The sequence below is a fragment of the Terrabacter sp. C0L_2 genome (assembly GCF_036352015.1).
Taxonomy (GTDB): Bacteria; Actinomycetota; Actinomycetes; order Actinomycetales; family Dermatophilaceae; genus Terrabacter; species Terrabacter tumescens.
The window spans coordinates 1,927,579-2,041,890 of the sequence record NZ_CP143557.1 but is presented as its reverse complement, the minus strand read 5'-3'; the positions used below and the strand labels follow the sequence as shown (position 1 = coordinate 2,041,890).

Annotated in this window: 106 protein-coding genes (1 of these 106 only partly in view); 29 read left to right on the top strand and 77 right to left on the bottom strand. The window is 72.5% G+C overall.

Annotation, left to right across the window (positions count from 1 at the left end; translation table 11 throughout):
• Positions 1-1,641 carry the 3' portion of a DNA repair helicase XPB gene (locus U5C87_RS09490; RefSeq protein WP_330476331.1) on the top strand. The gene continues 12 nt to the left of window position 1, outside the view, so only the last 1,641 of its 1,653 coding nucleotides appear in the window; its start codon lies off the left edge, out of view; it ends in the stop codon at positions 1,639-1,641.
• A gap of 3 nt (positions 1,642-1,644) precedes the next feature.
• Here the strand turns inward: U5C87_RS09490 and U5C87_RS09485 are convergent, their stop codons facing one another.
• Positions 1,645-2,412, bottom strand: a complete 768-nt coding sequence (locus U5C87_RS09485) for a sulfite exporter TauE/SafE family protein (RefSeq protein ID WP_330476330.1) — start codon at positions 2,410-2,412, stop codon at positions 1,645-1,647.
• Positions 2,413-2,509: 97 nt separating this feature from the next.
• Between U5C87_RS09485 and U5C87_RS09480 the strand changes: the two genes are divergently transcribed.
• From U5C87_RS09480 to U5C87_RS09470, 3 genes are all read left to right on the top strand, one after another.
• Entirely contained in the window at positions 2,510-3,232 is a 723-nt protein-coding gene (locus U5C87_RS09480) for a response regulator transcription factor (RefSeq protein WP_330476329.1), read from the top strand.
• A gap of 13 nt (positions 3,233-3,245) precedes the next feature.
• Positions 3,246-4,760 carry a sensor histidine kinase gene (locus U5C87_RS09475; protein WP_330476328.1) on the top strand — a complete coding sequence of 505 codons (1,515 nt, stop codon included), beginning with the start codon at positions 3,246-3,248 and terminating at the stop codon, positions 4,758-4,760.
• Positions 4,761-4,828: 68 nt separating this feature from the next.
• On the top strand, positions 4,829-6,103 hold the full coding sequence (locus U5C87_RS09470) for a S1C family serine protease (RefSeq protein ID WP_330476327.1): 1,275 nt from the start codon (positions 4,829-4,831) through the stop codon (positions 6,101-6,103).
• 183 nt (positions 6,104-6,286) lie between these two features.
• Here U5C87_RS09470 and U5C87_RS09465 read toward each other — a convergent pair whose 3' ends face one another.
• From U5C87_RS09465 to U5C87_RS09450, 4 genes are read right to left on the bottom strand one after another with little or no spacing between them, the layout of a single operon-like run.
• Complete coding sequence (locus U5C87_RS09465; protein WP_330476326.1) at positions 6,287-6,892, bottom strand: hypothetical protein; 606 nt, start codon at positions 6,890-6,892, stop codon at positions 6,287-6,289.
• Complete coding sequence (locus U5C87_RS09460) at positions 6,889-8,163, bottom strand: DUF7224 domain-containing protein (protein WP_330476325.1); 1,275 nt, start codon at positions 8,161-8,163, stop codon at positions 6,889-6,891. The genes U5C87_RS09465 and U5C87_RS09460 overlap by 4 nt, the downstream gene beginning before the upstream one ends.
• The gene (locus U5C87_RS09455; protein WP_330476324.1) at positions 8,160-8,912 is read right to left on the bottom strand and encodes an ATP-binding cassette domain-containing protein; all 753 of its coding nucleotides are present in this window, start codon (positions 8,910-8,912) and stop codon (positions 8,160-8,162) included. The genes U5C87_RS09460 and U5C87_RS09455 overlap by 4 nt, the downstream gene beginning before the upstream one ends.
• 28 nt (positions 8,913-8,940) lie before the next feature.
• The gene (locus U5C87_RS09450) at positions 8,941-9,372 is read right to left on the bottom strand and encodes a hypothetical protein (RefSeq protein ID WP_330476323.1); all 432 of its coding nucleotides are present in this window, start codon (positions 9,370-9,372) and stop codon (positions 8,941-8,943) included.
• Positions 9,373-9,512: 140 nt separating this feature from the next.
• Here U5C87_RS09450 and U5C87_RS09445 point away from each other — a divergent pair, with 140 nt between their 5' ends.
• Positions 9,513-11,033 (top strand): SDR family NAD(P)-dependent oxidoreductase, encoded by a 1,521-nt coding sequence (locus tag U5C87_RS09445; protein ID WP_330476322.1) that lies wholly within the window; start codon positions 9,513-9,515, stop codon positions 11,031-11,033.
• Here U5C87_RS09445 and U5C87_RS09440 read toward each other — a convergent pair.
• On the bottom strand, positions 11,005-11,757 hold the full coding sequence (locus tag U5C87_RS09440) for a hypothetical protein (RefSeq protein WP_330476321.1): 753 nt from the start codon (positions 11,755-11,757) through the stop codon (positions 11,005-11,007). The genes U5C87_RS09445 and U5C87_RS09440 overlap by 29 nt on opposite strands.
• Before the next feature lie 129 nt (positions 11,758-11,886).
• Between U5C87_RS09440 and U5C87_RS09435 the strand changes: the two genes are divergently transcribed.
• Positions 11,887-12,702: a nucleotidyltransferase domain-containing protein gene (locus U5C87_RS09435; RefSeq protein ID WP_330476320.1), complete on the top strand. Its 816-nt coding sequence runs from the start codon at positions 11,887-11,889 to the stop codon at positions 12,700-12,702.
• Between the two features lie 112 nt (positions 12,703-12,814).
• On the opposite strand, the gene U5C87_RS09430 is transcribed toward U5C87_RS09435, so the two are convergent.
• The 4 genes from U5C87_RS09430 to htpX form a co-directional block, all read right to left on the bottom strand.
• Positions 12,815-13,357, bottom strand: a complete 543-nt coding sequence (locus tag U5C87_RS09430; protein WP_330476319.1) for a GNAT family N-acetyltransferase — start codon at positions 13,355-13,357, stop codon at positions 12,815-12,817.
• The gene (locus tag U5C87_RS09425) at positions 13,354-14,205 is read right to left on the bottom strand and encodes a hypothetical protein (RefSeq protein ID WP_330476318.1); all 852 of its coding nucleotides are present in this window, start codon (positions 14,203-14,205) and stop codon (positions 13,354-13,356) included. Before U5C87_RS09425 ends, U5C87_RS09430 begins: the two co-directional genes overlap by 4 nt.
• A 5-nt stretch (positions 14,206-14,210) precedes the next feature.
• Complete coding sequence (gene pepN / locus U5C87_RS09420) at positions 14,211-16,709, bottom strand: aminopeptidase N (RefSeq protein ID WP_330476317.1); 2,499 nt, start codon at positions 16,707-16,709, stop codon at positions 14,211-14,213.
• A 70-nt stretch (positions 16,710-16,779) separates the two neighbouring features.
• The gene (gene htpX / locus U5C87_RS09415; protein ID WP_330476316.1) at positions 16,780-17,655 is read right to left on the bottom strand and encodes a zinc metalloprotease HtpX; all 876 of its coding nucleotides are present in this window, start codon (positions 17,653-17,655) and stop codon (positions 16,780-16,782) included.
• Between the two features lie 196 nt (positions 17,656-17,851).
• On the opposite strand from htpX, the gene U5C87_RS09410 reads away from it, so the two are divergent.
• Positions 17,852-18,451: a hypothetical protein gene (locus U5C87_RS09410; RefSeq protein WP_330476315.1), complete on the top strand. Its 600-nt coding sequence runs from the start codon at positions 17,852-17,854 to the stop codon at positions 18,449-18,451.
• Between the two features lie 137 nt (positions 18,452-18,588).
• Here the strand turns inward: U5C87_RS09410 and U5C87_RS09405 are convergent, their stop codons facing one another.
• Genes U5C87_RS09405 through U5C87_RS09360 form a run of 10 tightly spaced genes read right to left on the bottom strand, consistent with a single transcriptional unit; the run spans position 18,589 to position 27,964 of the window.
• Positions 18,589-20,193, bottom strand: a complete 1,605-nt coding sequence (locus tag U5C87_RS09405) for an NADH-quinone oxidoreductase subunit N (RefSeq protein WP_330476314.1) — start codon at positions 20,191-20,193, stop codon at positions 18,589-18,591.
• Positions 20,190-21,695, bottom strand: coding sequence for a complex I subunit 4 family protein (locus U5C87_RS09400; RefSeq protein ID WP_330476313.1), 1,506 nt, complete (start codon positions 21,693-21,695; stop codon positions 20,190-20,192). Before U5C87_RS09400 ends, U5C87_RS09405 begins: the two co-directional genes overlap by 4 nt.
• Positions 21,686-23,599, bottom strand: a complete 1,914-nt coding sequence (locus U5C87_RS09395) for an NADH-quinone oxidoreductase subunit 5 family protein (RefSeq protein ID WP_330476312.1) — start codon at positions 23,597-23,599, stop codon at positions 21,686-21,688. The genes U5C87_RS09400 and U5C87_RS09395 overlap by 10 nt, the downstream gene beginning before the upstream one ends.
• The gene (nuoK, locus tag U5C87_RS09390) at positions 23,596-23,934 is read right to left on the bottom strand and encodes an NADH-quinone oxidoreductase subunit NuoK (RefSeq protein ID WP_330476311.1); all 339 of its coding nucleotides are present in this window, start codon (positions 23,932-23,934) and stop codon (positions 23,596-23,598) included. Before nuoK (U5C87_RS09390) ends, U5C87_RS09395 begins: the two co-directional genes overlap by 4 nt.
• On the bottom strand, positions 23,931-24,557 hold the full coding sequence (locus U5C87_RS09385) for an NADH-quinone oxidoreductase subunit J family protein (RefSeq protein ID WP_330476310.1): 627 nt from the start codon (positions 24,555-24,557) through the stop codon (positions 23,931-23,933). The genes nuoK (U5C87_RS09390) and U5C87_RS09385 overlap by 4 nt, the downstream gene beginning before the upstream one ends.
• Complete coding sequence (locus tag U5C87_RS09380) at positions 24,554-25,453, bottom strand: NuoI/complex I 23 kDa subunit family protein (protein ID WP_330476309.1); 900 nt, start codon at positions 25,451-25,453, stop codon at positions 24,554-24,556. Before U5C87_RS09380 ends, U5C87_RS09385 begins: the two co-directional genes overlap by 4 nt.
• Before the next feature lie 27 nt (positions 25,454-25,480).
• Entirely contained in the window at positions 25,481-26,449 is a 969-nt protein-coding gene (gene nuoH, locus U5C87_RS09375) for an NADH-quinone oxidoreductase subunit NuoH (protein ID WP_330476308.1), read from the bottom strand.
• On the bottom strand, positions 26,446-26,973 hold the full coding sequence (locus tag U5C87_RS09370) for an NADH-quinone oxidoreductase subunit C (RefSeq protein WP_330476307.1): 528 nt from the start codon (positions 26,971-26,973) through the stop codon (positions 26,446-26,448). The genes nuoH (U5C87_RS09375) and U5C87_RS09370 overlap by 4 nt, the downstream gene beginning before the upstream one ends.
• Complete coding sequence (locus U5C87_RS09365; protein ID WP_443082113.1) at positions 26,970-27,605, bottom strand: NADH-quinone oxidoreductase subunit B; 636 nt, start codon at positions 27,603-27,605, stop codon at positions 26,970-26,972. The genes U5C87_RS09370 and U5C87_RS09365 overlap by 4 nt, the downstream gene beginning before the upstream one ends.
• Positions 27,605-27,964, bottom strand: a complete 360-nt coding sequence (locus U5C87_RS09360) for an NADH-quinone oxidoreductase subunit A (RefSeq protein WP_330476306.1) — start codon at positions 27,962-27,964, stop codon at positions 27,605-27,607. Before U5C87_RS09360 ends, U5C87_RS09365 begins: the two co-directional genes overlap by 1 nt.
• An 84-nt stretch (positions 27,965-28,048) precedes the next feature.
• On the opposite strand from U5C87_RS09360, the gene U5C87_RS09355 reads away from it, so the two are divergent.
• From U5C87_RS09355 to U5C87_RS09335, 5 genes are all read left to right on the top strand, one after another.
• The gene (locus U5C87_RS09355; protein WP_330476305.1) at positions 28,049-29,596 is read left to right on the top strand and encodes a hypothetical protein; all 1,548 of its coding nucleotides are present in this window, start codon (positions 28,049-28,051) and stop codon (positions 29,594-29,596) included.
• A gap of 164 nt (positions 29,597-29,760) precedes the next feature.
• Positions 29,761-31,659: a 2-oxoacid:acceptor oxidoreductase subunit alpha gene (locus U5C87_RS09350; RefSeq protein ID WP_330476304.1), complete on the top strand. Its 1,899-nt coding sequence runs from the start codon at positions 29,761-29,763 to the stop codon at positions 31,657-31,659.
• Positions 31,660-31,667: 8 nt separating this feature from the next.
• Complete coding sequence (locus tag U5C87_RS09345; protein WP_443082129.1) at positions 31,668-32,747, top strand: 2-oxoacid:ferredoxin oxidoreductase subunit beta; 1,080 nt, start codon at positions 31,668-31,670, stop codon at positions 32,745-32,747.
• On the top strand, positions 32,744-33,727 hold the full coding sequence (rarD, locus tag U5C87_RS09340) for an EamA family transporter RarD (protein ID WP_330476302.1): 984 nt from the start codon (positions 32,744-32,746) through the stop codon (positions 33,725-33,727). Before U5C87_RS09345 ends, rarD begins: the two co-directional genes overlap by 4 nt.
• Before the next feature lie 36 nt (positions 33,728-33,763).
• Positions 33,764-35,317, top strand: coding sequence for an MFS transporter (locus U5C87_RS09335; protein ID WP_330476301.1), 1,554 nt, complete (start codon positions 33,764-33,766; stop codon positions 35,315-35,317).
• Between the two features lie 29 nt (positions 35,318-35,346).
• Here the strand turns inward: U5C87_RS09335 and U5C87_RS09330 are convergent, their stop codons facing one another.
• Positions 35,347-37,083 carry a sialidase family protein gene (locus tag U5C87_RS09330; protein WP_330476300.1) on the bottom strand — a complete coding sequence of 579 codons (1,737 nt, stop codon included), beginning with the start codon at positions 37,081-37,083 and terminating at the stop codon, positions 35,347-35,349.
• A 122-nt stretch (positions 37,084-37,205) separates the two neighbouring features.
• On the opposite strand from U5C87_RS09330, the gene U5C87_RS09325 reads away from it, so the two are divergent.
• A complete protein-coding gene (locus tag U5C87_RS09325; RefSeq protein ID WP_330476299.1) occupies positions 37,206-38,618 on the top strand; it encodes a class II fumarate hydratase in 1,413 nt (470 codons plus the stop codon).
• 37 nt (positions 38,619-38,655) lie between these two features.
• Here U5C87_RS09325 and U5C87_RS09320 read toward each other — a convergent pair whose 3' ends face one another.
• The 20 genes from U5C87_RS09320 to U5C87_RS09225 form a co-directional block, all read right to left on the bottom strand.
• The gene (locus tag U5C87_RS09320) at positions 38,656-39,501 is read right to left on the bottom strand and encodes a VOC family protein (protein WP_330476298.1); all 846 of its coding nucleotides are present in this window, start codon (positions 39,499-39,501) and stop codon (positions 38,656-38,658) included.
• 240 nt (positions 39,502-39,741) lie between these two features.
• The gene (locus U5C87_RS09315; protein ID WP_330476297.1) at positions 39,742-41,049 is read right to left on the bottom strand and encodes a D-arabinono-1,4-lactone oxidase; all 1,308 of its coding nucleotides are present in this window, start codon (positions 41,047-41,049) and stop codon (positions 39,742-39,744) included.
• Positions 41,050-41,077: 28 nt separating this feature from the next.
• Positions 41,078-42,259, bottom strand: a complete 1,182-nt coding sequence (locus tag U5C87_RS09310) for an alanine racemase (RefSeq protein WP_330476296.1) — start codon at positions 42,257-42,259, stop codon at positions 41,078-41,080.
• A gap of 305 nt (positions 42,260-42,564) precedes the next feature.
• On the bottom strand, positions 42,565-43,581 hold the full coding sequence (locus U5C87_RS09305) for a polyprenyl synthetase family protein (RefSeq protein WP_330476295.1): 1,017 nt from the start codon (positions 43,579-43,581) through the stop codon (positions 42,565-42,567).
• 34 nt (positions 43,582-43,615) lie between these two features.
• Positions 43,616-45,229 carry an NADH-quinone oxidoreductase subunit NuoN gene (nuoN, locus tag U5C87_RS09300; RefSeq protein ID WP_330476294.1) on the bottom strand — a complete coding sequence of 538 codons (1,614 nt, stop codon included), beginning with the start codon at positions 45,227-45,229 and terminating at the stop codon, positions 43,616-43,618.
• Positions 45,226-46,827 (bottom strand): NADH-quinone oxidoreductase subunit M, encoded by a 1,602-nt coding sequence (locus U5C87_RS09295; RefSeq protein ID WP_330476677.1) that lies wholly within the window; start codon positions 46,825-46,827, stop codon positions 45,226-45,228. Before U5C87_RS09295 ends, nuoN begins: the two co-directional genes overlap by 4 nt.
• Before the next feature lie 8 nt (positions 46,828-46,835).
• Positions 46,836-48,821 (bottom strand): NADH-quinone oxidoreductase subunit L, encoded by a 1,986-nt coding sequence (gene nuoL / locus U5C87_RS09290; RefSeq protein WP_330476293.1) that lies wholly within the window; start codon positions 48,819-48,821, stop codon positions 46,836-46,838.
• Between the two features lie 15 nt (positions 48,822-48,836).
• A complete protein-coding gene (gene nuoK, locus U5C87_RS09285; RefSeq protein ID WP_373286712.1) occupies positions 48,837-49,127 on the bottom strand; it encodes an NADH-quinone oxidoreductase subunit NuoK in 291 nt (96 codons plus the stop codon).
• Positions 49,128-49,132: 5 nt separating this feature from the next.
• Positions 49,133-49,921 carry an NADH-quinone oxidoreductase subunit J gene (locus tag U5C87_RS09280; protein WP_030195963.1) on the bottom strand — a complete coding sequence of 263 codons (789 nt, stop codon included), beginning with the start codon at positions 49,919-49,921 and terminating at the stop codon, positions 49,133-49,135.
• A complete protein-coding gene (gene nuoI, locus U5C87_RS09275; protein WP_330476292.1) occupies positions 49,918-50,742 on the bottom strand; it encodes an NADH-quinone oxidoreductase subunit NuoI in 825 nt (274 codons plus the stop codon). Before nuoI ends, U5C87_RS09280 begins: the two co-directional genes overlap by 4 nt.
• Positions 50,735-52,162: an NADH-quinone oxidoreductase subunit NuoH gene (gene nuoH / locus U5C87_RS09270; RefSeq protein WP_030195933.1), complete on the bottom strand. Its 1,428-nt coding sequence runs from the start codon at positions 52,160-52,162 to the stop codon at positions 50,735-50,737. Before nuoH (U5C87_RS09270) ends, nuoI begins: the two co-directional genes overlap by 8 nt.
• The gene (locus U5C87_RS09265) at positions 52,159-54,624 is read right to left on the bottom strand and encodes an NADH-quinone oxidoreductase subunit G (RefSeq protein ID WP_330476291.1); all 2,466 of its coding nucleotides are present in this window, start codon (positions 54,622-54,624) and stop codon (positions 52,159-52,161) included. The genes nuoH (U5C87_RS09270) and U5C87_RS09265 overlap by 4 nt, the downstream gene beginning before the upstream one ends.
• Positions 54,621-55,952 carry an NADH-quinone oxidoreductase subunit NuoF gene (gene nuoF / locus U5C87_RS09260; protein WP_330476290.1) on the bottom strand — a complete coding sequence of 444 codons (1,332 nt, stop codon included), beginning with the start codon at positions 55,950-55,952 and terminating at the stop codon, positions 54,621-54,623. Before nuoF ends, U5C87_RS09265 begins: the two co-directional genes overlap by 4 nt.
• Positions 55,949-56,686 (bottom strand): NADH-quinone oxidoreductase subunit NuoE, encoded by a 738-nt coding sequence (gene nuoE, locus U5C87_RS09255; protein ID WP_330476289.1) that lies wholly within the window; start codon positions 56,684-56,686, stop codon positions 55,949-55,951. Before nuoE ends, nuoF begins: the two co-directional genes overlap by 4 nt.
• Complete coding sequence (locus U5C87_RS09250; RefSeq protein ID WP_330476288.1) at positions 56,683-58,071, bottom strand: NADH-quinone oxidoreductase subunit D; 1,389 nt, start codon at positions 58,069-58,071, stop codon at positions 56,683-56,685. Before U5C87_RS09250 ends, nuoE begins: the two co-directional genes overlap by 4 nt.
• Positions 58,071-58,853, bottom strand: a complete 783-nt coding sequence (locus U5C87_RS09245) for an NADH-quinone oxidoreductase subunit C (protein WP_330476287.1) — start codon at positions 58,851-58,853, stop codon at positions 58,071-58,073. The genes U5C87_RS09250 and U5C87_RS09245 overlap by 1 nt, the downstream gene beginning before the upstream one ends.
• Positions 58,850-59,404, bottom strand: a complete 555-nt coding sequence (locus U5C87_RS09240; protein ID WP_330476286.1) for a NuoB/complex I 20 kDa subunit family protein — start codon at positions 59,402-59,404, stop codon at positions 58,850-58,852. Before U5C87_RS09240 ends, U5C87_RS09245 begins: the two co-directional genes overlap by 4 nt.
• A gap of 69 nt (positions 59,405-59,473) precedes the next feature.
• Positions 59,474-59,833: an NADH-quinone oxidoreductase subunit A gene (locus tag U5C87_RS09235; protein ID WP_020145018.1), complete on the bottom strand. Its 360-nt coding sequence runs from the start codon at positions 59,831-59,833 to the stop codon at positions 59,474-59,476.
• 133 nt (positions 59,834-59,966) lie between these two features.
• Entirely contained in the window at positions 59,967-61,286 is a 1,320-nt protein-coding gene (locus U5C87_RS09230) for a geranylgeranyl reductase family protein (protein ID WP_330476285.1), read from the bottom strand.
• Between the two features lie 128 nt (positions 61,287-61,414).
• Complete coding sequence (locus tag U5C87_RS09225) at positions 61,415-62,107, bottom strand: demethylmenaquinone methyltransferase (protein ID WP_030195904.1); 693 nt, start codon at positions 62,105-62,107, stop codon at positions 61,415-61,417.
• A 93-nt stretch (positions 62,108-62,200) separates the two neighbouring features.
• Here U5C87_RS09225 and U5C87_RS09220 point away from each other — a divergent pair, with 93 nt between their 5' ends.
• Together U5C87_RS09220 and menD are read left to right on the top strand one after the other, a co-directional pair.
• Positions 62,201-63,496: an isochorismate synthase gene (locus U5C87_RS09220; RefSeq protein WP_330476284.1), complete on the top strand. Its 1,296-nt coding sequence runs from the start codon at positions 62,201-62,203 to the stop codon at positions 63,494-63,496.
• 15 nt (positions 63,497-63,511) lie between these two features.
• A complete protein-coding gene (gene menD / locus U5C87_RS09215) occupies positions 63,512-65,275 on the top strand; it encodes a 2-succinyl-5-enolpyruvyl-6-hydroxy-3-cyclohexene-1-carboxylic-acid synthase (protein WP_330476283.1) in 1,764 nt (587 codons plus the stop codon).
• Between the two features lie 15 nt (positions 65,276-65,290).
• Here the strand turns inward: menD and U5C87_RS09210 are convergent, their stop codons facing one another.
• The 5 genes from U5C87_RS09210 to U5C87_RS09190 all read right to left on the bottom strand — a co-directional run bounded on the left by U5C87_RS09210 (position 65,291) and on the right by U5C87_RS09190 (position 68,101).
• Positions 65,291-65,404, bottom strand: a complete 114-nt coding sequence (locus U5C87_RS09210; protein ID WP_330476282.1) for a DUF6188 family protein — start codon at positions 65,402-65,404, stop codon at positions 65,291-65,293.
• A gap of 2 nt (positions 65,405-65,406) precedes the next feature.
• Complete coding sequence (locus U5C87_RS09205; protein ID WP_330476281.1) at positions 65,407-66,171, bottom strand: 3-keto-5-aminohexanoate cleavage protein; 765 nt, start codon at positions 66,169-66,171, stop codon at positions 65,407-65,409.
• Positions 66,168-67,172, bottom strand: a complete 1,005-nt coding sequence (locus U5C87_RS09200) for an o-succinylbenzoate synthase (protein ID WP_330476280.1) — start codon at positions 67,170-67,172, stop codon at positions 66,168-66,170. Before U5C87_RS09200 ends, U5C87_RS09205 begins: the two co-directional genes overlap by 4 nt.
• 54 nt (positions 67,173-67,226) lie before the next feature.
• Positions 67,227-67,481 (bottom strand): hypothetical protein, encoded by a 255-nt coding sequence (locus U5C87_RS09195; protein WP_330476279.1) that lies wholly within the window; start codon positions 67,479-67,481, stop codon positions 67,227-67,229.
• A gap of 113 nt (positions 67,482-67,594) precedes the next feature.
• Complete coding sequence (locus U5C87_RS09190) at positions 67,595-68,101, bottom strand: NUDIX hydrolase (protein ID WP_330476278.1); 507 nt, start codon at positions 68,099-68,101, stop codon at positions 67,595-67,597.
• Between the two features lie 35 nt (positions 68,102-68,136).
• Here U5C87_RS09190 and U5C87_RS09185 point away from each other — a divergent pair, with 35 nt between their 5' ends.
• Positions 68,137-69,096: a 1,4-dihydroxy-2-naphthoyl-CoA synthase gene (locus U5C87_RS09185; RefSeq protein WP_030195877.1), complete on the top strand. Its 960-nt coding sequence runs from the start codon at positions 68,137-68,139 to the stop codon at positions 69,094-69,096.
• Positions 69,097-69,114: 18 nt separating this feature from the next.
• Here the strand turns inward: U5C87_RS09185 and U5C87_RS09180 are convergent, their stop codons facing one another.
• A complete protein-coding gene (locus tag U5C87_RS09180) occupies positions 69,115-70,089 on the bottom strand; it encodes an alpha/beta hydrolase (protein WP_330476277.1) in 975 nt (324 codons plus the stop codon).
• Between the two features lie 175 nt (positions 70,090-70,264).
• Here U5C87_RS09180 and U5C87_RS09175 point away from each other — a divergent pair, with 175 nt between their 5' ends.
• The 4 genes from U5C87_RS09175 to U5C87_RS09160 are packed head-to-tail and all read left to right on the top strand — an operon-like array spanning position 70,265 to position 74,284.
• A complete protein-coding gene (locus tag U5C87_RS09175; RefSeq protein ID WP_330476276.1) occupies positions 70,265-71,863 on the top strand; it encodes an MFS transporter in 1,599 nt (532 codons plus the stop codon).
• Entirely contained in the window at positions 71,863-73,056 is a 1,194-nt protein-coding gene (menE, locus tag U5C87_RS09170; protein WP_330476275.1) for an o-succinylbenzoate--CoA ligase, read from the top strand. Before U5C87_RS09175 ends, menE begins: the two co-directional genes overlap by 1 nt.
• Positions 73,057-73,103: 47 nt before the next feature.
• Entirely contained in the window at positions 73,104-73,388 is a 285-nt protein-coding gene (locus U5C87_RS09165; RefSeq protein ID WP_030195860.1) for a PLD nuclease N-terminal domain-containing protein, read from the top strand.
• A 20-nt stretch (positions 73,389-73,408) separates the two neighbouring features.
• Positions 73,409-74,284: a 1,4-dihydroxy-2-naphthoate polyprenyltransferase gene (locus tag U5C87_RS09160; RefSeq protein WP_330476274.1), complete on the top strand. Its 876-nt coding sequence runs from the start codon at positions 73,409-73,411 to the stop codon at positions 74,282-74,284.
• Between the two features lie 172 nt (positions 74,285-74,456).
• On the opposite strand, the gene U5C87_RS09155 is transcribed toward U5C87_RS09160, so the two are convergent.
• From U5C87_RS09155 to U5C87_RS09125, 7 genes are all read right to left on the bottom strand, one after another.
• The gene (locus tag U5C87_RS09155) at positions 74,457-75,686 is read right to left on the bottom strand and encodes a flavin-containing monooxygenase (protein ID WP_330476273.1); all 1,230 of its coding nucleotides are present in this window, start codon (positions 75,684-75,686) and stop codon (positions 74,457-74,459) included.
• 439 nt (positions 75,687-76,125) lie between these two features.
• Positions 76,126-76,449: a DUF4229 domain-containing protein gene (locus tag U5C87_RS09150; protein ID WP_330476272.1), complete on the bottom strand. Its 324-nt coding sequence runs from the start codon at positions 76,447-76,449 to the stop codon at positions 76,126-76,128.
• A 2-nt stretch (positions 76,450-76,451) separates the two neighbouring features.
• On the bottom strand, positions 76,452-77,450 hold the full coding sequence (ccsB, locus tag U5C87_RS09145) for a c-type cytochrome biogenesis protein CcsB (protein ID WP_330476271.1): 999 nt from the start codon (positions 77,448-77,450) through the stop codon (positions 76,452-76,454).
• The gene (resB, locus tag U5C87_RS09140; protein WP_330476270.1) at positions 77,447-79,177 is read right to left on the bottom strand and encodes a cytochrome c biogenesis protein ResB; all 1,731 of its coding nucleotides are present in this window, start codon (positions 79,175-79,177) and stop codon (positions 77,447-77,449) included. The genes ccsB and resB overlap by 4 nt, the downstream gene beginning before the upstream one ends.
• Position 79,178: 1 nt before the next feature.
• Positions 79,179-79,922, bottom strand: a complete 744-nt coding sequence (locus U5C87_RS09135; RefSeq protein ID WP_330476269.1) for a cytochrome c biogenesis CcdA family protein — start codon at positions 79,920-79,922, stop codon at positions 79,179-79,181.
• Positions 79,923-79,929: 7 nt separating this feature from the next.
• Complete coding sequence (locus U5C87_RS09130) at positions 79,930-80,544, bottom strand: TlpA family protein disulfide reductase (RefSeq protein ID WP_330476268.1); 615 nt, start codon at positions 80,542-80,544, stop codon at positions 79,930-79,932.
• Entirely contained in the window at positions 80,544-81,212 is a 669-nt protein-coding gene (locus tag U5C87_RS09125; RefSeq protein WP_330476267.1) for a histidine phosphatase family protein, read from the bottom strand. The genes U5C87_RS09130 and U5C87_RS09125 overlap by 1 nt, the downstream gene beginning before the upstream one ends.
• A gap of 129 nt (positions 81,213-81,341) precedes the next feature.
• On the opposite strand from U5C87_RS09125, the gene U5C87_RS09120 reads away from it, so the two are divergent.
• A complete protein-coding gene (locus U5C87_RS09120) occupies positions 81,342-81,959 on the top strand; it encodes a LysE family transporter (protein WP_330476266.1) in 618 nt (205 codons plus the stop codon).
• Between the two features lie 30 nt (positions 81,960-81,989).
• On the opposite strand, the gene U5C87_RS09115 is transcribed toward U5C87_RS09120, so the two are convergent.
• The 9 genes from U5C87_RS09115 to U5C87_RS09075 all read right to left on the bottom strand — a co-directional run bounded on the left by U5C87_RS09115 (position 81,990) and on the right by U5C87_RS09075 (position 90,900).
• Positions 81,990-82,610, bottom strand: a complete 621-nt coding sequence (locus U5C87_RS09115; protein ID WP_330476265.1) for a hypothetical protein — start codon at positions 82,608-82,610, stop codon at positions 81,990-81,992.
• A gap of 183 nt (positions 82,611-82,793) precedes the next feature.
• Positions 82,794-84,131: a glutamate-1-semialdehyde 2,1-aminomutase gene (hemL, locus tag U5C87_RS09110; RefSeq protein WP_330476264.1), complete on the bottom strand. Its 1,338-nt coding sequence runs from the start codon at positions 84,129-84,131 to the stop codon at positions 82,794-82,796.
• Positions 84,132-84,260: 129 nt separating this feature from the next.
• Positions 84,261-84,746 (bottom strand): MarR family winged helix-turn-helix transcriptional regulator, encoded by a 486-nt coding sequence (locus U5C87_RS09105; protein WP_330476263.1) that lies wholly within the window; start codon positions 84,744-84,746, stop codon positions 84,261-84,263.
• A gap of 35 nt (positions 84,747-84,781) precedes the next feature.
• Positions 84,782-85,747, bottom strand: coding sequence for a porphobilinogen synthase (hemB, locus tag U5C87_RS09100; protein WP_330476262.1), 966 nt, complete (start codon positions 85,745-85,747; stop codon positions 84,782-84,784).
• Between the two features lie 13 nt (positions 85,748-85,760).
• Entirely contained in the window at positions 85,761-87,410 is a 1,650-nt protein-coding gene (locus U5C87_RS09095) for a uroporphyrinogen-III synthase (protein WP_330476261.1), read from the bottom strand.
• Positions 87,407-88,375, bottom strand: coding sequence for a hydroxymethylbilane synthase (hemC, locus tag U5C87_RS09090; protein WP_330476260.1), 969 nt, complete (start codon positions 88,373-88,375; stop codon positions 87,407-87,409). The genes U5C87_RS09095 and hemC overlap by 4 nt, the downstream gene beginning before the upstream one ends.
• Complete coding sequence (gene hemA, locus U5C87_RS09085; protein ID WP_330476259.1) at positions 88,372-89,754, bottom strand: glutamyl-tRNA reductase; 1,383 nt, start codon at positions 89,752-89,754, stop codon at positions 88,372-88,374. The genes hemC and hemA overlap by 4 nt, the downstream gene beginning before the upstream one ends.
• Positions 89,751-90,434: a redox-sensing transcriptional repressor Rex gene (locus tag U5C87_RS09080; RefSeq protein WP_030195790.1), complete on the bottom strand. Its 684-nt coding sequence runs from the start codon at positions 90,432-90,434 to the stop codon at positions 89,751-89,753. Before U5C87_RS09080 ends, hemA begins: the two co-directional genes overlap by 4 nt.
• Positions 90,435-90,591: 157 nt before the next feature.
• Positions 90,592-90,900, bottom strand: coding sequence for a glutaredoxin family protein (locus U5C87_RS09075; protein WP_330476258.1), 309 nt, complete (start codon positions 90,898-90,900; stop codon positions 90,592-90,594).
• A 146-nt stretch (positions 90,901-91,046) separates the two neighbouring features.
• Between U5C87_RS09075 and U5C87_RS09070 the strand changes: the two genes are divergently transcribed.
• A complete protein-coding gene (locus U5C87_RS09070) occupies positions 91,047-91,925 on the top strand; it encodes an RNA polymerase sigma factor (RefSeq protein WP_330476257.1) in 879 nt (292 codons plus the stop codon).
• A gap of 386 nt (positions 91,926-92,311) precedes the next feature.
• On the top strand, positions 92,312-93,559 hold the full coding sequence (locus tag U5C87_RS09065) for a DUF5667 domain-containing protein (RefSeq protein ID WP_330476256.1): 1,248 nt from the start codon (positions 92,312-92,314) through the stop codon (positions 93,557-93,559).
• A gap of 23 nt (positions 93,560-93,582) precedes the next feature.
• Here U5C87_RS09065 and U5C87_RS09060 read toward each other — a convergent pair whose 3' ends face one another.
• The 6 genes from U5C87_RS09060 to U5C87_RS09035 all read right to left on the bottom strand — a co-directional run bounded on the left by U5C87_RS09060 (position 93,583) and on the right by U5C87_RS09035 (position 100,396).
• Positions 93,583-95,481, bottom strand: a complete 1,899-nt coding sequence (locus U5C87_RS09060) for a lysophospholipid acyltransferase family protein (protein ID WP_330476255.1) — start codon at positions 95,479-95,481, stop codon at positions 93,583-93,585.
• Positions 95,478-96,524, bottom strand: coding sequence for an NAD-dependent epimerase/dehydratase family protein (locus tag U5C87_RS09055; RefSeq protein ID WP_330476254.1), 1,047 nt, complete (start codon positions 96,522-96,524; stop codon positions 95,478-95,480). Before U5C87_RS09055 ends, U5C87_RS09060 begins: the two co-directional genes overlap by 4 nt.
• A gap of 300 nt (positions 96,525-96,824) precedes the next feature.
• Entirely contained in the window at positions 96,825-96,923 is a 99-nt protein-coding gene (locus tag U5C87_RS09050) for a 30S ribosomal protein bS22 (protein ID WP_003792170.1), read from the bottom strand.
• Between the two features lie 246 nt (positions 96,924-97,169).
• Positions 97,170-97,370: a helix-turn-helix domain-containing protein gene (locus U5C87_RS09045; RefSeq protein ID WP_030195773.1), complete on the bottom strand. Its 201-nt coding sequence runs from the start codon at positions 97,368-97,370 to the stop codon at positions 97,170-97,172.
• A 184-nt stretch (positions 97,371-97,554) separates the two neighbouring features.
• On the bottom strand, positions 97,555-98,871 hold the full coding sequence (gene aspS / locus U5C87_RS09040; RefSeq protein ID WP_330476253.1) for an aspartate--tRNA(Asn) ligase: 1,317 nt from the start codon (positions 98,869-98,871) through the stop codon (positions 97,555-97,557).
• A gap of 328 nt (positions 98,872-99,199) precedes the next feature.
• Complete coding sequence (locus U5C87_RS09035) at positions 99,200-100,396, bottom strand: acetoin utilization protein AcuC (RefSeq protein WP_330476252.1); 1,197 nt, start codon at positions 100,394-100,396, stop codon at positions 99,200-99,202.
• Between the two features lie 50 nt (positions 100,397-100,446).
• On the opposite strand from U5C87_RS09035, the gene U5C87_RS09030 reads away from it, so the two are divergent.
• Positions 100,447-101,115, top strand: coding sequence for a potassium channel family protein (locus U5C87_RS09030; protein ID WP_330476251.1), 669 nt, complete (start codon positions 100,447-100,449; stop codon positions 101,113-101,115).
• A gap of 114 nt (positions 101,116-101,229) precedes the next feature.
• Here U5C87_RS09030 and U5C87_RS09025 read toward each other — a convergent pair whose 3' ends face one another.
• The 4 genes from U5C87_RS09025 to U5C87_RS09010 form a co-directional block, all read right to left on the bottom strand.
• Positions 101,230-101,757: a GNAT family N-acetyltransferase gene (locus U5C87_RS09025; RefSeq protein WP_330476250.1), complete on the bottom strand. Its 528-nt coding sequence runs from the start codon at positions 101,755-101,757 to the stop codon at positions 101,230-101,232.
• A gap of 89 nt (positions 101,758-101,846) precedes the next feature.
• Positions 101,847-102,350: a GNAT family N-acetyltransferase gene (locus tag U5C87_RS09020; RefSeq protein ID WP_330476249.1), complete on the bottom strand. Its 504-nt coding sequence runs from the start codon at positions 102,348-102,350 to the stop codon at positions 101,847-101,849.
• A 15-nt stretch (positions 102,351-102,365) separates the two neighbouring features.
• Positions 102,366-103,172, bottom strand: coding sequence for a pyrroline-5-carboxylate reductase (gene proC, locus U5C87_RS09015; protein WP_330476248.1), 807 nt, complete (start codon positions 103,170-103,172; stop codon positions 102,366-102,368).
• 13 nt (positions 103,173-103,185) lie between these two features.
• On the bottom strand, positions 103,186-104,136 hold the full coding sequence (locus tag U5C87_RS09010) for a proline dehydrogenase family protein (protein ID WP_330476247.1): 951 nt from the start codon (positions 104,134-104,136) through the stop codon (positions 103,186-103,188).
• Positions 104,137-104,272: 136 nt separating this feature from the next.
• Between U5C87_RS09010 and U5C87_RS09005 the strand changes: the two genes are divergently transcribed.
• From U5C87_RS09005 to U5C87_RS08985, 5 genes are all read left to right on the top strand, one after another.
• Positions 104,273-105,085, top strand: a complete 813-nt coding sequence (locus U5C87_RS09005; RefSeq protein WP_330476246.1) for a maleylpyruvate isomerase N-terminal domain-containing protein — start codon at positions 104,273-104,275, stop codon at positions 105,083-105,085.
• A 77-nt stretch (positions 105,086-105,162) separates the two neighbouring features.
• Complete coding sequence (locus tag U5C87_RS09000; protein ID WP_330476245.1) at positions 105,163-106,479, top strand: lactate 2-monooxygenase; 1,317 nt, start codon at positions 105,163-105,165, stop codon at positions 106,477-106,479.
• A gap of 71 nt (positions 106,480-106,550) precedes the next feature.
• Positions 106,551-107,303, top strand: a complete 753-nt coding sequence (locus tag U5C87_RS08995) for an SAM-dependent methyltransferase (protein WP_330476244.1) — start codon at positions 106,551-106,553, stop codon at positions 107,301-107,303.
• Positions 107,300-107,797 (top strand): nucleoside deaminase, encoded by a 498-nt coding sequence (locus tag U5C87_RS08990; protein ID WP_330476243.1) that lies wholly within the window; start codon positions 107,300-107,302, stop codon positions 107,795-107,797. Before U5C87_RS08995 ends, U5C87_RS08990 begins: the two co-directional genes overlap by 4 nt.
• 360 nt (positions 107,798-108,157) lie before the next feature.
• Positions 108,158-108,463 carry a hypothetical protein gene (locus U5C87_RS08985; RefSeq protein WP_330476242.1) on the top strand — a complete coding sequence of 102 codons (306 nt, stop codon included), beginning with the start codon at positions 108,158-108,160 and terminating at the stop codon, positions 108,461-108,463.
• Here the strand turns inward: U5C87_RS08985 and U5C87_RS08980 are convergent.
• The 4 genes from U5C87_RS08980 to U5C87_RS08965 form a co-directional block, all read right to left on the bottom strand.
• Positions 108,460-109,764 carry a lanthionine synthetase LanC family protein gene (locus U5C87_RS08980; RefSeq protein WP_330476241.1) on the bottom strand — a complete coding sequence of 435 codons (1,305 nt, stop codon included), beginning with the start codon at positions 109,762-109,764 and terminating at the stop codon, positions 108,460-108,462. The genes U5C87_RS08985 and U5C87_RS08980 overlap by 4 nt on opposite strands.
• Positions 109,765-109,844: 80 nt before the next feature.
• Positions 109,845-110,858 carry a T3SS effector HopA1 family protein gene (locus U5C87_RS08975; RefSeq protein ID WP_330476240.1) on the bottom strand — a complete coding sequence of 338 codons (1,014 nt, stop codon included), beginning with the start codon at positions 110,856-110,858 and terminating at the stop codon, positions 109,845-109,847.
• Positions 110,846-112,042: a phosphotransferase gene (locus U5C87_RS08970; protein ID WP_330476239.1), complete on the bottom strand. Its 1,197-nt coding sequence runs from the start codon at positions 112,040-112,042 to the stop codon at positions 110,846-110,848. Before U5C87_RS08970 ends, U5C87_RS08975 begins: the two co-directional genes overlap by 13 nt.
• A 3-nt stretch (positions 112,043-112,045) precedes the next feature.
• On the bottom strand, positions 112,046-114,223 hold the full coding sequence (locus U5C87_RS08965) for a S8 family peptidase (protein WP_330476238.1): 2,178 nt from the start codon (positions 114,221-114,223) through the stop codon (positions 112,046-112,048).
• Positions 114,224-114,312 lie beyond the last annotated feature (89 nt).

The following is a 114,312-nucleotide window of genomic DNA, read 5'->3' as shown; positions in this document are numbered from 1 at the left end:
CCCCTGATCGTCCAGAGCGACAAGACCCTCCTCCTCGAGGTCGACCACCCGAGCGCCGAGGCGGCTCGGCGCGCCATCGCGCCGTTCGCCGAGCTCGAGCGCGCCCCCGAGCACGTGCACACCTACCGGATCACCCCCCTCGGCCTGTGGAACGCCCGCGCCGCTGGGCACGACGCCGAGCAGGTCGTCGACGCCCTCATGACGCACAGCAGGTATGCCGTCCCGAACGCCCTGCTCGTCGACGTGGCCGACACGATGGACCGCTACGGCCGCCTGACCCTCGAGAAGGAGGGGCTCGCCGACTCCGAGGAGGGCACCCGGCTCGTGCTGCGCACGACGGACCGCCCGGTGCTCGAGGAGGTGCTGCGGCACAAGAAGATCAAGCCGCTGACGGGCGAGCGTCTCGACGACCTGGCCGTCGTCGTGCACCCGAGCGAGCGCGGCACCCTCAAGCAGGAGCTGCTCAAGATCGGCTGGCCCGCCGAGGACCTCGCCGGCTACGTCGACGGCGAGGCGCACCCGATCGACCTCCAGCAGGACGGCTGGCACCTGCGGCCCTACCAGCAGCACGCCGTCGACGGCTTCTGGCACGGCGGCTCGGGCGTCGTCGTGCTCCCCTGCGGCGCGGGCAAGACGCTCGTCGGCGCGGGCGCGATGGCCGCGGCCAAGGCGACGACGCTCATCCTCGTCACCAACACCGTCAGCGCGCGGCAGTGGAAGGACGAGCTGCTCAAGCGCACCACGCTGACCGAGGACGAGATCGGCGAGTACTCCGGCGCCCGCAAGGAGATCCGTCCCGTCACCATCGCGACCTACCAGGTGCTGACGACGAAGCGGAAGGGCGCCTACGCCCACCTCGACCTGCTCGACGCGCGCGACTGGGGCCTCGTGGTCTACGACGAGGTGCACCTGCTGCCGGCGCCGATCTTCCGCATGACGGCCGACCTGCAGGCGCGCCGCCGGCTCGGCCTGACGGCGACCCTCGTGCGCGAGGACGGCCGCGAGGCCGACGTCTTCAGCCTCATCGGCCCGAAGCGCTTCGACGCGCCGTGGAAGGACATCGAGGCGCAGGGCTACATCGCTCCCGCCGACTGCGTGGAGGTGCGTGTCAGCCTCCCCGAGAGCCAGCGGCTGGCGTATGCCGTCAGCGAGCCCGAGGACCGCTACCGTCTCGCGTCGTGCTCGGACGCCAAGCTGCCCGTCGTCGAGAAGCTCGCGAAGCAGCACGCCGGTGAGCCGACGCTCGTCATCGGGCAGTACCTCGACCAGCTCCACGAGGTGGCCGAGCGGCTCGGCGCCGAGGTGATCACCGGCGAGACGACGGTCAAGGAGCGCCAGCGCCTCTACGACGCGTTCCGCACCGGCGAGGTCACGACGCTCGTGGTCAGCAAGGTCGCGAACTTCTCCATCGACCTGCCCGAGGCCAGCGTCGCGATCCAGATCAGCGGCACGTTCGGCTCGCGCCAGGAGGAGGCCCAGCGCCTCGGCCGCGTGCTGCGCCCCAAGGGCGACGGACGGACCGCGCACTTCTACACGATCGTGTCGCGCGACACGGTCGACGCGGATTTCGCCGCGCACCGTCAGCGCTTCCTCGCCGAGCAGGGCTACGCGTACCGGATCGTCGACGCCGACGACCTCTGAGGCTCAGCTGCGCAGGGCCTCGGTCCCGACGACGACGGCGAGCACGACGAGGAAGACGGCGAAGGCCCGGAGCAGCACCGCCCCGCGGGCCCGACCCGCGAGGCGGTTGCCGGCCCAGGTGCCGGCGCCCGTCGCGGCGGCGAAGACCGTCACGAGGCCCCAGGGCAGGCCCGGCACCCCGCCGCCGAGCAGTCGGGTGGCGAGCGCCGCGGCGGCGTTGACGGCGATGACGACGAGGCTCGTCGACGTCGCGACGAGCGCCGGCAGCCGCATGACGACCGCCAGCGCCGGCACCGTCACGAACCCACCGCCGACGCCGAAGAAGCCGGTGAGCGTGCCGACCCCGAACGCCGTCGGCACGAGCTGCGTCAGCGACACCTCGTCGGAGCGTCGCGCCGCCGTCTCGTCCCGTCGGGCATGGCGCCACGTGATGGCCCCGACGACGGCGAGCAGCACCGCGAAACCGGCCATGAGCACGCGCGGGTCGGCCAGGACCGAGAGCCGCGCCCCGAGCACCGACCCGCCGAGGCCCAGCCCGCCGAAGACGAGGCCGGTGCGCCAGTCGACGCGTCCCTCGCCGCGCATCGAGACCAGGCCCACCACCGCGCCGAAGAGCACGACGACGAGCGAGATGGTCGTCGCCTCGCGGATCGGCTGGTCGAGCAGGTAGACGAGGACGGGCACCGCGATCACGGCGCCGCCCCCGCCGAGCGCGCCCATGACGAGGCCGACGACGAGGCCGAGGACGGCGGGCAGCAGCAGGGAGGTCATCGCCGCACACGGTAGGGCACCGACCGCCGCCCCATCGAGGCCGGCGGATCCGACGAACTCCCAGCGAACTCCCAGCAAACGTGTCGACACTGTTCTCGTGGACACCCAGACTGCCCCGACCGCAGAGGCCCGGCTGCTCGTCGTCGAGGACGAGCCGAACATCCGTGAGCTGCTCGCGACATCGCTGCGCTTCGCCGGCTTCGAGGTCGAGACGGCCGGTGACGGCACGACCGCCCTCGCCATGGCCGCCGAGTCCGAGCCCGACCTCGTCGTGCTCGACGTCATGCTGCCCGACGTCGACGGCTTCGAGGTGACGCGGCGCCTGCGCGACCGCGGCCGCCAGCAGCCCATCGTCTTCGTCACCGCACGCGACGCGACGGGCGACAAGATCCAGGGCCTCACCGTGGGCGGCGACGACTACGTGACCAAGCCGTTCAGCCTCGAGGAGGTCATCGCCCGGATCCGCGCCGTGCTGCGCCGCACGCGCGGCCAGGCCGACGACGGTGCCACCCTGCGCTTCCACGACCTCGAGCTCAACGAGGACTCCCACGAGGTGCGCCGCGGGGGCCGCGTCATCGACCTCTCCCCCACCGAGTTCAAGCTGCTGCGCTACCTGCTCCTCAACCCCAACCGGGTCCTGTCGAAGCTGCAGATCCTCGACCACGTGTGGGACTACGACTTCCGCGGCGAGTCCGGGATCGTCGAGTCCTACATCTCCTACCTGCGGCGCAAGATCGACGCCGACGGGCCCTCGCTCATCCACACCAAGCGCGGCGTGGGTTACGTTCTCCGCGTGCCCCCTGAGCTGACCACGACCTGACGCGGTGGTCGACGTGACCGCCGAGCCGACCGCCCCACCGGGCCGCCGGGAGCGTCCGCTGTCCCGCCTGCGCACCATGCCGCTGCGCTGGCGACTGCTCGCCGTCACCCTCGGGCTCATCGCCGTGGCGCTCGCCGTCACCTCGCTCGTCGTCGGCGCCCTGCTGCGCGTCTACCTGGTCAACCAGACGGAGAAGGAGCTCCAGGTCTACGCCGCGAGCCTGGCATCCATCGATCCCGCCGAGCTCGCCGAGGCCGGCCCTCAGCTGCCCACCGGCTTCACGACCCGCGTCATCGACGTGCGCACCGGCAAGGCCGACTCGCTCGGTGAGGCCGTCACAGAGACCAACGCGGCCAAGCTGCCCACCCTGACGGTCAACGACCCCAGGGTGACCAAGCGGACCACCTTCCAGATCGGGTCCGTCGAGGGCGACGCCCAGTGGCTCGCCCTCGCCCAGCTCAACGAGACGCGCAACGAGATCTACGTCCTGGCCCTGCCGCTCACACCCCTCGACCGGACGGTCAACCAGTTCCTGCTCTACGCCGCGGGCATCGGGGCCATCACCCTCATCATCACGGCGGTGCTCGGCTGGTACCTCGTGCGCCGTACCTTCCGGCCATTGACCCAGATCGAGGACACCGCGGCCCAGATCGCGGTGGGGGACCTGACCCAGCGCGTCGAGGTGCCCGACACCGACGACGAGGTCGCCTCGCTGTCCCGGTCGCTCAACGCCATGCTCGCCCGCATCGAGCAGAGCTTCGCCGTCCGGGAGGCCAACGAGGCCCGGATGCGCCGCTTCATCGCCGACGCCTCGCACGAGCTGCGCACTCCGCTGGCCGCCGTCGGCGGCTACGCCGAGCTCTACCGGCAGGGCGCTCTCCCGTCGGCCGACGCCGTGACCGGGGCCATGGGCCGCATCGAGTCCGAGGCGCACCGGATGAGCGGGCTCGTCGAGGACCTGCTCACCCTGGCCCGCCTCGACGGTGAGCGCCCGCTCGAGCTGCAGCCCGTCGACCTCGCCGTGCTGGCCGCCGACGCGGCCCAGGACGCGCGCACCATCGCGCCGGACCGGCACATCGTCGCCACGGGCATCGACGGCCCCATCGAGCCGACCGAGCTGCAGGCCGACGAGCGGCAGCTGCGCCAGGTCGTGACCAACCTCGTCACCAACGCGCGGGTCCACACCCCCGCCGGCACGCCGATCGAGATCCTCGTCGGTCGGGTCGACACCGGGCACGTCGCACTCCACGTGCGCGACCACGGACACGGCATACCTCCCGGTGAGCGGGCGGACGTCTTCGAGCGCTTCTACCGCGCTGACCGCTCGCGCAGCCGCGGCAGCGGCGGCGGCAACGGCCTCGGCCTCGCCATCGTGCACGCGATCGTCGAGGCGCACGACGGACACGTCAGCGTCCGCGAGACCCCCGGTGGTGGAGCGACGTTCGTCCTCGAGCTCCCCGCCCCCGAGCCCCGGGCCCCGGACGAGAGCCGCCTGCACGGCGCGGCGCAAGGCACAGCCGATTCCTAGGAAGGCCACAACCCCCGCCAAAGCTGGGTAGGTCTGATGGAGGCAACAGACCAGAGCGAGGAGGAGCCATGACCTTGGCACCTGAGGACCACACCCAGCAGATCCCGCAGGGCGGCTACTACAGCCAGTCCGCACCGCCCGCGCCCCCGGCCCCGCCGACGCCGCCGCTGGGCGAGGGCAGCCGCCCCGCCCCGAAGCGCGACCGCCGAGTCGGGCAGACCGCCGTCACCGCGCTGCTGGCCGCCGTCCTCGCGAGCGGGGGGACGTATGCCGTCACCCAGCTCGGTGACAACGGCACCTCCTCGACGCCCACCGCCACGGCGACGACGAACTCCAACCAGAACAGCTCGCCCACCGTCGTGCAGGGCAACGTCTCCGCGCCCGACTGGAGCGCCGTCGCCGCCGCGGTCTCCCCCAGCGTCGTCAGCATCGACGTCACGACCCAGCAGGGCTCCGGGGCCGGCTCCGGCGTCGTCTTCGACAAGAGCGGCCACATCCTCACCAACAACCACGTGGTGGGTGATGCCGCGGGCAACGGCGCGATCACCGTGACCCTGAGTGACGGCCGCACCTTCGGCGCGACCATCGTCGGCACCGACGCCTCGACCGACCTCGCCGTCATCAAGCTGACCAACGGCCCGTCCGACCTCACCCCGATCAGCCTCGGCGACTCCGAGGCGCTCAAGGTCGGCGACCCGGCCATGGCCGTCGGCAACCCGCTCGGGCTGTCGGGCACCGTGACGACCGGCATCATCTCGGCCCTCAACCGCCCCGTCAGCACCGGCACGTCGAGCGAGTCCCCCTTCGGGCAGCAGCAGTCCTCCGGTGACGAGGTGGTGACGAACGCCATCCAGACGTCGGCCGCGATCAACCCCGGCAACTCCGGTGGCGCCCTCGTCAACGGCAAGGGCGAGCTCATCGGCATCAACAGCTCGATCGCCTCGCTCGGCCAGAGCCAGGGCAGCCAGAGCGGCAACATCGGCATCGGCTTCGCCATCCCCGTCAAGGAGGCCAAGTCCATCGCCGACCAGCTGATCAGGAGCGGCAAGGCCGAGCACGCCTTCCTCGGCGTCAGCACCCGCGACACGGTCGTCACCGACGGCAGCGCAAAGCGCGCCGGCGCCCAGGTCGTCTCCGTGAGCAGCGGGACGCCCGCCGCCAACGCCGGCATCAAGAACGGCGACGTCATCATCGCCGTCGACGGCCAGCGGGTCGACTCCGCCACGGCCCTCGTCGCCCAGATCCGCGAGATGACCGCCGGCGACAAGACCAAGCTGACGATCATCCGCAGCGGTGCACGTCAGGACGTCGAGGTCACGCTCGCCGTCAAGCCGGCCAGCTGAGCCGACCGGCCCCCTCCACTTCGCACCGGGACACGGACAGGGTCACCACACCCTGGACGTGACCCGGGCGAGGCCAACGTCTCCCGATCGCGTATGCCGTCCGCCCCGCTCCGTCCCCGCCACCACGCTCCCGGTGGCTGGGACGGGAGCCGGCCGGACGGCATACGTCATGAGGGCCCTGCTTCACGAGCCGTGCCGGTGAGCGGCACGCCCCGTGCCGAGCCACGTCCCCGTCACGGCGAGCGCCGCTGCCACGCCCGCCGCCCACGCGGAGGAGGGAGCGGCGAGCAGCCAGGCCCAGGGCTCGGGATCGGCGCGGTCGCCCAGCACGAACGTCGCCAGCGCCACGACCACGACGACGAGCAGGGCGTGGCGGGGTGCGCGCCACCGCCGCAGCAGCATCGCGAGGCCGGTCGTACCGACGAGGTTGCGTGCGGAGGCCACGAGCAGAAGGTTGTCCGTGAGACCGGCCGCGAGGAGCAGGACTGCTGACGCGACGACCAGCAGTCCGACCAGCACCGCGACCGTGACGAGCCGCAGGGGCCTGGCGCTCGCCACCTCCTCGTCCGGGCAGGCGCTCACCGAGGTGCCGACCACGAGCAGCGCCGTCAGGACGGGCAGGGCGAGTGCGGCGGGCAGCCCGAGACCCGAGGCCGTGGCCGACAGCCCCCGCGAGCCCAGCGTGGGCAACGGCGCGAGTGCGTCGACGAGCACGCACGTCGCGGCCACCGTGAGGACCGCCAGCGCGGTGAGGAGCGGGAGGCGGCGGGACCGGGCGAACCACGTCATGGGTCGGGGACAGGCGTCGTCGCCGTGCAGGACCGCAGGGCCGCCGTGGTCGCCGAGACCCACCGACGACGGTCGTCCGGCGCCAGAGCGTCGAGCGGGGACGCCGAGCCCGGCTCGGCGCCGCCCGACCCTGCGGCCGAGAGGTGTCGGCTCCACCAGTCCCTCAGCAGGAGGACGTCGTCGACGTCGGTCGTCGAGGCCTGACGGACGGGCAGCCCGTCGGGAGTGAGGCATTCGCCGGTGTCTGGCACGAGCGCCCGTACGACGTCCTCCGTGCGGGTGCGCAGGTCCGACGTGAGCCTGAGGTAGAGACGGGCGGCGGTCGCGTCCTCGGACCTCGACTCCGTGAAGACGGTGGTGGGCTCGAGCCCCGCCGCTGCCTCGGTCCGTGCCACGGCGTCGAGCAGCGGGAGGTAGTGCGCAAGGGCCGGGCGGTGCTCGGGCCAGACGCACGCCTGCACGCCGGGTCGGGCCTCCGCGCACTCCGGGCCGCCCGGCCTGTCCGACACGGGATCCGGCCCCATCCCAAGGACCGCGCCGGCGCCGGCCACCACACCGACGACCAGGCACACCAAGGCCACGACCGCGACGCGTACACGCTCTGGCGCGCGTCCGGTTGCGCGCGCCGGCAACGTCGCGATGCCGACCGCGCACGCCGAAACCCCAGCGGAGACAGCGATGCTCGCGATGACGACCCTGAAGTCCACGCCTTGGTCGATGCGGCAGCACCCACCGGACGAGAGTCCGACGAGATGACGGACCCACAGGGGCTCGATCGCCGCCGGGAAGCCGAGCGACACGTAGACGAGGACGACGGCCAGGGACGCGGCCAACCAGCCCACGACGCGCCGACCGACAGCGACGCCGACGCAGACGACAGCCACGAGGAGGAAGCCCTGGGCCACGACGACGGACCAGCCCGGCCAGCCGAGCGCCCCGTCGCGCAGCTGGCTCCACCAGATCGTGATCGCGACGGCGACCAGCGCCGATCCTGCGATCGGGCCTACCACGTCGGCCACGACGCGAAGGCGCCCGCGGACGAGCGGTAGGTCGAAGGCACCGGAAGCACGCAGGCGCGACGCTGCGAGAGCGCCCGCAGCCGCCGCGAGGCCGTAGGTCAGGGCGGTGGACTCGAGGGCCTTGACGGCCGACGAGAGGGGGTAGCCGTCGGTGCCGACGCGGGTCGTGGAGACGAACCAGACCCCGAGGCCGGTCATCGCAGGGACGAGCCACCACGCCCCGACGAACCACAGCCTGGCGCGGAGCGTCACGAGCCGTCCCCCACCGTCGCTCCGGCGGTCACCCGGCGGTAGGCGACCTCCGCACGCCGCGGCTCGTCGTCATCGGCGACGGCGAGGAACGCGGCCATCGTGTCGACGAACCGGATCTGTCCGTCGACGAGCACGGCGACGTGGTCGTAGGACTCGGACAGGTCGTCGACCTGGTGCGTCGAGACGACGACGTCACAGCCGACGAGGACGCTGTCGAGCAGGGCACGGAACCGCTCGCGTTGCGCCGGGTCGAGTCCTGCCGTCGGCTCGTCGAGCAGCAGCTGCGGCGGACGGTGGACGACGGCCGAGGCGAGGCCGACGCGTCGGAGCTGGCCGCCCGACACCTGGTGGACCGGGGTGTCACGCTTGTCGGCCAGGTCGACGAGCTTGAGCGCCTCCAGAGCCCGCTCCGACGCCTCCGCGCGTCCGAGCCCACGCAGCCACCCGGCATACGCCACCTGTTCGACGACCCGGAGGCCGGGGATCGGTCGGACGGTCTGTGGCATCCACCCGACGCCGCGGGAGTAGTCGCGGACGCGCCGCCGTGAGGGGCCGAACTGCAGGCCCGACACCTCGACGTGGCCGCGACGCGGCAGCAGGACGCCGGCCGCGACCCCGAGCAGGGTGGACTTGCCGGCACCGTTCGGCCCGAGCAGGACGGTGCGGCCCGCGGGGACCGCCCACGTCAGGTCGTCGAGGACCGGGCGCCCCCGCCTGCGGTACCCGAAGGTGACCGAAGCAAGGTTCATGGAGTCGTCGCCGCGGTGGCCGGCGCTGTCAGAACCCGATCCGAACCGGGTTGGCGCTCAGCCGACAGCTCAGCACGCAGGCGACGCCGCTCTGGTTCCAGATCGAGGCCGTCTCGAAGTAGTACGTGTCCGAGCTCGGCGTGGACCAGCTCTGGGTGACGCCGTTGTAGCAGTAGTACGTGCGGTCACCGCGGGTCTCGTCGGGCAGGGCTCCGCGCTGACGCCACAGAGTGACCACGGTGTAGCTGAATGTGTAGGAGGAGTTCGTCGTGCGGCAGTTCTCCAGCCTGATCGAGGTACCGGAGGCCGTGTTCTCGTCGCCCCAGTGGCCCGACGTGGAGTGCCAGGCGTATCCGCCCATGCTGGTGTTGATCGTCGTGGCCAGCGCCGGCACGGCGACCAGACCCATGGTGAGGAATGCGCTGACCAGTGCGGTGACGAGTCGGATCCGCGACGTCATGTGAGCCCCCGTGTGTCGTCCAGAAGTGATGTCGCCGGACGTTACTGGCTCCGGAGGCTCGCCGCGCGCCGAGAGCACGACCGGGGCCGCCTCTCTTCGGCGATTGGGGTGACACGGTGGCCCACGCGTACCCTTGCGCGGTGAGTGAGACCGAGAACGAGCTGGACCCCGCTGCCGTCGTGCACCTCGACCCCGAGGACGTCGCGACCGCGGTCCGGGTGCTCGCCCTCGCGCCCTCGCTCGAGATCGACGACCCGGACTTCGAGACCCTGAAGCGGGCTGCGTCGCTGATGTACAAGCGGCTCAAGAAGGACCGGCGCAACGCCAAGACGTGGGCCGAGCGCAAGGCCGACCGGCAGGTCATCGAGTCGACGGCCACCGGCTCACCGATGCGGATCGACGACGAGACCAAGGGAATCCCGTTGGTCTCCAATGCAACCGGAGCCTTTGCGGGTGAGCTGATCAACCCGCGCGGGTGCTACATCTGCAAGAGCGACTACACCCTCGTCGACGCCTTCTACCACTGGCTCTGCCCCGAGTGCGCCGCCTTCAGCCACGCCAAGCGCGACCAGCGCACCGACCTGACGGGCAAGCGGGCCCTGCTCACCGGCGGCCGCGCCAAGATCGGGATGTACATCGCCCTGCGCCTGCTGCGCGACGGCGCGCACACGACGATCACGACGCGCTTCCCCAAGGACGCGATGCGCCGCTTCGCCTCGATGGAGGACAGCGCCGACTGGATCCACCGGCTCAAGATCGTCGGCATCGACCTGCGCGACCCCACCCAGGTCGTCGCCCTTGCTGACGAGGTCACGGCTGCCGGGCCGCTCGACATCCTCGTCAACAACGCCGCCCAGACGGTGCGCCGCTCCCCCGGCGCCTACAGCAACCTCGTCGAGCTCGAGTCGGCTCCGCTGCCCGACGGCGTGACGCTGCCCGAGATGGTGACCTTCGACCGCATCAGCGAGGCGCACCCGGCCTCGATCGCCGGCGCGCTGGGCGGCCACGCCGTCGCCCACCACGACGGCGAGTCGGTCGAGCACGCCATCGCCGCGCAGACCGCCGCGTCGATGACCGCCCTCGCCCTGTCGGCCGGCCACGCCAGCCTCGAGGCGCACCGGGCCGGGACCGCGGTCGACGCCGGTGGCCTGCTGCCCGACCTCCAGCGCAACAACTCGTGGACCCAGAAGGTCGAGGAGGTCGACCCCCTCGAGCTGCTCGAGGTGCAGCTGTGCAACTCGACGGCCCCCTTCATCCTCGTCTCGCGGCTGCGCCCGGCGATGCGCGCTGCCGTCGCCGCCGGGGCGCGACGGGCCTACGTCGTCAACGTCTCGGCGATGGAGGGCCAGTTCTCCCGCCGTTACAAGGGGCCCGGCCACCCGCACACCAACATGGCCAAGGCCGCGCTCAACATGATGACCCGCACGAGCGCCGGCGAGATGTTCGAGACCGACCGCATCCTCATGACCGCCGTCGACACCGGCTGGATCACCGACGAGCGCCCGCACGACGAGAAGCTGCGCATCGCGGCCGAGGGGTGGCACGCGCCGCTCGACCTCGTCGACGGCGCGGCCCGCGTCTACGACCCCATCGTGCGCGGCGAGGCGGGCGAGGACCTCTACGGCTGCTTCGTCAAGGACTACGAGCCCAGCCCCTGGTGACCCCTGGGGCGTGGCTCGCGGCAGGTCGCGCCGGGTGCCCCGCGCGCACCAGGTCCCAGTCCGACTCGGCCATGACGACGGCGAACCTCGCGCCACGCGGGTAGCTGACCCGAGCCACGACGCACATGTCGCCGCCCCGGCGCAGGACCGTGAGGTCGCCCGCGGCGGCGTCGGCGACCAGCGTCGCCCAGAACGTCTCCGGGTCGCCCAGCACGAGCGGGTGGCTGCGGTTCGAGGTGATGACATCGCCCTCGACGTGCACCGTGAACGAGCGCCGACAGAAGGGCGGGACGTCGGGCACCGGCTTGCTCTCGGGGTCCTTGTAGAGCACGGTGACCGTCACGCGCCCCCCGCGATGGTGCTCGAGGTCGCGCCGCGCCGCACCCTCGCGGCGCAGGTGCCCGCGCCAGAGGTAGAGCAGGCCGGGCGCCTCCGGCGTCGAGGCCAGCCGCGCCGAGGGCGTCGTGAGCACCAGCCGCAGGACCTGACCCGTCCCCGGCCGAGGACGCCCGGCGACACGCAGCCCGTGCACCTCGAGCAGGACGGCCGCGCCGCGCAGGCCCACGAGCAGGACGAGCGCACCTGCGACGACGGCCGTCGCCGCCCCGGGACCGACGAACTGGTAGGACCCCCGGACGCTCCAGAAGGCCAGCGGACCCCACCTCACGAGGGTCGCGAAGGCGCCACGCCACCCGCCGACGGCCGGCGCCGCCCCTGCTCCCATCCGCGCATCGAACCACACCCCAGGACGTACAGGGGACGAACGCGACAGACGGCGGACCGCTGCCGTGGGACCGAGGGCGTATGCCGTGTCGACTCCTCCCAGCCCACGGTTCGGGTGATGATGGCGCGCATGCGTCACCTCGCCCCCGACATGGACCCCGACGTCGTCGCGCAGATCGACGGACGTCTCGCGGGGGTCTGCGACGAGCACGGGGTCGCGGTCCCGTGGGCCATCGAGAGCGGCAGTCGGGCCTGGGGATTCCCGTCCCCGGACAGCGACTACGACTGCCGCTTCTTCTTCGTCCGCCGCCTGGACGACTACCTCGACCCATGGCCCCCGCGCGACGTCATCGAGACCCCGCTCGATGCCGTGTTCGACGTCAACGGGTGGGACCTCGTCAAGGCCGTCAGGCTCGCTGCCAACGGCAACGCGACGGTCAGCGAGTGGCTGCGATCGCCCCTCGTCTACTCCGGTGACCCCGCCTTCCGCGACGCCCTCGGGGCGGTCTGCGCCGCGCTCGTCGACCCGCACCTCGTCGGTCGCCACTACCTGCACGTCGGCCAGGGGCAGTGGGAGCGCAGCGGGGCCCCGCACGGTGACGAGGTCGTGCTGAAGCGCGTCTTCTATGCCCTGCGTCCCGCGGCGGCGCTGCACTGGATGCGGCTGCACGGCTCCGCCACCCCGCCGATGAACCTCGTGGAGCTGCTCGACGAGGCGCCGCCACCGGAGCAGGTGCGCGAGGCCGTCGACCGGATGGTGGCGGCCAAGGCGGTGACCCGCGAGCTCGGCTCCGGGTCGGTCGACCCCGCGGTCGCCCTTTGGATCACGGACCAGCTCGAGGACGCCCGAGGTCGCTACGACCGTGCCCGTGCGGTGACGGCAGGGCGCCGACACGACGCGGCCGCCGCCTTCCGCGAGCTGGTGCGGGCCTGGGCGCCGAACTGAGCTCCGCGCGCCGCAGGGGCCGGACGGCGCGACGGCCCAGCCACCGGGGGTTCGTGGAGATCTTCCGGCGCCTGGTGCCGGGAAAGCTCCACCAAACAGGTGGCGGCGCCGCTCAGGTCAGGGGCTTGGCGTACCAGACCTCGGCGTAGAAGGCGTCGGAGAAGGCCGGCACCTCGACCCACCCGTGCCGCACGTAGAGCGCCCTGGCCTCCTCGAGGTCCAGGCGGGTGTCGAGGCGCATCGCGGACACGCCCCAGACGCGGGCGATCTCCTCGGCGGTGGCCAGCAGCGCCGACCCGAGCCCGGCCCCGCGGTGCTCAGGCCGCACGTAGAGGCGGCGCAGCTCGGCCACCCGGGCGCCGGTGTCGTCGCGCAGGAGCCTCAGCCCCACGCAGCCTCCCAGCACGGCGCTGTCATCGGCGCGCCGGGCCACGACGAACTCCCCCGTCGGTGGGGCCAGGTCGTCGCTGCGCATCTGCGGGAGGCCGGTCTCGATCTCCTCAGGCGTCGAGTCGCGGCCCTCCCGGTGCTGGTACCACCGGTCGCTGACGTCGACGTAGTAGTCGCGCAGCAACGCCTCGCAGGCCGCGTCGCGCACGTCGGCCAGCTCGATGACCCAGGAACCCTGCCCGGGGACGGCCCTCTCGGACGTCACGTCGCAGGTCCCTGGGCGCCGGTCGACGGCAGCGAGGTGACGGCGACGCCGTCGGCGATGACCTCGGTCATCAGCGCGACGAGGTCGCGACGACGACGGCCCGGGTCGGCGGCATACGTCGACGGCTCGTCGGGGCGCTCGCGCACGCGCAGGGCCTCCTCGACGATCTCGCGGTGCTGCGGGTAGGTCTCCAGAGCCCACCGTCCGGCCCCGGACTTCGACGTCGGACGGCCGGTGACGAGCAGGTGCACGAGACGAGGCGCGCCGAGGGCTCCCCACTCGGCGGCCTGCGGCAGCGACGCCTCGCGCGGGTGGTGCTCCATCGCCTCGAGCTGCGAGCGCCAGTAGGTGTCGAGGTTCTCGAGGGTCGAGGCGTGCAGGGCGGCGTCGTCGCTCCAGATGGCCAGGTCGCGAAGGTCCTTGCCCCACAGGGTGACCCCGTGGTCGCGCAGCTCTCGCCAGGTGATGTGCTTGACGTCGCCGTGGGTGCCGACGTCGAACCACTGGTGCATCACCCCGGGGACGTCCGGCACGACGTCGGGCGAGCCGGCGAGATCGGCCGCCACGACGTAGAAGCCGTCGTAGGCCGGCTCGGCCCGGCGCCGGTCGATCTCGGCGTGCACCCGGCGCAGCACCTCGACGTCGGCGTCGGTCGCCCGCCGGGTCGTCACTGCGACGAAGTCGATGTCGCTGCCGCCGTGGAACTCTCCGCCGAAGCCGAGCGAGCCGTGCAGGTGGAGTCCCTCGACGAGCCCCGGCGCGTGCTCGCCGAGGAGCGCCAGGTGCAGGTCGCACGTGGCACGGACGACGCCGGGCAGCTCGTCGGGGCTCGGGACCGAGGCAGCCACCGCCGTCAGACGGCGGCGCCGAACGTCGCGCGGGACGCGAGGGCCTCGCGCAGCTCGGCGTCGGCGTCGACGAGGGAGCGGTGGACCGCTGGCGTCAGGTCGTCCCGCGCGATCGTCTCGGCGCTGAGGCGTGCCGTCTCGTCGGTGAAGACCCGCGGGAAGGCCACGAGGACGACGCGCGAGAGGGCGTCCTCCCCCACCCACGCCGACATCGCCGGGACGTCGGTGAAGTAGCGCGCGACGTAGTCCTCGACGAGGGCGTCGTCGGGTGCGACCCAGAAGCCGCGGGCGAGGTGGACCATCTCGTAGTTGGAGCGGCCGTTGCGGCCCGTCAGCTGCTCCCACGCCCACGCCTTGGCGTCGGCGTCGGGCAGGCTGGCGCGGCACATGAGCGCGTTGAGGCCGCCCTGGAGCGTGTCGTCCTTGGCACGGAACGCGTCGACGTCGTCGGCGTCGATGAGGCCGCGCGCGGCGAGGTTGCGCACGACGATCCACCGGAAGTCACCGTCGTCCTCGAGACCTGCCGGCAGGCCCTGGCCGTCGGCCCACGACCGCAGCAGCGTCTCGTCGTCGCTCGTGCCCGCCACGAGACGGGCCGCCGCCAGCGACTCGGTCGTGCCGGCGGCCGCCCGCTCGAGCAGACCGACGCCGGCCCGGTTGAGGCGGGCCACCGCCGCGTCCTGCTGGTCGCGCGGGACGAACCACGGCACGACGCGGTGCTCGGCGTAGGCCGCGACCCGCGTCAGGATCGAGGAGTTCGTCTCGTGCGGCCAGGCCGCGTCGAAGACGTCGAGGAACGCCTCGGGCGAGACCGTCGCGCCGTGCACGCCGTCGATGAGCGAGGACCAGACGACGGCCCGGGCCTGCTCGTCGGGGATCTGGCCCAGCTGCGACGGCAGCGCCGCGACCGTCGAGTCCGACAGTCGCACCCGCGCCCACGTCAGGTCCGAGGCGTTCGGGACGAGGACGGCCGGCTCCGGCGTGCCCTCGAGCTCGGCGAGGGCCGTCTCCGGTCCGGTGACCGTCACGGCGACCCGACCGAGCTCGCGCCCGTCGGTCCAGCCGGCCACGTCGAACGCGTGGGGCCGGTCGGCCGGGCGGTCGGCGGGCGACTCGCGGCGCACGACGGCGGACTCGACGACGCCGCCCTGCTCCTCGACATCGACCGAGAGGGTGTCGCGGTCGGCCGTGAGCAGCCACGCGCGCGACCACGCCTCGAGGTCCTTGCCGCTCGCCGTCTCGATGGCGCCGAGGAAGTCGGCGAGCGTGCCGTTGCCGTAGGACTTGTCGGTCAGGTACGCGCGGACCCCGGCGATGAAGCGCTCGTCACCGACGTACGCGATGAGCTGGCGCAGCGTGGCGGCGCCCTTGGCATACGAGATGCCGTCGAAGTTCTGCAGCGCGGACTGCGCGTCGAGGGCCTCGACCCCGGCGACGGGGTGGGTCGACGGGGAGCGCTCGGCGCCGTAGCCCCAGACCTTGCGCACGATCGAGGAGTCGACCCACGCGTCGGTGTACTCGGTGGCGTCGACGAGGCAGCGGTGGCTCATGTACTCGGCGAAGCTCTCGTTGAGCCAGAGGTCGTCCCACCACTTCATCGTGACGATGTCGCCGAACCACATGTGAGACATCTCGTGGCTGACCGTGTTGGCCCGCGTCAGCAGCTCGTCGCGGGTCGCCGCGCCGCGGTAGAGGTACTGGTCGCGGAAGGTGACGCAGCCGGGGTTCTCCATCGCGCCGGCGTTGAACTCCGGGACGAAGACCTGGTGGTACTCCCCGAACGGGTAGCGGATGCCGAAGAGCCCGTGGAAGTAGTCGAACGACCGCTTGGTCACGTCGAAAAGCTCTGCCGCGTGGCGCTCGAGCGGCTCGCGCAGCGACGCCCGGGCGTGCACCCCCAGAGGTATGCCGTCGTGCTCGTCGCGCACGGAGACGTAGGGTCCCGCGCACACCGTCATGAAGTACGTCGCGAGCGGCTTGGTCGTCGCGAGGGTCCACGTGCCGGCACCGACCTGCGAGGCGGCGCCGTTGCCGATGACCGTCCAGTCAAGCGGCGCGTGGACGGTCACGTCGTAGGGCGCCTTGAGGTCGGGTTGGTCGAAGCAGGCGTAGACGCTGGGGGCCGCGTCGAGGAAGAGGTGGCCGTAGACGTAGTCGAGGTCGTCGGCGGGGTCGGTGGCTCGGTGAAGGCCCTGACCGTCGTGGCTGTAGGCCATCGTCGCCGCGACGACGAGCTCGTTGTCGGCTGCGAGGTCCGGCAGGGTCAGGCGGCCGTCGGTGACGGCGTCGGGGTCGAGCGGCGCGCCGTTGAGCGAGACCGTCTCGACGGAGCGGGCCTTGAGGTCCACCCACGTCTCGGCACCCGGCCGGGCGCACGTGAAGCGGACGACCGTGCGCGAGCCGAAGACCTCCGCACCCTGGTCGAGGTCGAGCTCGACGGCATACGACGTGACGGTGATCAGCGAGGATCGCTCGCGGGCTTCGGCCAGGGTGAGACTGCGCATAGGGGCGAGCCTGCCAGATGGAGCGCCCGGCCGTCGCCCGGGATGCCGTACTGCCGCGTCGCGGTCGGGGTCAGCGGTGGAGCGGACCGCCGGCCATGCTCTCGAGGCGCGCGATGCGCTGGTCCATCGGCGGGTGCGTCGAGAGGAAGCGCGTGACGTCCTGCGCCCGGAACGGGCTCGCGATCATCATGTGGCTCGCGTTGACGATGTCCTGCGAGGGGGCGAGCGGTGCGCGGGCCACACCGGACTCGAGCTTGCGCAGCGCCGAGGCGAGGGCGAGGGGGTCGCCGGTCAGCTTGGCGCCGTCCTCGTCGGCGTCGTACTCGCGGGTGCGGCTGATCGCCATCTGGATCATCATCGCGGCGAGCGGTGCGAGCAGGCTCATCGCGAGCAGGGCGAAGGGGTTGGGGCGGTCCTCGTCGGAGCCCCCGCCACCGAACATGCTCGTGAACATCAGCATCTGACCGATCGAGGTGATGACGCCGGCGATGGCGGCCGCGACCGAGCTCGTGAGGATGTCGCGGTTGTAGACGTGCATGAGCTCGTGGCCGAGGACGCCGCGCAGCTCGCGCTCGTCGAGCAGGCCGAGGATGCCCTCGGTGCAGCAGACGGCGGCGTTCTGCGGGTTGCGGCCCGTCGCGAAGGCGTTCGGGGCCTGGGTGGGGCTGATGTAGAGGCGCGGCATCGGCTTGCCTGCGGCCGTGGAGAGCTCGCGGACGATGCGGTACATCGCCGGCGCCTGCGCCTCGGAGACCGGGTATGCGTGCATGGCGCGGATCGCGAGCTTGTCGCTGTTCCAGTAGCCGTAGAAGGTCGTCGCGATGCCGATGAGCGCGAAGACCCAGATGAAGCGCCCGTTACCGACGAGCGCGCCGATGCCGAGCAGGAGGGCCCAGATGCCGCCGAAGAGGGCGGCCGTCTTGAGCCCGTTGAAGTGGTTGTGCATGTCGGGTGAACGACCGGGTCCGGGGTGGTGTTCCCGCTGGGAGTCCTCTGGGAGTCCGCTGGACGTGGCTCCCGGGCCCCGGGATGTGACACACACCTCAAACCGGACTCGTTGAAACGGCAACTCAACTACTACGTGCGGTAGTAGTTTGGCCGTGTTGGGGAAACCGACACCCTTCCGATGAAAGAAGCGAACGATGCGCAAGACACTCGACAAGCTGATCTCGTGGACCGGCCTCATCATGGCCGCCGTGCTCGTGGTCGCCGGCGGACTGCTGATGTACGCGAGCAGCTTCGTCGCCAACAACGTGCACGAGCAGCTGAGCCAGCAGAACATCACGATGCCGGCCGCGGCAGCCCTCGAGACCCAGGCCCAGAAGGACGCGCTCCTGCAGTACGCCGGCCAGCAGATGACGACCGGCGACCAGGCCAAGGCCTTCGCCGACCACTACATCCTCGTCCACATGAACGCCGCATCGAACAACCGCACGTACGAGGAGGTCTCGGGCGAGTTCCTCAAGATGTCGAAGGACCCGAACGCCGACCAGGCCAAGGTCGCCGAGCTGGGCCAGCTGCGCCAGACGCTCTTCATGGGCAACACCCTGCGGGGCCTGCTCCTCAACGCCTACGCCTTCGGCACGATGGGCACCATCGCCTTCTACGCCGCCATCGGCGCCTTCGTGGGAGCCGCTCTCCTGCTGGCCCTCGCCCTGCTCGGCCTGCGCCACGCGAAGACCGCGGAGGACGAGGCGAGGGCCCAGGCCGGCCACGCGAGGACCATCCCGCAGACCGCCTGACCACCGGACCTCGGTCGGCGCCCCCGCCACACGGCGCCACGACCGGACGGAACGGCCCCGGGACCGAGGTCCCGGGGCCGTTCCGTGTCACCGTGCGCCAGCCGCTCGCGGCCGCCGGAGCAGGTGGTCAGCCGGTGTCAGCCGAGGAGACGCAGCAGCAGGTCCGGCTGGACGCTGACCACGACGAGGACGGCCGAGGCGAGCACGAGCCCGGCGACCACGACGGGCCGGCGCCCTGTCGTCGCTGCGACCGCGTGGTCCTCGCCGCCCGCAGTCGGACCGATCTCGGGCACCCGCTCGGTGATGACGGCCCGCAGCCAGCGGAGGTATACCGCGACACCGAGAACGGCGTTGGCCGCGGCGACGACCGCGAGCCAGACCCAGCCCTCGGCGACGACCGGCCGCAGCGCGGTGATCTTGCCGACGAGGCCGATGACACCGGGCGGGAGCCCGGCCAGTGAGGTCAGGGCGAGCACGAGGGCGCCGGCCCGCCACGGGCTGCGCTGCCAGAGCCCGTCGTAGTCCTTGATCGAGCGGCCGCGCCCGGGCCCGTCGCGCAGCGTGACGGCGACGACCGAGAAGGCGACGAGCGTCGCGACGACGTAGGTGAGCAGGTAGGTGGCCGAGGCCCCGACGCCGAGCGCGGAGATGCTGACGAGGGGCAGCACGACCCAACCGGCCTGCGCGACCGTCGACCACGCGAGCAGCCTCACGACGTCGTCCTGGCGCAGGGCCATCACGTTGCCGAGCGTCATGCTGAGCGAGGCCAGCAGCGCGATCGACAGCACGGCGGGGGTGCCGAGCACGGCGACCGCGCGCAGCACGACGAGCAGCGCTGCCAGCGCGGCGACCTTGGAGACCGTCGCGAGGAACGTCGCCACGGGCACCGACGAGCCGGCGTATGCCGTGGGCGTCCACGCGTGGAACGGCACGAGCGAGAGCTTGAAGCCGACACCCGCCACGATGAGGACCGTCGCGAGTGCCACGACCCCGCCCGAGACGGACGGGAAGACGACGGCGGTCGAGGCCTCCGAGATCGTCACCGACGCCGTGCCGGGTGCCGCGAAGGCGCCGCCCGACGACAGCGCCGCGTCCGGGGTCAGGAACGGGCTGCCCGTCCCGGCGAACCACAGGGCGACCCCGAGCACGAGCAGCGCGAAGGACACGAGCGAGGTGACGAGCAGCTGCGTCGCCCCCGCGACGGCGGAGCGCCGGCCGGAGAGCGCGACGAGGGCGATGACGGGCAGCGTCGCGAGCTCGAGCGCGACGAGCCACGTGCCGACGTCGCGGCTCGCGGCAACGACGACCGTACCGGCCAGCGCGGCGAGCAGCAGCACCGCCTCGACCGGCTCGCGGGTGCTGTCGTCGGGCCGCCGACGGCGGGTGCGCGGCCACGCCAGCGCGATGCAGACGACGGCCGCCACGGCGGCCGCGAGCTGGAGCGTGCTGCCGAGCGCGTCGGCCTGCCAGAGGCACCGCTGGGGCAGGCCTTCGACCGACGGGAGCGCACCTCGGGTGCTCGTGCCCCCGGTCAGGCAGAAGGTCTCGCGCGTCGACCCGCCGCCGAGCGCGAGCCCGGGCACGGTCGCGACCGCGGTCCCGAGCGCGGCGACGCCGGCGATCGCGTAGGGCAGCTGTCGCAGACGCGGGTTGACGAGGTCGGCGACGAGCACGAGCACGAGGCCCGCGACGGGCACCAGGGCCGGCAGGAGCGTGGCGTAGTCGATGGTCAGGCCCTTCACGGCGCAACCCCCAGACCGGCGAGCAGGCCGGAGGTCGAGGCGTGCGAGAGGCCGAGCAGCAGGTGAGGGAGCACGCCGAGCGCGACGATGACGGCGACGAGCGTCACGACGACGGCCCAGCGTGCGCCGTGGGCGTCGGCCACCGGCTCGGCCGCCGGCCCCTGAGCGGCCTCGCTGCCCTCCCCGGCCCACACGATGCGGGCGACGCGGAGGGAGTAGGCGGCCGCGAGCGCGAGGCCCACGGCACCGAGCACGACGCAGACGCGCAGGAGCGCGACGGGGCGGTCGGGCGCGGGCGACCACGCGGCATACAGCGCGAGGAACTCTCCCCAGAAGCTGACGAGGCCGGGGAGCCCGAGGGCGGCGGCGAGGCCGACGACGAGCGCCAGCCCGAAACGGGGAGCCTTGTCGCGCAGGGCGGCCCGCGCGACGTGGAGGTCGGACGAGCCCCACTGCTCCTTGAGGTCACCGACGACGAAGAAGAGCAGGGCCGCGACGACACCGTGGGCGATGTTGCCGAAGAGCGCCGCCTGGAGGCCCGTCTCGCTGCCGGACGCGATGGCGAGCGCGACGAAGCCCATGTGCGCGACGGAGCTGTAGGCGATGAGGCGCTTGAGGTCCCGCTCGACGAGGCAGGCCAGACCTCCCCAGAGGATCCCGACGACGCCGAGCAGGGCCAGGACCGGGCTCAGCTCGGCCACGCCCTTGGGCACGGTGGCCACGGCGAGACGGACGATGCCGTAGGTGCCCATCTTGAGCAGCACCGCCGCGAGCAGGACGGAGCCGGCCGTGGGCGCGATGGTGTGCGCCGAGGGCAGCCACGTGTGCAGCGGCCACAGCGGCACCTTGATGCCGAGGCCGAGCAGCAGCAGGGCGGCGATCGCGACCTGCAGCGACCGGGACAGGCCGGCGCCGTGGCGCTCGGCGAGGACGGTGAGGTCGCTCGTGCCCTGGTGGTGGACGAGGAAGAGGATGCCGACGAGCATCAGCGTCGAGCCGAGCACCGTGAAGAGCACGAAGCGCCCGGCCGCGTCGGCGCGGGTCTCGTCGGGGACGTGGTCGTCGCCGAAGCGGCGCACCAGCACCCACATCGGCACGAGGACGACCTCGAAGGCGATGAAGAAGAGGATCGCGTCGCGGGCCATGAAGGTCGCGAGCGCCCCGGTCTCGACGAGCAGGATGCAGCCGAGGAACGTCGAGCCGGTGCCGCCCCGGGGGATCGGACCGGTCAGGGCGTGCGCGACGACGGCGACGGTGAGCAGCGCCGTCAGCAGGACCAGGGCGGCCGAGATGCCGTCGACGCCGAAGTGCCAGCGCACGCCGAGCGAGCGGATCCACGGCACGTCCACCTCGTGGCGACCCCAGACCACGACGACGGCGAGCACCGCTGTCACGACGGTGGATCCGAGGGCGATGACGCGCTCGACCCTGGACTCGCCGGGGATGGCGATGCAGGCGATCGCCCCGAGCAGCGGCAGCAGGAGCATCAGGGTCAGCGCCATGCCGTCACCCCCAGGATCGCGACGACCACGACGCCCACGAGCAGGCTGAGCAGCGACAGCGACGGCACACCGCGATGGCCCCGCTCCCCCGCCCGGCCCGCGGCGCGAGCCACGACGGCGGTCGCGCGCGGGTAGGCGTCGACGACGTCGCGGTCGAGGGCGACGACGAGCCGCGCGACCGTGGTGACGGCCCGACCGACGGCGACGTATGCCGTGTCGACGCCGAAGCCGCGCACGGCGGGCTCGCGCACGCGGTCGGGGATGCGGTCGGCGACGTCGACCCGGCCGCGGTCGCTGAGGGACCACACGGCATACGCCCCGCCCGCGAGGAGCAGGAGCGAGAGCAGCGCGCTGAGGAGGCCGACATGGACGCCCCCGCGCAGGCTCGCGAGGAAGAGGGTGCCGACGACGGTGAGCGCCGCGAGGACCGAGACGACGAGCGCGGCGGACAGGGTGATCGTGGCGTGCCCGTGGGCGTGGACGCGCTCGACCACGGCGTCGTCGGCGCTGTCGGCGGTGGTCACGACGGCGACGTCCTCCTGGGCGACGACGGCAGGGGTGGTGTCGGGCAGCTCACCCGTCACTGCCACCGGCGTGTCGAGGAGCAGCCAGGCCCGGGTGCAGTAGGCGGCGGTCAGCACGACGGTGACGAAGAGCGCGACGACGACGAGCCAGGCGCGGAGGCCACCGCCAGCGGCGGCGCCCTCGAGGGCGGCGTCGATGACGGTGTCCTTGGTGAAGAAGCCGACGAGCGGCGGCACCCCGGCCAGCGCGGCGAGGCCGATGCCCATCGACCAGCGGAGCGCGCCCGTCGGGCGGAGCCGACCGCGCAGGGCCGCGATGGCCGTCCCGCCGGCGAGCACCGAGAGCCAGCCGGCGCCGAGGAAGAGCAGCGCCTTGAAGAACGCGTGGCCGAGCAGGTGCGAGATGCCGGCACCGGGACCGAGCTCGGCGGGCGCTGCCGCGAGCGCCGAGAGCATGATCGCGATCTGGCTGAGGGTGGAGTAGGCGAGCATCCGCTTGAGGTCGGTCTGGGCGAGCGCGAGCAGGGCGGCGTAGACCATCGTCACGGCCGCGAGGACCGCGAGCAGCGTTCGGGCCGTGTCGTTCTCGGCGTAGAGCGTGAAGAGGCGCGCGATGACGTAGGTGCCGGCCGCGACCATGGTCGCCGCGTGGATCAGGGCGGACGCCGGCGTCGGGCCCTCCATCGCGTCGGGCAGCCAGTCGTGGAAGGGGACCAGGCCCGACTTGCCCGCGACGCCGATGACGACGCCGACGAGACCGACGGTCAGCAGCGTGCCGTTGCCCGTCGCGGTGAGCACTGCCATGAGATCGGTGGAGCGGGCCCGCACCGAGAGCGCGACGATGCCCACGACCATGCCGATGTCGGCGACGCGGGTGACGAGGAACGCCTTGTAGGCCGCCCGCCTCGCCGCGGCGCGCTCGCTGTCGTGGCCGATGAGCAGCCACGAGCACCAGCCCATGATCTCCCAGCCGACGAGCATGAGCACGAGGTCGCCCGACTGGACGAGCAGCAGCATGCCGGTGGCGAAGAGCGAGACCGTGGCGGCGAACTGGCCGTAGCGCGCGTCGTCACGCAGATACCAGACCGTGAAGACCTGGATGCCGAGCACGACGAGCGCGACGACGAACGACACGAGCCCCGAGACCCGGTCGGACAGCAGGTGCAGCGGCACCGACAGGTCGCCGAGCGGCAGACCGCCGATGGTGTCGATGTCGGCCGAGCGCGACGGCGCGACCCACTGGATGAGCCCGAGCACCGCGACGTAGGCCGAGACCGAGATGGCGACGCCGGCCGCGACGGCCCGCCGGCGCCGGGCGAGCAGCCCCACGAGGGCCGCCAGCGCCGGGAGCACGACGATCATCCGCACGATCCAGCTCACGGGGCGCCCTCCCCCGTCGGCTCGGGCTCGTCGGACAGGTCGGGAACGGCGGTGAGGTCGATGTGGCCGGTGCGGCGGAACATCACGAGGATGATGGCGAGCGCCACCGTGATCTCGGCGGCCGCGATGGTGATGACTAAGAGCGTGATGACCGGGCCGGCCGAGAGCGGCGCACCCGGGCGCGAGCCGGCCGTGACGAGCAGCAGGTTGGCGGCGTTGAGGATGAGCTCGACCCCGATGAGCACGAGCACCGCGTTGCGCCGGGCCAGCACGCCGTAGACGCCGAGGCCGGCGAGCAGGGCCGCGAGGGCGGACGGGAGCGAGAGGTGGATCATCCGACCCTCTCCGTCCCGGGCTCGGAGATGGCCGCGGTGGGCGCGTTGGCGCGGTCGCCGTCGTCACGGCTGTCGGGCTGGTCGCGGTGGTCGGCGTCGTGGCGGTCGGCACCGTCGCGCCGCAGGACGATGCGCGACACCGCGAAGGCCCCGACGAGGGCGACGAGGAGCAGCACCGAGAGCAGCTCGAAGGGCCAGACCCACGTGCCGAAGATCGCCTGGGCGATCTGTGGCGTCGTCGTCGAGGGCCGGTCGAGGTCGGCGGTGGCGCCGGCGAAGAGCGGCAGCAGGAGCGAGGCGAGCAGCGCCGTCGTCGCGCCGCCGAGGACGGCCCCGGCGACCCGCTGCCAGCCCGGGGTGTCGATCTCGGCGTGCGGACCGATGGGCGCGCGCGTCAGCATCAGGGCGAAGAGGACGAGCACGACGATGGCGCCGACGTAGACGAGCAGCTGGACGAGGCCGACGAGCTCCTGCCCGAGCACGAGGTAGGCGCCGGCGAGCGACCCCAGCGAGACGAGCAGCCAGAGTGCCGCGTGGACGACGTGCTTCGTCGTCACCGACAGCAGCGCCGAGAGCGCCGTCACGGCGCCCACCGCGACGAAGACGATGTCGCGGGTGGTCACTCGCGACCCTCCTCGTCGGTGGGCTCGGTCGAGACGGTGGGCAGCACCTGCGTCGAGTCCCCGTGCGCCGCAGCCTGACCGGCGGCCTGCTCGGCCTCGGCCTCGTCGGCGGGTGGGGTGACGGGGGGCTGCTCGACGACGGGGAAGGCTGCCGTGCGCTCGACGGCGGGCATGACCCGCGTCTGCTCGGCGGCGGGCGTCGCCGGACGAGGCGTCGCGGCCGGTGCCGTCTCGGTGCTGGGCGCGGTCGCGGTGGACGGCGTCGCGTCAGTGGTGGGTGGGCTGGTCGTGCTGGCCGGAGCCGGCGCGGCCTCCTTGCGCACCCGGGTCGGGCGCGCTGCGGCGCCCGCCCCACGCGTACCACCAGCAGCGCCGGCCGCGCCGGCCGCCCGGGGAGGCTTGGCCGCGGCCGTGACCTCGGCGGGGTCGGCGCTGCCGGGGTCGAGGGCCGGCGGGGCGGGGACGGTGGCCATCCACGCGCCGAGCCGGTCCTTCTCGTGGAGCAGGTCGCGGATGTCGAGCTCGGCGTACTCGAACTCGGGGCTCCAGTGGAGCGCGTCGAACGGGCACACCTCGATGCAGATGCCGCAGTACATGCACAGCGAGAAGTCGATGGCGAAGCGGTCGAGGACGTTGCGCTGGCGCGCGCGCCCACCCGGCGTCGTCGGGGGCAGCTCCTCCTTGTGCGAGTCGATGTAGATGCACCAGTCGGGGCACTCGCGCGCACAGAGCATGCACGAGGTGCAGTTCTCCTCGGTGAGCGCGATGACGCCGCGCGACCGGGGAGGCAGCGCCGGCGAGACGTCGGGGTACTCGGCCGTGTGCGTGTGCCGGGTCAGCGACTTCGCCGTCGTCGCGAGTCCCTTGACGAGCCCGGGAAGGATGCCGTCACCCACGTCCGCCCACCTGCCTTCCGTTGAGGGTCATGAGGTCATCACCACGCCGACGGCGGTCAGGGCGAGCTGGAGCAGGGCGATCGGGACGAGCCAGACCCAGGCGAGGCGCTGGAGCTGGTCCTCACGCATGCGCGGCCACGACACGCGCAGCCAGATGACGACGACCGCGACGAGGAAGCCCTTGAGCAGGGTCCACAGCCAGCCGAGCCACTGCTCGAACGGGCCGGACCAGCCGCCGAGGTAGAGCACGGCGAAGAGCAGCGACATGACGACGATGCCGGCGTACTCGGCGAGCAGGAAGAGCGCGAAGCGGAGCCCGGTGTACTCGGTGAACGCGCCGAAGACGATCTCGGAGTCGGCGAGCGGCATGTCGAAGGGCGGCCGCTGCAGCTCCGCCAGCGCCGCGACGAGGAAGACGATGGCGCCGGGCATCTGCCAGAGCAGCCACCACGGCTTCCAGGCCTCGGCGATGGAGACGAGCGAGAGGCTGCCGGCGGCGAGCGCGACCGACGCCACGGCCAGCACCATCGGCAGCTCGTAGGACACGAGCTGGGCGGCCGCGCGCATCGCGCCGAGCAGGGAGTACTTGTTGGCCGAGGCCCAGCCGGCCATGAGCGTGCCGATGACCCCGACCCCGATGACGGCGAGGACGAGCACGACGCTCGCGTCGACGTCGGCCCCGACCACCGTCGGCGAGAGCGGGATGACGGCGAGCGCCACGAGGTAGGGGATCAGCGCGACGAACGGCGCGAGCCGGAACGCCCACCGGTCGGCCCGGGCCGGGGTGATGTCCTCCTTCTGGACGAACTTCACCCCGTCGGCGACGAGCTGCGCCCAGCCGTGGAAGCCACCGGCATACATCGGCCCGAGGCGGCCCTGCATGTGTGCCATGACCTTGTGCTCGGTCTGGCCGACGAGCAGCGGCAGCACGAGGAAGGCCGCGAGGACGGCGGCCGCGCGGACCACGACCTCGAGCCACGGCGGCAGGCCGCTCATCGCGGGCCCCACTCGGGGCCGGGCACACCGGGCGCCTGGACGCGGCGCCGGCCGGGCGCGCGGGCCGAGTCGTGGCCCTCCCCCGGCTCCTTGGCGCCGGGCCACGCCTTGGACGCGCGGGCGACCAGGACGAACGACTTGCGCAGGGGCGTGCCCTCGAAGCCCTCGGGCAGCAGGAGCGGTCGCAGGCCGAGGCCGGAGCCGTCGTCGAAGCCGTCGAACTCGATGCCGAACATCTCGTGGGTCTCGCGCTCGTGCCACGCCGCGCCCCGGAAGATCCCTGTCAGCGACGGGACGGGCAGCCCCTCGGGCGCCCGGGTGCGCAGCAGCACCGACCGCAGCGACCTCGGCTCGCGCGTGTCGAGCAGGTGGCAGACGACGTCGAAGCCGGCGTCGTCGCCCTCACGGTCGGTCTCGTCGACGGCCGTCAGCCAGTCGAAGTACGCGTAGCCCTCCTCGCGGAGCGAGAGCACCGTGCTCGCCCACTCCCCGAAGGGCACGTCGCGCACGTCGGTGACCCTCACGTGCCGTCCTCGGTCGGGGTCGTGCCACGGCGCAGGAGGGGACGACGGACGTCACCGGCGCTCCCGACGCGGGTGCCGGCATACCTCCCCTTGAGCTTCTGCGCCGAGAGGCGCTCGCTCGCGATCTGCTCCTGGAGGCGGATGATGCCGTGCAGCAGGGCCTCGGGGCGCGGCGGGCAGCCGGGGACGTAGACGTCGACGGGCACGATCTGGTCGACGCCCTTCGTCACGGAGTACGAGTCCCAGTAGGGACCGCCGGAGTTGGAGCAGGCGCCGAAGGAGATGACGTACTTCGGCTCGGGCATCTGGTCGTAGAGGCGGCGGATCGCCGGTGCCATCTTGTCGGTGACGGTGCCCGAGACGACCATGAGGTCGGCCTGGCGCGGGCCCGGCGCGAAGGGGATGACGCCGAGGCGGATGAAGTCGTGGCGGCCCATCGACGCGGCGATGAACTCGATGGCGCAGCAGGCGAGCCCGAAGTTGAAGACCCACAGCGAGTAGCGCCGGCCCCAGTTGAGCACCACCTTGATCGGCTTGGGTGCGTGGCCGCCCAGGACGCCCATCGAGGCGGGACCGACCGTCGGCATCGGCAGGCTGACCGGACGCGGCTGCTTGACGGGCTGCTCGCTCATCACACCCACCTCAGGAGGCCGCGGCGACCGGCGTGGGCGAGGCCCAGCACGATGACGCCGATGAAGACGCCCATCTCGACGAGGCTCGCCCGGCCGAGGTCGGCGTCGCGGATGACGGTGGCCCACGGGAAGAGGTAGACCGCGTCGACGGCGAAGACGACGTAGAGGAAGGAGAAGACGAAGTAGCGCACCTTCGTCTGCGCCCAGCCCTCGCCGACGGGGTCGACGCCGGACTCGTAGGTCGCGAGCTTGGCCGCGTGCGGGGCCCGCGGGGCCAGCAGCCGCCGCACGACCATGGCTGCCGTGACGAGCAGGACGCCCGCCCCCAGCACCGCTGCGACGGCCACGTACCCGGACATGACGGCCAGCCTATCCATGCCCGCACGCGAGTGGCGCGGAGTGGTCAGCCCCATCCCGGGAGACCGCGGGCTAGCCTGCAGCGCATGGTCGACAGGGGTGGACAGGACCAGGTGCATGCACCGGACTCGACGCGCGACGGGACGGGGGCCGCGCGCGCCGACGTCGGCGGCGTGCCCGACGACGTCGGCCGCATGCCCGACGACGTCCGCAGCGTCCCGGACGACGTCATCGAGCCGGACCAGCTGGCGTGGGACGCCGAGGTCGGCTCGAGCGGGCCGGCCAGCGGACCCGTCGTGCGGGCGTGGCTGCGGGCGCTGCCGGCATGGGTGCTCGGTGTCGTCCTCGTCACGGTGGCCACCGCGTGGCCGTGGCTGCTGCTCATGGGCTGGCTGCACCGGGGCGGTGCCTACTTCTGGTGGTTCGGCGTCGGGTGCCTGGTCGTCGTCGCCCTGACCTGGCTGCGCTTCCTGGACGAGCGGGTGCTGCGCGCCGTCCCCGGCATCCGCGGTCCCTCGGCGCAGCGCGAGCGCGAGCTCACCGCGGCCTTCGCCGCCGCAGGGGCCCCGCCGGCGACGGTCTGGCTCGGTCGGGTCGGCACCGACCGCACCCTCTGCCTCGCGACACCCACCCGGTGCCACGTCGTCGTGCCCCTCGAGCAGACGGTCGACGACGCGGCCCTCGCCGCCGATGCGGTGAAGCGACTGCGCACCTCCGCCCCGTGGCTGCGGCCGCTGGTCGTGGTCGCGAGGGCCGCGTGGCTCGGCCCGTTCACCCTGCTGCTGCAGACGGCGCTGCACCGCCTCGGCCTCGGCTCCGGCACCGTGCCCGGCGTCGGCGGGGACGCCCCCGAGCCGGGGCGCCTCGACGCGTCCGGCGCCGTCGACCCCGTCACGACGGCCGTCGCCTTCGTGTCCGCCGGCCTGACCGGCTACGCGACGGCCGGGGCCGTCGCCGCGCTCCTCGGCGAGGGCGACCGGCTATCGCTCAACAGCGGCAACCCCTGGGTCACGGTGCTGTCCTACCTCTTCTTCGCCGCGATGACGTGGATGGTCATCGCGGTGTGGCCCAAGACGTGGGCGCCGATCAGCGTCGACGGGGCCCGCTCGCGCGGCAAGGCGCCCCTGTGGCGCGAGACCAACGACCCGCGCGAGGCGCGACGCAACCGGGCCGTCATCGCCGGCCGACGCAGCCTCGTGCAGGTGTTCGGCGCCTTCGGCTCGTGGTTCGTCGCGTCGATGTGGCTCATGTGGGCCCCGCTCGGGCTCGCCGAGCGCTTCGGCTGGATCGAGCCGGCCACCACGCCGTTCCAGCTCGTCTACCTCGCGCTCGTCGTGCCGGGGCTCGCGCTGGGGATCTACGCGTTCCGCTCGGCGTGGGACCTCCAGCGCGGCAACCCCTTCTTCGTCCTGCTGTGGACCGCCGTCTACGTCGTGACGACCGGCCTGACGCCGCTGCTCGTGTGGTGCCTCGTGGCGGCGGGCGCCGTCGACGAGACCTCCGGTCCGGCCCTGCTCGTCGCCCACGTCGTCGTGGGCGGCGCCCTCGCCGGCGCGTTCGGCGCCCTCGGGCGCCACGTCCTGCAGCGCCGGGGCGTCGTCGTGACGGCGCGCGTCAGCCCGACGCGCTCCTGACCGACCGGGCAGCCAGCGCCGCCCCTCCCCGCCCGCCCGCGCCGCGTCGGTCCACGTTCTGGCAGGTGCACGAACTGCGAGCGTGAGCGACATAGCATGGAAGTTGTCCGCCGCACAGTGCTCCGGGCCGTGAATCGCATGGAAGTTCGAGGACGTCGCAGAGCATGAGCGCCAAACTGGTCCAGAAGCTCGATCGCGTGGTCATCCGATTCGCCGGGGACTCCGGCGACGGCATGCAGCTGACCGGCGACCGTTTCACGTCGCAGACGGCGCTGCTCGGCAACGACCTGTCGACCCTGCCCAACTTCCCTGCCGAGATCCGGGCGCCCCAGGGCACGCTGCCCGGCGTCTCGAGCTTCCAGCTGCACTTCGCGGACCACAACGTGCTGACGCCCGGTGACGCCCCCGACGTGCTCGTCGCGATGAACCCGGCGGCGCTCAAGGCCAACCTGCGCGACCTCCCCCGCGGCGCCGCGATCATCGTCAACACCGACGAGTTCACCAAGCGCAACCTCTCCAAGGTCGGCTACGCCGAGAGCCCGCTCGACGACGGCTCGCTGGAGAGCTACGACGTGCACCCCGTCGCCCTGACCTCGATCGCCGTCGAGGCGCTCGCGTCCTTCACCGACCTGACCCGCAAGGAGAAGGAGCGCGCGAAGAACATGTTCGCGCTCGGCCTGCTCTCGTGGCTCTACACGCGGCCGATGGAGGGCACCGAGGCGTTCCTCAAGGCGAAGTTCGCCGACAAGCCCGAGATCCTCGAGGCCAACCTCGCCGCCCTGCGCGCCGGCTTCAACTACGGCGAGACCACCGAGGACTTCGCCGTGGCCTACGAGGTCGCCCCGGCCACGATGCCGGCCGGCACGTACCGCAACGTCACGGGCAACGTCGCGCTCTCGCTCGGCCTCGTCGCCGCAGCGCACCGCGCGCACCTGCCCCTCTTCCTCGGCAGCTACCCCATCACCCCGGCCTCCGACATCCTGCACACCCTCGCCGGCCTCAAGCGCTACGGCGTCGCGACGATGCAGGCCGAGGACGAGATCGCCGGCGTCGGCGCCGCGCTCGGCGCGAGCTTCGGCGGGGCGCTCGGCGTCACGACGACCTCGGGCCCGGGCCTCGCGCTCAAGGCGGAGACCATCGGCCTGGCCGTGTCGCTCGAGCTGCCGCTCGTCGTCTGCGACATCCAGCGCGGTGGCCCCTCGACCGGGCTGCCGACCAAGACCGAGCAGGCCGACCTGCTCCAGGCGCTCTTCGGCCGCAACGGCGAGTCGCCGGTGGCCGTCGTGGCGCCCGCGACGCCGGCCGACTGCTTCGACATCGCCGTCGAGGCCGTGCGCATCGCGACGACCTACCGCACGCCGGTCATCGTCCTGTCCGACGGCTACCTCGCCAACGGCTCCGAGCCGTGGCGCCTGCCGCGCACGGCCGAGCTGCCCGACATCGCAGTCGAGTTCGCGACCGAGCCCAACGCGACCGACGACAAGGGCCAGCCGACCTTCCACCCCTACCTGCGCGACCCCGAGACCCTCGCGCGACCGTGGGCGATCCCCGGCACGCCCGGCCTCGAGCACCGCGTCGGCGGCATCGAGAAGGCCGACGTCACCGGCAACATCTCCTACGACCCCGACAACCACGACCACATGACGCGTCTGCGCCAGGCCAAGATCGACGGGATCGCCGACACCATCGGCCCGCTCGTCGTCGACGACCCGACCGACGACGCCGAGGTGCTCGTGCTCGGGTGGGGCTCGACGTTCGGTCCCATCGCCGCGGCCGTACGCCTGGCGCGGGCCACCGGCGCCCGCGTCGCCCAGGCGCACCTGCGCCACCTCAACCCGTTCCCCGCCAACACCGGCGAGGTGCTGCGCTCCTACCAGCGCGTCATCGTGCCGGAGATGAACCTCGGCCAGCTCGCGCTGCTGCTGCGCGCCAAGTACCTCGTCGACATCGAGTCGCACACGTCGGTGCGCGGCCTGCCGTTCCAGGCCGGCGAGCTCGCCGACGTCATCGCCGCCGCCGTGTCGTCCCTGTCGGACGAGCCCCTGAAGGAGGCCGCCAAGTGACCACCGACCTGCCAGTCCAGCTGGGTATGCCGTCCGCCGGGCCGGGTGCCACCGGCACCGCTGCCGTCCCGCGCCTCGCCGACGGCACGAGCCTGACGAAGAAGGACTTCACCTCCGACCAGGAGGTGCGCTGGTGCCCCGGGTGCGGCGACTACGCCATCCTCGCCGCCGTCCAGGGCTTCCTGCCCGAGCTCGGCCTCAAGCGCGAGAACATCGTCTTCGTCTCGGGCATCGGGTGCAGCTCGCGCTTCCCCTACTACCTCGACACCTACGGCATGCACTCGATCCACGGGCGCGCGCCGGCCATCGCGACCGGGCTCGCGGCGACGCGCGAGGACCTGTCGGTGTGGGTCGTGACCGGTGACGGCGACGCACTCTCGATCGGCGGCAACCACCTCATCCACGCCCTGCGCCGCAACGTCAACCTCAAGATCCTGCTCTTCAACAACGAGATCTACGGCCTGACCAAGGGGCAGTACTCCCCCACCTCGCACGTGGGCCAGGTGACGAAGTCGACCCCGCTCGGCTCGCTCGACACGCCGTTCAACCCGGTGTCGCTCGCGCTCGGCGCCGAGGCGAGCTTCGTCGCGCGCACCATGGACTCGGACCGCCAGCACCTGACCGGCGTGCTGCGTGCGGCCGCCGAGCACCGCGGGTCGGCCCTCGTGGAGATCTACCAGAACTGCCCGATCTTCAACGACGGCGTCTTCGACGTGCTCAAGGACCGCACCGAGGCCGCCGCCCGCATCCTGCACCTCACCGACGGCAAGGAGGTCGCGGCCGGTGACAACGTCGTCGTCCGCGACGACCGCGGGTCGCTTGCCGTCGTGCCGCGGACCGAAGCCGACCCGGCGCGCATCGTCCGCCACGACGTGACCGCGACCGACCCGTCGGCGGCCTTCGCGCTCTCGCGCCTCGACAGCCCCGACCTCGGCCACGTGCCGATGGGCATCTTCCGCAACGTGCAGCGCCCGACCTACGACGACTCCCTCCGCGAGCAGGTCGCCTCGGCCCGCACCGGCGAGGTCACCGACGCCGACATCGACGCCCTGCTCGCCGGCAGGGACACCTGGACCGTGGGGGCGTGACCGCCCGCGACACCGTCGAGGCGGCCCCGTCCACGGGTTCGACCGCACCACACGGCGAGGTCGGGCGCGGCACCCTGCTCGGCTTCGCGGCATACGGCCTCTGGGGGCTCTTCCCGCTCTACTTCGACGCGCTCAAGCCCGCCGGGCCGTGGGAGATCCTCGCCCACCGCATCCTCTGGACGCTGCTCTTCTGCGTCGTCGTGCTGCTCGTCGTCCGCGACCTCGGCTGGATCCGGCCGCTGCTGCGCCGGCCCCGGCTGCTCGCCGGCACCGCCGTCGCGGCCGTGCTCATCGCGGTCAACTGGGTCGTCTACGTCGCCGCCGTGACGTCGGGCAACACGTCCGAGGCGGCGCTCGGCTACTTCCTCAACCCGCTCGTCACGGTCGCGCTCGGCGTCGTCGTGCTCGGCGAGCGCCTCCGCGTGCTGCAGTGGGTGGCCGTCGCCATCGGTGTCGTCGCCGGCGTCTACCTCGGCGTCTCCGGCGGACGCGTGCCCTGGGTGGCGCTGACGCTCGCGGTGTCCTTCGCGCTCTACGGATTGACGAAGAAGAAGGTCGGGGTCAGCCTCGACGCGATCCACGGACTCACCGTCGAGACCGTCGTGCTCGCGCCGGTCGCGGTCGTGCTGCTCCTCGTCGTCGGCGCCCAGGGCGGGCTCGAGTTCGGGCGGCACGGCGGCATGCACACCTCCCTGCTCGTCCTGTCCGGGCTCGTGACCGCCGTCCCCCTGCTGTGCTTCGCCGCGGCGGCCCGTCGCATCCCGCTCGTGTCGATCGGGCTCATCCAGTTCATCACCCCGGTCATGCAGCTGCTGTGCGCGGTGCTCCTGCTCGACGAGCACATGCCGCGCGAGCGCTGGATCGGCTTCGGCATCGTCTGGGTCGCGCTCGTCGTGCTCACCGTCGACTCGCTCGTGAGCCTGCGCGGGGCGCGGGCGGCCCGACGCGAGGCCCTACCCGTGGACGACTGCCCGCGCTGAGGACCCTGGCGCCGCCGGCGGTGACAGACTGCCGAGGTGAGCGACATCGCCCTGGGCTCCCGCACCGGTCGGTTCGTCATCGCAGCCGCCGTGCTCGGCTCGGGCATGGCGCTGCTCGACGGGACCGTCGTCAACGTCGCGCTCGTGCGCATCGGCAAGGAGCTGGGCGCGAGCCTCGCGGACCTGCAGTGGATCACCAACGGCTACCTGCTCGCCCTCGCCTCGCTCATCCTGCTCGGCGGCTCGCTCGGTGACCGCTTCGGCCGGCGGCGCGTCTTCGTCATCGGCGTCGTGTGGTTCACCATCGCCTCCGCCGCCTGCGGTCTCGCGCAGTCTCCCGGCCAGCTCATCGTCGCGCGGGTGCTCCAGGGCGTCGGCGGGGCGCTGCTGACCCCCGGCAGCCTGTCGATGATCCAGGCCTCGTTCCGCCCGGACGACCGCGCCAAGGCCATCGGCACGTGGTCCGGCCTCGGCGGGATCGCCTCTGCCATCGGGCCGTTCGCCGGTGGGTGGCTCGTGCAGTACGCCAGCTGGCGGTGGGCCTTCCTCGTCAACGTCCCGCTCGGTGTCGCGACGGTGTGGATCGCGCAATTGCACGTCCCCGAGACCCGGGACGAGCAGGCCGACCACCGGTTCGACGTGGCCGGGGCCGCGCTGGCGACGCTCGCCCTCGGCATCACGACCTTCGCCCTGATCCAGCACGAGGCGCTCGGGGTGGGGCGCGCCGTCGCCGTGGGCGGGGTCGGGCTCGCCGTCGGCGCGGCCTTCGTCGTCGTCGAGCAGCGCACCTCGCACCCCATGGTGCAGCCCTCGCTGTTCGCCTCCCGGCAGTTCAGCGCCGCGAACGCCATGACGTTGCTCGTGTATGCCGCCCTCGGCGCGGTCTTCTTCTTCCTCACCCTCCAGGTGCAGACGGTGCTCGGCTACGGCCCGCTCGTCGCCGGCATGGCGTCCCTGCCCGTGACGGTGCTGATGCTGCTCTTCGCCGCCCGCGGTGGTGAGCTCGCGTCTCGCATCGGGCCGCGCCTGCCGATGACCGTCGGTCCCGTCGTGTGCGGCATCGGCACCCTCCTGCTGTCGGGCGTCGGCGCGGGCTCGACCTACTGGACCGGGATCCTGCCCGGAATCTCGGTCTTCGGCCTCGGCCTGACGCTGCTCGTCGCGCCGCTCACCGCCACGGTCCTCGCCGCCGCGCCCGACCGCTACGCCGGCGTCGCGAGCGGGGTCAACAACGCCGTCGCCCGAGCCGGCAGCCTCTTGGCCGTCGCGGCCCTCCCCGCCGTCGTGGGACTCAGTGGCTCGGACTACGCCGTCCCCGAGGCGTTCGCGTCGGCCTACCGGACCGCGATGCTCATCTGCGCCGTGCTGCTCGTCGCCGGCGGCGCCGTCTCGTGGCTGCTCATCCGCAACCCCGAGCGCGCCGGTGAGACCGCGGCCGAGCGGGAGCGCGCGGCTGTCGACCACGCGGCCACACGGCACACGCGTTCGGTCCCGGCCGGGTGGTCGTGCGCGGGCTCCGAGGGGTGCCCGGGCACGAGCCACACCGGCGGCGACGACCTCCCCGCCGGCGAGGTGCCGGCCGGGCGCTGAAGCGCGTCAGCGCCCGGCCCAAGGATCGGTCACGGTGTCGGGTCGGCCCACCTGCCACCCCGGATGTCGCTGTTGCCGAAGGCTGCCGGGCAGTCGACGAGCACGTTCGGCGGCCCCGACGGCGTGCTCGTGTAGAGCGACGCGCGGTAGGCGTCGATCGCCGGGCAGTCCGACGCGGCCGAGGCGTCGTTCCAGACGCCCACGACGTGGTCGCGGGTCGCGGCGGCGTAGACGTAGTCGCCGAGGAACTCGGCCGTCAGGCCGTTCTGGCTCGTGCCGCGCGGGTCACCGACCGCACTCCGGTCGAGCGAGGCCCAGCCGGTCGGCACGCCTGCCACGACGTCCGCGTGCCACATCTGGCCGACAAGGCCCCGGGGGTCGGTCGTGTTGTCCCGGTAGGGCGTCGTGAAGGCGTTGTCGACGACGTAGAGGTCGGTGCCGTCGGGCGAGAGTGCCGGTGCGGTGTAGACCGGGCGGTCCCCGGCCGGGAGCGGGAGCACGGCCGGCTCCGTCCAGGCAGCCCCGCCGTTCGTGGAGGTCGTCCACATCAGCTGCTCGTGGTCGAGGCCGCCGGCACGGTCGGCCCAGGTCATGACGATCTGGTCGGTGGCGTCGGCGCCGGTCGGGGCGCCATTGGCGATGTCGACGCTGGGGCCGGCGGCCAGGTCGACCCGCGCGCCCGCGATGCCGTCCATCGTCGGGCGGCCGAGCACGGGGTCGTTCTTGCCGGGTGCAGTGACCGTGGCGACCAGCGCCGGGCCGGTCCAGTGGGCGCCGCCGTCGGTCGAGCGGTACATCATCTGGAACTGCTGCCGGTTGCGGGTGCCGATACCGAAGACGTAGACGTTGCCGTGGCTGTCGGTGCGGACGGTGCACCCGTCCGGCTGCGAGCTGATCCCGTTGTCGGTGGCCGGACCGACCTGCTTGCTGGTCCACGTCGCCCCACCGTCGGTCGACCGGGCGACGTTGAGCGGGGTCGGCAGGGCCTGGCCACGGCTGTTGCTGCGGAAGGACGCCCAGCAGATGTAGACGTTGCCGAAGAAGGGGCTCGACGCGGCGTTGTCGGCCCAGACCTGCTCCTTGTCGGAGAAGGTCGTCGACGACTGCTTCGAGACCAGGACCGGGCTCTGCCACGCGGTGGCGTCACCCGCAGCGGCGGCCCGGGGGTTGTCGGTCCTCGACAGCGCGATCGCCTCGAAACCCTTGAAGCTCGCGGACTCCTTGTCGGCCGAGACGTTCGAGGTGAGGTTGGCGTAGTAGAGACGCGAGCCGTTGGCCCAGGAGAAGGACCCGTCGGAGCCCGGCCGCGGTCCGAAGGCGAGCGCCGGGTCACCGTCGGAGACGAGCCCCATCTCGGCGTAGCCCGGCAGCGTGCCGATCGGACCGGTGTGCGCGGTGCAGGCCGAAGGCCCGGTGCAGTCGCGGGCCGTCAGGCCGGTGTAGGTCGGCTGCGTCCACCCACCGCCGTCGAAGGAGAAGTACACCCCGCTCACCCCGACGCCGTCCGTGAACGGACACGTCGTCGGGTCGCCTGCTGCGCACGACTCCTCGTCGATCTCGTCGTTGGCGCCGGCCACGACGACGCCGGGGTCGTGGGCATCGATCGCGACGGCGGGCTCGTTCTGCTTGTTCTGCGAGAACGGCGTCGACGGGCTGCCCACCGACACGAGCGTGTCCGGCGGAGGGGCCGCGACCGCGACCGCGGCTCCGGCGAAGGCGGTCGCGATGGACGCGAGGACGGCAGTGACGACGTGGCGGTGAGCCATGACCTCTCCTTCGGTGCTCGACAGATGGTGCGTCGGCGCCCGCACCGTCCAGCGTCCTCCCAGCACACGGCATACGACAAGGGTTTGGGTGCAACCGCAGGCCCAGTGGGGATGATGAGGACATGAGCAGCGACGCGGCGCAGGGATTCCGGACCGAGCACGACTCGATGGGCGAGGTGCAGGTGCCCGCCGACGCGCTGTGGGGCGCGCAGACGGCGCGCGCCGTCGAGAACTTCCCGATCAGCGGGCAGCCGGTGCCGCCGGGCGTCATCCACGCGCTCGCCCGGCTCAAGGCCGCGGCCGCCGAGGTCAACGCCGAGCTCGGCGTGCTCGACGCGGACCGTGCCGGCGCCATCGCCGCGGCTGCGGGCGAGGTCGCGGACGGCGAGCACGACGAGGAGTTCCCGGTCGACGTCTTCCAGACCGGCTCGGGCACGTCGACGAACATGAACGTCAACGAGGTCGTCGCCCGGCTCGCGCACCTCGCGAGCGACCTCGAGGTGCACCCCAACGACCACGTCAACGCCGGCCAGTCGAGCAACGACACCTTCCCGAGCGCGCTGCGCATCGCGGCGACCTCGGCCGCCGTGCTCGAGCTCGTGCCGGCGCTCGAGCACCTCGCGCTCGCCCTGGCCCGCAAGGAGTCGGAGCTCGCCGACGTCGTCAAGGCCGGCCGCACCCACCTCATGGACGCCGTGCCCGTGACGCTCGGCCAGGAGTTCGGCGGCTACCGACGCCAGGTCGAGCTCGGCGCCAGCCGGGTGCGAACCGCGGCCGAGGCCACGAGCGAGCTGCCCCTCGGCGGCACGGCCGCGGGCACGGGCCTCAACGCGGCACCGGGCTTCGCGCGCAAGGTGATCGAGCGCGTCTCGGGCATCACCGGCATCCCGTTCCGCGAGGCGGCGAACCACTTCGAGGCGCAGTCGGCGCAGGACGCCGTCGTCGAGCTGTCGGGCGCGCTCAAGGTCGTGGCCGTGAGCCTGACGAAGATCTGCAACGACCTGCGCTGGATGAGCTCCGGGCCGCGCACCGGCCTCGGCGAGATCCACCTGCCCGACCTGCAGCCCGGCTCGAGCATCATGCCGGGCAAGGTCAACCCCGTCGTGCCCGAGGCGACCCTCATGGCCTGCGCCCAGGTCATCGGCAACGACGTCGTCATCACCACGGCGGGGGCCGCCGGCAACTTCGAGCTCAACGTCATGCTGCCGGTCATGGCCAAGAACATCTTGGAGTCGACCCGGCTCCTCGCCTCGACGAGCCGGCTGCTCGCCGACCGGTGCATCGACGGCATCACCGCCGAGGTCGAGCATGCCCGCGCGCTCGCCGAGGGCTCGCCGTCGATCGTCACGCCCCTCAACCGCTACATCGGCTACGAAGCCGCCGCCGCCGTCGTCAAGCAGGCGGTCAAGGAGCGCCGGAGCATCCGCGAGGTCGTCATCGAGCAGGGTCACGTCGCCGACGGCAGGCTGACGGAGCAGCAGCTCGACGAGGCGCTCGACGTCCTGTCGATGACCCGGCCAGCGGCCGAGTCCTGACGCGCCGTCGACCCGGCAGTCCGGCCAGGACCGCTGGTCAGCCGAGGAACTGGCTCGCGGTGAAGACGGCGCCCTGCGGGTCGCGGACCACGACGGTGCGCGTCCAGTCGCTGTCACCCGTGCGCACGACGGAGCCACCGAGGCGCACGACGCGGTCGGCGGCCTCGTCACGGTCGGCCACCGTGAAGGTGACGTGCCACCCGGGCTCGTCGCCCGGAGCGACCGGCACGACCCAGCCGATGGCATCGGCGAAACCGGGCGGTGCGCCGGCGTCCGCCTGCCGCTCCCGGATCTCGGGGTCCAGGGTCGCAGCCAGGTGGTCGCCGTAGCCCGGCACCTGGATCATCGTGGCGAAGCCGACGTCGGCGAACACCCAGCCGAACGCCTGCTCGTAGAAGCGCCGAGTGACCTCGGGCTCGTCGGTCTGCAGGTCGCTGAAGTTCCACGCCCCGGGCACGTTGGCCACCTGCGCGCCGAGGCGCCGGCGCGCCTCCCACAGCCGCAGCTCGAGCCCCTGCGGGTCGCGCACGACGACGGACCGTCCGCCCTCCCCCGCCGGGGTGGGCAGCTGCACCAGCGCTCCCCCGAGCTGCTCGACGCGCTCGGCCATGGCGTCCGCGTCGCCGACGGCGACGTAGGTGTGCCATCGCGCCGGGCCGCCGGCGGGGACCCCGACGGGCGCCGTGGAGGGGCCGCCGAGACCGCAGACGTCCAGCCCGTCCCGCTGGGCGATGACATAGCGGAACGGCACGCCCGACGGGGTCGCCTCGCTGAACGTCCAGCCGAAGAGGCCTCCGTAGAAGTCGAGCGCCGCGTCAAGGTCGCCCTGCTCGGTGTCGACCCACGAGGTGACGCCCTCGGGATAGGTCCTCGGCTGTGCCACGGCGGCCTCCTGGGGTCTGGCGTCTCCCTCCCACGGTAGGCCGGTTCGTCGCCTCTCGGGTCTGGTGTCGGACGATGACCCTCGCCGACGTCGACGCCCACCTGCGGACGCTCTACGGGGTGCCATGTCTCGGGTGACGCCGACGCGGTCAGGGACGCCCTGCGGCTCGCACGGGAACGACAGCGGACGGCACGCCGGGACGCCTGAGGGCGCACCCGGCATACGTCATCGGGCAGCGGCTCAGGAGCCGAGGACGCGGTCGAGGTAGGGGTTGGCGAAGCGCCGCTCCGGGTCGACGCGGTCGCGCACGGCGAGGAAGTCGTCGAAGCGCGGGTAGACGGTGCGGAGGTAGTCGGCGCCGCGGGTGTGGATCTTGCCCCAGTGCGGCCGGCCGCCGTGGTTGACCGCGATCGCCTCGAAGGCGTCGAAGTAGGCGCCCCGCTCCTGGCGGTGGTACTTGTGGATCGCGACGTAGCAGCTCTGCCGCTCGTAGGCGGTCGAGAGCCAGACGTCGTCCGCGGCCGCCACGCGGCACTCGACGGGGAAGGAGATGCGCTCGTCGTGCGAGTCGACCCACTGGCGCAGCTCGAGCAGCACCTCGGAGAGGCTCGCGCGGGGGAAGGCCCACTCGGACTCCATGAAGCGCACCTCGCGCGCCGTGACGAAGACCCTGTGGGAGCTGTCGGTGTACTGCCGCTCGCTGAGGGCACGCGACGCGACGGCGTTGATGGTCCGCGTCGAGCGCGGCATCCGGGTCGCGACGCGGTTGGTCAGCTCGAAGAAGCGGTTGCTCAGCAGGTCGTCGTCGAGCTTCTCGCGCCACGCCGGCAGGGGCCGCCTGGCCGTGCCCTCCGGGACGCGGTTGTTGCGCTTGGTCAGGACCCGGTCGGTGTGCGGGAACCAGTAGAACTCGAAGTGGTCGTTGGCCTCGGCCGAGACGTCCGCGTGGGCGAGCACCTCCGACAGCGTCTCGGGCCGCTCGACGGCGTGGAGCAGGAAGGCGGGCACGACCGCCACGGTGATCTCGGTGACGATGCCGAGGGCGCCGAGCCCCAGCCGGGCGGCCTGGAAGAGCTCGGGCTCGTGCGTCGGGGAGCACTCGACGACGGACCCGTCGGCCAGCACGATGCGCAGGCCGCGGACTCCGGCGGACAGTCCCGTCAGGCGCAGGCCCGTGCCGTGCGTGCCGGTGCCGATGGCACCCGCAAGGCTCTGCCGGTCGATGTCGCCGAGGTTGGGCAGCGCGCAGCCGAAGGCGGCCAGCTCCTCGTTGAGGACGTGGAGCGGCGTGCCCGCGCGGACGGTCGCCTCACCCCGCGTCGAGTCGATCGACGTGACGCCGGTCAGGGCGCCGAGACGCAGCTGCACGCCGTCGGTGACGGCGACACCGGTGAACGAGTGCCCGGCGCCGATCGCCTTGACCCGCAGGCCTCGTGCGGCCGCTCGGGTGACCTCCTCGACGACCTCCGCCTCGCTGCGGGGTGTCGCCACCCGCGCGAGCTTCGCGGACTCGGTGCCGGCCCAGTTGGACCAGTCGACGCTGCGCACGACGCGACCCGCCACACCACTAGCGCTGTCAGCCAAAACACTGCCCTTCCCCACGATAGGTCGCGGCCCGCCCGACGACCCGGTCGCCTCCGTCGCTGCTGACGAGCGCGAACTCCGTGAAGCGCTCTGCCAGCTCCCCTGCCTTGGCGTGCCGGAACCATATCCGATCTCCCAGTGAGAGCCGGTCGGCGCCGGCCCCCTCGAGGGGCGTCTGCACCTCGCCCGCGCCTTCGCGCCGGATGAGCGAGAGGTCCTGCTCGGCGAGCGGGCTGGGCACCCGGGACCAGCCGGGCGGCCCGGACGCGACGTAGCCGCCGCCGTATGCCGTCACCATCCCTTCGCCGGGCCGGCGCACGACCGGGGCGGCGAAGTAGGCGGCCGGGCGCAGCGACAGCGAGTCGTAGCGGTCGAAGAGGGTGGGGGCGAACAGGCCCGATCCCGCGGCCAGCTCGGTGAGGGAGCTGTCGAGGTGCGTGACGTGCAGGCTGCCGGTGCCGCCGCCGTTGACGACCTCGAGGTCGGCGAGAGCGCGCGCCGCCTCCACCACCTCGGCGCGACGCGCGCGCAGCTCTCCGTCGGAGATCTTCTTCATCTTCCGCACTGCCGGCCCCGAGTCGGGCAGGCCGGCGATCTGGGCGTCGTAGAACATCAGCCCCGCGACGACCAGGCCCCGCTCCTGGGCGCGACGGATGACGGCCTCGACGTCGGCCGGCGTGCGCGTCGGGGACCGGCGCACCCCCATGTGGGCCGGCCCGACGCGCAGTGAGGCGTCGACATCGATCGCGACGCGCAGGCCCTCGTGGGCCGGGACCTCTCGGGCGATGAAGTCGACGTGCTCGACGCTGTCGATCATGACGATGACGGCGCGCGTCAGGGCGGGGTCGGCCGCGAGCTCGGTCAGGGCCGGCACGTCGACGCTCGGGTAGGCGACGAAGAGGTTGTCGTGGCCGCCGCGGGCCCACCACAGGGCCTCGCGCACGGCGTAGCACATGAGCCCCTCGAAGCCGTCCCGCCCGAGGGCCCGCTCGATGAGCGGACGGCTGCGCAGCGACTTGGTCGCGATGCGGATCGGCATGCCGGCAGCGAGCTGGACCAGGGTGGCGGCATTGGCGTCGAAGGCGTCGAGGTCGACGACGGCGAGCGGGCCCGGCAGGTCGGCGGTCGCCGCCGAGAGACGCGCCGCGACAGGCGGCGACAGGCGACGATGCATGCCCTGCACCCTACCGAGCGTCACCCCCGAGGCAACCGTCCGCGGTCCCCCGTCCCACCTGCCGTGCGGACCGAGAAGCCCGAGGCAGAGCGCTCACTCGACGCCCACCACTCGAGTGGCCCCGTCGTCACAACCGCCCCCGTGTGACCACGCGGCCACTCGAATGAGCGGTCCGCCCCAACCACACCACCACACCGGGCGAGACAGATGGGGCCGAGCGCTCACTCGACGCTCGATTCCACTCGAGTGGCCGCGTCGTCACAACCGCCCCCGTGTGACCACGCGGCCACTCGACGGGGAGTGGGTCAGCCGACGCGGTCGACGACGCTCATCGCGAGGGCCTGCAGGGCCTTCTTCGCGTCGCTGTGGGGCAGCGGGTCGAGCAGGGCCTGCGCCTCGCGGGCGACGGCATACGTCTCCTCGCGGGCCTGCGCCAAGGCCGGGTGCGCGCGGAGCAGGCCGAGCGCCTCGGTCAGGGCGGCGTCGTCGGTGAGGTCGCCGTCGAGGAGCTCGAGCAGCCGCGCGTCCGTCGCGTCGGACGGGTCGGCCTGGGCCCGGAAGCGCAGCACGGCGAGCGTGTCGACCCCCTCGCGCAGGTCGGTGCCGGGGATCTTGCCGCTGTCGTCGGCCTCGGACGCGATGTCGATGAGGTCGTCGGCGAGCTGGAAGGCGATGCCGACCTTTTCGCCGTAGGACCGCATGATCTCGACCGTCTCGGGCGAGCCGCCGCTGAACATGACGCCGTAACGTCCGGCGGTCGCGATGAGCACGCCCGTCTTGTCGGCGAGGACCCCGAGGTAGTAGTCGACGGGGTCGACGTCGTCGGGGCAGGCCCGGTCGTCGCGGATCTGGCCGGAGCACAGCCGCACGAAGGTCTGCGCCTGGATGAGCACCGCCTCGGCGCCGAGGCCCGCGACGAGCTCGGACGCCTTGCCGAAGAGCAGGTCGCCGACGAGGATCGCCGTCGAGTTGTCGTAGGCCGTGTTGACCGAGGGCACCCCGCGCCGCACCGTCGCCTCGTCCATGACGTCGTCGTGGTAGAGCGAGGCGAGGTGGGTCAGCTCGACACCGGCAGCGGCGCTGACGACGTCGTCGTTGATCCCGTCGCCGAGCTCGGCCGCGAGCAGGGTCAGCAGCGGCCGGAACCGCTTGCCGCCCGCCTCGACGAGGTGAGCCGAGGCTCCCGCGATGAACGGGTCGTCGTGGTCGACGACCTGCTCGAGCAGGGCGTCGACCCGGGCGAGCCCGTCGCGCAGGCGCTCCGACAGCTCCGCGGTGGCCCCGGGGATCCCGAGGACCGGCGGGGTGGCGTGCGTCGTCATCGAGTCCCGTGACCGTGCTGACGCGTGCGAGCCGTCATCGGACGAACTGCGACGCGCGGTCGGCGAGGTCGAGCAGGGCCGACGGCAGGACACCGAGGGCCAGCGTGATCAGCGTGCCGATGGCGATCGAGAACGTCGTCGACACCGACGGCGTCACGACCTCGACGGCGTCGTCGGGGGCGTCGCTGAAGAACATCAGCACGATGACCCGGGCGTAGACGAAGACCGTGATCGCGCTGCACAGCACACCGACGACCGCGAGCACCGTGCCCGTGGCGCCGCCCGTGCCGACGGCCGCCGAGAAGACGCCGAACTTCGAGACGAAGCCCGAGGTCAGCGGGATGCCGGCGAAGGCGAGCATGAGGAAGGCGAACGCCGCGGCGACGACCGGGTAGCGCTTGCCGAGCCCGGCCCACTGGGACAGGTGCGTGGCCTCGGCGCCGTTCTGGCGCACGAGCGAGACGATGGCGAAAGCCGCGATCGTCGAGAAGCCGTAGGCGACGAGGTAGAAGAGCACCGCGCCGACGGCCTTGCGGTCGAAGGCGAGCACGCCGACGAGGATGAAGCCCGCGTGCGCGATCGAGGAGTAGGCGAGCAGGCGCTTCATGTCGGTCTGCGTGACCGACAGCACCGCGCCGACGACCATCGTCAGCAGCGCGACGAGGACGAGCGCGTTGGTCCACTCCCAGCGGCCGGTGTCGAGGCCGACGTAGGCCAGGCGCAGGATCGCGCCGAACGCGGCGGCCTTGGTGCACGCGGCCATGAAGCCGGTGACCGGCGTCGGGGCGCCCTGGTAGACGTCGGGCGTCCACGCGTGGAACGGCACCGCACCGACCTTGAAGAGCAGGCCGACGAAGACGAGGAACGCACCGGGCAGGAGCAGGCCGTTCATGGCCAGCGGGCCCGCGGCGATCGCCTTGGACAGGTCACCGAAGTAGACCGAGCCGGCGTAGCCGTAGAGCAGCGCCGTGCCGAAGAGGAAGAACGCCGAGCTGAAGGCACCGAGCAGGAAGTACTTCAGCGAGGCCTCCTGCGACAGGAGGCGGCGACGGCGCGCGAGGCCCGAGAGGATGTAGAGCGGCAGCGAGAGCACCTCGAGCGCGACGAACATGCCGATGAGGTCGTTCGTCGTCGGGAAGAGCATCATGCCGAAGATCGCGAACATCGTCAGCGGGAAGACCTCGGAGGTCAGCGCCCCGGCGCGGGCCGCTGCGGTCTCGACGGCCGAGCCCGGCGTCGACGCACCACTCGGGGTGAACGCGTCGGGTCCGACGCCACCGAAGCGCTCGGCCATCGTCAGGACGCCGAGGACACCCATGAGCAGGATCGTGCCCTGCATGAACAGGGCCGGACCGTCGATGGCGAGGGCGAAGAGCTGCCGGTTGGTCGAGCCGTCCGTCAGGCCCATCGTCAGGCCCTGGTGCTTGGCCGCGACGATGATCGACGCGGCTGCCGCGAGCAGGCCCACGACCGAGAGCGTCACCTGGATGGCGTGGCGCCGCTCGCGCGAGGCGAACGCCTCGACGAGGACGCCGATGAGCGCCGTGCCGAAGACGATGAGCAACGGCAGGATCGCGAGGTAGTCGACGTTCGACTGCTGGAACGCTGCGGGAAGCGTGGGCAGCGCCAGCGGAGCGACGGCGGTCACTTCGAGCTCCCTTCGGCCACGGTGCCGGCCGGGTTGAGGTTCGGAATGGCTTTCTGGACGTGCGACAGGGTCTGGTCGACGGCCGGGTTGATCACGTTGAGCGCGAGGTTCGGCAGGAAGCCGAGCACGACGAACGCGGCGATCAGGGGCGCGGCGACGAGCTTCTCGCGCGTCGTCAGGTCACGCACGGCGGTGAGGCCGCGGCGGGCCGGCTCGTCGAGCCGGTCGTGCTCACGCTCGCTCACGAGGCCCTCGGGCTTCGGGCCGGTCATGACCTTCTTGTACATGAGCAGGATGTAGAGCGCGGCGAGGATGATGCCAGCCGTCGCGATGACGGCGGCCACCGGCTGCGTCGGGAAGCTGCCCACGAGGACGGTGAACTCCGAGACGAAGCTCGCCAGGCCCGGCAGGCCGAGGCCCGAGAGGCCCGCGATGAGGAAGATGCCCGCGAGGGCCGGCGTGATCCGCTGCCACCCACCGAAGTCGGGGATGCGCTTGCTCCCCCGACGGCGCACGAGCATCGCCGCGAAGAGGAAGAGCGCCGCGGTCGAGAAGCCGTGGTTGACCATGTAGAGCGTGGAGCCCGCGTGGCCGACGTTCGTGAAGGCGAAGATGCCCAGCACGATGAAGCCGAAGTGGCTGACCGACGTGTAGGACACCAGGCGCATCATGTCGGTCTGGCCGATCGCGAGCAGCGCACCGTAGATGACGGAGATCACCGCGAGGGCCACGACGACGGGGGTCGCCCACTCGCTCGCCTCCGGGAACAGCTGGAGGCAGAAGCGGATCATCCCGAACGTGCCGACCTTGTCGAGCACGCCGACGAGCAGCGTCGCCGTGGCGGGCGAGGACTCGGTGGCGGCGTCGGGCAGCCAGGTGTGGAACGGCACCATCGGCGCCTTTACCGCGAAGGCGAAGAAGAAGCCGACGAAGAGCAGGCGCTCGGTGGTCGGGTCCATCTGCAGACCGGTGAGGCGCTCGATGAGGAAGCCGTCGCTGCCGCCGGGGCCCTGGAGGTACAGGGCGATGACGGCGACGAGCATGATGAGGCCGCCGGCCAGCGAGAAGAGCAGGAACTTCATCGCGGCGTACTGCCGGCGCGGACCGCCGAAGCGACCGATGAGGAAGTAGACCGGGATGAGCATGGCCTCGAAGAAGACGTAGAAGAGGAACACGTCGGTGGCGGCGAACACCCCGACCATGAACGTCTCGAGCACGAGGATGAGCGCGAAGTAGGTCTTGACGCGCTGGCCGCCGCGGGGGCCGGCCTCCTCGGGCACGTCGTGCCAGGCGGCGAGCAGGCAGATCGGCGTCAGGACGAGCGCCATGAGGATGAGCACGAGCGCGATGCCGTCGACGCCGAGGGCGTAGGAGACACCGAACTGCGGGATCCACGAGTGCTGCTCACCGAGCTGGAACTGCTTGCTCGAGGCGCGGTCGAACTGCGTCGCGGCGATGATGCCGACGACGAGCGTGACGAGCGAGAAGCCGATCGCCATCCGCTTGGCGTTCTCGGCGCTCCCCGGCACGAAGGCGACGACGAGCGCACCGACGAGCGGGATGAGGCCGAGGATCGTCAGCCAGGGGACGGTGGACATTGCGGTCATCAGGACATCACCCAAAGAGCACCGAGGATGGCGACGACACCAGCGAGCATCGTCAGGGCATAGGAGCGCGCGAAGCCGTTCTGCAGCTTGCGCAGGCGGGAGCTCGTCCCGCCGACGAGGGCGGCGAGGCCACCGGCCGCACCGTCCACGCCCTTGCTGTCGGCGAAGACGAGCGAGCGCGTGAGGTGGATGCCGGGTCGCATGAGGAGGGCCTCGTTGACCTGGTCCTGGTAGAGGTCCTTGCGGGCGGCCTGCGTGAGCAGCGAGCCCGCCGGGGCCTTGACCGGCACCTCGTCGCGCCAGTAGCGCAGCCACGCGAACGCGGCGCCGCCGGCGACGAGGATGAGGGTCAGGGCCATGAGGACCGGCACCGGGATGACCGGGTGCGCACCTTCCGGCTCGGCGCCGGTGACCGGCTCGAGCCAGGAGGTGAACATCCCCGTCGGGCCGATGATGAGGCCGAGGAAGGCCGAGCCGGCCGCGAGGACGATCATCGGGATGGTCATCAGCTTGGGCGACTCGTGCGGGTGCACGTCGTCGGTCCAGCGCTTCTTGCCGTGGAAGGTCATGAAGAACAGGCGCGACATGTAGAAGGCCGTGACGCCGGCGCCGAGCAGCGCGGCGAGGCCGAAGACCCACGGACGCCAGCCCTCGCCGATGAAGGCGGCCTCGATGATCTTGTCCTTGGACCAGAAGCCCGAGAACGGCGGCACACCGAGGATCGCGAGCCAGCCGAGGGCGAAGGTCGCCCACGTGATCTTCATGGCGCCCGACAGGCCACCGAAGCGGCGCATGTCGACCTGGTCGTTCATGCCGTGCATGACCGAGCCGGCGCCGAGGAACATCCCGGCCTTGAAGAAGCCGTGCGTCAGCAGGTGGAAGATCGCGAACGCGTAGCCGACCGGGCCGAGGCCCGCGGCGAGCATCATGTAGCCGATCTGGCTCATCGTCGAGGCCGCGAGGGCCTTCTTGATGTCGTCCTTGGCGCAGCCGACGATCGCCCCGAAGAGCAGCGTGATGGCGCCGACGATGACGACGACGAGCTGGGCGGTCGGGGCCGCCTCGAAGATCGCCGACGAGCGCACGACGAGGTAGACACCGGCCGTGACCATGGTCGCGGCGTGGATGAGCGCCGACACCGGCGTCGGGCCGGCCATGGCGTCACCGAGCCAGCTCTGGAGCGGGAACTGCGCCGACTTGCCGCAGGCACCGAGGAGCAGCATCAGGCCGATGGCCGTCATGAAGCCCTGGTTGGCGTTGTCGCCGGCCGCGCCGAGCACCGTCTGGAAGTCGACGGCGCCGAAGTGGAAGAACATCAGCATGATCGCGATGGACAGGCCGAAGTCGCCGACGCGGTTGGCGACGAAGGCCTTGTTGGCCGCGGTCGCGTAGGCCGGGTTGTAGTTCCAGAAGCCGATGAGCAGGTAGCTCGCGAGACCGACGCCCTCCCAGCCGACGTAGAGCAGCAGGTAGGAGTTGGCCAGGACGAGCAGCAGCATCGCCGCGACGAAGAGGTTGAGGTAGGCGAAGAACCGGCGCCGGTCGGGGTCGTGCTCCATGTACCCGAGCGAGTACACGTGGATGAGCGAGCCGACGAAGGTGATGAGCAGCACGAAGACCATGGACAGCTGGTCGACGAGCAGCCCCGCGCTCACCTTGAAGGCGCCCGCGGCGACCCAGTCGAACAGGTCGATGCCCACGGCGCGGTCCTCGGCGCCGCGGCCGAGCATCGCGAGGAAGACGAGCGCGCCGACGACGAAGGCGCTCCACGACAGGACCGTTGCGAGCACGGGCCCGAACTTGTCGGTGCGGCGGCCGCCGAGCAGCAGGACGGCGGCGCCGAGCAGCGGCAGCGCGACGAGAAGCCACGCGTATGCCGTCACCCCGCTGGCGGCGTGCGCCTCACCTTCGTGCGTGGCGAGGCCCACGGCATACGTGCTCAGCGTGCTCGGCGAGCTCGCGAGCGTCTGGACGAGAGTTCCCATTCTGGCCGGCGCTCCTTACAGCTTCAGCAGGTTGGCGTCGTCGACCGAGGCCGAGCGGCGGGCGCGGAAGATCGCCATGATGATGGCGAGCCCGACGACGACCTCCGCGGCTGCGACGACCATGACGAACAGAGCCATGACCTGCCCGTCGAGGGCGCCGTGCATCCGGGAGAAGGTGACGAGGGCGAGGTTGGTCGCGTTGAGCATGAGCTCGACACCCATGAAGACGATGATCGCGTTGCGTCGGATCAGCACGGCGGCCGCGCCGATCGCGAAGAGCAGCACCGCGAGGTAGACGTAGTGCATCGGGCTCACTTGGACCGACCCTCCTCGATCTCGCGCTCCATGTGGCGCTCGACGTCCTTGAAGCCGTCGGCGGTCGCGACCTGGTCGCGCGCCACGAGGACGCGCGAGACGGACAGGTCGCTCGGCGTGCCGTCGGGCAGCAGCGCCGGGGTGTCGACCGCGTTGTGGCGGGCGTAGACACCGGGCGCGGGCAGGCCCGCGACGTTCTTGTTGTCGCGGACGCGCTTGGCGGCCCACTCGGCCTGGGTGATGCGCGGCGTCAGGCGCTCGCGGTGCGCGAGCACCATGGCGCCGAGGGCTGCCGTGATGAGCAGCGCGGAGGTGACCTCGAAGATCCAGACGTACTGGCCGAAGATCAGCTCGGCGAGGCCGGTCACGTTGCCGGTCTCGGCGTTGGTCGAGACGACCTTGTCCATGCCGGCCTGCACGCTCTGCTCGTCGATGACGACGCGGCCGAGCGAGAAGACGAGGATGCCGGCGAGACCGACGACGAGCAGCAGGGAGGCCCAGCGCTGGCCCTTGATCGTCTCGACGATCGAGTCGGACGAGTCGACGCCGACGAGCATAAGGACGAAGAGGAAGAGCATCATCACGGCGCCGGTGTAGACGAACACCTGCACGATCCCGAGGAAGTCGGCCTTCTGCATGATGTAGAAGATCCCGAGGATCACCATGACGAGCGCCATGCCGAGGGCGGCGTGGACGGCCTTCTTGGCGAAGAGCAGGCCCAGCGCGGCGACGACCGCGATCGGGGCGAGCAGCCAGAAGCCGACGGCTTCGGCGGTGGAGGTCACGGGTTGGCCCCTTCCCTGGTCTCGGGCGCGGTCGGGTGGCTCGAGTGCACGAGGTCGTGGACCCCGGTCACCGCAGCACCGACGTTGCCCGGTCGGTCGGCGTATGCGTCGTCGTCGTCATCGGCGCCGTCGCGGGCATCGCGGGCGTCGACGTAGGCACGCTGCGCGGCCGTGGGCTCGCTGACCTTGCCCTGGTAGTAGTCGCGCTCCTCGAGCCCGTCGGACATCGGGAACGGCGGCGGGAGCATGCCGCTCTGCAGCGGCGCGAGCAACTGGTCCTTGGTGAAGATCAGCTTGCCGCGGTCGTTGTCGGCCAGCTCGTAGAAGTTCGTCATCGTCAGGGCGCGCGTCGGGCAGGCCTCGATGCACAGGCCGCAGAAGATGCAGCGCAGGTAGTTGATCTGGTAGACGCGGCCGTAGCGCTCGCCGGGGCTGAAGCGGCCCTTGCCACCCTGCTCGAGCGGGGTGTCGTCGTTGTCGGCGCCCTCGACGAGGATCGCGTCCGCGGGGCAGGCCCACGCGCACAGCTCGCAGCCGATGCACTTCTCGAGGCCGTCCGGGTAGCGGTTGAGCTGGTGGCGGCCGTGGAAGCGCGGCGCCGTGGGGCGCGGCTTCTCGGGGTACTCCTCGGTGGCGACCTTGCGGAACATCGTCGAGAACGACACCCCGAAGCCGGCCACGGGCGCGAAGAGCTCGGACAGGAAGCCCTTCTCGCGCTCGTCGCCGCCGGAACGCTGGTCACGCGGGGCGCCGACCTCCGAGCCCTTGCCGGTGGCGGGGCTCTGGGGCGACACGTCCTTGCCGACGGTGTCGTCAGCCATGGTCCTCCTCCTTGACGGCGGTCGAGGTGCTCGGGCTGGCAGTGCTTGAGGCGCTGGCGGTCGTCAGGACCGGCTCGCGCGACGACGCGAGGCGCGGCGTCGGCTCGGCGAGGCGCTGACCCGGCAGGGGCGGCACGGGGTAGCCGTCCTGGAACGGGTCGATCTCCTCCGGCGGGGCCTCGTCCTCGGCGGCGGCGCGGGCAGCACGCTTGTCGTCCCAGATCCAGGCGGCGGCCAGCGCGATGACGGCGACGATGCTGACGATGACGACGGTCGCGACGGACAGCTCGCGGCCGGCGAAGGTCAGCTTGCTGTCACCGAGAAAGCCGAGCTGCGCGCCGCGGATGAACGCGACGGCGACGACCCACGCCAAGGTGATCGGGATGAGGAACTTCCAGCCGAAGCGCATGAACTGGTCGTAGCGCACACGCGGCAGCGAGCCACGCAGCCAGACGAAGAGGAACATGAAGAGCCACAGCTTGGCGGTGAACCACAGCAGGCCCCACCAGCCGCCGCCGAACATGTTGTCGTTGATCGCCGAGATGAACGGCGGAGCCTGCCAGCCACCGAGGAACAGCGTGGTGGCCAGGGCCGAGACGGTGAACATGTTGACGTACTCGCCGAGGAAGAACATCGCGAAGCGCATCGAGGAGTACTCGGTGTGGAAGCCACCGGTCAGCTCGCCCTCGCCCTCGGCGAGGTCGAAGGGCAGACGGTTGGTCTCGCCGACCATGGTGATGACGTAGACGGCGAAGCTGAAGAACGCCGGCAGGATGTACCAGAGCGAGCTCTGCGCCGAGACGATGGCCGAGGTCGACATCGAGCCGCTGTAGAGGAAGATCGCGACGAGCGAGAGGCCCATGGCGATCTCGTAGCTGATGACCTGGGCGGTCGAGCGCAGGCCACCGAGCAGCGGGTACGTCGAGCCGGAGCTCCACCCGGCGAGGATGATGCCGTAGACGCCGACCGAGGCGACGGCCAGCACGAGCAGCACGGCGACGGGGACGTCGGTCACCTGCAGCGGCGTCTCGTGGCCGAACATCGACACGGTGCCGCCGACCGGGATGATCGCGAACGACACGAAGGCCATCGTCGCGGCGATGAGCGGCGCGAGGGTGTAGATGAGCTTCTCGGCGTTGGCCGGCGTGATGTCTTCCTTGAGCATCGACTTCATGCCGTCGGCGAGGGTCTGGAGCAGGCCGAACGGGCCGTTGCGGTTCGGGCCCGGGCGCTGCTGCATGCGGCCGATGACGCGGCGCTCGAACCAGATGACGAGCAGCGTCGAGATGAGCAGGTAGACGAAGATGCCGACGGCCTTGATCAGGGCCAGCCACCACGGGGTGTCGCTGAAGTCCGCCGTGGGGTTCTCGGTCATGGGCAGCGCGGCCGCCACCCCGTATGCGGTCAGGCCGAGGCTCATGCCGCACCACCCTTCGTGACGTGGACGCGGCCACCGGCATCGGTGCCGAGGCCGGCTCGGACGGAGCAGTCCTTCGAGTTGGTCGGGAGCCACACGACGCCGTCGACCATGCCCTCGACGACCTCCGCCGGCAGCGTGACGCTGCCCGCCGGACCGGCGACGGTGACGTGGTCGTCCTCGGCCAGGCCGAGGGAGGCGGCCGACGCGGCGGACAGCCGGGCGACGGCCCGCGGTGCGGTGCCGGCGAGGAACGGCTCGCCGTCCTGCATGCGACCGGCGTCGAGGAGCGTCGCCCACGTGGACAGGACGAAGTCGCCGCTGCCGTCGGGCGCCCCGGCGGCGCGGTTGCCCTCGGGAGCGACCGTGGCACGGGCGCCGCCCCACGGGCCGAGCGCCTCGAACTGGGCGTGGATCTCGCGCTGGGTGCGGGTCTCGAGGAAGACGCCCATCTCGCTGGCGAGCATGTCGAGCGCACGGTGGTCGCTCACGGCGTTGCTCTCGAGCGCCTCCTCGAAGGCGCGGACGCGGCCCTCCCAGTTGACGTAGGTGCCGGTCTTCTCGGCCTGCGGCGCGACGGGCAGCACGACGTCGGCGACGGCGGTGACGGGCGACTCGCGCAGCTCGAGGGAGACGACGAACGCCTTCTCGAGGGCAGCAGCGGCAGCCGGGTCACCGAGGTCGGACGGGTCCACGCCACCGACGAGCAGGGCCTCGATCTCGCCCGCGGCGGCGGCCGCGACGATGCCGGCCGTGTCGCGAGCCGGCGTGGCCGGGACGTGGTCGACGTCCCAGGCGCGGGCGACCTCGGCACGGGCCGCGGCGTCGGCGACGGGGCGGCCTCCGGGCAGGAGCGCACCGAGCGCACCGGCCTCGAGCGCACCGCGCTCCCCCGCCCGACGCGGCACCCACGCGAGGCGGGCACCGGTGGCGGCGGACAGGTCGGCCGCGGCACGCAGCGCACCGGGCGAGGTGGCGAGGCGCTCACCGACGAGGATGATGCCTCCGCCGGCGAGGGCCTCGCGGGCGGGGCCCGCGAGCTCGGCCAGGGCAGCGGCCTCGTGGCCGGGGACGGTCGGCAGCAGGGTGCCACCGAGCTTGGTCAGGCCGCGCGTCTCGTGCGAGCTCACGGCATACACCTGCGTCTTGTGCTTGCGGAAGGCCTTGCGCAGGCGCAGGAAGACGATGGGGCTCTCGTCCTCGGGCTCGAAGCCGACGAGCAGGACGGCCGGAGCCTTCTCGAGGTCGGCGTAGGTGACCGAGCCGGCCTCGGGGCCGGTCGCGACGACGTGCTCGGCCAGGAAGGCGACCTCCTCGGCCGAGTGCGGGCGCGAGCGGAAGTCGACGTCGTTGGTGCCGAGCACGACGCGCGCGAACTTGCCGTAGGCGTAGGCGTCCTCGGCCGACACGCGACCGCCGACGAGCACACCGGCGCGCTTGCCGGCCAGGCCTGCCGCGGCGACGGCGAGGGCCTCGGGCCAGCCGACGACCTTGAGCTCGCCGTCGGCGCCACGCACCATCGGCAGCTCGACGCGGTCGGGCAGCGTGGCGTAGGTGAAGGCCCAGCGACCCTTGTCGCAGTTCCACTCCTCGTTGACCGCCTGGTCCTCGGCAGCCATCCGCCGCAGCACGACGCCGCGGCGGTGGTCGGTGCGGATGGCGCAGCCGCTCGCACAGTGCTCGCAGACCGACGGCGTCGACACGAGGTCGAACGGCCGGCTGCGGAAGCGGTAGGCCGCGCCGGTCAGGGCGCCGACCGGGCAGATCTGGACGGTGTTGCCCGAGAAGTAGCTCTCGAAGGGCTTGTCCTCGTAGATGCCGACCTGCTGGAGCGCACCGCGCTCGACGAGCGCGATGAAGGGGTCGCCGGCGACCTGGTCGGAGAAGCGGGTGCACCGGGCGCAGAGCACGCAGCGCTCACGGTCGAGCAGCACCTGCGAGGAGATGTTGATCGGCTTGGGGTAGGTGCGCTTGACGTCCTCGAAGCGCGACACCGGCCGCCCGTTGCTCATGGCCTGGTTCTGCAGGGGGCACTCGCCGCCCTTGTCGCAGACCGGGCAGTCGAGCGGGTGGTTGATGAGGAGCAGCTCCATGACGCCGTGCTGCGCCTTGTCGGCGACCTTGGAGGTGTGCTGCGTGTTGACGACCATGCCCTCGGACACGGTCATCGTGCAGGACGCCTGCGGCTTGGGCATCGGGCGGACGTTGCCCTCGCGGTCCGGCATCGCCACGTCGACGAGGCACTGGCGGCACGCGCCGACCGGGTCGAGCAGCGGGTGGTCGCAGAAGCGCGGGATCTCGATGCCGACGGTCTCGGCCGCGCGGATGACGAGCGTGCCCTTGGGCACGCTGACGGGCACGCCGTCGATCGTCAGGCCGACGTGGTCCGGGTTCGGGGGCACCTGCGCGTTGCCGCCCTTGTCGACGGCGTTGCCGCCTGCGGACGGTGAGGTCGTGACGGTCATGCGGACACCATCCCGCTGGACTCCTTGGTCTGGACAGGGAAGAGGACCGACTTCTCCGGCGGGAACAGCTCGTGGGCCGGCGTGTGCATGCCGGCCTCGAACTCCTCGCGGAAGTACTGGACGGCCGAGGTGATCGGGCTCGTGGCCGCGTCACCGAGGGCACAGAAGCTGCGGCCGAGGATGTTGTCGCAGATGTCGACGAGCTTGTCGATGTCGTCCTGCGTCCCCTGGCCCGCCTCGATGCGGTTCATGATCTGGCGCAGCCACCACGTGCCCTCACGGCACGGGGTGCACTTGCCGCACGACTCGTGGGCGTAGAAGTCGGTCCACCGGGCGACGGCGCGCACGACCGAGACGGTCTCGTCGAAGACCTGCAGCGCGCGCGTGCCGAGCATCGAGCCGGCCGCTGCGACCGAGTCGAAGTCGAGCGGCACGTCGAGGTGCTCGTCGGTGAAGATCGGCGTCGAGCTGCCACCGGGCGTCCAGAACTTCAGCTTGCGGCCGCCGCGCATGCCACCCGCGAGCTCGATGAGCTCGCGCATGGTGATGCCGAGCGGGGCCTCGAACTGGCCGGGGTTGGTGACGTGGCCGGAGAGGCTGAAGATGCCGAAGCCCGTGGACTTCTCGGTGCCCATGCCCTTGAACCAGTCGGAGCCCTCGAGGATGATCCCGGGTACCGAGGCGATCGACTCGACGTTGTTGACCGACGTCGGTCGGGCGTAGAGGCCGGCGGCGCCGGGGAACGGCGGCTTGAGGCGCGGCTGGCCGCGGCGACCCTCGAGCGAGTCGAGCAGGGCCGTCTCCTCACCGCAGATGTAGGCGCCGGCGCCGGCGTGCACGGTGATGTCGACCTTGACGCCCTTGCCGCCGACGTTGTCACCGAGGTGACCCGCGGCGCGGGCCTCCTCGACGGCGCGCAGCAGGCGGCGGTAGACGTGGACGACCTCACCACGGAGGTAGATGAAGGCGTGCTCGCAGCCGATGGCGTACGAGGCGATGATGACGCCCTCGATGAGCGCGTGCGGGTTGGCCATCATGAGCGGCACGTCCTTGCACGTGCCCGGCTCGGACTCGTCGGCGTTGACGACGAGGTAGCGCGGACCGCCGTCGGGCGGGCTCATGAACGACCACTTCATGCCGGTCGGGAAGCCGGCGCCTCCGCGGCCACGGATGCTGGAGTCCTTGACGGCGTCGATGATCGCCTGCGGCTCCATGTCGAGCGCCTTGGTGAGGGCCTTGTAGCCGTCGTGGCGCTCGTACGTCGCGAGGGTCCAGGACTGCGGGTCGTCCCAGAACTTCGTGAGGATCGGGGTCAGGGTGTCGGTCACTTCGATCCGTCCTTCCCGTCGGCGCTGCCGGAGCCGGGGGCGACCCAGCCGCGCTCGTTGGCGATCCTGAGGCCGAGCAGGGACGCCGGGCCGGCGCCCACGCCCTCGTCGGCGCGACCGTCCTCGAAGCCCGCGAGCACCCGCGAGACCTCCTTGAACGTGCAGACCTTGGCGGCGCCGCGCGTCGGCGCGACGTCCTTGCCGGCGCGGAGGTCCTCGACGAGGCCGATCGTGCTCTCGGGCGTCTGGTTGTCGAAGAACTCCCAGTTGGCCATGACGACGGGCGCGTAGTCGCACGCGGCGTTGCACTCGACGCGCTCGAGGGTGATCTTGCCGTCCTCGGTCGTCTCGTCGTGGCCGATGCCGAGGTGCTCGGAGAGCCGGTCGAAGATCAGGTCGCCGCCCATGATGGCGCACAGCGTGTTGGTGCAGACGCCGACGGTGTAGTCACCGTTGGGGTGGCGCTTGTACTGCGTGTAGAAGGTGGCGACGCCGCTCACCTCGGCCTCGGTGAGGTCGAGCACCTCAGCGCAGAAGCTGACGCCGCGGCCCGTGACGTAGCCGTCGACGGACTGCACGAGGTGCAGCAGCGGCAGCAGCGCCGAGCGCTTCTGCGGGTAGCGCGAGATGACCTCGGCGGCGTCGACGTGCAGCTTCTCGAGGACGTCGGCGGCATAGGGCGCCTTCGACTCCGGGCTGACGTGCAGGTGGCCTGAAGCGTCGTGGCCGCTCAACGGTCCACACCTCCCATGACGGGGTCGATCGAGGCCACGGCGACGATGACGTCGGCGATCTGGCTGCCTTCGCACATCGCGGCCACGGCCTGCAGGTTGTTGAAGCTCGGGTCGCGGAAGTGCGCGCGGTAGGGGCGAGTGCCGCCGTCGGAGACGACGTGGCAGCCCAGCTCACCCTTGGGCGACTCGATGCCGACGTACGCCTGGCCTGCCGGCACCCGGAAGCCCTCGGTGACGAGCTTGAAGTGGTGGATCAGGGACTCCATCGAGGTGCCCATGATCTCGCGGATGTGGTCGAGGCTGTTGCCGAGGCCGTCACTGCCCAGCGCGAGCTGCGCCGGCCAAGCGATCTTCTTGTCGGCGACCATGACCGGGCCCTCGTTCGCCTGGAGGCGGTCGGTGGCCTGCTCGATGATCTTCAGCGACTCGTACATCTCGTCGATGCGGATGCGCAGGCGGCCGTAGGCGTCCTGGCTCGTGCGGGTCTTGACCTCGAAGTCGTAGGTCTCGTAGCCGCAGTACGGGTCGAGCTTGCGCAGGTCGTGCGGCAGGCCGGTCGAGCGGAGCACCGGGCCGGTGATGCCGAGCGCCATGCAGCCGGCGAGGTTGAGCACACCCACGTCGACCGTGCGGCCCTTGAGGATGGGGTTCTCGTTGAGGAGCGCCTCGAGCTCGCCGAGGCCGCGACGGACCTCGGGGACCATCTCGCGCAGCGCGTCGATGCAGCCGGGCGGCAGGTCCTGCGCCACGCCGCCGGGACGGATGTAGGCGTTGTTCATGCGCAGGCCGGTCACCATCTCGATGACGCGCAGCAGGCGCTCGCGCTCGCGGAAGGCGACGGTCATGACGGTCGTCGCGCCCATCTCCATGCCACCGGTGCCGAGGCAGATGAGGTGGCTGCTGATGCGCGTCATCTCCATCATGAGGACGCGGATGACGTTGGCACGCTCGGGGATGTCGTCGGTGATGCCGAGCAGCTTCTCGATCGCGAGGCAGTAGGCCGCCTCCTGGAACATGGGCGTGAGGTAGTCCATGCGCGTGCAGAACGTGACGCCCTGCACCCAGGTGCGGTACTCCATGTTCTTCTCGATGCCGGTGTGGAGGTAGCCGATGCCCGCGCGGGCCTCGGTCACCGTCTCGCCGTCGATCTCGAGGATGAGTCGGAGCACGCCGTGCGTCGACGGGTGCTGCGGCCCCATGTTGACGACGATGCGCTCCTCGCCGAGCGAGGTGGCCTCGTCGACGAGGTCGTTCCAGTCGCCGCCGGCGGCGTTGAAGACGTGGGCGCCCTCGCTGGCCTGCTCGTCGGCCACGGACGTGGCGTAGACGTCGTTGGCGCCGGCGTCCGGCACCTCGGTCTGGGTGAACTCGGTGTGCGTGCTCATCAGTTGTACGACCTCCGCTGGTCCGGCGGCGGGACGGTGGCGCCCTTGTACTCGACGGGGATGCCGCCGAGAGGGTAGTCCTTCCGCTGCGGGTGGCCCGGCCAGTCGTCGGGCATGAGGATTCGGGTGAGGGCCGGGTGGCCGTCGAACTCGATGCCGAACATGTCCCACGTCTCGCGCTCGTGCCAGTCGTTGGCCGGGTAGATCGAGACGATCGACGGGATGTGGCGGTCGTCGTCGGGGCAGCTGACCTCGACGCGGACCCGCCGGCCGCCGTGGGTGATCGACAGGAAGTGGTAGACCGCGTGCAGCTCCTCGCCGGCGCGGTTCGGGTAGTGCACGCCCGAGACGCCGGTGACGATCTCGAAGCGCAGCGAGGCGTCGTCGCGCAGGACGCGCGCCACCGCGGGCAGGTGCTCGCGGCGGACGTGGATCGTCATCTCGCCGCGGTCGATGACGACGCGGTCGACGGCCTCGGCGTAGGAGGCGGTGCCGCCCACGAGGCCACGCTCGAGGTTGTCGGCGATCTCGTCGAAGTAGCCGCCGTAGGGCCGCTCGGACGCGCCGGCGACGAGGATCGGGCGGACGAGGCCGCCGTAGCCGGTCGTGTCGGCGCCCTGGGTCGCGCCGAACATGCCGTGGCGCACGCCGACGACCTCGGGCTCGGTGGGGGTGCGCTCCTGGGCCAGCTCGACCTCGTGCGGCGTCAGGCCGGAGGACTGGTCCTTGGTCGTGTCGGCGTTCACGGCGCCCTTGTCGTCGTTCTTGTCGCCGTCGCTCATGCGAGCAGGCCCTTCATCTGGTGCGTCGGGGTCGCGGAGAGCGCGGCGGCCTCGGCGGCCTTGGCCGCCTCGACGCGGTTGACGCCGAGGGGCGAGGTCTCGATCTGGTGGTGCAGCTCGATGATCGCGTTGAGCAGCATCTGCGGCCGCGGCGGGCAGCCGGGCAGGTAGATGTCGACCGGGATGATGTGGTCGACGCCCTGGACGATGGCGTAGTTGTTGAACATGCCCCCCGAGCTGGCGCAGACGCCCATCGAGATGACCCACTTGGGGTTGGGCATCTGGTCGTAGACCTGGCGCACGACGGGCGCCATCTTCTGGCTCACGCGACCGGCCACGATCATCAGGTCGGCCTGGCGCGGCGTCGCCGAGAAGCGCTCCATGCCGAACCGGGCGATGTCGTAGTCGGGCGTGCCCACGGCCATCATCTCGATGGCGCAGCAGGCGAGGCCGAACGTGGCCGGCCAGATCGAGGCCTTGCGCATGTAGCCGGCGAGACCCTCGACGGTCGAGAGCAGGAACCCGGCTGGGAGCTTCTCTTCGAGACCCATTGCTTACTCCTTAACCTTCCTGATGAAACCCGATGGACGCGCGCCGCAGGTGCGGCGTGGTTGCTCGGGTCAGTCCCACTCGAGCCCGCCGCGACGCCACACGTAGGCGTAGGCGACGAACACCGTGAGGATGAACAGGACCATCTCGACCAGCGCGAAGAGGCCCAGCTTGTTGAAGGCCACCGCGAACGGATAGAGGAAGACGGACTCGATGTCGAAGATGATGAAGAGCATCGCCGTCAGGTAGTACTTGATCGGGACGCGGCCGCCGCCGGCCGCCTGCGGCGTCGGCTGGATGCCGCACTCGTAGGCCTCGAGCTTGGCGCGGTTGTAGCGCTTGGGCCCGACGACGAGCGAGGTGAAGACCGACAGCGCGGCGAACGCGAAGCCGAGCCCCAGCATGAACAGGATCGGGACGTAGGAGTTCATCCGAGGTCACGTGCCTTCCGGTCGTGCGTGTCGTGCATGGTGAGAGCTGGGGCGCAGGTGCGCGGCGCACCCATCCTAGGGGCGTCGGTGACGATTGTGCTCGGCGTCACAAAGGCGTCGGCGCGCAGGGTGCTCATGCGCTCGGCGCCAGCCGGGAGAGGGCGGTGATGAGGCGGTCGCTCGCACCCTTGCTCGAGGGGTCGGCGAGGTTGGCCATGATCTTGAGCAGGAGCGGCATGAGCTTGGTGCGGGGCAGGCCGTACTTCGTCGCGAGGCGCATGACCTCGGGGTTGCCGATGGCGTGGGCGAACCAGCGTCCGAGCGTGAAGTAGCCGCCCAGCTCGTCCTTCATGACCTTGGGGTATGCCGCGAGCACCCTCTCGCGCGCAGCGTCGCTCGGGCGTGCCATCGCCTGGGCGACGAGCTCGGCGCCGAGGCGGGCAGCCTCGAGGGCGTAGTCGATGCCCTCGCCGTTGAAGGGGTTGACCATGCCGCCGGAGTCACCGACGAGGAGCAGGCCGTCGGCGTAGAGCGGCGTGCGGTTGAAGCCCATCGGCAGCGCGGCGCCGCGGATCGGGCCGGCCGTCTCGTCGTGCTCGAGCTGCCACTCGGGGTTGATGTCCTCGACCCAGCGACGCATGACGTCCTTGTAGTCGGTCTTCTGGAAGGCCGAGGTGGTGTCGAGGGTGCCGAGGCCGACGTTGGTGCGGCCGTCCTCGAGCGGGAAGAGCCAGCCGTAGCCCGGCATGAGGATGCGGTTGCCGGCGTCGTCGCGGCTCCACAGCTCGAGGTGGCTCTCGAGGTAGTCGTCGCGCTTCGGGGTCGTGTAGTACGCCCGGACGGCCACGCCCATGACGCGGTCCTCGCGCTTCGGGCGGCCGACGGCGGTCGCGAGGCGGGAGGAGACGCCGTCGCTCGCGACGACGACGGGGGCACGGTAGGTGACGGTCTCGCCCGTCGCGCGGCCGGCCTCGTCGAGGCGCTTGGCCGTGACTCCGGTGACGCGGCCCGAGGAGTCACGCACGGGGGCGGAGACGCTGGTGCGCTCGTGGAGGCGGGCGCCCTTGGCCTCGGCGTGGCGGGCCAGGGTCGCGTCGAGCTGGGCGCGGGTGCGCACCATGCCGTAGCCCGGGAAGGCGTCGGACTCGGGCCAGTCGAGCTGCAGCGTGTGGCCGCCGCCCTTGATCCGCAGGCCCTTGGTGCGCTGCCAGCCGGTCGTGTCGACGCCGAGGGAGATGAGCTCCTTCGTCGCGCGGGGGGTCAGCCCGTCGCCGCAGATCTTGTCGCGGGGGAAGGAGGACTTCTCGAGGAGGACGACGTCCAGGCCGTGGTCTGCGAGGTACGCGGCCGTCGCACTGCCACCCGGGCCGGCGCCGACGACGATGACGTCGGCCCGCTCGACGGGTGCAGCGCCAGACCCCGAGGGGCTGGGCGCGACGCTCGAACTGGTCATGTCTCCTGCACGCTTCCGGACCGCTTGTGAAGATCTTCACGAACTAACTTCGGGAGTCTATTCCCGGGATTTCGCCCTTGTCAGATAAGGCATGCCTAACTCTCGACAACGCGATCGTCGAGCGAGCGTCACCGCTTGGTGGCGTGGTGCAGCGCGACGATGCCGCCCGTGAGGTTGGTCCAGCCGACCTGCTGCCAGCCGGCCGCCTCGATGACGCGGGCGAGCTCGCCCTGCGGCGGCCACGCGCGGATGGACTCGGCGAGGTAGACGTAGGAGTCCGGGTTGCTCGACGTGCGGCGCGCCACGGGCGGCAGGGCCCGCATGAGGTAGTTGGAGTAGACCGTGCGGAAGACCTTGTTGACCGGCTGGCTGAACTCGCAGACGAGCAGGCGACCGCCGGGCTTGGTGACGCGGAGGAACTCGCGCAGCGCCGTCTCGGCGTCGGCGACGTTGCGCAGCCCGAAGCTCATCGTCACGACGTCGAAGCTCGCGTCGGCGAACGGCAGGCTCATCGCGTCGGCAGCCGTGAACGCCATGTCGGGGCGGCGGCGACGACCGACGCGCAGCATGCCGAGCGAGAAGTCGGCCGGGACGACCTCGATCTCCTGGTCGGCCCACGGCTCGCTCGAGGTGCCGGTGCCGGCGGCGATGTCGAGGATGCGCTCCCCCGGCTTGGCGTCGACGGCCTTGACGACGGCCCGGCGCCACAGGCGGTCCTGGCCGAGCGAGAGGACGTCGTTGGTCACGTCGTACTTCTCGGCGACGGTGTCGAACATCGACGCGACGTCGACCGGCTTCTTGTCCAGCTGCGCACGGGTCATGCGCTCATCCTCGCACCCGCGCGGGTGTGGGTCGGGTCGCACCTGCGGCCACACGGCGGGGGTCGCGGTCGTTCGGTCGTAGAGTTGCAACCGATGTCCACGCTTCCCGCCCCTGGAGCGCCGTCCCCCGCCGCGGGACCGACGGTCGTCGTCCGCACGGTGCCCCTCGAGGCCGCGGACCCCCTGCTCGCCTACCTCCCGTCCGACCGCCCGCACGACGAGCTGCTGTCGTGGGTGCGCCGCGGCGAGGGCCTCGTCGGGTGGGGCTCGGCTCTGACGTTCGAGGCGACGGGCGCCGACCGCTTCGGCGAGGCAGAGGCGTGGTGGCGCGACGTCGTCCGCCGTGCCGTCGTGCGCGACGAGGTCGAGCGGCCGGGCACGGGGCTCGTGTGCTTCGGCTCCTTCCCCTTCGCCTCGGACTCCGCCGAGTCGGCCCGCCTCGTCGTGCCGTCGACGATCGTCGGACGCCGTGACGGCCAGGCGTGGCTCACCACCTTCTCGCTCGACCCGCAGCTCACGCTCCTCGAGCACCCCTCTGTCGCAAGCGATCCCGAGCCTCCGCGTGATGTGGCCTTCGCGGACGGGCAGGTCTCCCCCGCCGCCTACGCCCATGCGGTCGCGGAGGCCGTGCAGCGGATCGGGGCGGGTGAGGTCGACAAGGTCGTCCTCGCCCGCGACCTCGTCGCGACGGCATCCGCCCCCATCGACCCCCGTTGGCTGCTGCGCCGTCTCGCCGACCGCTACGAGAACACGTGGGTCTTCTCCGTCGCGGGCCTCGTCGGCGCGACGCCGGAGCTCCTCGTCCGGCGCGACAAGGGCCTGATCACCTCGCGCGTGCTCGCCGGCACGATCCGCCGCACCGGTGACGACGCCAAGGACCTCGCGCTCGCCGCCTCGCTCGCGCGCTCGTCGAAGGACCTCGAGGAGCACGAGTACGCCGTCCGCTCCGTCGCCGAGGCCCTGGCGCCGCACTGCTCGTCGATGAACGTGCCCGAGGCCCCCTTCGTGCTGCACCTGCCCAACGTCATGCACCTCGCGACCGACGTCGCCGCGGTCAGCGTCGACGACGCCTCGTCGCTGACGCTCGCCGCGTCGCTGCACCCCTCCGCCGCCGTGGGCGGCACGCCCACGGCCCGCGCCGTCGAGCTCATCGGCGAGCTGGAGCACATGGACCGGGGCCGCTACGCCGGCCCCGTCGGCTGGATGGACGCGCACGGCGACGGCGCGTGGGGCATCGCCCTGCGCAGCGGCGCCCTCGACGCCCGCGACCCCTCGCAGATCACGCTGTATGCCGGGTGCGGCATCGTCGCGGGGTCCGACCCCGAGTCCGAGGTCGCCGAGTCCGACGCCAAGCTCATCCCGATGCGCGACGCGCTCGCCAGCGACTGACGGGAGGCGGCCACGGTGACGGGTGACCGGACTGCGCCGGAGCTCGCCCTGCGCGTGCTGCAGCAGCTGTGGCAGGGCGGAGTGCGTGACGTCGTGCTCGCACCGGGCTCGCGCTCGGCGCCGTTCGCGCTGACGCTCGACGCCGCCGACCGTGGCGGTGACCTGCGCCTGCACGTCCGGATCGACGAGCGGTCGGCCGGGTTCCTCGCCCTCGGGCTGGCCACGGGCTCTCGGCGGCCGGTCGCCGTGGTCACGACGTCCGGCACGGCCGTCGGCAACCTGCTGCCCGCGGTCATGGAGGCGCACCACACCGGCCGTCGGCTGGTCGTCGTGAGCGCCGACCGTCCGGACCGGCTGCGCGGCACGGGCGCCAACCAGACGACCGACCAGGCCGGCATCTTCGGGACCTTCGCACCGTGCCACGACCTCACCGCCGCGCTCCCATCCGAGGACCTCGAATTGCTTGTGGCGCAAGCCTGCTCGCGCCGTGGACCGACCCACCTCAACGTCCAGCTCGACGGTGACCTCATGCCGTCCGACCCCGACCCCGACACGTGGTGGCACCGCCCCGAAGCCCTCCAGAGCCACGACAGCTCCGCCCCGGCCGAGGTCCTGCGTCGGCAGGAGTCGTCGCCGGGAGTCGCGGGGAGCTCAGGGGTCGAGGCATCGGTGACCATTCCGACCGACGGGGAGCTGCTGACGCTCGGGCCGCGCACCGTCGTCGTGGCCGGTGACGACGCCGGACCTGCTGCACGGCTGCTCGCCGAGGCCGCCGGCTGGCCGCTCGTCGCCGAGCCCACCTCCGGCGCCCGCGTCGGTCGTCAGGCCCTGCGCACGGGCCGGCTGCTGCTGACGACCGACCTGCGGGACGACGTCGAGCGCGTCGTCGTCGTCGGCCACCCCACACTGTCGCGACCTGTCACGAGCCTCATCAGCGACCCGGGCCTCGAGGTCCTGTCGGTCCGCGGCCGGGACGGCGTGGCCACCGACCCCGGCCGGGTCGCCCGCGTGCTCGAGGTCGTGCCGCGCGTCGACGGTCCGGACGACCCGGCGTGGTTCGCCGCCTGGCGGGACGCCGACGATCGGCTGTCGGCCCTCATCGATGCGGGACTCGCTGCGCCCCAAGGTGATCCGGCTCGACCACCGGGTGACGCGGGCCTGTCGCCACTGGCCGTCGCGGCAGTCGTCGGAGCAGCTGTCGCAGCGGACACGAGCCTCGTCGTCGGCTCGTCGAACCCCGTCCGCGACCTCGACGTCATGGCCGCACCGTGGCCGCCGCACGAGCACCGCTTCGTCGTCGGCAACCGCGGTCTCGCCGGCATCGACGGCATGGTCTCGACGGCAGTAGGTGTCGCGCTGGGCCGGCCGCGGGCGACCCGCAGCATCGCCTACCTCGGCGACCTCACCTTCCTCCACGACACGAACGGCCTGCTCATGGGCCGCGGCCAGCGCCGCCCGGCCCTCACGTTCGTCGTCCTGAGCGATGACGGCGGCGCCATCTTCAGCACCCTCGAGCAGGGCGACCGTCGCTACGCCGGCGCCTTCGAGCGGGTCTTCGCGACCCCGCACGGCACGGACCTCGAGGCACTGTGCGCGGCGCACCACACGGCATACGAACGCGTCGACGACCTCGAGCGGCTCGCCGCGGCTCTCGCCGAAAGCCCCTCTGGCACCAGGGTGCTCGAGGTCCCGGTCTCCCGCGCGGACCGTCGCGCGGAGGCCGCGTGGCTGCGCGAGCTCGCCCGACAGGTCAGGCAGCCGCGCGCCGCCCGACCCTGAGACGTCGACGACGCGTCAGGCGCCGGAGCCGGGCCAGCTCGCCAGCTCCCCACCGGGCGTGCAGACGATGCGCTCGCCGGCCGGTCCGGTGATCTGCCAGGCCTCGTAGTCGGGCGAGGCGTGCCGCACGCTCAGCCGGGGGCGTCGGGGACCGGCCAGCGCGAGGGCGTGCTCGGCTCGGAACGGACGGCGGCGGCGACGAGCGCGGCGTTGTCGCGGGCCTCCCTGCCGTCCGGCATCAGGCGGGTGTCCTCGAGGCCGATGCGCACGTCGTAGCCGGCCGCCTGCGCCCAGCGCAGCACCGGCCACGTCCACCGCTCCTCGCCGTGCACGAGGACGGGCACCGGCGACATCCCGAGCGCCGCGAGGATCCGCTCGGCAGCCCAGGGCCCGTCGGATCCGGGAGTGACGCCGGGGATGAGCTCGACGAGCACCCGCTCGACCTGCCAGGGCCAGCCGGTGGCGACGAAGCGGCTGGCGGCCTGCGGCGTCCAGATGCCGGCCTCGACCCCGATCCCGTTGTCGCGCAGTGCAGCCGCGATCTCGGCGGCGCCGTCCTCGTGCCAGTTGACGCTGGCGCAGTCCGGGCCGCCGAGGTCGGGCGACGGCCACTCGGAGACGTGGGCGAGCTTGCGCCGGGCACTGTCGACGATGCCGTCGCGGGTGCTCACGCCGACGCGCAGTCCCGGTGTCGCGGCCCTGATCGCGGTGACGGCATCGACGACGTGCCGGGTCTCGAGGGTCTCGCGACCCGAGTCGTCCCGAGGGTGCACGTGCACCATGAACGCGCCGGCCGCCACCGCGTCGGCCGCGGCCAGCGCAAGCTCGTCCGGCGTCTGCGGCACACGCGGGTGCTGGCGTCGGGTGCGGTCGCCGTTGAGGCAGGCCTTGATCACCGTGGACTCCCCGCGGCGAGCTCGGCGTGGCAACGGACGAGCCGGTCACGCCACCACCGTTGCCGGTCGGCCGGGGCCGCGAGCGCCTCGAGGGTCGCGGGGTCGGGCACGGCTCGGCCGACCGTCAGCAGCCCGCCCGCGGGCCGCCACGGCGTCGCCGAGACGTCGCGTTCGAAGAGCCCGACCGTGCCGAGCCCGCAGGCGTGGTCGAGCGAGGGCAGCGCCGCCGCGAGGGCGACGCCGGCCGCGATGCCGACGCTCGTGTCGAGGGCCGAGGACACGACGGCAGGGAGCCCGCACGCCTCGACGACCTCGAGCGCGGCCGCCACACCGCCGAGCGGGGCGACCTTGACGACGACGACGTCGGCCGCGCCGAGCCGCGCGACCCGGACCGGGTCCTCGGCCTTGCGGATCGACTCGTCGGCTGCGATGGGGACGTCGATCCCGTTGCGCGCCAGGGCGGTCCGCAACTCGACGAGCTCCTCGACCGTGGCGCAGGGCTGTTCGGCGTACTCGAGGTCGTATGCCGCCAGCCTCCTCAGCGCCTCCGTGGCCGTGGCGACGTCCCAGCCGCCGTTCGCGTCGATGCGCACGTGCGCCCCGGCCCCCATCGCGGACCGGACGGCGGCCACGCGGTCGACGTCGTCGTCGAGGGACTGGCCCCTCTCGGCGACCTTGACCTTCGCGGTCGTGCACCCGTCGAACCGGGCGAGCACCTCCGGCACGCGGTCCGGACCGACGGCGGGGACGGTCGCGTTGACGGACACGGCGGTGCGCACGGGGGCCGGCCACACGGCATACGCGGCCTCGATGCCGGCGGCGAGCCATCGCGCGGACTCGGCGTCGGCGTACTCGACGAAGGGGCTGAACTCGCCCCAGCCCGAGGGACCCTCGATCAGCAGGGCCTCGCGCACGTCGACCCCGCGGAAGCGGACCCGCATCGGCAGCGAGACGACGTGAGCACCCGAGAGGAGGTCGTCGACCGGCGGCAGCGTCGTCATGCCCCCCATCATCACCGACGACGCGTCACCGGTGACCGGTGACCGGTGACCTGCTCAGCGGGCCGGGAAGGCCTCGTGCCGGTCGCGGCTCGGGTCGGGGACCGGTACGGGCGCCGGTGCCGATGCGTCCGGGTCACCCGCGCCGACGGCGTCGCGGCGCTGGCGTGCACGCTGACCGCAGCCGTAGCGCCCCCAGCTGCCGAAGGCGAAGGTGAGGCCGACGAGCCACCACAGCCCGTGGCCGGTGGGGCCGAGCGCCATGGCGATGAGCGCGATGCCGGCGGCGATGAACCAACGAGGTGCGGACACGGGAGCCTCCTGGGGAGCGGGTGCGGGGCAGGTGCCCCGTCTGCTCCCTCGACAGTAGGAGCGCGCGAGCCCGGCGACCCGGCCGCTCTGTCAGCACCTCCCCCTGACAGATGTCATGCCCCGCGCGCGCCCGAGGCGACCGGGCCGAGGACGACGTCGGCGGGGTTGTCGACGGCGATCGCGATGCGGTCGCGGAAGACCTGACGCATCTCCGGCAGGGCGTCGAGCGGGAACCAGCGCGCGTCGGTCGACTCGTCGTCGCCGGGTCTGGGCTCGCCCGAGACCCAGCGGCAGCGGAAGGTGTGGTCGAGGTACTGCCCGAGGTCGCCGTTGAGGTGCGTCACGACGCCGCTCGCCGACACCCAGACGAGCCGCTCGACCTCGGCGACGACGCACGCCTCCTCCTCGACCTCGCGGGTCGCGGTGACGTGCGGGTCCTCCCCCGGGTCGACAATGCCGGTGACCGGGGTCCACTCGCCGTTGTCGCTGCGCCGGACCAGCAGCACCTCGTCGGCGCCCCCGGAGACCTCGCGCAGCACGACAGCTGTGACCCCGGGCATCCACAGCAGCTCGGTGCCGACCATGGTGCGCAGGTGGGAGACGTAGGGAGGGATCGGCATACGGCCGACCCTAGCCCCGCCGATAGGGTCGGTCCGTGAGCAGCGAGCCGAGCCAGAGCGCCGTGTCAGACATCTTCGACCCGAGCGAGTGGGCGCCCGTCGAGGGCTTCGACCTCACCGACATCACCTACCACCGCCGCCGTCCCGTCGAGGGCCGCCCGCACGCCGAGTCCGGCGTCGTGCGCATCGCCTTCGACCGGCCCGAGGTGCTCAACGCCTTCCGGCCGCACACCGTCGACGAGCTCTACCGCGCGCTCGACCACGCCCGGATGACCCCCGACGTCGGCGTCGTGCTCATCACCGGCAACGGCCCCAGCCCCAAGGACGGCAAGTGGGCCTTCTGCTCGGGCGGCGACCAGCGCATCCGCGGCCGCTCGGGCTACCAGTACGCCGAGGGCGAGACCGCCGACACCGTCGACGCGGCACGCACCCGGGCGCAAGGCGGCCGCCTGCACATCCTCGAGGTGCAGCGCCTCATCCGCACCATGCCCAAGGTCGTCATCGCCGTCGTGCCCGGCTGGGCGGCCGGCGGCGGACACTCCCTCCACGTCGTGTGCGACCTGACGATCGCGAGCCGCGAGCACGCGCGCTTCAAGCAGACGGATGCCGACGTGGGCAGCTTCGACGCCGGCTACGGCAGCGCCTACCTCGCCAAGATGGTCGGCCAGAAGTTCGCCCGCGAGATCTTCTTCCTCGGCCGCACGTACTCCGCCGAGGACATGCAGCGGATGGGCGCCGTCAACATCGTCGCCGACCACGCCGACCTCGAGCGCGAGGCCCTGCAGGTCGCGACCGAGATCATGGGCAAGAGCCCGCAGGCGCAGCGCATGCTGAAGTTCGCGTTCAACCTCACCGACGACGGCCTCATGGGCCAGCAGGTCTTCGCGGGCGAGGCGACGCGCCTGGCCTACATGACCGACGAGGCCGTCGAGGGCCGTGACCAGTTCCTCGAGAAGCGCGAGCCCGACTGGTCGCCCTTCCCCTGGTACTTCTGAGCCGGTACTCCTGAACCGTCACATCCCGTCGACGAGCGCGACGGTCGCGTCGACGATCTGGCGCTGGGCCGAGGCGCGGTCGACCGTCGGGGTGCCGTCGCCGGGCTGCTCGCCGTAGTCGCCGAAGAAGGAGTGCACCGCTCCCGCGATGGGGGTGTATGCCGTGTCGCCGGGGAGCAGTGCGCGGCTCGCCTGCACGTCGGCCGGGGTCGTGAAGCCGTCGCGGGTGCCGCTGACCGACGCGACCGCGAGGTCGGTGCGGTCGGCGAGCGAGCCGATCGGATACGACGCCCAGAGCACGAGCCCCTTGACGACGCCGGGGTGGTCGTGGGCGAAGGTCGCCGCGACGACGCCGCCGAGGCTGTGCCCGCCGATGGCCCACGAGGTGACCTCGGGGTGGCGGTCGATGAAGGCGTGCGGGGCCGTCATGGCGAGGAAGCCGATGTTGAAGGGCTGCTTGACGACGACGACGAGGATGCCCTGCCGGCTGACCTGCGTCAGCATAGGCACGTAGGCGCGGGGGTCGACCCGGGCTCCGGGTTGGAAGATCAGACCCCGGGTGGGCGTGCCGCTCGTCGGGGTGATGACGATGTGGGCCGGGGCATCCGTGATGCGCACTCCGGCGCCGCCCGACACGGAGGCCGCTGCGGCCGGGGTCCCCGCGAAGGGGCGGAGCCAGACGAGCGCCCCGAGCACGACGAGGGTGAGGAGCACGCCGACACCTCGGCCGACGACGCGCACCCAGGCGCGGTGGTGCGCCTCACGCGGCTCGTCGCCGCGGTCCCGGGCGAGGAGGACGACGCCGATGAGCCCGCTCGCCGCGAGCGCAATGACCTGCGCGGGGTTGCCGGCGAGCAGGACCGACCGGTCGAGCAGGAAGAGCACGAGCGGCACGACGAGCCAGAGGATCCCGAGCGCGACGGCGAAGCGGGCCCGCGGGCGGCGGCCGGCCCGCTCGGGGCCGAGCACCTCCTCGTCCGGCACGCTCGTCACGTCCCGAGACTAACCACGCGGGCAGGGCCAGCGGTGCCTGACGACGGCGGCATTCCGCGGGCTGGACGCGGGACCTGCAGCGGGGCCTGCAGCGGACCTGCGCCGACCTGCGCGGACCCGCGCGGAAGCCGGTGTCGGTCGCACCCCGAGCACCCGGACAAGGCAGGATGTTGGGGTGGAACCGAGCGACGACCGCCGCGCCAGCGCTGCCGCCGGCGGGCCCGACGTCCCGGAGGGCGGCCGGCCCGCGGACTTCCGCCAGCCACCGCGCACCACCGTGGCCAACGCGACCCGTGCCGTCGGGCGCGGACTCGGGCGCGCCGCCACCGGGACCGCACGCCTCACCGCGCGCTCGGGCCGCTTCGCCGCCGCCAAGGCCCACGCCTACACCCACTCCGGCGGGGCCGGCGAGAGCGGGCTGGCCCGCGTCACCGAGCTGCACGCGAGCAACACCGCGGGCGACACGATCATGACGCTGGCCCTGGCCGGCACCCTCTTCTTCAACCCGCAGACCGCGCAGGCCCGCAGCGACGTCGCGACCTTCCTGCTGCTGACGATGGTCCCGTTCGTCCTCGTCGCGCCGCTCATCGGGCCGCTGCTCGACCGCTTCTCCCACGGCCGGCGCTGGGCCATCGGCACGACCCTCGCCCTGCGGGCCTTCCTCTGCTGGGTGCTCGGCGAGGCCATCAACAACGACAGCAGCTGGCTCTTCCCCGCCGCCCTCGGCTGCCTCGTCGCCTCCCGCGCCTACACGATCACGCGAGCCGCAGCCGTGCCCCGCCTCCTGCCGCCGGGCACCACTCTCGTCAAGGCGAACTCGCGCGTCTCCATGGCCGGCGTCGTCGGCGCCGTCGCCGGTGGCGCCCTCGGCGGCGCGGCCATGCTCGCCGGTCCCGCCTGGGCCCTCCGGCTCGCCTTCGTCGTCTTCGTCGTCGGCACCGTGCAGGCCATCCGGCTGCCTGCTCGCGTCGACTCCTCCCTCGGCGAGGTGTCCATCGAGGACACGACTCCCATCCCCGTGCGCGGCGCCGGCGAGGGCGCCACCGCGAGCGCGCCGCCTGCGAGCTCGCTCCGCGGCACCCAGCGCGGCTGGTCCGACTCCCCCGCGAGACGGCATACTCCATCGGGTGACGACGCGCTCACGGTCGACTCCCTCGGCCCGTTCGGGCGCTTCCGCCGGCGCAAGCAGGCGATCCCGTGGCCCGTCATGCACGCCATGTGGTCGACCGGCGGCACGCGCGTGCTCACCGGCTTCCTCATCCTCTTCATGGCGTTCCTCGCCAAGGAGCACCCCATCGACGGCATCCGCGGCGAGGTCGTGCTCGCGATCATCGCCGTGGCCATCGGGATCGGCAACGGCCTCGGCAGCGTCGTCGGGAACGTCGTGCGCGACCAGCGGCCCGAGCGCATCGCCATGCTGTCGGTGCTCGCCGCGACGGTCTGCTGCATCGCAACCGGCATCTGGTACGGCGTGTGGACCCTCGCGCTGCTCGGCTTCGTCCAGGGCCTGTCGGCGCAGCTGTCCAAGCTCTGCTTCGACGCCCTCGTGCAGCGCGAGGTCCCCGAGAACGTCCGCACGTCGGTCTTCGCGTGGTCCGAGACGATGCTCCAGGTGCTGTGGGTCGTCGGCGGCGCGCTCGGCATCGTGCTGCCCCTCAACCCCTACGTCGGCTTCCCCGTCTGCGCCGTCGTGCTCGTCTGGACCGTCGCCATGGCGGCCCGGCAGCGACGACGCGCCACCCCCACCGCACGACCGAGAGCGAGACCCGCCTGATGGCCGCGTCGTCCCCCCGACCACTGGCGATCCCCGCCGGACCCGCCGTCCTCGACGTGCTGCCCGACCTCGAGGCGGCCCTGACCGGCCGCTCCCCCGTGCTGCCGTATGCCGCCGACGCCCAGCCGCCGTCCGTGCCGTCGGTGCCCGCCCACGACCCGGGCGAGCTGCCCGACGGGCTCGCCCTCGCGATCGGCACGTCCGGCTCGACCGGCCGTCCCAAGCGCGCCCTGCTGACGGCCGACTCGCTCGAACGCTCGGCGTGGGCCACCCACCAGGTCCTCGGCGGCAGCGGCGCGTGGCTGCTCGCCATGCCGGCCCACCACATCGCCGGCATCCAGGTGCTGCTCCGCTCGATCGCCGCCGGGGTCGCGCCGGCCGTGCTCGACCTGCGCGAGGGCTTCTCGGCCAAGGGGTTCGCCGACGCCGCCGCCAAGGTGCGCCCGACGGCCGCGGCCGCGCGCCGTTACACCGCTCTCGTGCCCACCCAGCTGGCCCGGCTCGTCGACGACGAGGCCGGGCTGGCGGCCCTGCGCACCTTCGACGGCGTGCTCGTCGGCGGCGCCGCCACGCCGGCCGCGCTCGTCGAGAAGGCGCGGGCGCTCGGGGTGGTCCTCAGCCTCACCTACGGCATGAGCGAGACGGCCGGGGGCTGCGTCTACGACGGCATCCCCCTGCCGGTCAGCCGCGTCCACGTCGACAACGACCGGCACGTCGTCCTCGGCGGCGACACCGTGGCGCACGGCTACCTCGGCGAGCCGGGCCTCAGCCGGGACGCGTTCACCGTCGACCCCGACGGCGTCCGGTGGTTCCGCACCGACGACCTCGGCCACTTCGACGACGAGGGCCTGCTCGTCATCGACGGCCGCGCCGACGACGTCATCAACACCGGCGGCCTCAAGATCAACCCTGGTGTCGTCGAGGACGCCATGAGCCGGCACCTCGACGTGGTCCTCGATGTCGTCGTCATCGGCGTGCCCGACCCCGAGTGGGGCGAGTCCGTCTGTGCCGCAGTGACGCTCGCGGACCCAACCGCCCACCTCACCACGCGCGAGGTGCGCGACCGGCTACGCGGCATCCTCCCCGACGCCGCGCTGCCACGTCGGGTCCTCGTGCTCCCCGCGATCCCGCAGCGCGGGCCGGGCAAGCCCGATCGGGCCGCGATCCGACGCACCGTGCAGGACCGCGCCTGAGCGGTGGCAAGATAAGGGTGTTCCCACGCTCGTCGAAGGAGGTCGCCGTGCTGCGCGTCGTGCTCGTCGCCCTCGTGGTGTTCGCCTCGATCTACGCCTTCGTCGACTGCGTGCAGACCGACCGCCGCGTCGTGCGGACCATGCCCAAGCCGGTCTGGCTCGTCGCCGTGCTCGTGCCCGTCCTCGGCCCCGTCGGCTGGCTGCTCACCGGTCGCGCCAGCGCCCGGGGAGGGCCCGCGCCGCGTGGCCCGGGTCGCCGCCCGCAGAATCCGCGCGGGCCTCGTGGCCCGCTGGGACCCGACGACGACCCCGACTTCCTCCGCAAGCTGTAGAAGGACGCCCCCAGAACCTCATGGCCACCTTGTCCCAGTGGATCGAGGGCGCCCGCCCCCGCACGCTGCCCGCCGCCGTCTCCCCCATCCTCGTCGGCACCGGCGCCGCCTACCAGACCGGTCACATCGTCTGGGCGTATGCCGTCCTCGCCCTCGTCGTCGCCCTGGCCCTTCAGGTCGGGGTGAACTTCGCCAACGACTACTCCGACGGCATCCGGGGCACCGACGAGGTGCGCGTCGGGCCGGTGCGCCTCGTCGGCCAGCGCCTCGCCGCTCCCCGCTCGGTCAAGATCGCGGCCTTCGCGTGCTTCTTCTTCGCCGGCCTCGTGGGACTCGCGCTCGTCGCCCTGTCGGGGCTGTGGGTCATGATCCCGATCGGTGCGGCCGCCATCGTCGCCGCCTGGTACTACACCGGCGGCAAGCGCCCGTACGGCTACCTCGGCCTCGGCGAGGTCTTCGTCTTCGTCTTCTTCGGGCTCGTCGCGACGCTCGGCACCATGGCCACAATGACCCCGCCGACCGCGGCGGGGTGGTGGGGCGCGATCGGCGTCGGGGCCCTGGCCTCGGCGATCCTCGTCGCCAACAACCTGCGCGACATCCCGACCGACCGCGAGCACGGCAAGCGCACGCTCGCGGTGCGGATGGGCGAGTCCGGCACCAGGATCTTCTACGTCGTGCTCGTCGCCGTCGCCTTCGTCATGACGGGCCTGGCGTCGTTCACCTCGCCGTGGGCGCTGCTGGCCCTGCTGGCCGCGCCCCTCGTCATCCGGCCGATGCAGGCCGTCGTCGGGCGCGCCACCGGGCGCGGCCTCATCCCGGCGCTGGCCGGCACGGGCCAGTTCCAGCTCGCGTGGTCGCTGCTGCTCGCCGTCGGCCTCGCCCTCGGCCGCGCCTGACCTCCTCCTCGGCATGCGGGACCTGCTCGACCTGCGGGGCCTGCGCGACCTGCTGACAGCCTGATCGGCTGTCCCCGGAGTCGAGTGGCCTCGTCGTCACTCCTGTCACACCAGAGCTGGTACGCGTGGGGCCGGGAGGCTACTCGACGGGGATCTCCGGGCGAGTGGTGTCTCAGGCCCGCATGCCCAGGCGGTCGGCGATGCGGGTCGCGGTGACGGCGGCGTCGGCCCCGACTCCGAAGAGCAGCGCCGAGGAGCGGCGCCGCAGGTAATGGACCCCGACGAAGTGCAGGTCCGGCGCCACCACGCTCTCGCCGTCGTCGTGCACCGGGAAGCCCTGCCCGTCGACGAGACCCGGGATCTCCACCCACGATGTGTAGTCGGGCCGGAAGCCCGCGGCCACGAGCACCGACCCGAGCTCGCGCACCGGCACGGACTCGATGCCGGGCCGGCCGAGTGGCGCCGGGTCGGGCAGGTCGGGAGGCTCGACGCCCTGCCGGGCACAGACGCCGAGGACGAGGCCGCGGAGGAGCCGGTAGCCGTCGTCGCCGGCGGCGACCGATGCCTCGAGGTCGGGCGCAAGGCGTACGACCCCGTCGTCGGCCCCGACGAGGTGGCCGCCGAGCCGCACCCCGAGGGCGGCGAGCGTGCGGTAGTTGAGGTCGTGCCCGCCGGCGGCGCCGCTCAGCTGCGGGTTGGCCCCGAGCCGCGCGGCCTCCGTCGGCAGGTCCTCGACGCGCTGGTCGAAGAACGGCGAGTCGAGCAGCCACTCGAAGACGTCACGGTCACCAGCACGTCGCGGGAACCACGGCGCACGCCCGCACGCCATGACCACCTCGCGCCCGGCTAAGACGAGCTCCTCGGCGACCTGGCAGGCGCTCTGGCCGCTGCCGACGACGAGGACCGGTCCGTCCGGCAGGGAGCCGGGGTTGCGGTAGCCGGTGAGGTCGACGACCGGGAGCCCCGCGGGCAGGCTCGCGGCCGCGGGTGGCCGGTGTGGGCGCTGGTAGGCCCCGGTCGAGAGGACGACGACACGGCTGACGACGGTGCCCGAGTCGATCTCGAGCGTGAACCCGCCGCCGTCACGCTGCTCCAGTCGGCGCACGGGGCAGCCGGAGCGCACCGGGGCGCGCAGCCGACCGGCCCAGGCGTCGAGGTGCCCGGCGATCTCGGTGCGGCCCATGAAGCCCAGCGGATCGTCCCCGGCATACGGCGCCCCCGGAAGTCGCACGGTGTGGTTCTGTCCGACGAGGGTGAAGCTGTCCCACCGGCGAAGCCACGCCGATCCCGGCACATCGGCCTCAAGGACGACGTGCTCGACGCCGCGCTGCTCGAACTCGTGGCTCGTCGCGAGACCGGCCTGGCCGGCCCCGATGACGACGACGTCGATCTCCTCGGCCACCCGTCCACCGTGACACCTGGGCCCGTCAGCGTCAGCCGAATCCCTCAGGCCGGGTGCACGTATGCCGTCACGCCCGCTCCCCGGGCCTCACCAAGACCCATCCGCACCCACTCCCCTCCCGTCGAGTGAGCGCCCAGCCCCACGCGCACCACCCACTCGCGAGACGCGAGACACGCAGCGCTCACTCGACGCACGACCAACGTCAGTCGAGTGAGCAGCCAGCCCCACGCGTACCGGCCCCTCGTGGGACACGAGAGACGCAGCGCTCACTCGACAAATGCCACGGGCAGCCCCCGGACAGTCGAGTGAGCGCCCCGCCCCACGCGCACCACCCACTCGTGGGACACGAGAGACGCAGCGCTCACTCGACTAACCCGGCCCCACGCGTACCACGCGCGGGTGGGGCTGGAGTGACGACGAGGTCACTCGACGTGAAGGTTCAGCGGTCGGCGTTGCGGGGGTCCTCGGCTGCGGCGCCCGTGGCGTCGACGTCACGCACGGGGCGCTCGTCCTCGGCGTCCTCGGCGAACTCGTCGCTCGTCGGGTCGACCTGCTGCTTGGCCTCGAGCTTGGCCTCGTGGCGATCGACGAGCTTGGCCGTGATCTCGTCGCGCATGCCGCGCAGCAGGATGTAGGAGGCCGCGGCCGACGCGAGGGCCGACGCCCCGAGCAGGAGCACCGGGTTGTCGCGCAGCCCGATGAGCCAGAAGAGGAAGAGGAACCCGAAGAAGATCAGGATCCGCAGGAGCGAGTAGCGGACCACGGTCACATCCCCGAGTAGTTGTGCATGCCCACGAACGTCGACACGAGGTTGACCAGGGTGAAGTTGATGATGACGGCGACGTAACCGGCCAGCGCGATGTACATCGACCGGCGGTGGTCGACGCCCGCCGTGGCGCGGCTGTGCATGTAGGCGGCGTAGACCGTCCAGATGACGAAGGTCCAGACCTCCTTGGGGTCCCACTGCCAGTAGGCGCCCCAAGCCTGCTTGGCCCAGATGGCTCCTGCGATGAGCGTGAACGTCCAGAGGATGAAGGCGACCATGTTGAGGCTGTAGGCCGTGCGCTCGAGCGAGGCGGACGTCGGCAGCGACTCGATGAAGCTGGGCTTGGCCGGCGGCTTCTCCTCGCGGCGCAGCCGCACGAGGTAGAGCAGGCCGACCGCGAACGCGAGAGTGAAGAAGGCGACCGCGAGGAAGGCGACCGAGACGTGGATGCCCAGCCAGTAGGACTTCAGGGCCGGCATGAGCTCGCCGGCCTCGGTGTAGAGGACGGTGAGCGCGAGGCCGAGCACGAGCAGGATCGGCGTGACGATGAAGACGCCGAGCCACTGCCAGTTGTTGCGCTTGGCGAGCACGCTGTAGGCAGCGCCCACCGCAGCCGCCGCAGCGGTCGCGAACTCGAACATGTTGCCCCACGGCGGCCGGCCGACGGCCAGGCCCCGCATGAGCACCGACGCCACGAGGAGCGCGGACGCGAGGTAGGTCAGCATCAGCGCGATGCTGCCGCGCTGGCGGCTCTTGAGGCTCTCCTCGAACCCGGGCCCGGCGGCGTACGGCGTGGCCGGGCGGCGCTCGGTCGTCGAGGGCGCGCCGGCGCCGACGAGGACGCTCTCGCGCTTGGTCGCGGCGACGTCGGCCGGCTGCCTGGAGTCGGCCACCTTGGGGGCGCGCGCCGCCAGGTGCCACGTGAAGGCGAGCATGGCGAGCGTGTAGACGATCATCGACGCGTAGAGCGCGGCGTTGGCGTTGGCTGCGAGGTTCACGAGTGGTCGGTCCGTTCTGCAAGGCGGTCGGTCACGCCGGTCGTGATCGCGGTGACGATCGCGGCGAGGCCGGGGTCGGAGTCCTTCGAGAGGCCACCGATGGTGACCACGGTAGCCGGTCGCCCGTCGGCGCCGGGAGGGCTGTCAAGGGTGCCGTCCAGGGTGCTGGCGGCGCCGTGACCGGTGTCACCCGGCGGGCCGTCGGCTGCGGTCGCGGGGCGCACCCGCACGAAGACGCGGCGGCGCTTGATGGTGAGGCCGAGGATGAGGCCGAGCGTGGCGAGGATCGCGCTGACGAGGCTGATCGGGGCGCCGGGGTCGGTGCGCACCGACAGGCCGGCGAACCGCTTGACGCTGTCGAAGGTGATCGAGCCCCGGCCGCCGGGCAGCTCCTTGGTCTGTCCGGGCTTGAGGCGGAACAGAGCCGGCGAGCCGTTGGACTGCAGCACCTGCTTCATCTGCTCGGTGTTGAGCGTGTAGACCGACTGGGGGGCGCCGCCCGGGAAGAGGTTGCCCTCCCACAGCGACATCGCGATCTCCGGGTTGTTCGCATCCGGGAAGAGCGACACCGGGCCGTTGGCGAAGGTCGGCTCGGCCGTCGGCAGGAAGAAGCCGGTGAAGCCCAGCTGCTTGGGCGAGGCCGACGGCACCTTGATGACGCCGACGGACCGGTAGTTCGGGTCCTGCGGGAGGAACGGGGTGGCCTCGCGGTAGAGCACGTTGCCCTTGGCGTCCCGCACCGTGATGACGGGCGTGTAGCCGTTGCCGAGCAGGAAGATGTCGGCGCCGTCGACGGTGATCGGGTGGTTGACCGAGACGTTCTCGTCGGTCTTGGGCGCGCCGGGCGAGCTCTGGAGCGTCGTCTGCGCGTCGAAGAGGCGCGGCTTGCCGAAGTCGCGGCCGGGCATCTCGTTGAACTCGACGTGGAGCTTGTCGAGCGACAAGACGAAGGGCGGCAGCGTCTCGGTGTCGACCCACGGGCCGGGCGAGATCGTGTTGTAGGTGCCGGCCGACGACGCGAACTTGTCGCCCTCGGCGAGGATGATGTCGCCGCGCCAGCCGAACAGGTGCCCGACGGCCATGCCGATGATGATGCCGGTCAGGGCCAGGTGGAAGAGCAGGTTGCCGGTCTCGCGGAGGTAGCCGGACTCGGCTGACACGCTAGTGCCGTCGTGCGAGTGCAGGCGGAAACGCTTGCGCTTCAAGACGGCCCGCGCCGCCTCGAGGGCCTCGTCGGGCGAGAGGGTGGTCGTGAGCTCGGTGTGCTCGTCGAGTCGCTTGAGCCGTGCGGGTGCCCGGGGCGGGGTCGAGCGCAGGGCCTGCAGGTGCACCTTGGTGCGCGGCACGATGCAGCCGACGAGCGAGACGAAGAGCAGCAGGTAGATCGCCGAGAACCACGGTGAGGCGTAGACGTCGAAGAAGCCGAGCCGGTCGAGCCACGGCGAGCTCGTCGGGTTCTGGGCGATGTAGTCGGCGACCCGGCCGGCGTCGATGTTGCGCTGCGGGAAGATCGAGCCGGGCACGGCCGCGATCGACAGGAGCAGCAGCAGGAAGAGCGCGGTGCGCATGCTGGTCAGCTGGCGCCAGCCCCACCGGAGCATGCCGAGGGCGCCGAGCGTGGGCAGGGTGGGCTCCTGCCGCTCGGGTCGCATCCCCTTGCGTATGCCACGGGCGTCCTTGGTCCCCGCAGCGTCCTGGGCGGTGGTCGGGTCGGTGTCGGTGCTCATGTCAGATCGCCACCTGGAAGCCGTTGACGAGGCGCACCTGGATCCAGACGATGACGTCCTCCCAGACCCCGGTCAGCATGAGCAGGCCCACCGCGACGAGGAGCAGGCCGCCGACGTTCTGCAGGGCGCGGCGGTGCCGGCGCAGCCAGGCGCTCGCGCTGCCGGCGCGCTCCCAGAGGGCGGCCATGAGGACGAAGGGCAGCCCGAGGCCGATCGAGTAGATCCCGGCGAGCGCGAGGCCGCGGACGATCGAGCCGGACTCGGCCGAGATCGGCGCGGCCATGGCCTGGATCGCGCCGAGCGTCGGGCCCATGCATGGCGACCAGCCGACGGCGAAGGCCGCTCCGAGCAGGGGAGCCCCGGCGAGACCGGCACGCGGTCGCCAGCTGACCGGCACGGCATACGACCGGCCGACGCCGAGGAAGAGCAGGCCCATGACGAGGACGACCGCCCCACCGATGCGCAGCAGCGCGCTCTGGTGCTCCCGGAAGGCCAGGCCGACGGCTGAGACGGCCGCGGCGGCGACGAGGAAGACGACCGTGAAGCCGAGGACGAAGAGCAGCGCCCCGACGACGAGCCGACCCCGCGACCGCTTCTCGAGCGAGACGTCGGACAGGCCGGTGACGTAGCCGAGGAAGCCCGGCACGAGGGGCAGCACGCACGGCGAGGCGAACGAGACGAAGCCGGCGACGAGCGCGACGAGCGCCGCCGCGAGGAGCGACCCGGTGGCGAGGTCGGTACCCACGCCAGCCTCAGGCCTTCTCGGCGAGGACGTCGTCGATGAGCCCGAGCAGCGTCGTGGTCGACACCGGACCGGAGACGCGGGCCGCGATGCGGGCCTCGCTGTCGAGGACGAGGGTCGTCGGGGTGGCGGACGCCTTGCCCTGCAGCGCGAGGATCGGGACGCCCCCGTCGTAGGCGAGCGAGGGGTAGGTCACCTTGTTGGCGGTCTGGAACGCGAGGCCGGTCTCGGGGCCCTCGAGCTTGTCGAGGCCGATGAACTCGACCTTCTTGCCCTTGGCCTGGACCGACTCCCACGCCTTCTGCAGGTCGGGCGTCTCCTTGATGCACGGCGGGCACCAGGAGCCCCAGACGTTGACGACGAGGACCGTGCCGGCGCGGTCGGCGCTGCTCCACGGCTTGCCCTCGAGGGTCGTGCCCTCGAGCTTCACGGGCTCGCCGCGGTCGGTCACGGGCAGCTGCTCGATCGAGCCGTCACCGGCGACGTAGCCCTTGCGGTCACCCGAGCGGGCCTGGTCCGCAACGGAGTTGGGGTCGGACGAGCAGGCCGCCGCAAACGTCACGAGGCCTCCGGCCATGGCGACAGCGCCCCACCGCAGCGCGGTGCGTCGGTCGAGGTGGTCCATCAGGCGCCCACGCTCCTGCTCGCCCGGGCGAGCAGCTCGGCGGCCGGCTCGGAGTACGTGATGGAGGCGAGCTCGTCGCCGTGGTAGGTCAGGGAGGTCAGCGACGCGAGGGTGCACTCCCGCTTGCGGGGGTCGTGCCACAGGCGCCGGCCCTCGAGCTTGTTGCGGACGGTCCACACGGGCAGCTGGTGGCTCACGACGACGGCCTCGTGACCGCGCGCCGCGTCGCGGGCGTCGGCGATGGCCGCGAGCATGCGCACCGCGATCTGCTCGTAGGGCTCGCCCCACGAGGGCTTGGTGATGTCGGTGAACAGGTGCCAGTTGCGCGGGTGGAGCAGGTCGAGCTTGCTGACCGTGCGCCCCTCGAACTGGTTCTCGGACTCGATGACGCGCACGTCGGTGGTGATCGTCACCTCGTGGTCGGCGGCGATCGGGGCCGCCGTCTCCTGAGCCCGGTCGAGCGGGGAGGCGACGACGTGCGTGATGTCGTTGGTCTCGAGGTGGGCCGCGACGAGGCGCGCCATCTCGTTCCCGAGCTCCGAGAGGTGGAAGCCGTCGAGGCGGCCGTAGAGCACGCCCCCGGGGTTGTGGACCTCGCCGTGCCGCATGAGGTGCACGACCGTGAGGTCGTCGGCGCCCGGCGCCGCCCCGCTCGTGCTCTCACCCATGGTCGACAGTCTCTCAAACGTCGTGCTCAGGACCGAATCCGCACCCGAGCCTGTGCACCCCCTGTGACGTGCGACGACGTCGGTGGAACGGCCGGCACCTCCCGACCGGCCCGACCTACACTCCGGGACGTGTCATGGTCCCTGTGGCTGACGCTCGTCGCGACGGGCGCGCTCATCTCCCTCACGCCCGGCGCCGGGGCGGTCAACACGATGGCCACCTCGCTCGGCTCCGGGTGGTCCCGCTCGATCTGGGGCATCCTCGGTCAGCAGGTCGCGCTGCTCACCCACCTGGTCGTCGTCGCCGCTGGGGTCGGGGTGCTCGTCGCCGGCTCCCCCGTGCTCTTCAACGTCATCCGGTATGCCGGTGCCGCCTACCTCGTCTACCTCGGCGTGCGCCAGTTCCGTTCGAAGGCCGCCGCGACTCGGGTCGGCGAGCTCCAGCGCGAGCCGGCGTGGTCGATGTTCCGCCGGGGCCTGCTCGTCAACCTCACGAACCCCAAGGCCGTCGTCTTCTTCCTCGCCTTCACCCCGCAGTTCATCCGGCCGGATCAGCCGCTGCTGCCGCAGTACGCCGTGCTCGCCGCGACGATCGTCGCCATCGACGTCATCGTCATGTGGTTCTTCTTCGCCGCGGCGGCACGCGGGCTCGGGCGGCTGACCCAGCGAGAGTCGGGCCAGCGCACCCTGAACCGCGTCTTCGGCGGACTGTTCGTCGGCGTCGGCGTGCTCCTCGCCGCCGTCCACTAGGGCACAGCCGGCTGGAGGGGCTCGGACGACTCAGACGAGCTCGGGCACGTCGAGGTGCGCGATGGCGAGGGAGAACTCGCCGAGCTCGGTGACCCTCATGCCGGTCTGCTGCACGAGGTCGGCCCGCAGTCCCATCGCCGCGTTGCGCGTCGCCATCATCGCCTCGGGCGAGTCGTAGGTCACCGTGAGGCAGGACCGCCCGGCAGCTCGGTCCACGAAAAGGCTTGCGCTGCAGAAGCCCTCAAGCTGCTCGACCTTCGGCATGATGCCGTCGCGGAAGGCGTCGATGACGCTGTCGACCATCGCGGGGTCGGCCTCGGACCACGTGATCCGGGCGCAGCAGCCGTCGGCAACCCGGTGGTCGCGGTGGAGGTAGGCGATCTCCCACTCGTCGACCGTCGCCTCCCCGCCGAGGAGGTCCGCCGCCTGCTGGCGCATCGGCATGACGCTGCTGGCGGTGGCACGCATCGCGGACTCGTCACGCCAGGCCGTCGTGACGATGCACCGGCCGGTGACGCGGTCGGCGACCATCGAGAGGCCGACACAGCCGTCCATCGCCCTGACCTGCGGCATCACCACGTCCTGGATGTGCGCGATGCCCGTCTCGATCATGCCGGGACGGCCCATGACCGTCGTGGAGCGTGCGTGCACGACCCCACCTCCTCGGTTCGGGGCGGCACCCCGACGGCGCCGCCGTCACCGACCAGCCTCCTCCCCGCACGGGCGGGCGGCAATGCCCGAGCACGTATGCCGTGTGGCCGCGCCCGTGCGCGCCGTTCGAGGTGATCGCGGTGGGCACACAGGCAGCGCGACCACCTCGAACGGGCCGGTGGCTCAGTCGGGCGTGGCGGCGGCGCGGGCTGCGGCCGGCAGCGCCGCGATCACGTGATCGACGGCCTCGTCGTCGTGCGAGGCCGAGACGAACCACGACTCGAAGGCGCTCGGCGGCAGGTGCACGCCCTGGCTCAGCATCGAGTGGAAGAACCGGCGGAAGGCGCTGGTGTCCTGGTCCTTGGCGTCGTCGTAGCTGCTCACGGCGCCGTCGCGGAAGAAGACGGAGAACATCGAGCCGGCCCACTGGATCGTGTGCGGCACGGACGCCGCGGACAGCTCGGCGGCGACGGCGTCAGCGATGGCGTGCGAGACGACGTCGAGCCGGGCGTAGACCTCCGGGGTGCAGCCCTGCAACGTCGCGAGGCCGGCGGCCGAGGCGACGGGGTTACCGGACAGGGTGCCGGCCTGGTAGACGGGGCCCTGCGGCGCGAGCAGCGCCATGACGTCGGCGCGACCGCCGAAGGCCGCGGTCGGGAAACCGCCACCCATCACCTTGCCGAAGGTGAAGAGGTCGGGTGCGCCCGCGGCATACGGCCCCTCGAGGCCATAGAAGCCGGACGCGCTGCAGCGGAAGCCGGTCATCACCTCGTCGGAGACGAGCAGCGCGCCGTGCGCCTTGGTGATGCGCAGCAGGCCCTCGGTGAAGCCGGGCGCCGGCGGGACGACGCCCATGTTGCCGGCCGCGGCCTCGGTGATGACGGCCGCGATCTCGTGCCCGCGCTCGGCGAACGCCGCCTCGAGGGCCGGCAGGTCGTTGTAGGGCAGGACGATCGTCTCGCCGGCGCTCGAGCGCGGGACGCCGGCGGAGTCGGGCAGGGCGAAGGTCGCGACGCCCGAGCCGGCCGAGGCCAGCAGCGCGTCGACGTGGCCGTGGTAGCAGCCGGCGAACTTCACGACGACGTCGCGCCCGGTGAAGCCACGGGCGAGGCGGATGGCCGACATCGTCGCCTCGGTGCCCGAGTTGACGAGGCGGACCTGCTCGACCGGCTCGACGCGGGCGACGATCTCCTCGGCGAGGCGCACCTCGTTCTCGCTGGGCGTGCCGAACGAGAAGCCCTTGGCGGCAGCCTCGGTCACGGCCGCGAGGACGTCCGGGTGCGCGTGCCCGAGGATCATCGGGCCCCAGGAGCAGATGAGGTCGACGTAGCGCTTGCCGTCGGCGTCGGTGAGCCAGGGCCCGGACCCGCTCGCCATGAAGCGCGGCGTGCCACCGACCGCGCGGAAGGCACGCACCGGGGAGTTCACGCCGCCGGGGATCACCTCGCTGGCGCGCGCGAGGAGCGCTGCGGACGCGGGTGCGTCGGAGGCGGTCTGGACGGGAGGCGGCTGCGAGCTCATGGGCACCATTGTCGCTGCCCGCGGCGACCCGCCCGACGCCACCCCGTGCGGTTGCCGTCGCGGACGCGCGACGCGTCCGCACGTCCGGGCCGCAACCACCCGGCACACGCCATCGGTCGGGGACGCTTCTCAGCGGCCGCTGGCGCTTGTCGGGTCGAGGTGGTCGCGCACGATGGCCATGGCGTCGCCGATCGCGGTGAACTGGGCCGGGCTCATGATGTCGACGAGGTTGTCGCGCACGCTCTCGACGTGGACGCGCGCGATGTCGTCGACGGCCGCGAGCCCGCCCGAGGTCAGCACGAGCTCGACGCCGCGCTTGTCGTCGGCGCACTGCTCGCGGGTGACCCAGCCACGGTCCTCGAGCCGCTTGGCCGTGTGCGTGAGGCGGCTGCGCGACTGGACGACCATCGCTGCGAGCTCGCTCATCCGCAGCCGGTGGTTCGCGCTCTCGGAGAGCATGGAGATGATCTCGTACTCGCTGAGCTGCAGCCCTGCGTCGCCGAGCGCGTCGTCGAGCGCACGCTCGAGCAGCCTCGTGCCGCGCAGGATGGCCCGCCACGACGCCTGCTCGGCATCACTGAGCCACCGCACGCCGTCGTCCCCTGTACCTGACATGTCAACCTCCTGCGGTTGCACAGATGGTAGTGCCGTCAGGCGGTCCATTCGGTCACGTCGAGCGCGAAGTAGGTCAGCACGACCTGCGCACCGGCGCGGCGGATCGAGATGAGCGACTCGATCGCCGCCGCCTGCAGGTCGATCCAGCCGTTGGCCGCGGCCGCGTGGATCATGGAGTACTCCCCCGACACCTGGTAGGCCGCGACCGGCACCGAGGCGCGCTCGGCGGCCGCCGCGACGACGTCGAGGTAGGACATCGCGGGCTTGACCATCACCATGTCGGCGCCCTCGGCGATGTCGAGGTCGATCTCGCGCAGCGACTCCACGACGTTGGCCGGGTCCTGCTGGTAGGTGCGGCGGTCACCCTGCAGGCTCGACTGGACGGCCTCGCGGAAGGGGCCGAAGAACGCCGAGGCGTACTTGGCGGCATACGCGAGGATCACGGTGTCGGTGAAGCCCTCGGCGTCGAGCGCCTCACGGATGACGGCGACCTGGCCGTCCATCATCCCCGAGGGCGCGACGACGTGGGCACCGGCGCGGGCCTGGGCGACCGCCATCTCGGCGTAGAGGAGGTTGGTCGCGTCGTTGTCGACCCGGCCGCGCTCGTCGATCACGCCGCAGTGACCGTGGTCGGTGAACTCGTCCAGGCACGTGTCGGCCATGACGACGAGGTCGTCACCGACGGCGTCGCGGACCGCGCGGAGCGCGACGTTGAGGATGCCGTCGGGGTCGACGGCGCCGCTGCCCGTGGCGTCCTTGTGCTGGGGCACGCCGAAGAGCATGATCCCGCCGACGCCGGCCGCGACGCAGCGGTGCGCGACCTCCACGACGCTCTCGAGCGTGTGCTGGTCGACGCCGGGCATGCTCGTGATCGGGCGCGGCTCGGTGATGCCCTCGGCGACGAAGACCGGCAGCACGAGGTCACGCGGGTGCAGCCGGGTCTCGGCGACGAGCGAGCGCAGGACGGGGTTCTGGCGCAGGCGACGAGGACGCTCGATCATCGGACGCTCCTCCTCAGCGGGCGCGGCGGCGCGAGGCCGGACGCTTGTCGCTGGGACGCTGCACGGGCTGTCCCGCCTCGGCAGCGGAGACGGCGAGGCCGACGCCGTGGCCGGCGAGGGCGTCGACGAGGCTGAGGGCCGAGGCCTCCGGCGCGAGGACGTCGACGCGGAGCCCGTGCTCCTGCGCGGTCTTGGCCGTGGCCGGACCGATGCAGGCGACCACCGTCGCGGCGTGCGGCTTCCCGGCGATGCCGACGAGGTTGCGCACCGTCGAGCTCGACGTGAAGAGCACGGCGTCGTAGTCGCCGCCCTTGATGGCGTCGCGGATCGACGCGGCCGGCGGCGCGGCGCGCACGGTGCGGTAGGCGGTGACGTCGTCGACCTCCCAGCCCATGTCGCGCAGCCCGGCGACGAGCGTCTCGGTGGCGATGTCGGCGCGCGGCAGCAGGACGCGGTTGATCGGGTCGAGCATCTCGTCGAACTCGGGCCACGACTCGAGCAGACCGGCCGCCGACTGCTCACCGGCAGGCACGAGGTCGGGGTTGATGCCCCACTCGCGCAGGGCGGCGGCGGTGACGCCACCGACCGCGGCGACCTTGAGGCCGGCGAAGGCGCGGGCGTCGAGCCCGAACTCCTCGAAGCGCTCGCGCACGGCACGCACGGCGTTGACCGACGTGAAGCCGATCCACTCGTAGCGGCCGGTGACGAGGCCCTTGACGGCCTTCTCCATCTGCTGCGGGGTGCGAGGCGGCTCGACCGAGATGGTCGGCACGACGTCCGCGGTGGCGCCGTAGCCGGCGAGCCGCTCGACCATCGAGCCGGCCTGGGCCTGGGTGCGGGGCACGAGGACCTTCCAGCCGAAGAGCGGCTTGGACTCGAACCACGAGAACTCGTCGCGCAGGGCGACGTTGGGCGAGACGACGGCGAGCGAGACCTCGAGCGGCTCCTTGCCGGCGAAGACCGCGTCGGCCTCGCCGAGGCTCGTCGCGACGGAGGACTGGCGCACCGTGGTGCCGTGGGCCGACAGGGCGACGAGCGAGTCGGCGGGTCGACCGGCGGCGAGCAGCGCGGCGAGGGCGGTGCGGATGCCGTCGGTGCCACCGAGGAGCACGAGGGTGTCGGTGTCGGCGGCGTAGGCCGACCAGTCGATGCCCGAGCGGTCGACACCGACGACGTGCACGGCGCCGGTCGACTTCGACGTCAGGGGCACACCGGCGTACGTCGGCCCGGCGGTCAGGGCGGAGACGCCCGGGACCACGTCGTAGGTGATGCCGGCCTTGCGGCAGGCGCGCACCTCCTCGACGAGGCCGTTGAAGGTCGCGGGGTCGCCGTCCATGAGGCGCACGACGAGACCGCCCGGAGCCACGGACTTGGCCGCCTTGACGACGAGCTTGGCCCGGACGGCGTGCGTGAGCTCCTGGCCCTGCTCGCCGTGGCCGGCGTCGATGATCTCGACGTCGGGACGGGTGTGCTCGAGCACGACGTCGTCGCGGGCGATGCGGTCGAGCACCACGACGTCGGCGGCCGCGAGCAGGTCACGACCGCGCAGCGTCATCAGGCCGGGGTCGCCCGGGCCGGAGCCGACGAAGGCGACCCGCGCCGGCGTCGTGGCGTGGGTGGGAGTCGAGTCCGTCTGCTCTGACGGCTGGCGGGAAGGAGTCACGAAACTTGCTCCGGTTGGTGTGGGGCGTGGTCTGGGACAGGTCCAGCTGACGTGGCGACCTGGAGGTCGGCGGCGCCGTCCTCCAGCAGGATCCGGGCGAGCCGCGAGCCGAGGTCCTCCGGCTCGTCGTAGGGCCCGACGAGCGAGCGGCGCAGCTCGACCGAGCCGTCCTCGCTGCCGGCGAAGGCGCGCAGCGACAGCTCGAGGCCGTCGTCACCCTCGACGACCTCGGCGAGCGCGCCGACGGGGGCGGTGCACCCGGCCTCGAGCGTCGCGAGCAGCGAGCGCTCGGCGACGACGCAGGCACGGGTGTCGGGGTCGTCGAGCACCGAGACCGCGGCCACGACGTCGTCGCGGTCGGAGCGGCACTCGACGGCCAGGGCTCCCTGCCCGGGGGCGGGCAGCACCTGGATGGGGTCGATGATCTCGGTGGCCTCGCCGAGGCGGCCGAGGCGGGCGAGACCCGCCCGAGCCAGGACGACGGCGTCGAGCGCACCGGAGGAGACGAATCCGATTCTCGTGTCGACGTTTCCGCGGATCGGCCGGATCTCGACACCGAGCCCGAGCGCGGCGATCTGGGCCGTGCGGCGGGGCGAGCCGGTGCCGATGACCGAGCCGGCGGGCAGCTCGCCGAGCGTCAGGCCGTCGCGGGCCACGAGCACGTCGCGGCTGTCCTCGCGCACCGGGACGGCAGCGATGACGAGACCCGGCTCGGGAGCCGTCGGGAGGTCCTTGAGCGAGTGGACGGCGACGTCGATGCGGCCGTCGAGCAGCGCCCGGCGGATGGCCGCGGCGAAGACGCCCGTGCCGCCGATGGCGGTGAGCAGCTCGCCGGACACGTCGCCCTCGGTCGTGATCTCGACGATCTCGACCTCGTGGCCGGCCTCGCGCAGGCGGTCGGCCACCCAGCCGGACTGGGTGGTGGCGAGGGCCGAGCGGCGCGTGCCGAGGCGCAGGGCGGTCATGGCTGGGCCCGCTTCGGGGGCGTGGACACGTTGGCGACGTCCTTGGGCTCGAGGTCGAACAGCTCGCGCAGGGCCGCGGCGTAGTCGTCGCCGCTGCCCTCCATGGCGAACTCCTTGACGCGCATCGTCGGCGTGTGGAGCAGCTTCTCGACGATGCGGTGCACGGCGAGACCCACCTCGGCGCGGGTGGTCTCGTCGAGACCCGGCAGGCGCTGGTCGAGGCGGTCCATCTCGGTGGCGACGAGGTCGGCGGCCCGTGCGCGCAGCGCGGCCACCGTCGGGGCGACGGACTTCTCCATCCGGCGCGTCAGGTAGTCGGCGACCTCACCGGTGACGAGCTCGCGGACCCGGACGACCTGTGTCGTGTCGGCGCGGCCCTCGAGGAGCAGCCCGAGCGCCTGGAGGTCGACGAGGGTGACGCCGGGCACGGGCTCGGACCAGGAGTCGACGGGCTCGACGTCGCGCGGGAGGGCGAGGTCGACGACGACCTGCGGGCGACCGTCGCGGCGGGCTGCGCTCTCGGCGAGCATCTCGGCCGTGATGACGTGCCCGACGGCGCCGGTGCAGGTGATGACGAGGTCGCTCTCGGCGAGGACGTCGGGCAGCTGGTCCCACGGGCGGGCCGTGCCGCTGGTCGTCGCGGCGAGGCGCTCGGCGCGCTCGGGCGTGCGGTTGACGATCGTGAGCGACTCGACGCCCTGGCGACGCGCCGTGGCGGCGGCCAGGCCGCTCATCCCGCCGGCGCCGACGACGGCCGTGGAGGCCCCGACGAGCGGGCCGAGCACGGCGGTGGCCTCCTCGAGCGCGATCTGCACCAGCGAGACGCTGTGCTGGTCGATGTCGGTCTCGGCGTGCGCCCGCTTGCCGACGCGCAGTGCGCCCTGGAAGAGGGCGTTGAGCGACTCGCCGACCTGGCCGCGCCCCTGCGCCCCGGCGAGGGAGTCGCGCATCTGGCCGAGGATCTGGGCCTCGCCGACAGCCATCGAGTCGAGCCCGCAGGCCACGGTGAACGCGTGGGCCACGGCGGCGTCGTCGTAGCGGACGTAGAGGTGGTCGGCGAGCGCCTCGGCGCGGGCGGCGAGCGCGTCGGCCGGGTCGCCCGGCGGCAGGTCGGCGACCGGACGCGCGCCCTCGGGCTCCTCGATGCCGGCAGCGATCGCGAGCGCCTCGCCGATGGCCGCGACGGCGGGGTGGAAGGCCGGGACGGAGGCGTAGACCTCGAGGCGGTTGCACGTCGAGAGCACGACGGCCTCGGTGGCAGTGGCCGAGCTGAGCACCGAGGAGGCGATGGCCTCGGCCCGGTCGGGACGCTCGGAGAGCGCCTCCAGCACCGAGAGCGGTGCGGTGTGGTGGGACAGGCCGATGACGAGCAGGCTCACGGGACCACCACCGCCGAACGGAGGGCGCCCGCCGCGAGCGACTTGCGCTGGGCGTGGAAGGCCAGGATCTGCAGCTCCGTCGAGAGGTCGACACGGCGTACGTCCACGCCGCTGGGCACGGACAGCACGGCCGGTGCGAAGTTGAGGATCGAGCTGATGCCGGCGCCGACGAGGGCGTCGCAGACGGCCTGGGCGGCCGGCGCGGGCGTCGCGATGACGCCGATGGCGATCGGGTCGACGGCGTGGTGGGCGCTCAGCTCGGCGAGCGGGCGGATCGCCACCCCGACGACGCGTTCGTCGGCGAGCGCCGGGTCGTCGTCGTAGAGCCCGACGATGCGGAATCCCTTGGTGACGAAGCCGGAGTAAGAGGCGAGCGCGTGGCCGAGGTTGCCCATGCCGACGATGGCGACCGGCCAGTCCTCGGTCAGGCCGAGGGCCCGGGAGATCTCGAGGGCGAGCGTCTCGACGTCGTAGCCGACGCCGCGGACGCCGTAGGAGCCGAGGTGGCTGAGGTCCTTGCGCAGCTGCGCGGAGCGCACCCCGACCTCGGCGGCCAGCTCCTCGGACGAGACCGACAGGACGCCGTCCTCAGCGAGGCGGGAGAGCGTTCGGAGGTACTCGGGGAGCCGCGCGACGGTTGCGTCGGGGATCTCGCGACGCAGTGCAGGGTCGGCGGACACTCTTGCTCACCGGCTCCTCTCAAAAGAGGCGTTTCTCCCCGGACGCGGAGCACGTGGGGACCAGTTCAGGCTAGACGTTTGTGAACCCATGCACAAAGTTGACTTCGGCGGCCTACCACGGCATGGGACGCACCCCGGAGGCAGGTCACCCGAAGGCTCAGCTCAGGGCGGCGCGGAGGCGGGCCTCGTCGACCCGCCAGAAGTCGTGGCGCCGCCCGTCGACGAAGGTCACGGGGATCTGCTCGGCGTAGCGGCACAGCAGCTCCGGGTCGTCGTCGACGGACTGCTCCTGCCAGCCGACACCCAGCTCACCGGCCACCCGGGCGACGACGGCGCGCGCCTCGTCGCACAGGTGGCAGCCGGGACGGCCCAGCAGGACCACGCGAGGGGGCGACGACGGATCGGCACCGCCTGAGACCCCTGGGGGCGGCTCGCTGGAAGGACCCGTGGGCTGGTCACTGCTCATGACTCCACTGTAGGCAGCGCCCCGCGTCCTGACCCCCTCCTCCTCCGGCCGTATGCGTCGGGTGGGCCACCAGTCGTAGGCGTCGGGTGGGCCACAAAAGGTCGTGGAGGTCCCATGTCGTCGCGCATTCAGACAGACTGTCCCCGATGCGCGCGAACAGGACGCCGGGCCACCGGCACCGACCTGTCACCGCACCGGGAACGAGCCCGGCGCGAGTGCCGTTCGGCGCTGCCCGCACAGGTGTCACGCACGTCGCGCCCGGCGCCCTCCAGCTCGCTCTCCCGGCCCTCGTTCTCCCCGGCCTCGCCGCCGCCCCCGGACTCGCCCACCGGCCCGTGCTGCCCACGTGGCGCTCGGCGTTCGACGCCGTCTGGGCCGCCCTGGCCAACGAGGGCGCCGAGGGCGCCGAGCTCACCCGGGCCGGGCCGTCCTCCCCCGGCGCCGGACCGCGGCGCCACCCCGAGCGCGACGCCGACGAGCAGGCCCGCATCGCGGCCCTCGTCGAGCTCGCCCAGCGCGGCGACAAAGAGGCGTTCGCGCAGCTCTACGACGTCTACGTCGACACGGTCTTCCGCTACGTCCTCGTCCGCGTCGCCAACCGCACCCTGGCCGAGGACCTCACGTCCGAGACCTTCCTGCGGGCGATGCGCCGGATCGACTCGTTCACCTGGCAGGGCAAGGACATCGCGGCCTGGTTCGTCACCATCGCGCGCAACCTCATCGCGGACCACGTGAAGTCGGCGAAGTTCCGCTTCGAGGTCGCGACCGCCGACATGCGCGACGCCGACGAGCGCGTCGACGCCCCCGACACCGAGGTGCTGACGCGGCTGCGCGACGAGCGGCTCGTCTCGGCGATCCGCGAGCTCGGCTCGGACCAGGCCGAGTGCATCACCCTGCGCTTCCTCCAGGGGCTCAGCCTCGCCGACACGGCACGGGTCCTCGGCAAGTCCGAGGGCGCGGTCAAGCAGCTGCAGCTGCGGGCGACGCGCGCCCTGCGCAAGGCCCTGGACGGAGTCGAGCTGTGATCCGCGTAACCCCACCGGCACCCGCGTCGTTCTCACGACGTAGGGACGGCGCGTGTGGGCCCGCCCCGACGCTCGGAGCGCCGACCGGTGCCTCCGTGGAACGCGTGAACGCAGGTGGCGGGGTGGCAGCGACGACGGTGCTCCGGCCCCTGCGCGACGACCTGCACCACCCACCCCTCGCTGTGGACCGGGCCGCTCGCCGGCTCGTCGGCCGTGTCGTGCCCGAGGGCGTATGCCGTGTGGCGGGCGCTCATCGGCCGCCCGGCCAGGTGGGGAGACCCTTCCCGCCCTGACCGGCCCCCGGTGGCCAGACGCAGAACCCGACAGACGCAGAACCCGACAGACGCAACACAGAAACGATGGACGCGAGAGAGGAAGGAGGCGACATGGACCTCGGTGCGAACGCCGACGGCGAGCTGCTCCAGCGCGCCCTCGACGGCGAGCCCGTGTCCGAGCCGGGCATCCTCGAGCTCGTCGCCGTGCTCCACGCCGTCCAGGCCGTCGACCAGGCGGGCCTCGCGCCGCGCGCCGAGTTCGTCTCCGACCTGCGCGCCCGCCTGCTCGACGACGACGGCAGCGCGGCCGCCCCCGTCCCGCCGATCGCGCCCGTACCGCCGGGTGACGAGGGCTCCAGCGGCGCGTCGGTGTCGGTGCTGCGGGTCGCCGCCGGACCGCTCAAGCTCGTCGCCGCGGCAGCCGCCAGCATCCTCGTCATCGGTGGGGCCCTCGGGTTCGCATCCCGGTCGGCGGTGCCGGGCGACGTCCTCTACGGCGTCAAGCAGCTGCTCGACCGGGCGGCGATCCAGCTCGCGGGCTCCCGCTACGACGAGGGCCTGACCTACCTCGCCCAGGCGCAGGAGCACATCACCGAGGCGCGCGAGCTGCTCGACGGGGGCTCCCCGTCCACGCACGACCTCGACACGGCATACGACTCGGCGACCGACGCCGCGGGCCGCGCGCAGACGATCCTCATGGGGGTCTACCGCACGGAGCAGCGCGCCGACGCCCTGACCGAGCTCTCCGACTTCTACACGCGGGCCATCCCGCAGGTCGACGCGATGCGGCCACGCGTGCCGGCGCCGTCGCTGCCGGCCTGGCAACGCCTGCGAGACCTCTTGGGGGCCGGCGAGGTCGCCACCCTGCGGGGTCTGGCCGACTGCGGCACCTGCGGTGAGCGCGCGACGGCGGCGAGGCAGCTGCTCGCCGGGCTGACCGGGACGGTCACGCCCACGAGCCCGGGTAGCGGCACGTCCGCCCCGGGCACCGGCGTGTCCGGGACCGGCGCGGGCGCGACACGGCCCACCTCAGCACCACGCCCGACCACCACCTCGGCCGGCGGTGGCCAGCCCGGCGTCGGCATCACGGGCGCGGTGACGCTCCCCGGTGGCACCGTCAACCTGCCCGGCGTCGGGCTGAACAGCTCGAGCGTGGGCGTCGGAGGCGGCGGCGTCACCCTGCCGGGTGCCACGGTCAGCCTGCCGGGCGTCGGAGTCACGTCGTCGACCATCGGGGTCGGCGGTGGCGGGGTCACCCTGCCCGGCGCGACGATCCCGCTGCCGTCGGTGACGCTCGGGGTCCCCACCCTGCCGACGAAGCTCGCGCCCACCAAGATCCTGCCGACGCTGCTGCCCTGACCCGCCTGAGCGGGCCGGCCCCGTCAGAGGAAGACGGACTTGCGCTGCATGAGCAGGCTGTAGAGCGTCTGCTGGATCGTCTCGCGCACCTGGTCGGTGAGGTCGAAGACGAGCATCGGGTCGTCGGCCGCGTCGGGGCCGAAGCTCGTGGTCTCGATGGGCGGCCCGAACTCGATGAGCCACTTGCTCGGCAGCGGCACCATCCCGAGCGGCCCGAGCAGCGGGAACGTCGGCGTGATCGGGGCGTACGGCAGCCCGAGCAGGCGCGCGACGGCCGGCATGTTGCCGAGGATCGGGTAGATCTCCTCGGCGCCGACGATCGACACGGGCACGATCGGCACGCCGGCGCGCAGAGCCGCGGAGACGAAGCCGCCGCGACCGAAGCGCTGCAGCTTGTAGCGCTCGCTGAACGGCTTGCCGACGCCCTTGAAGCCCTCGGGCCAGACGCCGACGAGCGCGCCGCTGCCGAGCAGGCGCTCGGCGTCGGAGTTCGCTGCGAGGGTCGTGCCCGAGCGCCGCGCCATGGTGCCGACGAACGGCATCTGGAAGACGAGGTCGGCGCCGAGCATCCGCAGGTGGCGGTGGCGCGGGTGCTCGTCGTAGACGGCCACCTGGGTCATGAGCGAGTCCATGGCGATGGTGCCCGAGTGGTTGCCCACGACGAGCGCGCCGCCCTCGTCGGGGATGTTCTCGATGCCACGCACCTCGACGCGGAACCACTTCTTGTAGAAGGGCCGCAGCAGCGGCAGGTGCACGTTGACGGTGTAGTCCTCGTCGAAGCCGAACTCGTCGACGACGTAGTCGCCGGTCAGCCGGCGGCGCAGGTAGGCGAGCGTCTCGGCGACCTGGCGCTCGGCCTCCTCGGCGGGCACCCCGGCCGAGGTCGCGGCGGCGCGCAGGACGTTGACGGCCAGCTCGACGAGCTCGGTCGGGCCGGGCCGCGACTCCGAGGAGAACTCGGCGCCCTCGAGCACGGCGCCGACGAGCTTCTCCGCGCGCGACTGCAGTCCGGACGTGAGCGCGTGCTCGCGCCCCCTCCCCTCCGAGGCCTGCGTATGCCGTGTGCCCGGGTCCGCGACGTGGGTGTCGTCGGCCGACGTGGTCGTCTCCACCGCGGGGACCGCGCGAAGGCGGGTCGGCTCACCGTTGGCCGTGCGGCGCGTCGAGCGCATCGAGGCCCGGCTGGGCCGGCGGGGCGGGGTGGGCTCGGCCGGCAGGGCGTCCGACGGCTCGTCCGAGTCGGTGAGCCCGGGGGTCTCGACGGTCTCGACGGTCTCGACGGGCTTGGCCGGCTCTCGGGACTCGGGTCCGGCCGTCTCACGTCCGGGCGTGGCCGGCGCACGGCGCTCGGCGGTCTCGGGCTCCGTCGGGCCCTCGGTCACGGCAGCCACGACGACCTCGTCGGCGGACGGGGGCGCACCGACGGCCGTCCGTCGGGCCGCGCTGAGCTCGACCGGTGCCGTCGGGAGGAGGGGCGTGCCGCTGCGGCGCCGGCGCTCCCCCGAGGCCCGGGCCGCCCCCGCGGCGAACGCGCCTCGCGCGGGTCGGGCAGCCGTCGTCGTCGCCGAGGTCGCTGCGGTCGCCGAGGTCGCTGCGGTCGCTGAGGTCGCCGCCTGCTCCTGCGGGGCCGGCTTCGTCGGCGCGCTCGTGCCCGTCCGCGGCTTCTTCTTGCTGGCTGACGAGGGCTTCGTCGTCGCCTGCTTCTTCGGCGTCTTCGCAGCGGCCTTCGTGGCGGCCGCCTTCTTCGCGGTGGACTTCTTCGCGGTGGGCTTCTTCGCGGTGGACTTCTTCGCGGTTGACTTCTTGGACGTCGCGGCCTTGCGGGCGGCCGGCTTCTGCGCGGCAGCGGCGGTCGTCCCGGCCTCCGGCGTCCCGTCGGCGGGGGTCTGCTGCGCGGCGGCCTTGCTGGGGTCGGCGGTCACGGCTGGATCCTGTCGAAGACTCGGGAGAGCGCTGCGGCGGTGCCGCCCGCGGCGTCGCTGACGACCTCGCCGACACCCTCGACCCCCGGCACGGCGGGACGCAGGTGGCGGGCGTAGTCCTCGAACGCCTCCCGGGTCGTGAAGTGCGGCTCGAACTCGAGCACCGAGCGCATCCGGGCCGTGTCGAGGCCTCGACCGAAGGCGAGGAAGGTCAGCTGGTCGGAGGAGAAGTCCGCGAAGCCGCTGCGCCGGACGATGTTGCCGATGACGCCGGCGGCCTGCAGCGGCACCGGGACGACGGGGCGTCGGGCGATCGCCGTGCACTGGGTGACGGTGAGGAAGCCGTCGCCCGCGACGTTGACGATGCCGGCGGGCGGCCCGGTGGTCGCGAGGATCATGGCCGCCGTCGCGTCGTCCTCGTGGACGAACTGGAAGCGGGCGTCGTAGCCGAGCGGGATGGGCACGAGCGGCAGCGCGAAGTAGTCGGTGATGGCGGTGTGGATGCTCGGCCCGACGACGTTGGCCAGGCGCAGCATCGTGATCTCGACGTCGGGACGCCGCCGGGAAAAGCCGCGGACGTAGCCCTCGACCTCGACGGAGTCCTTGCCGAAGCCGGTGCGCGGCAGGGTCTTGGGGTTCATGTCCTCCGTGAACATCGCGGGGTCGCGCGGGGACGAGCCGTAGACGGCCGCGGAGGACTTCACGACGAGGCGCTTGACCGACTCGGACTTCTGGCACGCAGCGAGCAGCTGCATCGTGCCGATGACGTTGATCTCCTTCTGCGTCACCCGCCCGCCCGTGTCCTTGGGGGTCGCGATGACGTTCATGTGCACGACCGTGTCGACCTCGGCCTGGGCCATGATCCGACCGATCATCGGGTTGCGGATGTCGGCCCGCACGAACTCGGCGCGACCGATCGAGTGCTTGGGGGGCACGACGTCGACCCCGAGGATCCGCTCGATGGACGGGTCGGTCGACAACCGTCGCGCGTAGAGACCACCGAGGTAGCGAGACACCCCCGTGACCAGGACGACCTTGGCCATCGGCTCCTCCTGTCGTCGGTCGGTGCGGACACGTCGTGCTCGTGACCGGCCCTGACGCGCTGAGGCGTTCGAGCGGCACTCGCCTGCGGAGGAGACCTCGTTCCCCCGCCCTCGCAGCCTACCTAGACCGTGCCCGGTTCGTACCGGGGCGACCTCCGCCGACGACGGATGTGTCGAGCCTCTCGCCGCGGGACCCGTGCTGACGGCCGGCCGCACCCTCCCCCGGAGACGCGAACGACCCCCACCGAGGGTGAGGGTCGAGAGCGTGCGGACGGAGCCGCGGGACCTGAGCTGGTCAGGTCACTTCTTGTTGCGGCGCTGGTGGCGCGTCTTGCGCAGCAGCTTGCGGTGCTTCTTCTTGGCCATCCGCTTGCGGCGCTTCTTGATGACAGAACCCATGTTTGTCCTTGTCGTGAGTCTTGAGACGTGTCCTTGAACTGAGCTGGTGCCGACCTGCGTCGACACCCCCGGAGAAGGGTAGGTCGAACTTCACGAGCCGAACAGGGTTCACAGACTAGCGTGTGCCCCGCCTCTATCCCAAAAGCGCGGGCCCCTGCTCACCGGCCCCGTCCAGCTGCGAATGCCGAAGGGGCGGCCGGACCAGGTGGTCGTGGCCGCCCCTTCGGATGCGTCGTGACGCTGCAGTCACGCGGTGTCGATGAAGGACGTCTCCAGGTACTTGTGAACCGCATCCTCCGGAACCCGGAAGGAGCGGCCGACGCGTACGGCCGGAAGGTCTCCGCCGTGGACGAGTCGGTAGACGGTCATCTTCGACACTCGCATGATCGAGGCGACCTCGGCGACGGTCAGAAACCGCACCTCGGCGAGCTGGCGCTCATTCGACATGTGTTACCCCGATCTTCAGGTGGGCTGCACCCGCGCGCCGACGGCTTCCCCTCCGACGAAACTTCACGCAGGTGCAAGAAGCAACATTAGGGGCAGATGTGACTGGAGGGGAAGCGATCGACGATAAGAATCGGTCACGCGCAACTCGACACGCCGGTGGGGCACCTGTGGATCTCCCGGCTCGTCACGGCTCCAGGCGGTGCAGGTCGCGCGGGAACAGCGTCACCTCGCGGATGTTCTCGGCACCCGTCAGCCTCCCGACCCACCTTTCCAGACCGATGGCGAAGCCGCCATGCGGAGGCATGCCGTGGGCGAACGCGTCGAGGTAGCCGGCGAGCACCGCGGGGTCCGTGCCGGTCCGCTCCATCGCCGCGGCGTAGTCGGACGGCCGGTGCAGGCGCTGGCCGCCGGTCGTCAGCTCGAGCCCCCGGAAGAGCAGGTCGAAGCTGTTGCTCCACCGCTCGTCTCCGGGCTGCGGGTGGGTGTAGAACGGGCGCTTGCCCATCGGGTAGCCCTCCACCGCAAGGAAGTCCGAGTCGTATGCCGTCTTGGCCCAGTCGCTGAGCGCCCGCTCGTGCGCGGGGCTGAGGTCGGGCTCATCCGGGTCGGCCCCGACCTTCGCGAGGGCGTCGCTGAAGTGGATGACGGGGAACTCGTCGGGCACCTGCGGAAGCTCGACGCCGAGGAGCGCAGCGGCGTCGGCGGCATACTCCCCGATGGCCTCGACCATCCCGGCGATGGCCACGCGCAGCACCGCGAGGACGTCACGGTGGTCGCGGACGAAGCCGAGCTCGGCGTCGAGCGAGGTGTACTGCGCGAGGTGGCGCACGGTGTCGTGCGGCTCGGCGCGGAAGACGGGTCCGACCTCGAAGACGCGCTCGAAGACCCCGACGAGCATCTGCTTGTAGAGCTGCGGGCTCTGCGCGAGGTAGGCGGTCCGGCCGAAGTAGTCGACGGTGAAGACGTTGGCGCCCGACTCGGTGGCGGTGCCGACGAGCTTCGGTGTCGCGATCTCGGTGAACTCGAGCGCTCCGAGGGCCGAACGGAACCCGCGCATCGACGCGCTCGCGATCTGCCAGGCGGCCCGGTGTCGCGGGTGGCGCAGGGTCACCGCGGCGTGGTCGAGGTGCGTGGGCAGGCCGGCGCCGAAGGTCGGTCGCCACAGCTCGGTCGGCGGGGCCGCCGCGGGCTCCGTGAGCGGCGTGACGGTGGGCTCGACGAGCTCGGCACCGCCGGGCGCCGACTCGTTGGTCGAGACGACGCCGGTCACCTCGACGACGGTCTCCTCGGGCAGCCCGGCCAGCTGCTCGACGGTCTCGCGGTCCTTGACGACGACCTGGGCCAGGCCCGAGCGGTCGCGCAGCACGAGGAACGTGACGCTCGCGAGGACGCGGCGCCGGTGGATCCAGCCGGACAGCGTGGCCGGCTCGCCGTGCGGGACGGCTGCCAGGTCCCGCGCGAGCACGCGCGGAGCAAGGATCGTGGGTTGGGTTGGTTGCATTCCGTTCACCTCCAGAGGGTTGGTGCCCCGGAGGTGTGGGCGATGGGGAATGTCGCTGTGCCACCACACCTTCGCCGCCGCGGATCGCGGACGGCCTCTGGTCGTGCTCGGCTCAGGATCGTCAGGCCCGTCGTCGCCGTGCCGTCATGCTAGGCGCCCCAACGCAGTAGGACCAACCGGATTACGACCAAGAACCGAGTACATCCGGCCGAGGCGCCGGCGTCGCCTGGACGAAGCGAAGCGAGCGAGGAACGAGCGAGCGCCGCGGAGGAAGGCGACGCCTTCAGGGCGCCGAGGCACGCGCGAAGCGAAGCGGAGCGCAGAAAACTCAGTCGAAGTGGATGTCGAGCCCGTGGAGCGGGAAGACGGCCGTGCGGGTGGCCATGATGGCGCGGTCGACCTCGCTGGCGGGGTCGTAGCCCATCTCCCAGGAGCGCCACCAGAGGGGGCCGTCCTCGGTGGTGAGGTCTCCCATGCGGCGTGGCCCGGGGCGGCCGAAGACCTGCTCGACGTGGGCCCGCCAGTCCTCGGGGACCGGCACGCTGGTCTTGATCGGGGCGTGGGCGGCGATCGCGGTGAGGTGGGTCCACGTGCGGGGCACGACGTCGACGACCTCGTAGCCTCCGCCTCCGAGCGCCACCCAGCGTCCTTCGCACACCTCGTGCGAGAGCCGGTGGAGGGCGTCGGCGGCCGCGCGCTGGGCGTCGACGGTGACGGCGAAGTGGGCCAGCGGGTCCTCCGCGTGGGTGTCGCAGCCGTGCTGGGTCACGAGCACGTCGGGGCGGAACGACCGCACGAGGGGCATGACGACGGCGTGGATCGCCCGCAGCCAGCCCGCGTCGCTGAGGCCGGGCGGCAGGGCGACGTTGACGGCACTGCCCTCGGCGTCGGCACCCCCGGTGTCGGTGGGCCACCCGGTGCCGGGGAAGAGCGCCCGGCCGGTCTCGTGGACGGAGATGGTCAGCACCCGGGGGTCGTCCCAGAAGATCCGCTCGACGCCGTCACCGTGGTGCACGTCGACGTCGACGTAGGCGACACGTTCGGCGCCGTGGTCGAGGAGCCACTGGATGCCGACCGCGATGTCGTTGTAGACGCAGAAGCCGCTGGCCTTGTCGCGCATGGCGTGGTGCAGCCCGCCGGTGAAGTTCACGGCGTGCTCGGCGTCGCCCTCCCAGACGGCGCGGGCGCTGTCGACCGTGCCGGACACAACCCGCGCGCTCGCGTCGTGCATGCCCTCGAAGGCGGGGTCGTCCTCGGTGCCGAGGCCGTAGGAGTCCTGGGCCGTGGACGGGTCGAGCGACGCGGCCTTGACGGCGGCGACGTAGGCGTCGTCGTGGATCGTCGCGAGCAGCTCGTCGGGCGCCACCTCGGCGCCGACCACCTCCACACCGTCGACGTCGAAGACGCCGAGTGCCTCGCAGAGGCGTGCCGTGAGGTCCAGGCGCACCGGCGCCATCGGGTGGGTGGGGCCGAAGTTGTACCTCGTGAAGGAGGTGTCCCAGACGACCCGGGCCTGAGTTGGCATGATTGAGACGCTATCGCGGAAACGCGCACCGGATGACGGAGGTAACACGCATGGGCCGCAACCGGCTCTTCGAGGACGACGTGATCGTCATCGGGCTGGGACGCTTCGGCTCGGCCGTCGCTCTCGAGCTCACGAGGCTGGGCCACCGCGTCATCGCCGTCGAGCGCGACAACGCCATCGCCGAGAGCTACGTCAACAAGGTGGCCAAGGTGGTGCACGCCGACATGGCTCAGTCGACGGCGCTCGAGATGATCCGCGCCGCGCAGCCGAAGATCGCGATCGTCGGCATCGGCTCGTCCGTCGAGTCCTCGGTGCTGGCGGCCGCGAACCTCGTCGACGCCGGCGTGCCCTCGATCTGGGCCAAGGCGCTCTCGCCGGAGCACAAGCGCATCCTCGACCGCATCGGCGTCCACCACGTCATCTCCCCCGAGGCCGACTCGGGCCGCCGGGTGGCCCACCTCGTCAACGGCAAGCTGCTCGACTACATCGAGTTCGACGACGGCTTCGCCATCGTCAAGCTCAAGCCGCCGTCGGAGACGGTCGGGTTCACCCTCGAGCAGAGCTCGATCCGCCGCAAGTACGGCGTCACGGTCGTCGGGGTCAAGGCGCCGGGCGAGGACTTCACGTATGCCGTGCCACAGACGAAGATCTCGGCGCACCACATGCTCATCGTCAGCGGTCCCGTCGAGCTCATCGAGCGCTTCGCGGCTCGCCCCTGACCCGGATCGCTCTGCGGGACAAGCGAACCCACCGCCTCCCGATGACTCGGGGCGGTGGGTTCGTCGGTTGGGACTGCGTGACCGGCTCGGGCACGCAGTCCCGGGTCTGCTGCGTCAGAGGCGCAGCTGGGGTCCGTTGTCAGAACCGAGCGGGAGGACCATGGCGATCTCCTCCTCGCCGTCCTCCTCGCTGACGACGCCCATCGGGCGGCGGTAGTCGGTCGGGCGGAAGCCCATGCCGCTGGCGAAGGCGACGGCCCGGCCGTTCTCGGTGCCGACCCAGTAGACGAGATGGGAGTGGCCGCGGTGGGCCGCGAGGGAGGCGCCGTCCTTGACGAGCCGGGTAGCGACACCCGAGCCACGTGCCTCAGGGCGCACCCAGAGGCCGAACAGCTCACCGGCGGCGTCCTCGCCGTCCTTGGCGGTGCCGATGCTGACGACACCCACGGCCTGCCCCTCGCGCTCGGCGACGAGCCGAGCGGACCGCTGCATGCGTTCGCGCCAGAAGTCCTCGTCGTAGGACTCTTCCTGCTCGACCGTGGCCACGAACGCCTCGGGCGACTCACGCAGTGCGGCGAGGCGGACAGAACGGTAGTCCTGCCAGTCGTCCTCGCCGAGGGGACGCACGGTGATGTCGTTCATGGGTCCACTTTCGCACGACAGGCGCTCGGACCGCACCCGCGGGCCGGTGAACGTTCGGTGCAGCGGGTCCGGCTGCGCACCAGCGCTACTCAGAAGCGATGGACCATCTCGATCTCGCGGAGGTCGGGACGACGGGGGTGCTCGTGGACGGCACCGGTGCGCACGAACCCGCACCGCGCGTACAACCCCTCGGCAGCGGTGTTCGAGCTCGTCACCTCGAGGACGACCTCGGACTTGCCGAGCCGGCGCGCCTCGTCGAGGACGGCGCGCACGAGTGCCTCACCGACTCCCCTACCGCGAGCCCGTGGCGCGACGTACATGCCGAACAGCGTTGCGGTCGTGGCCCGTTCGGGCTCCCAGTGCGACCCGAGCCCCGCGCTGCCGAGCACGCCGTCGGCGTCACGGGCCTGGACGAGCCAGGCCCCCTCGATGCGTTCACGCCAGTCGGCCTCGTCGTAGACGGCCTCGTCGGCATAGGTGAACCAGAAGGCGTCGGGCGCGTCGCGGAGCATCGCGAGGCGCACGTCGCGGTGCGTCTCCCAGTCGTCGGGCGTGACCGGGTGCAGGTGCATTGCGGGGTGCGGTTCGGCCATCACCCCACAGTGCCGCTAGACCTGCCCCGATGCCAGCTCTTTGGACCGCGCGGCGGCCGCCTCGATGGCCGTGACGAAGGCCGCGCGCACCTTGTGGTCGTCGAGCTGGCGCAGGGCGGCGACGGTGGTGCCGCCGGGCGAGCTGACCTGCTCGCGCAGCACGGTCGGGTGCTCCTGAGTCTCCTTGAGCATAGTCGCCGCGCCGTAGAGGGTCTGGACGACGAGCTCCGTGGCGGTGGCGCGCGGCAGGCCGAGCACGACGCCGGCCTCGATCATCGCCTCGACGACGTAGAAGATGTAGGCGGGGCCGCTGCCGGAGATCGCCGTGACGGCGTCGAGGTGCTTCTCGGGCAGGTGCACCACCTTGCCGCACGAGCTGAGCAGGGCCTCGGCCTCGGCGAGGTGGTCGTCGGTGCAGTGGCGCCCGGGCGAGATCCCGGCCATGCCCTGGTCGACGAGGGCCGGGGTGTTGGGCATGACGCGGATGACCGACGTGCCCTCGGGCAGCCGGGACTCGAGGTACTCGGTCGTGATGCCGGCCGCGAGCGAGACGACCGTGTTGCCGGGGGCCACGTGGTCGTGGATCTCCTCGAGGAGGGCGGCCATGTCCTGCGGCTTGACGCAGAGCACGAGGGTGTCGGCGACGTCGGCGGCGTCGGCGTTGGCCATGACGCGCACGCCGTAGCGCTCCGCGAGCGCGTTGACCTTGTCGGGCGTGCGCCCCGTGACGACGAGGTCGCCCGGGGTGCGGCCCGAGCGGATGAGACCCGAGACGAGCGTCTCGCCCATGACCCCTGCGCCGAAGATCGCCGTCGTCGTCATCGTGGCTCCTCGCTCAGCTCTTCGTCGCGACGCCGCGGAGGAAGAACATGACGTTGGCCGGCTTCTCGGCCATGCGGCGCATGAGGTAGCCGTACCACTCCTGGCCGTACGGGATGTAGACGCGCATCTGGTCGCCGCGGTCGGCGATCCGCTTCTGCTCCTCGGGGCGGATGCCGTACAGCATCTGGTACTCGAACGACCTCGGGTCGCGGCCGGCCTGGCCCGCGAGCGCCCCGGCGATCTCGATGAGGCGCGGGTCGTGCGAGGCGACCATGGGGTAGCCCTCGCCCTGCATGAGGATCTTGAGGCAGCGCACGTAGGACTTGTCGACCTCGGCGCCGGCCTGGAAGGCGACCGACTCGGGCTCCTTGTAGGCGCCCTTGCACAGCCGCACGCGCGAGCCCGCGTGCGCGAGGTCACGGCAGTCGGCCTCGGTGCGGTAGAGGTAGGCCTGGAGCACGGCGCCGACCGTCGGGAAGTCCGCCCGCAGCTCGCGCAGCGCGTCGAGCGTGAGGTCGGTCGTGGTGTGGTCCTCCATGTCGAGGGTCACCGTCGTGCCGGCCTGCTTCGCGACCTCGCAGATCTCGCGCGCGTGGTCGAGGGCGATGGTGTTGCCGTCGCCGGGCAGCGCCTGGCCGAGCGCGCTGAGCTTGAGCGACACCTCGACGGTGCCCCCCTCGGTCAGGCCCTCGTCGCGCAGCGCGGTCAGCAGGGAGACGTACGCGTCGCGCGTGTGCTGCGCCTGCGCGAGGTCGGTCGTGTCCTCGCCGAGGTAGTCGATGGTCGAGCGACGACCCGACGCCGCGATCTCGGACGCGGCACCGACGACGTCGGCCCGCTCGGCACCGGGCACGAAGCGCTTGACGACCGAGCGCGACACGGGCGCCTTCTCGATGACGTCTCGGATCTTCTCCTGCTTGGACAGCTGCAGGAGCGAGTTGCGCAGCAGGTCGCTGGCGTCCACGGGGGCCTCCGGGTGGTGCTCGGGATGTCGCTCGGGTGACGGCGGCGGACGGTGGTGACCGTCCCGCCGGGCAAATCTACCGCCGCGGTGCCGGCCGGCCGGTCCTCGGGGCGGGACAGGCGGCACACTCGGAGCCATGCAGCCACCCACCACCGCCCCGGCCCCGCTCGGCCTCACGCTCGACGAGCTCGGCGAGGCGCTCGGCGCCGCGGCGACGGTGCTGCGCGCCAACGCCGTGGCGGCCGGGCTCGACGCGCCCGTCCCGACGTGTCCGGACTGGACGGTGCTCGACCTCGTCGCCCACGTGGGCATGGTCCACCGGTGGGCGACCAGCCACCTGCGCGGCGAGCCGATCGACCCGCCCGAGCCGCTCGAGCTCGAGGGCCGCGCGTCGGCCGACCCGTTGGGCTGGTTCGACGACGGGGCCACGGCGCTGCTGCAAGCCGTCGTCGACGCCCCCGACGACCTCGAGGCGTTCGTCTTCCTCAAGGAGGCTCCGGCGCCCAAGCTCTTCTGGACCCGACGCCAGTGTCACGAGACGACGATCCACGCCGTCGACGCGCTAGGCGCCCGTCTCGGCCGCCCGGCCCGCGCCGACGAGACCTGGATCAGGCCCGCCGTCGCGCTGGACGGGATCGACGAGCTGCTCGTCGGCTTCGTCACCCGCCGACGACAGGGCGGCTCGCCCGGCGCCCCGACCCGGATGCTCGTGCGTCCTGACGGCGCGGACGTGGCGTGGCTCGTCGACCTCGCGACCGGGCGCCCGATCACGACGACGCGCGTGCGGCCGGACTCCCCCGAAGCGGCCGGCGCCGACCACACCCTGACCGGCGCGCCCGTCGACCTCTACCTCCGACTGTGGAGCCGCGGCGCCGAGAGCGAGGGCGTCGACGGTCCGGTGGACGAGCTCGAGCGATGGTGGCGCGAGACCATCTCCGTGCGGTGGTGAACGGCGGGGCGGTCCGTAGCAGGATGGGCGGCACCCGGTCCGCGACGGCGCGCCCGGGCCGGCCACAAGGAGCACGTATGCCGCTGGAGTCGTTCGGCAGGACCGTCCAGTCCGCCATCTACCGGGCCGGCGCGTTCGGCCACCGGCCCGAGGTGCCCACCGACGCGACCCAACTCGAGGCCGCAGCGCGCAAGGTCATGTCGAAGCGCGGATTCGCCTATGTCGCAGGCTCGGCCGGCTCCGAGGCGAGCGCCCGCGCCAACGTCGCGGCCTTCGACCGGTGGCAGGTCGTGCCACGGATGCTCGTCGACACGACCGAGCGCGACACCTCCGTCGAGCTGTTCGGGCGCCGGCACGACAGTCCCCTGCTCATCGCGCCGGTCGGGGTGCTGTCGATGGCCGACGACGGCGCCGACCTCGCCGTCGCGCGCGGCGCCCGCGAGCAGCGGGTCACCCAGATCATCAGCACCCAGGCCTCCGTGCCGATGGAGGACGTCGCGCGCGAGCTGGGCGGCTCGGGCCACTGGTACCAGCTCTACTGGAGCAGCGACGACGACCTCGTCGAGAGCCTCGTCTCGCGAGCCGAGGCGTGCGGGAGCGAGGCTCTCGTCGTCACGCTCGACACGGCATACCTCGGCTGGCGTCCGCGCGACCTCGACCTCGGGCACCTGCCGTTCGCCCGCGGCGAGGGGATCGCCCAGTACACCTCCGACCCCGTGTTCCAGCGGCTCGTGCGCGAGCGGGTGGCGCGAGCGGCGGGCGGCCCTGCGGCAGCGCGTCCGCGGCCGACGCCGGCCGCCGTGGCGACCCTGCTGTCGATGAGCCGCAACCATCCCGGCGACACCCGGCGCAACCTTGGGGCGCCCGAGCCGAGGGCGGCCGTCGAGACGTTCCTCGACGTCTTCAGCCGACCGTCGCTGACGTGGGCGGACCTGCCTCGCCTGCGGTCCCTGACGAGCCTGCCGATCGTGCTCAAGGGCATCCTGCACCCCGACGACGCGCGCCGGGCCGTCGACGCCGGCGTCGACGGCGTCTACGTCTCGAACCACGGTGGTCGGCAGGTCGACCGATCGGTCGCGGCCCTCGACGCACTGCCCGGCGTCGTCGAGGCCGTGCGCGGCGCCGGCTCGAGCGCGCCGGTCATCTTCGACAGCGGGATCCGTTGCGGCGCAGACATCTTCGTGGCCATCGCGTTGGGTGCGAGCGCCGTCGGGATCGGACGGCCGCACGTCTACGGGCTCGCCCTCGCTGGCGCCGCCGGGGTGTCCGAGGTGCTGCGCAACCTCCGAGCCGAGCTCGACCTGCTCCTCGCCCTGACCGGGTGCACCTCGCTCGCCGACCTCACCCCCGACCGGCTCGTCCGTCGACCGGCGGTCGACTCCCCCGCCCCCTGACCGTCGGGAGGCGCTTCTCGTCGCGTGGAACCGGTTCGACGCGCGCAGGGGTCGTCCCGGAGGATCGTCACATGCCCGCCCTCGACCACCTGACCCGCGACGCCTTTCCCCGGTCCTCGAAGTACGACGCCAAGTGGCTCGTCGACCTCGACATGGGGCCGCACCCCCTGTGGCTGCTCGAGGATCTCGCCGCCGACCTCGACCTGCGCCCCGGGATGCGCGTGCTCGACCTCGGGTCGGGGCTCGGCGCGACGTCGGTCTTCCTCGCCAAGGAGTACGGCGTGCAGGTCGTCGCCGCGGACCTCTGGGTCGACCCGAGCGAGGCCGCCGCGGTGTTCCGCAAGGAGGGTGTCGAGGACCGGGTCCTGGCCATGCGCGTCGACGCGCACTCGCTGCCCTTCGGTCGCGCGTCGTTCGACGCGATCGTCAGCATCGATGCCTGGGAGTACTTCGGCACCGGCGACCACTACCCGCCCTACCTCGCGAAGTTCCTCAAGCCGGGCGGGCAGCTCGGCGTCGCGACGCCCGCCCTGACCAGCGAGGTGCGTGAGCTCGGCGAGATCCCTGAGCACATCGACCGCGTCGTGGGTGCCGAGTCGGCGGCGTGGCACACCGCCGAGTGGCTGCGCAGCCAGTGGGAGTTCAGCCGGGCGTTCCAGGTCGTCACGGCCCGCACCCAGGCGGACGCGTGCGCGAACTGGCTGCTCTGGGAGCGCGCGGTCATGGAGCTCAAGGGCCAGCCGACCTCGCCCGTCCAGGGCATGCTCGAGGCCGACGGCGGCGCGTTCGTCACCTTCGCCCTCGTCACCGGGAGGGTGGCATGAGCATCGACGCCACCGACCTCGGTCACCTCCGCCGCGCCGTCGAGCTCGCCCGGCTCGCGCTCGAGCGCGGCGACGAGCCCTTCGGTTCGGTGCTCGTCTCGGGTGACGGCGAGGTGCTCTTCGAGGACCACAACCACGTCCTCGCGCTCGACGCGACGCAGCACCCGGAGTTCGCGATCGCCCGCTGGGCCGGCGCCCACCTCGACCCCGACGAGCGCGCGGCCGCGACGGTCTACACCTCGGGCGAGCACTGTCCGATGTGCTCCGCCGCGCACGCCTGGGTCGGCCTCGGACGGATCGTGTATGCCGTGAGCTCGGCCCAGCTGGGCGCGTGGCGGTCCGCGTGGGGTGCGCCGCCGTCGCCGGTGGCCCCGCTCTCGATCGTCGACGTGGTCCCGGGGGCCGTCGTCGACGGGCCGGCGCCCCAGCTCGAGGAGGAGGTCCGCGACCTTCACCGCCGCTTCGCCCACCTGCACCCAGCCTCCCCGGCCTGACCCCGACGACTCCGCCCCGGCGGAGAACTGGCGGTCCGAACCAGAACCCACACCCCCGCACCCCCGCCCCGGCGGAGAAATCGTGGTCTGAACCGCCACCACACCCCGACGTTTCCGCCCCGGCGGAGAAACCGTGGTCCGAACCAGCACCCCGACAACCCCGCCCCGGCGGAGAAGCCGTGGTCTGAACCAGCACTCACACCCCGACAACGCGGCCCCGGCGGAGAAATCGTGGTCTGAACCAGGCTCGCGCCCCCGAGAGGTCCGCCCGGGCGGAGAAGTCGAGCCCGGGCCGTGCGGAGGGATGCGGACGGCGCCCAGGACGTTGTGACGACCTGCGCCCGGACCGACAATGACGAGATGGCGACCCGTGTGCTCGTGACCCTGTCCGGCGAGTCCGACCCCGAGGAGGTCGTCCGCGCCCTGCGCGCCCTCGGCCCCTCCACGGTGCACGCCCCCGCACCGGAGCTGCCCGACGTCGCCATCGCCGAGGTCGACGACGACGCGGTCGAATCCTTCGTGCGCGACGCCCAGTCGGTGGACGGGGTGTCGGTCGCCGAGGTCGACGCGTTGCGCTACACCCAGTCCGCGTCCGAGTCAGAGCACACGGACGGGGGCCCGGACGACTCGCCCGCCCCCTCCGCCGGCTGGAGCTCGACCTCCTAGCCCCTCGGTGCGAGGGCCCCGAGGAAGGGGTCGGCGGCCGACGGGCCGACCGACAGGTCATGGCACCGCGCGAGCGTCAGGGCGACACCGCCGATGCCGACGAGGACGTTGGGGCTGCGCCCACCACTGCGTATGCCGCACTGCCAGGTCGGGTGTCCGGGCCGGCCCGCCCGCGAGAGGTGGGTCGCGACCGCCCGGGCCTCGGCCACGTGCTCGCGCGCAGCCGCGGGCCAGGCCTCGGCCGCCAGCAGGTGCATCTCGACGACGCCGGCCAGGCCGTGGCACAGCGACCCGTCGAAGGGGTGCAGGCCCACCGGTCGGTGGGCGGTACTCGCGGCCCGCGCCCGCACGAAGGCCACGTGCGCGGCCCCCGCGTCGCGAGGCTCCCCACCGGGGCCCGCCACGAGTGGGTGACGCAGGGCGGCGGACACCCCGACCCCGGGCGCACCGTGGCACCAGGCGAGCCCGGGCACCGGCTCGGGCAGTCGGAGGTCCGGCCAGCCCCCGGCCCCTGCGTCGTGGAGGGAGTCCTCCCAGAGCACGGCAGCGGAGGCGAGCGACGCGGCATACGTCGGCGTGCCGGTAACGTTCGGCGCCCACTCGGACCCGCCGAGGCGCTGGGCGGCTCCGGTCAGCGCGAGGGCGATGCCGCTGCCGCCGTGGGCGAGCCCGACGACACCGTGGTCGGCACCGGCCATGGGCCACAGTCGACCGATGGGTCCGGCGAGGGAGAGCGCACCGATCCGGTCGACGAGCAGAGCGATGGCGTCTGCCCGGACACTCTCGTCCGACGGCGCGAGAGACACCGAGACGACACCAGCGAGGATGCCGGCGAGCCCGCCCATGAGGTCGGCGAACGGAGGCAGCCACTCGGGGTGCTCGACGACCCGACGCACTGCGAGCCCCCCGAGATGACGCGCTCGCTCGGCCAGGTCGGCTGATCCGTGCGTGGCGGCGACGACGTATGCCGCGCGCGAGATCCCGAGGGCTCCACTGTCCCAGCAGATCTCGCTGCCGGGCTGCCCGTGCGGACCGAGGTCCGATGTGGCGCGCCGAACGGCTGCCTCAGCCGTGCGCACGGCCAAGGGCGCCCACTCCGCCGGAGCCGCCGGCAGGCGTGAGGCTGCCGAGAGGACGACGGCGATGCCGGCCCGGCCGGTGAGGAGCCCGTCGTCGAGCGGTCCGTGGACGAGCACCGGCGGGGTGCTGAGGTCGGGCGCCGAGCGCGGGTCGACGTCGTCGCCGCTCCACACCGGTGCACCCGACCTGTCGACGCGGGCGAGCGAGACGAGCCGAGCCACGAGCGACCTTGCCGCGCGTGCAAACTCGGAATCGTCCTTAATCCTTGACGACCCCGTCCAGGACGACGCGGTCGTTGTCGTCATGCCGCCACCTCCTCGGGTCGGTCGGCGTGGATGCCGACGCCAGCGAGCACGGCGACACCGTCGCCGGCAGCGAGACGCTCGGCCCGGGTCACGTCCCCGCGCGCCTCGCCGAGGACCCGACCCACGGCCGACGCCACCTGGGCGCACCGCAGCTGGCCGTAGCTGATGCCGCCGCCCGGGTCCTGCGCCAGCCCCACCCCCGGGTGCAGGCGTCGCGTCAGCGGCGGCTCGTCCGCTGACAGGGCGCCCGAGATCTCCTCGATCCAGCCGGGAAGCGCAGCGGCAAGACGCGCGGAGTCCGACCTCGGGACATAGACGACGAGCGCGTCGCGCCGGTCGAAGCCGCCCGCCCGGGCCGGGCACTTGAGCGAGAGTGGGACCCCCGTCGACACGGCCAGACGCACCGTGGCAGCCACCGCCAGGGGTGCGGCGCCGGCGTCGACGTTGACGTACCAGCGGTCCAGCTCGAACGAGGAGATCGGCTGCTCGCCCGTGTGGGCCCACCACCACGCGCCCTCGGGGTCGACCTCGCCCACCCCGGCGAGGAGGTCGACGAGATCACCCGGGCGAGCCGGCATACCCGGCCTCGAGGAGCCGACGACGGCGTCGACGGCGCGGCGCACGACCGAGCCCCGCGACGGCCCCTGCGTGCAGGCCGCGACGACGTGGGCCGCGTCGCTGGCCAGGACGAGGTGCGCGGTCTCGACGGGCGCCACCGAACGGCGGGACGCCTCGAGGAGTGCACCGATGAGCGGGTCGCTGCCGAGGGAGACGGACGCCTCGTCCGACCCGCACCACCAGCGCGGGTAGAGCCACTCGGCCACCGGATCGTCGATGCGCACGTCGTCCGGCGACTCCGTGGCCTGCGCGGCCGCCCACGGGTCGGACCCGACGAGGCGCACGGCGTGACCGAGCGCGGCCAGCGACCGCGTGGTGGGGTCGTCGTCCGGGCCTGGCGTCACGGCCCGGCCGGGCGTCACGGGTGGGCGGGTGCGAGTCAGTGCAGGCACTGGGCCACCTCCTCGGTGAGGGAGTCGAGCGACAGGAGGACGGAGCGGGCCCGTTCGGTGAGGCGGCCGGGGGCGGTCGGCCGGTGCGGGCCGAGGGAGTCGACGACCTCGAGACCGAGCTGGGCGATGCGCAGCCCGGCCACGGTCACGGCCCGGCGCGCGAGGACGGGGACGATCTCCGGGCGGGGGCGGGCCCCGTGCGCGTAGCCGCGCAGGAGCGCGACCGCGGGCTCGTCGGACGCGACGGTCAGCGTCTCTCCCGGCTGTCGGACGAGGTGCTCGGCGAGCAGGCAGCCGAGGTCCCACGCCGGGTCGCCGAGTCCGGCCATCTCCCAGTCGAGCAGGACCGTGCGACCGCCGGAGGACACGACGTTGTCCCACTTCATGTCGTGGTTGACGAGGCACCCGGCCACCGGGCCGGCGACGGCGCCGGCGGCCTCGGTGAGCAGCGGGTCGGCCTTGAGGACGGCGATGTGGTCGGCGACCGCCCCGGTGGCCGGGTAGTCGGCCATGAGAGCCGCGAGCACCACCGGTGGACGGGCCGGCGGGAGCGGCAGGCCCATGGTCCCCCGGTGCAGCGCGCCCAGGGTCGCGCCGAGGGCCCGCGTCGCGGCTGCGAGCGCCGAGGTCGACAGGCCGACCACCGACGACGGGTGGACAAGGACGGGCCAGCCCGCCTGCTCGGCGAGCGACCCGGTCGGGGCACCGGCCCCGGCGGACCCGCCGGTGAGCTGGCCGGCCGTGGACGGCGCCCGGACGTCCGCGAGCACGAGCAGGTGGCGGTCCTCGTCGACGACGAGGGCGTCAGGCAGGACGTGGCGCACCGGGTCGCACCACACCCCGAGCCGGTAGACGAGGAACTCGATCCCGAGGTCCAGCCCGCGCTCGGCGGCGCTGGACTTCACGACGAGCCGGCGACCGTCGGGCAGCAGGACCGACCAGACCGGGTGGGCGCGGGAGAGGTTCTCCACCTGCACCGACGCGCCGGCGTCGGGGTCGAGCAGGCCGAGGTCGCACAGGGCGCGGACGGCCGGATGGCCGCCGTCCGGGGACCCGGCCATGCCCCTCGGGCCTGCCGCGAGCGCCGGGGCGGGAGCGAGGGCCGGGGCGGGAGCCGGGACGGGGCGCGCCAGGACCGGGCGGGCCGCGAACGGCCCGCCCGGCATCGTGTCGACGAGGGTCACGACTCAGCCCTGGAACGGGGACTGCCCGTAGGGGTCGTAGCCGCCGTAGCCGCCGTGGCCACCCTCGAAGCCGCCGGGACCACCCTGGACGGGCGTCGTCGGCCCGGTGGGCGGGAACGTCGTCGTGATCGTCGGGGTGATCGTCCACGGCGGGGGCGTGACCTGGTAGCACTGCGGCTCGATCACGGTGCGAGGCGGCTGCGAGCACCGCCACCAGTAGGGCGACCTCGGAGGAGTCATCGTCGTGATGGGGATGCAGGCGAGCACCGGGGTGCGCAACCGGACGAATGGCCCCGGCTGGAAGCCGATCTCGTCGTTCCCGCCGCCGCCAGCGGTCTCCCCGCCGCCGGCTCCCTGCTCGGAACCGAGCTCCTGCTGCACTTGCGCCAGCGCCGCGGCATACCCGTCGGCGTAGCCCTCCTCGTAGGTGCCACCCTGCCCCTCGGATGCGCCCTGCTCCTCGGGCACCTGGCCCGCGCCGCCGAGGTAGCCGTACGGGTCGTAGCCCGCAGCCCCCGCTGCTCCGGCGCCGCCGCCGAGACCTGGCCGGCCGATCGTCGGCGTCACGGGAGTCCGCGTGATCGGGGTCGTCGTGACCGGCGTCGTCGTGACCGGCGTGATCGTCGGCGGGCACACCGGGGAGACGACCGGGCAGATCATCGTCCGCGGCGGCGGGCAGAACTGGATCGGCGTCCGGATCGGTCCACAGATCGGCGGGAGCGTGATCGGCGGCCGGCACGGCAGGACCGGCGTCCGCAGCCTCGTGATGATGGGCGCGGCCCGGTTCACCGCCGCGGCCGCGTCGACACAGCCCCAGCCGTACGAGTCGTTGGGGACCGGGTCGCCGGGAGCGTCACGGAGCGGGCGAGCCGTCGTACGAAGGATGTCCGTCACCTCCGCGACCGTCGCGCTCGGCTTGACCGACCGGATGAGGGCCGCGACCCCGGCGACGTGCGGCGTCGCCATCGACGTCCCCGACAGGGTGCCGTAGCCCGCCGCGAGGTAGGTGGACAGGACGCCGACGCCGGGTGCGACGACGTCGATGTGCGGTCCGGTCTGCGAGAAGGACGCGCGGTGGTCGGCGCTGTCGATCGCGCCGACCGACACGACGTCCGGGTAGGCCGCGGGGTACGACGGGTTCGACGTGCCGTCGTTGCCCATCGCGGCCACCACGACGACGCCGCGGCTGATGGCATACGCGATGGCACTGCTCTCGACGGTGGTCGTGCCCGACGACCCGAGGCTCATGTTGATGACCGATGCCCCGTTGTCGGCGGCGTAGCGCACGGCGGCGGCGATGTCGGCGGACGAGCCGACGCCACGGACCTGGCCGTCGGAGATCCGGACCATCCGGGTCAGCGCCTTGACGGGCATGATCTTGCACTGCCACGTCACGCCGGCGACCCCCAGCGCGTTGTTCGACATCGCGGCGATCGTGCCCGCGACGTGGGAGCCGTGGCCCACCTCGTCCTCGGGCACGGAGTCGCGGCCCGAGAAGTCGCCCTCGAACCGGAAGCCGGCCGGCGCCGTGGGGCTCGTCCCGAGGTCGACCATGTCGTAGCCGGCGACGATGTTGCCGACGAGGTCCGGGTGGTCGAGGTCGATGCCGGTGTCGATGACGCCGACGACGACGCTCGCCGAGCCCGTCGTGCGGTCCCATGCGGCGGGGGCGTTGATCTTGGCGAGCCCCCACTCCGAGCCGTAGCTCGGGTCGTTGGGCACGACCGACGTCTCGCGGTAGCGGTTCGGCTCGGCGGCCTCGACGCTGTCGAGCGCCTCGAGCTTCGCCACCGCGTCGGCGATGTCGGTGCCCACGTCGACGCGCACCCTGAACGACCGCGCGAGCACCTGCTCCTCGGTCACCTCGAGCCCGCGCGTGGCGGCGTCCGCCTCGGCGGCGCCGGCGGGACCGGGAAGGGCGAGGCGGGTGACGTCGTGGGCGCCGAGGCGTGCCAGGACGGTGTCGAGGTCGTCGACGCCGAGCGACCGGGCGCCGGACTCGACCGGACCGGACGGGTGGACCGGCACCGACGCGGTCATCGAGTCGGCTGCGGACGGGACGAGGGTGAGCAGGAGCTCACCCGGGATGACGGTGTCGGCCTCGCTGGTGAAGACCGGCTCCCACTGGGAGCTCGGCTGCGTCGGCTTGCCCCGACCCGTCGAACGACGCTTGGCTGGCATCACTGCCTCCTTGGTTTGAAGTTCCGGGCGGCCCCCGCCCGTGGCACCGGACCCTGACGGCCGATGTCTTTCGGAGGCGGGTCGCGGGG

Excerpts from the sequence above, each read along its gene's own strand:
- U5C87_RS09455 (WP_330476324.1), bottom strand. The coding sequence starts at position 8,912 with ATGAACCTTGCTTCGGTCACCTTCGGGTACCGCAGGCGGGGGCGCCCG.
- U5C87_RS09355 (WP_330476305.1), top strand. The coding sequence starts at position 28,049 with ATGGTCGACAGGGGTGGACAGGACCAGGTGCATGCACCGGACTCGACG.
- U5C87_RS09025 (WP_330476250.1), bottom strand. The coding sequence starts at position 101,757 with ATGAACGACATCACCGTGCGTCCCCTCGGCGAGGACGACTGGCAGGAC.
- U5C87_RS08985 (WP_330476242.1), top strand. The coding sequence starts at position 108,158 with ATGGCGACCCGTGTGCTCGTGACCCTGTCCGGCGAGTCCGACCCCGAG.
- U5C87_RS08990 (WP_330476243.1), top strand. The coding sequence starts at position 107,300 with ATGAGCATCGACGCCACCGACCTCGGTCACCTCCGCCGCGCCGTCGAG.
- U5C87_RS09225 (WP_030195904.1), bottom strand. The coding sequence starts at position 62,107 with ATGACCCGTGCGCAGCTGGACAAGAAGCCGGTCGACGTCGCGTCGATG.
- U5C87_RS09050 (WP_003792170.1), bottom strand. The coding sequence starts at position 96,923 with ATGGGTTCTGTCATCAAGAAGCGCCGCAAGCGGATGGCCAAGAAGAAG.
- pepN (WP_330476317.1), bottom strand. The coding sequence starts at position 16,709 with ATGCGCAGTCTCACCCTGGCCGAAGCCCGCGAGCGATCCTCGCTGATC.
- U5C87_RS09330 (WP_330476300.1), bottom strand. The coding sequence starts at position 37,083 with ATGGCTCACCGCCACGTCGTCACTGCCGTCCTCGCGTCCATCGCGACC.
- U5C87_RS09075 (WP_330476258.1), bottom strand. The coding sequence starts at position 90,900 with ATGAGCAGTGACCAGCCCACGGGTCCTTCCAGCGAGCCGCCCCCAGGG.
- proC (WP_330476248.1), bottom strand. The coding sequence starts at position 103,172 with ATGACGACGACGGCGATCTTCGGCGCAGGGGTCATGGGCGAGACGCTC.
- U5C87_RS09190 (WP_330476278.1), bottom strand. The coding sequence starts at position 68,101 with ATGCCGATCCCTCCCTACGTCTCCCACCTGCGCACCATGGTCGGCACC.
- U5C87_RS09365 (WP_443082113.1), bottom strand. The coding sequence starts at position 27,605 with ATGAGCGAGCAGCCCGTCAAGCAGCCGCGTCCGGTCAGCCTGCCGATG.
- resB (WP_330476270.1), bottom strand. The coding sequence starts at position 79,177 with ATGAGCACCGACACCGACCCGACCACCGCCCAGGACGCTGCGGGGACC.
- U5C87_RS09265 (WP_330476291.1), bottom strand. The coding sequence starts at position 54,624 with ATGACCGTCACGACCTCACCGTCCGCAGGCGGCAACGCCGTCGACAAG.
- nuoH (WP_030195933.1), bottom strand. The coding sequence starts at position 52,162 with ATGAGCCTCGGCCTGACCGCATACGGGGTGGCGGCCGCGCTGCCCATG.
- U5C87_RS09440 (WP_330476321.1), bottom strand. The coding sequence starts at position 11,757 with ATGGGAGCAGGGGCGGCGCCGGCCGTCGGCGGGTGGCGTGGCGCCTTC.
- U5C87_RS09200 (WP_330476280.1), bottom strand. The coding sequence starts at position 67,172 with ATGACGACGCTGCCGCCGGTCGACGACCTCCTCTCGGGTGCTCACGTC.
- U5C87_RS09350 (WP_330476304.1), top strand. The coding sequence starts at position 29,761 with ATGAGCGCCAAACTGGTCCAGAAGCTCGATCGCGTGGTCATCCGATTC.
- menE (WP_330476275.1), top strand. The coding sequence starts at position 71,863 with ATGGCCGCGTCGTCCCCCCGACCACTGGCGATCCCCGCCGGACCCGCC.
- U5C87_RS09130 (WP_330476268.1), bottom strand. The coding sequence starts at position 80,544 with ATGGACCACCTCGACCGACGCACCGCGCTGCGGTGGGGCGCTGTCGCC.
- aspS (WP_330476253.1), bottom strand. The coding sequence starts at position 98,871 with ATGCAACCAACCCAACCCACGATCCTTGCTCCGCGCGTGCTCGCGCGG.
- U5C87_RS08995 (WP_330476244.1), top strand. The coding sequence starts at position 106,551 with ATGCCCGCCCTCGACCACCTGACCCGCGACGCCTTTCCCCGGTCCTCG.
- nuoL (WP_330476293.1), bottom strand. The coding sequence starts at position 48,821 with ATGGGAACTCTCGTCCAGACGCTCGCGAGCTCGCCGAGCACGCTGAGC.
- U5C87_RS09470 (WP_330476327.1), top strand. The coding sequence starts at position 4,829 with ATGACCTTGGCACCTGAGGACCACACCCAGCAGATCCCGCAGGGCGGC.
- U5C87_RS09435 (WP_330476320.1), top strand. The coding sequence starts at position 11,887 with ATGCGTCACCTCGCCCCCGACATGGACCCCGACGTCGTCGCGCAGATC.
- nuoI (WP_330476292.1), bottom strand. The coding sequence starts at position 50,742 with ATGGCTGACGACACCGTCGGCAAGGACGTGTCGCCCCAGAGCCCCGCC.
- U5C87_RS09230 (WP_330476285.1), bottom strand. The coding sequence starts at position 61,286 with ATGACCAGTTCGAGCGTCGCGCCCAGCCCCTCGGGGTCTGGCGCTGCA.
- U5C87_RS09465 (WP_330476326.1), bottom strand. The coding sequence starts at position 6,892 with ATGACGTGGTTCGCCCGGTCCCGCCGCCTCCCGCTCCTCACCGCGCTG.
- htpX (WP_330476316.1), bottom strand. The coding sequence starts at position 17,655 with ATGCACAACCACTTCAACGGGCTCAAGACGGCCGCCCTCTTCGGCGGC.
- U5C87_RS08965 (WP_330476238.1), bottom strand. The coding sequence starts at position 114,223 with ATGCCAGCCAAGCGTCGTTCGACGGGTCGGGGCAAGCCGACGCAGCCG.
- nuoH (WP_330476308.1), bottom strand. The coding sequence starts at position 26,449 with ATGAGCGGCCTGCCGCCGTGGCTCGAGGTCGTGGTCCGCGCGGCCGCC.
- nuoK (WP_330476311.1), bottom strand. The coding sequence starts at position 23,934 with ATGATCCACCTCTCGCTCCCGTCCGCCCTCGCGGCCCTGCTCGCCGGC.
- U5C87_RS09000 (WP_330476245.1), top strand. The coding sequence starts at position 105,163 with ATGCCGCTGGAGTCGTTCGGCAGGACCGTCCAGTCCGCCATCTACCGG.
- U5C87_RS09325 (WP_330476299.1), top strand. The coding sequence starts at position 37,206 with ATGAGCAGCGACGCGGCGCAGGGATTCCGGACCGAGCACGACTCGATG.
- U5C87_RS09450 (WP_330476323.1), bottom strand. The coding sequence starts at position 9,372 with ATGACGTCGCGGATCCGACTCGTCACCGCACTGGTCAGCGCATTCCTC.
- U5C87_RS09065 (WP_330476256.1), top strand. The coding sequence starts at position 92,312 with ATGGACCTCGGTGCGAACGCCGACGGCGAGCTGCTCCAGCGCGCCCTC.
- U5C87_RS09105 (WP_330476263.1), bottom strand. The coding sequence starts at position 84,746 with ATGTCAGGTACAGGGGACGACGGCGTGCGGTGGCTCAGTGATGCCGAG.
- U5C87_RS09240 (WP_330476286.1), bottom strand. The coding sequence starts at position 59,404 with ATGGGTCTCGAAGAGAAGCTCCCAGCCGGGTTCCTGCTCTCGACCGTC.
- U5C87_RS09005 (WP_330476246.1), top strand. The coding sequence starts at position 104,273 with ATGCAGCCACCCACCACCGCCCCGGCCCCGCTCGGCCTCACGCTCGAC.
- U5C87_RS09045 (WP_030195773.1), bottom strand. The coding sequence starts at position 97,370 with ATGTCGAATGAGCGCCAGCTCGCCGAGGTGCGGTTTCTGACCGTCGCC.
- U5C87_RS09250 (WP_330476288.1), bottom strand. The coding sequence starts at position 58,071 with ATGAGCACGCACACCGAGTTCACCCAGACCGAGGTGCCGGACGCCGGC.
- U5C87_RS09360 (WP_330476306.1), bottom strand. The coding sequence starts at position 27,964 with ATGTCCGGGTACGTGGCCGTCGCAGCGGTGCTGGGGGCGGGCGTCCTG.
- hemC (WP_330476260.1), bottom strand. The coding sequence starts at position 88,375 with ATGACCGCCCTGCGCCTCGGCACGCGCCGCTCGGCCCTCGCCACCACC.
- U5C87_RS09305 (WP_330476295.1), bottom strand. The coding sequence starts at position 43,581 with ATGACGACGCACGCCACCCCGCCGGTCCTCGGGATCCCCGGGGCCACC.
- U5C87_RS09125 (WP_330476267.1), bottom strand. The coding sequence starts at position 81,212 with ATGGGTGAGAGCACGAGCGGGGCGGCGCCGGGCGCCGACGACCTCACG.
- U5C87_RS09020 (WP_330476249.1), bottom strand. The coding sequence starts at position 102,350 with ATGGCCGAACCGCACCCCGCAATGCACCTGCACCCGGTCACGCCCGAC.
- U5C87_RS09035 (WP_330476252.1), bottom strand. The coding sequence starts at position 100,396 with ATGCCAACTCAGGCCCGGGTCGTCTGGGACACCTCCTTCACGAGGTAC.
- U5C87_RS09295 (WP_330476677.1), bottom strand. The coding sequence starts at position 46,827 with ATGTCCACCGTCCCCTGGCTGACGATCCTCGGCCTCATCCCGCTCGTC.
- U5C87_RS09410 (WP_330476315.1), top strand. The coding sequence starts at position 17,852 with ATGCGCAAGACACTCGACAAGCTGATCTCGTGGACCGGCCTCATCATG.
- U5C87_RS09485 (WP_330476330.1), bottom strand. The coding sequence starts at position 2,412 with ATGACCTCCCTGCTGCTGCCCGCCGTCCTCGGCCTCGTCGTCGGCCTC.
- U5C87_RS09030 (WP_330476251.1), top strand. The coding sequence starts at position 100,447 with ATGGGCCGCAACCGGCTCTTCGAGGACGACGTGATCGTCATCGGGCTG.
- U5C87_RS09400 (WP_330476313.1), bottom strand. The coding sequence starts at position 21,695 with ATGGCGCTGACCCTGATGCTCCTGCTGCCGCTGCTCGGGGCGATCGCC.
- hemL (WP_330476264.1), bottom strand. The coding sequence starts at position 84,131 with ATGAGCTCGCAGCCGCCTCCCGTCCAGACCGCCTCCGACGCACCCGCG.
- hemB (WP_330476262.1), bottom strand. The coding sequence starts at position 85,747 with ATGATCGAGCGTCCTCGTCGCCTGCGCCAGAACCCCGTCCTGCGCTCG.
- U5C87_RS09235 (WP_020145018.1), bottom strand. The coding sequence starts at position 59,833 with ATGAACTCCTACGTCCCGATCCTGTTCATGCTGGGGCTCGGCTTCGCG.
- U5C87_RS09310 (WP_330476296.1), bottom strand. The coding sequence starts at position 42,259 with ATGCATCGTCGCCTGTCGCCGCCTGTCGCGGCGCGTCTCTCGGCGGCG.
- U5C87_RS09245 (WP_330476287.1), bottom strand. The coding sequence starts at position 58,853 with ATGAGCGACGGCGACAAGAACGACGACAAGGGCGCCGTGAACGCCGAC.
- U5C87_RS09055 (WP_330476254.1), bottom strand. The coding sequence starts at position 96,524 with ATGGCCAAGGTCGTCCTGGTCACGGGGGTGTCTCGCTACCTCGGTGGT.
- U5C87_RS09070 (WP_330476257.1), top strand. The coding sequence starts at position 91,047 with ATGCGCGCGAACAGGACGCCGGGCCACCGGCACCGACCTGTCACCGCA.
- nuoK (WP_373286712.1), bottom strand. The coding sequence starts at position 49,127 with ATGCACTACGTCTACCTCGCGGTGCTGCTCTTCGCGATCGGCGCGGCC.
- U5C87_RS09160 (WP_330476274.1), top strand. The coding sequence starts at position 73,409 with ATGGCCACCTTGTCCCAGTGGATCGAGGGCGCCCGCCCCCGCACGCTG.
- U5C87_RS09220 (WP_330476284.1), top strand. The coding sequence starts at position 62,201 with ATGTCCACGCTTCCCGCCCCTGGAGCGCCGTCCCCCGCCGCGGGACCG.